At 70.1% G+C, this 115,343-nt stretch carries 96 protein-coding genes and 1 pseudogene (2 of these 97 running past the window's edge); 70 read left to right on the top strand and 27 right to left on the bottom strand.

What is annotated here, in order from left to right; genetic code table 11:
* On the bottom strand, positions 1-735 hold the 5' portion of the coding sequence (locus ACFUCU_RS13015; RefSeq protein WP_377973011.1) for a LysM peptidoglycan-binding domain-containing protein. Its footprint begins 675 nt before the window's first position; only the first 735 of its 1,410 coding nucleotides appear in the window; its start codon is at positions 733-735; the stop codon falls past the left edge of the window.
* Between the two features lie 260 nt (positions 736-995).
* Here ACFUCU_RS13015 and ACFUCU_RS13010 point away from each other — a divergent pair, with 260 nt between their 5' ends.
* Positions 996-1,349 (top strand): Rv2175c family DNA-binding protein, encoded by a 354-nt coding sequence (locus ACFUCU_RS13010; RefSeq protein WP_377973010.1) that lies wholly within the window; start codon positions 996-998, stop codon positions 1,347-1,349.
* A 155-nt stretch (positions 1,350-1,504) separates the two neighbouring features.
* Here ACFUCU_RS13010 and ACFUCU_RS13005 read toward each other — a convergent pair whose 3' ends face one another.
* Complete coding sequence (locus ACFUCU_RS13005; RefSeq protein ID WP_377973009.1) at positions 1,505-2,599, bottom strand: polyprenyl synthetase family protein; 1,095 nt, start codon at positions 2,597-2,599, stop codon at positions 1,505-1,507.
* Positions 2,596-3,120, bottom strand: coding sequence for a hypothetical protein (locus ACFUCU_RS13000; protein WP_377973008.1), 525 nt, complete (start codon positions 3,118-3,120; stop codon positions 2,596-2,598). Before ACFUCU_RS13000 ends, ACFUCU_RS13005 begins: the two co-directional genes overlap by 4 nt.
* A 134-nt stretch (positions 3,121-3,254) precedes the next feature.
* Between ACFUCU_RS13000 and dinB the strand changes: the two genes are divergently transcribed.
* The 23 genes and pseudogenes from dinB to dnaE all read left to right on the top strand — a co-directional run bounded on the left by dinB (position 3,255) and on the right by dnaE (position 30,850).
* Positions 3,255-4,457 carry a DNA polymerase IV gene (gene dinB / locus ACFUCU_RS12995; protein WP_290258260.1) on the top strand — a complete coding sequence of 401 codons (1,203 nt, stop codon included), beginning with the start codon at positions 3,255-3,257 and terminating at the stop codon, positions 4,455-4,457.
* A gap of 274 nt (positions 4,458-4,731) precedes the next feature.
* Positions 4,732-5,106 (top strand): DUF3040 domain-containing protein, encoded by a 375-nt coding sequence (locus ACFUCU_RS12990; RefSeq protein WP_290258195.1) that lies wholly within the window; start codon positions 4,732-4,734, stop codon positions 5,104-5,106.
* 332 nt (positions 5,107-5,438) lie between these two features.
* Positions 5,439-5,867, top strand: a complete 429-nt coding sequence (gene mraZ, locus ACFUCU_RS12985) for a division/cell wall cluster transcriptional repressor MraZ (protein WP_290258194.1) — start codon at positions 5,439-5,441, stop codon at positions 5,865-5,867.
* 170 nt (positions 5,868-6,037) lie between these two features.
* Entirely contained in the window at positions 6,038-7,039 is a 1,002-nt protein-coding gene (rsmH, locus tag ACFUCU_RS12980; RefSeq protein WP_377973007.1) for a 16S rRNA (cytosine(1402)-N(4))-methyltransferase RsmH, read from the top strand.
* Positions 7,036-7,749 carry a hypothetical protein gene (locus ACFUCU_RS12975; protein ID WP_377973006.1) on the top strand — a complete coding sequence of 238 codons (714 nt, stop codon included), beginning with the start codon at positions 7,036-7,038 and terminating at the stop codon, positions 7,747-7,749. The genes rsmH and ACFUCU_RS12975 overlap by 4 nt, the downstream gene beginning before the upstream one ends.
* A 55-nt stretch (positions 7,750-7,804) precedes the next feature.
* Positions 7,805-9,607, top strand: coding sequence for a peptidoglycan D,D-transpeptidase FtsI family protein (locus ACFUCU_RS12970; protein WP_377973005.1), 1,803 nt, complete (start codon positions 7,805-7,807; stop codon positions 9,605-9,607).
* Between the two features lie 104 nt (positions 9,608-9,711).
* Positions 9,712-11,451 (top strand): UDP-N-acetylmuramoyl-L-alanyl-D-glutamate--2,6-diaminopimelate ligase, encoded by a 1,740-nt coding sequence (locus tag ACFUCU_RS12965; RefSeq protein ID WP_377973004.1) that lies wholly within the window; start codon positions 9,712-9,714, stop codon positions 11,449-11,451.
* A gap of 6 nt (positions 11,452-11,457) precedes the next feature.
* The gene (murF, locus tag ACFUCU_RS12960; RefSeq protein WP_377973003.1) at positions 11,458-12,954 is read left to right on the top strand and encodes a UDP-N-acetylmuramoyl-tripeptide--D-alanyl-D-alanine ligase; all 1,497 of its coding nucleotides are present in this window, start codon (positions 11,458-11,460) and stop codon (positions 12,952-12,954) included.
* Positions 12,951-14,060 carry a phospho-N-acetylmuramoyl-pentapeptide-transferase gene (mraY, locus tag ACFUCU_RS12955; RefSeq protein ID WP_364137849.1) on the top strand — a complete coding sequence of 370 codons (1,110 nt, stop codon included), beginning with the start codon at positions 12,951-12,953 and terminating at the stop codon, positions 14,058-14,060. Before murF ends, mraY begins: the two co-directional genes overlap by 4 nt.
* Positions 14,042-15,643, top strand: coding sequence for a UDP-N-acetylmuramoyl-L-alanine--D-glutamate ligase (gene murD / locus ACFUCU_RS12950; RefSeq protein WP_377973002.1), 1,602 nt, complete (start codon positions 14,042-14,044; stop codon positions 15,641-15,643). The genes mraY and murD overlap by 19 nt, the downstream gene beginning before the upstream one ends.
* Positions 15,644-15,645: 2 nt before the next feature.
* Positions 15,646-16,890 (top strand): annotated as a pseudogene (gene ftsW / locus ACFUCU_RS12945) (putative lipid II flippase FtsW); the annotation flags it as partial.
* Positions 16,891-17,192: 302 nt separating this feature from the next.
* Positions 17,193-18,359 (top strand): undecaprenyldiphospho-muramoylpentapeptide beta-N-acetylglucosaminyltransferase, encoded by a 1,167-nt coding sequence (gene murG, locus ACFUCU_RS12940; protein ID WP_377973001.1) that lies wholly within the window; start codon positions 17,193-17,195, stop codon positions 18,357-18,359.
* Between the two features lie 26 nt (positions 18,360-18,385).
* Positions 18,386-19,798, top strand: a complete 1,413-nt coding sequence (gene murC / locus ACFUCU_RS12935; protein WP_377973000.1) for a UDP-N-acetylmuramate--L-alanine ligase — start codon at positions 18,386-18,388, stop codon at positions 19,796-19,798.
* Positions 19,791-20,708 carry a cell division protein FtsQ/DivIB gene (locus ACFUCU_RS12930; protein ID WP_377972999.1) on the top strand — a complete coding sequence of 306 codons (918 nt, stop codon included), beginning with the start codon at positions 19,791-19,793 and terminating at the stop codon, positions 20,706-20,708. Before murC ends, ACFUCU_RS12930 begins: the two co-directional genes overlap by 8 nt.
* A gap of 202 nt (positions 20,709-20,910) precedes the next feature.
* On the top strand, positions 20,911-22,125 hold the full coding sequence (gene ftsZ, locus ACFUCU_RS12925) for a cell division protein FtsZ (RefSeq protein WP_364137839.1): 1,215 nt from the start codon (positions 20,911-20,913) through the stop codon (positions 22,123-22,125).
* A 136-nt stretch (positions 22,126-22,261) separates the two neighbouring features.
* Positions 22,262-22,981, top strand: a complete 720-nt coding sequence (locus ACFUCU_RS12920) for a polyphenol oxidase family protein (protein WP_377972998.1) — start codon at positions 22,262-22,264, stop codon at positions 22,979-22,981.
* Positions 22,978-23,724, top strand: coding sequence for a YggS family pyridoxal phosphate-dependent enzyme (locus tag ACFUCU_RS12915; protein WP_377972997.1), 747 nt, complete (start codon positions 22,978-22,980; stop codon positions 23,722-23,724). The genes ACFUCU_RS12920 and ACFUCU_RS12915 overlap by 4 nt, the downstream gene beginning before the upstream one ends.
* A gap of 57 nt (positions 23,725-23,781) precedes the next feature.
* Positions 23,782-24,312, top strand: a complete 531-nt coding sequence (locus ACFUCU_RS12910) for a cell division protein SepF (protein ID WP_290258180.1) — start codon at positions 23,782-23,784, stop codon at positions 24,310-24,312.
* 136 nt (positions 24,313-24,448) lie between these two features.
* The gene (locus ACFUCU_RS12905; RefSeq protein WP_377972996.1) at positions 24,449-24,757 is read left to right on the top strand and encodes a YggT family protein; all 309 of its coding nucleotides are present in this window, start codon (positions 24,449-24,451) and stop codon (positions 24,755-24,757) included.
* 144 nt (positions 24,758-24,901) lie between these two features.
* Positions 24,902-25,594 carry a DivIVA domain-containing protein gene (locus ACFUCU_RS12900; RefSeq protein WP_377972995.1) on the top strand — a complete coding sequence of 231 codons (693 nt, stop codon included), beginning with the start codon at positions 24,902-24,904 and terminating at the stop codon, positions 25,592-25,594.
* 108 nt (positions 25,595-25,702) lie between these two features.
* The gene (lspA, locus tag ACFUCU_RS12895) at positions 25,703-26,317 is read left to right on the top strand and encodes a signal peptidase II (RefSeq protein ID WP_377972994.1); all 615 of its coding nucleotides are present in this window, start codon (positions 25,703-25,705) and stop codon (positions 26,315-26,317) included.
* Entirely contained in the window at positions 26,310-27,257 is a 948-nt protein-coding gene (locus ACFUCU_RS12890; RefSeq protein ID WP_290258175.1) for an RluA family pseudouridine synthase, read from the top strand. Before lspA ends, ACFUCU_RS12890 begins: the two co-directional genes overlap by 8 nt.
* Before the next feature lie 35 nt (positions 27,258-27,292).
* The gene (gene dnaE / locus ACFUCU_RS12885; protein WP_290258173.1) at positions 27,293-30,850 is read left to right on the top strand and encodes a DNA polymerase III subunit alpha; all 3,558 of its coding nucleotides are present in this window, start codon (positions 27,293-27,295) and stop codon (positions 30,848-30,850) included.
* A gap of 4 nt (positions 30,851-30,854) precedes the next feature.
* Here the strand turns inward: dnaE and ACFUCU_RS12880 are convergent, their stop codons facing one another.
* A complete protein-coding gene (locus ACFUCU_RS12880; RefSeq protein ID WP_290258259.1) occupies positions 30,855-31,313 on the bottom strand; it encodes a flavin reductase family protein in 459 nt (152 codons plus the stop codon).
* Between the two features lie 201 nt (positions 31,314-31,514).
* On the opposite strand from ACFUCU_RS12880, the gene ACFUCU_RS12875 reads away from it, so the two are divergent.
* The 3 genes from ACFUCU_RS12875 (at position 31,515) to nrdR (ending at position 34,150) form a co-directional block, all read left to right on the top strand.
* Complete coding sequence (locus tag ACFUCU_RS12875; protein ID WP_377972993.1) at positions 31,515-32,123, top strand: hypothetical protein; 609 nt, start codon at positions 31,515-31,517, stop codon at positions 32,121-32,123.
* A gap of 9 nt (positions 32,124-32,132) precedes the next feature.
* Positions 32,133-33,542, top strand: a complete 1,410-nt coding sequence (gene hisD / locus ACFUCU_RS12870) for a histidinol dehydrogenase (protein ID WP_377972992.1) — start codon at positions 32,133-32,135, stop codon at positions 33,540-33,542.
* A gap of 101 nt (positions 33,543-33,643) precedes the next feature.
* Entirely contained in the window at positions 33,644-34,150 is a 507-nt protein-coding gene (gene nrdR / locus ACFUCU_RS12865; protein ID WP_377972991.1) for a transcriptional regulator NrdR, read from the top strand.
* A gap of 156 nt (positions 34,151-34,306) precedes the next feature.
* On the opposite strand, the gene ppgK is transcribed toward nrdR, so the two are convergent.
* Positions 34,307-35,110, bottom strand: coding sequence for a polyphosphate--glucose phosphotransferase (ppgK, locus tag ACFUCU_RS12860; RefSeq protein ID WP_377972990.1), 804 nt, complete (start codon positions 35,108-35,110; stop codon positions 34,307-34,309).
* Positions 35,111-35,193: 83 nt separating this feature from the next.
* Positions 35,194-36,072 (bottom strand): type I methionyl aminopeptidase, encoded by an 879-nt coding sequence (gene map / locus ACFUCU_RS12855; protein ID WP_290258168.1) that lies wholly within the window; start codon positions 36,070-36,072, stop codon positions 35,194-35,196.
* 71 nt (positions 36,073-36,143) lie between these two features.
* On the opposite strand from map, the gene ACFUCU_RS12850 reads away from it, so the two are divergent.
* Complete coding sequence (locus ACFUCU_RS12850) at positions 36,144-36,308, top strand: SPOR domain-containing protein (protein ID WP_290258167.1); 165 nt, start codon at positions 36,144-36,146, stop codon at positions 36,306-36,308.
* A 122-nt stretch (positions 36,309-36,430) separates the two neighbouring features.
* On the top strand, positions 36,431-36,991 hold the full coding sequence (locus ACFUCU_RS12845; RefSeq protein WP_290258166.1) for a YceI family protein: 561 nt from the start codon (positions 36,431-36,433) through the stop codon (positions 36,989-36,991).
* A 28-nt stretch (positions 36,992-37,019) separates the two neighbouring features.
* Here the strand turns inward: ACFUCU_RS12845 and panB are convergent, their stop codons facing one another.
* Positions 37,020-37,913: a 3-methyl-2-oxobutanoate hydroxymethyltransferase gene (panB, locus tag ACFUCU_RS12840; protein WP_377972989.1), complete on the bottom strand. Its 894-nt coding sequence runs from the start codon at positions 37,911-37,913 to the stop codon at positions 37,020-37,022.
* A 263-nt stretch (positions 37,914-38,176) separates the two neighbouring features.
* On the opposite strand from panB, the gene glnA (ACFUCU_RS12835) reads away from it, so the two are divergent.
* The 6 genes from glnA (ACFUCU_RS12835) (at position 38,177) to ACFUCU_RS12810 (ending at position 46,019) form a co-directional block, all read left to right on the top strand.
* A complete protein-coding gene (gene glnA / locus ACFUCU_RS12835; RefSeq protein WP_138769615.1) occupies positions 38,177-39,517 on the top strand; it encodes a type I glutamate--ammonia ligase in 1,341 nt (446 codons plus the stop codon).
* A gap of 9 nt (positions 39,518-39,526) precedes the next feature.
* Positions 39,527-42,535, top strand: coding sequence for a bifunctional [glutamine synthetase] adenylyltransferase/[glutamine synthetase]-adenylyl-L-tyrosine phosphorylase (locus ACFUCU_RS12830; RefSeq protein WP_377972988.1), 3,009 nt, complete (start codon positions 39,527-39,529; stop codon positions 42,533-42,535).
* Between the two features lie 121 nt (positions 42,536-42,656).
* On the top strand, positions 42,657-44,186 hold the full coding sequence (locus ACFUCU_RS12825) for an amino acid ABC transporter substrate-binding protein/permease (RefSeq protein ID WP_377972987.1): 1,530 nt from the start codon (positions 42,657-42,659) through the stop codon (positions 44,184-44,186).
* Positions 44,183-44,932, top strand: coding sequence for an amino acid ABC transporter ATP-binding protein (locus ACFUCU_RS12820; protein WP_377972986.1), 750 nt, complete (start codon positions 44,183-44,185; stop codon positions 44,930-44,932). The genes ACFUCU_RS12825 and ACFUCU_RS12820 overlap by 4 nt, the downstream gene beginning before the upstream one ends.
* A gap of 4 nt (positions 44,933-44,936) precedes the next feature.
* Positions 44,937-45,467 (top strand): GNAT family N-acetyltransferase, encoded by a 531-nt coding sequence (locus ACFUCU_RS12815; RefSeq protein WP_377972985.1) that lies wholly within the window; start codon positions 44,937-44,939, stop codon positions 45,465-45,467.
* 24 nt (positions 45,468-45,491) lie between these two features.
* A complete protein-coding gene (locus ACFUCU_RS12810; RefSeq protein ID WP_377972984.1) occupies positions 45,492-46,019 on the top strand; it encodes a DinB family protein in 528 nt (175 codons plus the stop codon).
* Positions 46,020-46,124: 105 nt separating this feature from the next.
* Here the strand turns inward: ACFUCU_RS12810 and glnA (ACFUCU_RS12805) are convergent, their stop codons facing one another.
* Entirely contained in the window at positions 46,125-47,549 is a 1,425-nt protein-coding gene (gene glnA / locus ACFUCU_RS12805) for a type I glutamate--ammonia ligase (protein ID WP_290258158.1), read from the bottom strand.
* 298 nt (positions 47,550-47,847) lie between these two features.
* Here glnA (ACFUCU_RS12805) and ACFUCU_RS12800 point away from each other — a divergent pair, with 298 nt between their 5' ends.
* Positions 47,848-48,285, top strand: coding sequence for an RDD family protein (locus ACFUCU_RS12800; RefSeq protein ID WP_377972983.1), 438 nt, complete (start codon positions 47,848-47,850; stop codon positions 48,283-48,285).
* Between the two features lie 247 nt (positions 48,286-48,532).
* Here the strand turns inward: ACFUCU_RS12800 and ACFUCU_RS12795 are convergent, their stop codons facing one another.
* The 3 genes from ACFUCU_RS12795 to lipB form a co-directional block, all read right to left on the bottom strand.
* Positions 48,533-49,294: a DUF4191 domain-containing protein gene (locus ACFUCU_RS12795; protein WP_290258156.1), complete on the bottom strand. Its 762-nt coding sequence runs from the start codon at positions 49,292-49,294 to the stop codon at positions 48,533-48,535.
* Positions 49,295-49,383: 89 nt separating this feature from the next.
* Complete coding sequence (gene lipA, locus ACFUCU_RS12790) at positions 49,384-50,391, bottom strand: lipoyl synthase (protein ID WP_377972982.1); 1,008 nt, start codon at positions 50,389-50,391, stop codon at positions 49,384-49,386.
* Positions 50,388-51,056, bottom strand: a complete 669-nt coding sequence (gene lipB, locus ACFUCU_RS12785; protein WP_364137801.1) for a lipoyl(octanoyl) transferase LipB — start codon at positions 51,054-51,056, stop codon at positions 50,388-50,390. The genes lipA and lipB overlap by 4 nt, the downstream gene beginning before the upstream one ends.
* A 107-nt stretch (positions 51,057-51,163) precedes the next feature.
* Here lipB and ACFUCU_RS12780 point away from each other — a divergent pair, with 107 nt between their 5' ends.
* A complete protein-coding gene (locus tag ACFUCU_RS12780; RefSeq protein ID WP_377972981.1) occupies positions 51,164-53,014 on the top strand; it encodes a serine/threonine-protein kinase in 1,851 nt (616 codons plus the stop codon).
* 57 nt (positions 53,015-53,071) lie between these two features.
* Here ACFUCU_RS12780 and ACFUCU_RS12775 read toward each other — a convergent pair whose 3' ends face one another.
* Entirely contained in the window at positions 53,072-53,965 is an 894-nt protein-coding gene (locus ACFUCU_RS12775; RefSeq protein WP_377972980.1) for a TIGR01777 family oxidoreductase, read from the bottom strand.
* Between the two features lie 74 nt (positions 53,966-54,039).
* Here ACFUCU_RS12775 and ACFUCU_RS12770 point away from each other — a divergent pair, with 74 nt between their 5' ends.
* A complete protein-coding gene (locus ACFUCU_RS12770) occupies positions 54,040-57,645 on the top strand; it encodes a S41 family peptidase (protein WP_377972979.1) in 3,606 nt (1,201 codons plus the stop codon).
* Positions 57,646-57,781: 136 nt separating this feature from the next.
* Here the strand turns inward: ACFUCU_RS12770 and ACFUCU_RS12765 are convergent, their stop codons facing one another.
* From ACFUCU_RS12765 to ACFUCU_RS12745, 5 genes are all read right to left on the bottom strand, one after another.
* Positions 57,782-58,210, bottom strand: a complete 429-nt coding sequence (locus ACFUCU_RS12765; protein ID WP_290258150.1) for an OsmC family protein — start codon at positions 58,208-58,210, stop codon at positions 57,782-57,784.
* Between the two features lie 122 nt (positions 58,211-58,332).
* Positions 58,333-58,683 (bottom strand): hypothetical protein, encoded by a 351-nt coding sequence (locus tag ACFUCU_RS12760; protein ID WP_364137791.1) that lies wholly within the window; start codon positions 58,681-58,683, stop codon positions 58,333-58,335.
* Between the two features lie 141 nt (positions 58,684-58,824).
* Positions 58,825-60,585 carry a 2-oxoglutarate dehydrogenase, E2 component, dihydrolipoamide succinyltransferase gene (sucB, locus tag ACFUCU_RS12755; RefSeq protein WP_377972978.1) on the bottom strand — a complete coding sequence of 587 codons (1,761 nt, stop codon included), beginning with the start codon at positions 60,583-60,585 and terminating at the stop codon, positions 58,825-58,827.
* A 126-nt stretch (positions 60,586-60,711) separates the two neighbouring features.
* Positions 60,712-62,097 carry a dihydrolipoyl dehydrogenase gene (lpdA, locus tag ACFUCU_RS12750; RefSeq protein WP_377972977.1) on the bottom strand — a complete coding sequence of 462 codons (1,386 nt, stop codon included), beginning with the start codon at positions 62,095-62,097 and terminating at the stop codon, positions 60,712-60,714.
* Positions 62,098-62,362: 265 nt separating this feature from the next.
* Complete coding sequence (locus tag ACFUCU_RS12745) at positions 62,363-63,889, bottom strand: leucyl aminopeptidase (RefSeq protein ID WP_377972976.1); 1,527 nt, start codon at positions 63,887-63,889, stop codon at positions 62,363-62,365.
* Positions 63,890-64,231: 342 nt separating this feature from the next.
* On the opposite strand from ACFUCU_RS12745, the gene ACFUCU_RS12740 reads away from it, so the two are divergent.
* The 4 genes from ACFUCU_RS12740 to ACFUCU_RS12725 all read left to right on the top strand — a co-directional run bounded on the left by ACFUCU_RS12740 (position 64,232) and on the right by ACFUCU_RS12725 (position 69,573).
* Entirely contained in the window at positions 64,232-65,170 is a 939-nt protein-coding gene (locus tag ACFUCU_RS12740; protein WP_377972975.1) for a proteasome assembly chaperone family protein, read from the top strand.
* Positions 65,171-65,205: 35 nt separating this feature from the next.
* Positions 65,206-66,549 (top strand): nitrate/nitrite transporter, encoded by a 1,344-nt coding sequence (locus ACFUCU_RS12735; protein ID WP_377972974.1) that lies wholly within the window; start codon positions 65,206-65,208, stop codon positions 66,547-66,549.
* A gap of 85 nt (positions 66,550-66,634) precedes the next feature.
* A complete protein-coding gene (locus tag ACFUCU_RS12730) occupies positions 66,635-67,996 on the top strand; it encodes a DUF4192 family protein (protein ID WP_377972973.1) in 1,362 nt (453 codons plus the stop codon).
* A 245-nt stretch (positions 67,997-68,241) separates the two neighbouring features.
* The gene (locus tag ACFUCU_RS12725; RefSeq protein ID WP_290258141.1) at positions 68,242-69,573 is read left to right on the top strand and encodes an RNA polymerase sigma factor; all 1,332 of its coding nucleotides are present in this window, start codon (positions 68,242-68,244) and stop codon (positions 69,571-69,573) included.
* 266 nt (positions 69,574-69,839) lie between these two features.
* On the opposite strand, the gene ACFUCU_RS12720 is transcribed toward ACFUCU_RS12725, so the two are convergent.
* The gene (locus ACFUCU_RS12720; protein WP_377972972.1) at positions 69,840-70,061 is read right to left on the bottom strand and encodes a hypothetical protein; all 222 of its coding nucleotides are present in this window, start codon (positions 70,059-70,061) and stop codon (positions 69,840-69,842) included.
* Positions 70,062-70,278: 217 nt separating this feature from the next.
* Here ACFUCU_RS12720 and ACFUCU_RS12715 point away from each other — a divergent pair, with 217 nt between their 5' ends.
* Positions 70,279-72,387, top strand: coding sequence for a type IIA DNA topoisomerase subunit B (locus tag ACFUCU_RS12715; RefSeq protein ID WP_377972971.1), 2,109 nt, complete (start codon positions 70,279-70,281; stop codon positions 72,385-72,387).
* A gap of 33 nt (positions 72,388-72,420) precedes the next feature.
* Here the strand turns inward: ACFUCU_RS12715 and ACFUCU_RS12710 are convergent, their stop codons facing one another.
* Together ACFUCU_RS12710 and ACFUCU_RS12705 are read right to left on the bottom strand one after the other, a co-directional pair.
* Complete coding sequence (locus ACFUCU_RS12710) at positions 72,421-73,419, bottom strand: M56 family metallopeptidase (protein WP_377972970.1); 999 nt, start codon at positions 73,417-73,419, stop codon at positions 72,421-72,423.
* Positions 73,420-73,424: 5 nt separating this feature from the next.
* Positions 73,425-73,811 (bottom strand): BlaI/MecI/CopY family transcriptional regulator, encoded by a 387-nt coding sequence (locus ACFUCU_RS12705; protein WP_364137776.1) that lies wholly within the window; start codon positions 73,809-73,811, stop codon positions 73,425-73,427.
* 287 nt (positions 73,812-74,098) lie between these two features.
* Between ACFUCU_RS12705 and ACFUCU_RS12700 the strand changes: the two genes are divergently transcribed.
* Genes ACFUCU_RS12700 through cydD form a run of 3 tightly spaced genes read left to right on the top strand, consistent with a single transcriptional unit; the run spans position 74,099 to position 80,384 of the window.
* Positions 74,099-75,697: a cytochrome ubiquinol oxidase subunit I gene (locus tag ACFUCU_RS12700; RefSeq protein WP_377972969.1), complete on the top strand. Its 1,599-nt coding sequence runs from the start codon at positions 74,099-74,101 to the stop codon at positions 75,695-75,697.
* A 49-nt stretch (positions 75,698-75,746) separates the two neighbouring features.
* On the top strand, positions 75,747-76,796 hold the full coding sequence (gene cydB, locus ACFUCU_RS12695; RefSeq protein WP_377972968.1) for a cytochrome d ubiquinol oxidase subunit II: 1,050 nt from the start codon (positions 75,747-75,749) through the stop codon (positions 76,794-76,796).
* 6 nt (positions 76,797-76,802) lie between these two features.
* A complete protein-coding gene (cydD, locus tag ACFUCU_RS12690; protein WP_377972967.1) occupies positions 76,803-80,384 on the top strand; it encodes a thiol reductant ABC exporter subunit CydD in 3,582 nt (1,193 codons plus the stop codon).
* 50 nt (positions 80,385-80,434) lie between these two features.
* Here the strand turns inward: cydD and ACFUCU_RS12685 are convergent, their stop codons facing one another.
* Entirely contained in the window at positions 80,435-81,535 is a 1,101-nt protein-coding gene (locus ACFUCU_RS12685) for a sodium:calcium antiporter (protein WP_377972966.1), read from the bottom strand.
* A gap of 163 nt (positions 81,536-81,698) precedes the next feature.
* On the opposite strand from ACFUCU_RS12685, the gene ACFUCU_RS12680 reads away from it, so the two are divergent.
* From ACFUCU_RS12680 to ACFUCU_RS12665, 4 genes are read left to right on the top strand one after another with little or no spacing between them, the layout of a single operon-like run.
* Positions 81,699-82,712, top strand: a complete 1,014-nt coding sequence (locus ACFUCU_RS12680; RefSeq protein WP_377973039.1) for a GNAT family N-acetyltransferase — start codon at positions 81,699-81,701, stop codon at positions 82,710-82,712.
* Positions 82,713-82,768: 56 nt separating this feature from the next.
* Positions 82,769-83,152 carry a VOC family protein gene (locus ACFUCU_RS12675; protein ID WP_364137764.1) on the top strand — a complete coding sequence of 128 codons (384 nt, stop codon included), beginning with the start codon at positions 82,769-82,771 and terminating at the stop codon, positions 83,150-83,152.
* 60 nt (positions 83,153-83,212) lie between these two features.
* Positions 83,213-84,205 (top strand): ABC transporter ATP-binding protein, encoded by a 993-nt coding sequence (locus ACFUCU_RS12670; RefSeq protein WP_377972965.1) that lies wholly within the window; start codon positions 83,213-83,215, stop codon positions 84,203-84,205.
* Positions 84,195-84,995: an ABC transporter permease subunit gene (locus ACFUCU_RS12665; protein ID WP_377972964.1), complete on the top strand. Its 801-nt coding sequence runs from the start codon at positions 84,195-84,197 to the stop codon at positions 84,993-84,995. Before ACFUCU_RS12670 ends, ACFUCU_RS12665 begins: the two co-directional genes overlap by 11 nt.
* A gap of 21 nt (positions 84,996-85,016) precedes the next feature.
* On the opposite strand, the gene ACFUCU_RS12660 is transcribed toward ACFUCU_RS12665, so the two are convergent.
* On the bottom strand, positions 85,017-85,535 hold the full coding sequence (locus ACFUCU_RS12660; RefSeq protein WP_377972963.1) for a DinB family protein: 519 nt from the start codon (positions 85,533-85,535) through the stop codon (positions 85,017-85,019).
* Positions 85,536-85,601: 66 nt separating this feature from the next.
* Positions 85,602-88,133, bottom strand: a complete 2,532-nt coding sequence (locus tag ACFUCU_RS12655) for a DNA topoisomerase (ATP-hydrolyzing) subunit A (RefSeq protein ID WP_377972962.1) — start codon at positions 88,131-88,133, stop codon at positions 85,602-85,604.
* Between the two features lie 67 nt (positions 88,134-88,200).
* On the opposite strand from ACFUCU_RS12655, the gene ACFUCU_RS12650 reads away from it, so the two are divergent.
* From ACFUCU_RS12650 to ACFUCU_RS12640, 3 genes are all read left to right on the top strand, one after another.
* On the top strand, positions 88,201-90,891 hold the full coding sequence (locus ACFUCU_RS12650; protein WP_377972961.1) for a GNAT family N-acetyltransferase: 2,691 nt from the start codon (positions 88,201-88,203) through the stop codon (positions 90,889-90,891).
* A gap of 79 nt (positions 90,892-90,970) precedes the next feature.
* Positions 90,971-91,714: a DUF5998 family protein gene (locus tag ACFUCU_RS12645; RefSeq protein WP_377972960.1), complete on the top strand. Its 744-nt coding sequence runs from the start codon at positions 90,971-90,973 to the stop codon at positions 91,712-91,714.
* Between the two features lies 1 nt (position 91,715).
* Positions 91,716-92,981 carry an alkaline phosphatase family protein gene (locus ACFUCU_RS12640; protein WP_377972959.1) on the top strand — a complete coding sequence of 422 codons (1,266 nt, stop codon included), beginning with the start codon at positions 91,716-91,718 and terminating at the stop codon, positions 92,979-92,981.
* 40 nt (positions 92,982-93,021) lie between these two features.
* Here the strand turns inward: ACFUCU_RS12640 and sepH are convergent, their stop codons facing one another.
* Positions 93,022-94,563 carry a septation protein SepH gene (sepH, locus tag ACFUCU_RS12635; RefSeq protein ID WP_377972958.1) on the bottom strand — a complete coding sequence of 514 codons (1,542 nt, stop codon included), beginning with the start codon at positions 94,561-94,563 and terminating at the stop codon, positions 93,022-93,024.
* A gap of 344 nt (positions 94,564-94,907) precedes the next feature.
* Between sepH and ACFUCU_RS12630 the strand changes: the two genes are divergently transcribed.
* Entirely contained in the window at positions 94,908-95,207 is a 300-nt protein-coding gene (locus ACFUCU_RS12630) for a DUF4193 domain-containing protein (protein WP_290258119.1), read from the top strand.
* Positions 95,208-95,277: 70 nt separating this feature from the next.
* On the opposite strand, the gene ACFUCU_RS12625 is transcribed toward ACFUCU_RS12630, so the two are convergent.
* Entirely contained in the window at positions 95,278-95,763 is a 486-nt protein-coding gene (locus ACFUCU_RS12625; RefSeq protein ID WP_364137746.1) for a DUF3093 domain-containing protein, read from the bottom strand.
* Between the two features lie 142 nt (positions 95,764-95,905).
* Between ACFUCU_RS12625 and dut the strand changes: the two genes are divergently transcribed.
* From dut to ACFUCU_RS12605, 4 genes are all read left to right on the top strand, one after another.
* Positions 95,906-96,400, top strand: coding sequence for a dUTP diphosphatase (gene dut, locus ACFUCU_RS12620; protein WP_377972957.1), 495 nt, complete (start codon positions 95,906-95,908; stop codon positions 96,398-96,400).
* Between the two features lie 94 nt (positions 96,401-96,494).
* A complete protein-coding gene (locus ACFUCU_RS12615) occupies positions 96,495-97,199 on the top strand; it encodes a DUF3710 domain-containing protein (RefSeq protein WP_290258116.1) in 705 nt (234 codons plus the stop codon).
* Positions 97,192-97,581: a hypothetical protein gene (locus ACFUCU_RS12610; RefSeq protein ID WP_290258114.1), complete on the top strand. Its 390-nt coding sequence runs from the start codon at positions 97,192-97,194 to the stop codon at positions 97,579-97,581. Before ACFUCU_RS12615 ends, ACFUCU_RS12610 begins: the two co-directional genes overlap by 8 nt.
* A gap of 2 nt (positions 97,582-97,583) precedes the next feature.
* Positions 97,584-98,363, top strand: coding sequence for a DUF3159 domain-containing protein (locus ACFUCU_RS12605; RefSeq protein WP_377972956.1), 780 nt, complete (start codon positions 97,584-97,586; stop codon positions 98,361-98,363).
* Positions 98,364-98,454: 91 nt separating this feature from the next.
* Here the strand turns inward: ACFUCU_RS12605 and ACFUCU_RS12600 are convergent, their stop codons facing one another.
* Both ACFUCU_RS12600 and ACFUCU_RS12595 read right to left on the bottom strand, forming a co-directional pair.
* On the bottom strand, positions 98,455-99,234 hold the full coding sequence (locus tag ACFUCU_RS12600) for a potassium channel family protein (RefSeq protein WP_377972955.1): 780 nt from the start codon (positions 99,232-99,234) through the stop codon (positions 98,455-98,457).
* Complete coding sequence (locus ACFUCU_RS12595) at positions 99,235-99,906, bottom strand: potassium channel family protein (protein WP_377972954.1); 672 nt, start codon at positions 99,904-99,906, stop codon at positions 99,235-99,237.
* A gap of 117 nt (positions 99,907-100,023) precedes the next feature.
* Here ACFUCU_RS12595 and ACFUCU_RS12590 point away from each other — a divergent pair, with 117 nt between their 5' ends.
* The 12 genes from ACFUCU_RS12590 to ACFUCU_RS12535 all read left to right on the top strand — a co-directional run.
* Positions 100,024-102,000 (top strand): APC family permease, encoded by a 1,977-nt coding sequence (locus tag ACFUCU_RS12590; protein WP_290258110.1) that lies wholly within the window; start codon positions 100,024-100,026, stop codon positions 101,998-102,000.
* Positions 101,997-103,376 carry a class I SAM-dependent RNA methyltransferase gene (locus tag ACFUCU_RS12585; protein ID WP_377972953.1) on the top strand — a complete coding sequence of 460 codons (1,380 nt, stop codon included), beginning with the start codon at positions 101,997-101,999 and terminating at the stop codon, positions 103,374-103,376. The genes ACFUCU_RS12590 and ACFUCU_RS12585 overlap by 4 nt, the downstream gene beginning before the upstream one ends.
* 125 nt (positions 103,377-103,501) lie before the next feature.
* Positions 103,502-106,315: an aconitate hydratase gene (locus tag ACFUCU_RS12580; protein WP_290258108.1), complete on the top strand. Its 2,814-nt coding sequence runs from the start codon at positions 103,502-103,504 to the stop codon at positions 106,313-106,315.
* Between the two features lie 199 nt (positions 106,316-106,514).
* Positions 106,515-108,488: a 1-deoxy-D-xylulose-5-phosphate synthase gene (gene dxs, locus ACFUCU_RS12575; protein WP_377972952.1), complete on the top strand. Its 1,974-nt coding sequence runs from the start codon at positions 106,515-106,517 to the stop codon at positions 108,486-108,488.
* Positions 108,489-108,512: 24 nt separating this feature from the next.
* The gene (locus ACFUCU_RS12570) at positions 108,513-109,070 is read left to right on the top strand and encodes a hypothetical protein (RefSeq protein ID WP_377972951.1); all 558 of its coding nucleotides are present in this window, start codon (positions 108,513-108,515) and stop codon (positions 109,068-109,070) included.
* A gap of 68 nt (positions 109,071-109,138) precedes the next feature.
* Positions 109,139-109,357, top strand: coding sequence for a hypothetical protein (locus ACFUCU_RS12565; protein ID WP_377972950.1), 219 nt, complete (start codon positions 109,139-109,141; stop codon positions 109,355-109,357).
* Between the two features lie 20 nt (positions 109,358-109,377).
* Positions 109,378-110,355 carry an aldo/keto reductase gene (locus ACFUCU_RS12560; protein WP_377972949.1) on the top strand — a complete coding sequence of 326 codons (978 nt, stop codon included), beginning with the start codon at positions 109,378-109,380 and terminating at the stop codon, positions 110,353-110,355.
* Positions 110,356-110,399: 44 nt separating this feature from the next.
* Complete coding sequence (locus ACFUCU_RS12555) at positions 110,400-111,434, top strand: nucleoside hydrolase (protein ID WP_377972948.1); 1,035 nt, start codon at positions 110,400-110,402, stop codon at positions 111,432-111,434.
* Between the two features lie 61 nt (positions 111,435-111,495).
* A complete protein-coding gene (locus ACFUCU_RS12550; RefSeq protein WP_377972947.1) occupies positions 111,496-112,329 on the top strand; it encodes an ECF transporter S component in 834 nt (277 codons plus the stop codon).
* Between the two features lies 1 nt (position 112,330).
* Positions 112,331-113,095 (top strand): energy-coupling factor transporter transmembrane component T, encoded by a 765-nt coding sequence (locus tag ACFUCU_RS12545; protein ID WP_377972946.1) that lies wholly within the window; start codon positions 112,331-112,333, stop codon positions 113,093-113,095.
* Positions 113,092-114,651: an ABC transporter ATP-binding protein gene (locus tag ACFUCU_RS12540; protein ID WP_377972945.1), complete on the top strand. Its 1,560-nt coding sequence runs from the start codon at positions 113,092-113,094 to the stop codon at positions 114,649-114,651. Before ACFUCU_RS12545 ends, ACFUCU_RS12540 begins: the two co-directional genes overlap by 4 nt.
* 62 nt (positions 114,652-114,713) lie before the next feature.
* A protein-coding gene (locus tag ACFUCU_RS12535; protein WP_377972944.1) for an HlyD family efflux transporter periplasmic adaptor subunit crosses the window boundary here: on the top strand, positions 114,714-115,343 show its 5' portion. Its footprint extends 939 nt past the window's final position; the window shows 630 of its 1,569 coding nt (coding positions 1-630); the start codon lies at positions 114,714-114,716; its stop codon lies off the right edge, out of view.

The raw sequence follows: 115,343 nt of genomic DNA, 5'->3' as shown, positions 1-115,343 counted from the left end.
GGTGTAGGAGCCGGAGGCGGGGGCCGGTGCCGGCGCGGGTGCGGACGGCGCGGGGGCTGCCACCGGGGCGGGGGCCGCCGGTGCCGGGGCGGCGGGGGCGGAACCGCCACCCACCTTGATCTGCTGGCCCGGGTAGATAATCGAGCGCATGTTCAGCCCGTTCCAGTTCAGGACATCGGAGAGCTGGACGCCGCTGCGGGCGGCGATCGCGCTGAGGGTGTCGCCGGACTTCACGGTGTAGGACTGGCCGCCGGCGGGAGCGGGGGCCGGGGCCGACGGCGCGGCGGGGGCCTGGGGGGAGGCGACCGCGTTGCCGCTGAGCTTGATCTTCTGGCCCGGGTAGATGATCGAGTTCGGCTGCATGTTGTTCAGCTTCAGGACCTGGTAGGTGTCCAGGCCAAACTTGCCGGCGATCGCGCTGACGGTATCGCCGCGGGAAATCGTGTACTCGGCCGGGGCGGGCGCCTGGGCCGGCTGGAATGCCGCCGGGATGGTGGTGGAGACGGCGGCGGCCGGGATAATCGCGGACGGCAGGGCCTGGGCGGTGAGCCCGGCGGCCTGGGCCTTCATGGCGGCGGCCAAGGTGGCCGGGATGGCGCGCGGCCGGGATTCCGCGGCGGCCGGTTGGGCGATCGCCAGCGAAGACAGGACGACGGCGGGCAGGGCCGCCGTCGTGGCCGCGATCAGCGGGAGGCCGGGCCTAGGGGTTGGCTTCGGCGCACGGGACGTCGTCATGGGAAAGATCCTCTTCTCAGCGGCGAACGCTGCAGGTCAGGCCGGTGTTACTGGTGTTGCCAGTGTGACTCTAGATACCCCAGTTACAAATGTGATCTATGTGAATCTCTCATGAATTGGGAAATAGCACAAGAACTGTTTGACATTCCGTAAAACCGTTTTGTGGGTGTGTCGTGGACGGGTGCTGCGGAGCGGGGTGAATTACCGTCCGGGACGCGGCTGACTAGGCGCAATACGTCCCGACATGGCACTCTTGACGCGTGAGTAATGTAGAAAGCCTTGTAGGCGAATGGCTGCCCCTGCCCGATGTTGCCGAGCTGCTGAATGTCTCCATCACCAAGGTTCATGCGCTGCTGGACGAGCGTGCGCTGGCGGCGATCCGGGTGGGAGACCGCCGCATCCGCTCCGTGCCCGCGGCGTTTATACAGGACGGCCACGCGGTGGAAAGCCTCAAGGGCACCATTGTGGTCCTTTCCGACGCCGGTTATTCGGATGAGGAATTGATTACCTGGCTGTTCACTGCGGACGAATCCCTGCGGGGCCGTCCGATCGACGCCCTCCGCGAGGGCCGCAAGACCGAGATCCGCCGCCGCGCCCAGACGATGGCCTGGTAGCGCACCGCAGAGGCGGTTTCCTGGATCAACTTTCAGCGTCAACGGCGAAGGCCGTGCCCGGGGCAGTCACTCTGCCAGGGGCACGGCCTTCGCTTTTTTGTTGACGCTGCTGTTGTCCTCGGTGCTGTCGTCGCTGTTATTGCCGCTAACGCGCGTCAGGCCGCGCGGCTGACGGCGGCCTCGGCGAGCCGGCGCAGGGCCGTCTTCGGCAGCTCGTCCAGTTCGAGCGACTCCAGCGCGTCGAAGGCGGCCTGGCCGAATTCCTCGATCAGCGTCTCGGTGGCCTGCAGGGCTCCGCACTCGACGATGATCCGGCGGATCTCCTCGACGTCGTCGTCCCCCAGGCCCGGACTGCCCAGCCGGGCGTCGATGAACCCGGACTCCTCCGGGGTGGCCATCTCCAGGGCAAAAGCCACCAGGACAGTGCGTTTGCCCTCGCGGAGGTCATCGCCCGCGGGCTTGCCGGTGGTCACCGGGTCCCCGAACACGCCCAGGACGTCGTCGCGCAGCTGGAAGGCCTCGCCGAGCGGCAGGGCGAAGGCCGAGTAACCGCGCAGCAGGGCATCGGTGGCGCCGGCCAGCGCACCGCCCAGTGCCAGCGGATGCTCGGTGGAGTACTTGGCGGACTTGAACCGGATGATGGACTGCGCCCGGCTGACGGCACCGGCCCGGTCGCGGCGCGGCCCGGCGACCTCCTCGAGGATGTCCAGGTACTGGCCCGCCATGACCTCGGCGCGCATCAGGTTGAAGATGAGCCGGGCCCGGCTGCCGGCGGCGGCGCGGTTGCCGATCTCGGTGAAGGATTCCTCGCTGAAGGACAGGCACAGGTCGCCGGTAAGGATGGCGGCGGCGTGGCCGAAGCGTTCGGGATCGAGGGCCCAGCCCTGCTCGCCGTGCAGTTCACTGAAGCGGCGGTGCACGCTGGGGCCGCCGCGCCGGGTGTCGGAGCGGTCAATGATGTCGTCGTGGATCAGCGCCGCGGCCTGGAACAGCTCCAGCGCCGAGCCCGCGGTGATCACCTCGGCGGCGGCGGCGTCTCCGCCGGCGCCCCGCCAGCCCCAGTAGCACATCAGCGCCCGGAGCCGCTTGCCACCGGTGACCAGGTTGGAGATGGACCCCATCAGGGGGTCGATGTCCGGCGAGATGGTTGACATGATCGCGGCCCGCCCGGTCAGGAACTCGGTGAGCTTCCCGGCCACGGCGGCAACGTAGGCGGCCTGTTCGTCCCGGAGTTGTTCGGCCAGGCTCACTTGACGGACCCGGGGGCGACGTTGGCGCCGATGGTGAAGGTGGACACCCCGGAGGCCTCGACGACGGCGAGGTTAACGGTCTCGTTGTCGACCCGGACGAAGTCCTTGGACGCCACGGCGCCGACCTTCTCGCCCGGGACGGCCTTGAACCCCTGGCCCTCCAGCTGCTGGGTGTAATAGGCCACGACGTCGGAGGACGGCGCAGATACCTTGCCCACCAGGGCGACGGTGGCGGGGGAGCCGGTCTTGTCGAAGCTGCTGGATTCCACCTTGGCGTTCGGCATCAGCGGCAGGAGCTGCTGCGGGAAGCCGGCCACCAGGGCACCCACGGTGGCGGAGGTGCCCGGCGTGGCGGACGGGCTCGGGGAGGCGGTGACGGAGGCCGTCGCGGTGGGTGCCGGAGCGGCCGCCGAGGATGCGGCCGGCGCTCCCGCCCCGGAGGTGCAGGCCGTCAGGGCCAGCAGGGCCCCTGCCGCGGCGACTGCGGCCACGGCCCGTGTACGCTCTCCAATTACCTTCACGAAGACATTCCTCCTGGTGTTGATGCCGGATCCAGCCTCCAGTTTAGTCAGGCCCTGCGGCTAGGATTGATCCGGTGGGGCAGGAGAGCGGCAGCAGTGCCGGAACGGGCAGCGGATCATCCGGCGGAACGGCGTTGAGCGCCGATGCGCTGCGTGAGCTGCGCGGCAGCAGCATCCTGCACGTGGACATGGATGCCTTCTTCGTCTCGGTGGAGCTCCGGACCCGGCCCGAACTCAAGGGCAAGCCGGTGATCGTCGGTTACCCCGGGGAACGGTCCGTCGTCCTCTCCGCCTCCTACGAAGCACGCAAGTTCGGCGTCAAGTCGGCCATGCCGATGGCCCTCGCCGCACGGATGTGCCCGGCCGCGGTCATCATCGAACCCCGCCACAAGCTCTACTACGAAGTGTCCGGGCAGATCATGGCCATCTTCGGCTCGATCACCGACCTGGTGGAACCGCTCAGCGTCGACGAGGCGTTCCTCGACGTCGGCGGCGCCATCCGCCGGCTGGGCCCGCCACGGGAGATCGGCGCCTTGATCCGACGCCGGGTCTCGGCCGAGCTAGGCATCACCGCCTCGGTGGGCATCGCCGCCAGCAAGTTCGTGGCAAAGATCGCCTCCACCCGCTGCAAGCCGGACGGGCTGCTGCTGATCGCCCCGGAGGAGACCGTGCCCTATCTCCACACCCTGCCGGTCAACGCGCTCTGGGGCGTGGGCGCCAAGACGGTCGAGGTCCTGGCCCGGATGGGGATCCGCACCGTGGCCGATGTTGCCGCCACCCCGCTGCCCTCGCTGCGGAAAATCCTCGGCGCCACCGGCGAACACGTCCACCGGCTCTCGTGGGGCATCGACCCGCGGCCGGTCACCCCGGTGCGGCTGGAGAAGAGCATCGGCGCCGAGGAGACGTTCGCCGTGGACACCACCGACGCGGCACTGCTGCACCGCGAGCTGCTGCGCCTCTCCCACCGGACCGCGGGACGGCTCCGGAGCGCCGGCATGCACGCGCGGACCATCGCGCTCAAGCTGCGCTACGCCGATTTCTCCACCATTACCCGTAGCCGGACCGTCAGCACCCCGCTGGACAGCGCCCAGCTTCTCTACGGCGTGGCGGTGCAGTTGCTCGACTCGGTCGGGGACCGCCCCATGGCCGTCCGCCTGATCGGCATCCGGGCCGAACAGCTGGAGGAGGCCGCGCAGGCGCCGCTGCAGTTGAGCCTGGACCGGCGGGACGACAACTGGCGCGCCGCAGAGCAGGCCCTGGATAAGGTGACCCGGAAATTCGGCGCCAGCTCGGTCCTTCCGGCCCGCCTGCTGGACCCGTCCCCGGGTACGGACTGACCACGCGGCGGAGACCCGGGCGGGGCGTTGCCGGAGGACTTTCGGCGTCTTTCAGAACGGGCCCCGACAAACTATCCTTATTTATACGTAGATTTCGAACGGCTGGATGGAACGTTCGGACTGCCGGCTGTGTCAGGGGAAGCGACCGTGAACGGCCTCGAGGGTGCCAGTCGTCCGATGGCGGACGACGGGAACCGACGGGGAGTTCCGGACGTTGGGCAGGTAGGACAGGGCCGCGTCAGATCCGGACGTTGGCGGATTAAAGGAGGTCGTGATGCCGCTCTCGGAGCACGAACAGAAGTTGCTTGAGCAACTTGAGAAGCAGCTGCACGAGGACGATCCCAAGTTTGCCAGTTCCATGGGATCGGACCCGGTCCGCTCCTGGTCCACCCGGCACCTGGTGATCGGAATCCTCGGCACCCTCGCCGGCGTCCTCCTGCTGTTGCTCGGCGTCTCGCTGCAGAACATCATCGTCGGGGTCCTCGGCTTCGTGGTGATGGGCGGCGGCGTCTACTACGCCACCATGCGCAACGGCGGCGTCAAGGCCAAGACCGGAGGAGCACCCCGCAAACCCGGCAAGCCCCGCAGCTCCTTCATGAGCAACCTCGAGGAACGCTGGGAAGAACGGCACCGCGGCGGGGACGCCTGACCACAGACCCTGCTCCACCCCGCTCCACCGGCAGCGCCTCCACTTCACACCACCGGCACCCGGTTTCCGCGACAAAGGCCCGCTTCGGCGGGCCTTTCGCCTTTTAACCCACCTTTTGGTCCCCACCCGGCCCCTTCTGCCCTCCACCGCGCCCCACTTTGGCTCCTTCCCTTTGTTGGCGCGGGACGCCGCCAGAAAAAATGTGTCGAAATTGTGGCCGAAAGGCCGGAATGTCGTTGACGGGGGAGTGAAGTGGAGTAATGTGGAGCGCGTAAGAGGGTAGTGGCAGCACAGGGGACGTTGGACTTCCAAGAACAGACGGGTGGTGGGCCGTGTTTCTCGGCACTCATTCACCACGCCTGGACGAGAAGGGCCGCATCATCCTGCCGGCAAAGTTCCGCGAGGAACTGGCCGGGGGGCTGGTTCTCACAAGGGGCCAGGAACGTTGCATCTACGTCTTCAGTGAGGCGGAATTCGGCCGGGTTCACGAGCAGATGCGGGAGGCTCCACTGTCCTCCAAGCAGGCCCGTGACTACATCCGCGTTTTCCTCTCTGGAGCCTCAGACGAGGTACCTGACAAGCAGGGGCGCGTGACGATTCCGCCGGCGCTCCGGGAGTACGCAGGACTCGGCAGGGAGCTGGCCGTCATCGGCGCCGGAACCCGCGCGGAGATCTGGGACGCCCAGGCCTGGAACGAGTACCTGGCTGAGAAGGAAACCGCCTTCTCGGAAACCGACGACGCCATCCCGGGGATTCTCTAGCCCCCGGCGCCGCAGCCCCACCACCGCTTCTTGATCGAGATCTCCAGCCGCCCATCCCGCACCCACCTGGCTCACTTCCCCGGAGCCAGGCGGACCGCAGGATAGGCGCGGATGGGGATCTGGACCAAGAAGCACCCTCCAGTACCGCCAACCCAGGAAAGGACGCAGGCATGAGTGACGACTCAAACCAGGCGAAGCCTACGTCCGAACGCCATGTACCGGTCCTCAAGGACCGGTGCATCAATTTGTTGGCCCCGGGATTCGACGCGGCCCGGCGCCGGGGCGAGACGCCCGTCGTCGTGGACGCGACGCTCGGGATGGGCGGCCACTCGGAAGCGATGCTGCAGCGGTTCCCGGACCTGCACCTGATCGGCATCGACCGGGACGAGGAAGCCCTTGCCCTGGCGGGGGAGCGGCTGGCCCCGTTCGCCGACCGCACCGACCTGGTCCACGCGGTCTACGACGAAATCGCCGAGGTGATCGAGGACCTCGGCTTCAGTGAGGTCCACGGCATCCTGATGGACCTGGGCGTCTCCTCCCTGCAGCTGGACGAACGGGACCGGGGCTTCGCCTACTCCTTCGACGCGCCGCTGGACATGCGGATGGACACCAGCCGCGGGATCACCGCGGCCGACGTCGTCAATACCTACAGCGAAGAGGACCTGGTCCGGATCATCCGCAAGTGGGGCGAGGAGAAGTTCGCAGGCCGGATCGCCAACCGGATCGTCGCCGCCCGCGCCGAGCGTCCCTTCACCACCACCGCCCAGCTGGTCGACACCATCCGCGCCGTCGTCCCCGCCGGCGCCGCCAAGTCCGGCGGACACCCGGCCAAGCGGACCTTCCAGGCCCTGCGCATCGAGGTCAACGAGGAACTCGACGTGCTGGAACGCGCCATCCCCGCCGCCGTGGCCTCGATCGCCCTCGGCGGCCGGGTCGTCGTGATGTCCTACCACTCGCTGGAAGACAAGATCGTCAAGTCCGTCTTCCAGGCCGGCTCGAAGTCCTCCGCGCCCCTGGGCTTCCCGGTGGAGCTCGAGGAGCACAAGCCGGAACTGAAAACCCTGACGAAGGGCACCGAGGTGCCTACCGCCGCCGAAATCGCCGAAAACCCACGCGCAGCCTCCGCCAGGCTCCGCGCTGTGGAACGCATCAAAGCCAGGAGAGACGCATGAGCGCTGCCGCCGCCACCACGTACCCCGTGTCCACCGCTGCGACCGCGCGAGCACTGCCGGAGCTCCAGCCGGGGCAGCCGGCCCGGAAGAACCGCACCCCGCTCTCGGTGGTCCGGTCCGTTCCGCGCCGCCGCCGGGCACCGTTCGTCGTCATGTGCTTCGGCCTGCTGGCCCTGGCCCTGATGGCCGTGCTGGTGCTGAACATCTCCGTCTCCTCCGCCCAGTACCAGCTGGTGGAACTGCGGGCGAAGCAGAACACGCTGACCAAGCAGAACCAGGACCTCACCCAGCAGGTGCAGAACTACGACGCCCCGCAGAACCTGGCCGCCAAGGCCACGGAGCTGGGCATGGTGGCCTCCACCGCCAAGGGCCAGATCGACCTGTCCACGCTCTCGGTCACCGGAAAGGCCAAGCCCGCGGCGAAGTCGGACGCGCCCTCGGCCGTGATCGCCGCCCCGGCCATCGCCGGCCAGGTCGCCGTCGTCCCAGCGCCGTCCGCCCAGGATCCGCTCGCCAACCGCAAGCCGGCCGACAGCACCTCCGCCGCGGCTTCCGCCACCGACGCCGCCGCGAAGACCGCGGCCGACGCCGCCGCGGCAGCCAAGCAGGCGGCGGAACAGGCGGCAGCCAAGGCCGCCGCGGCCGCGCCCGCCGTCGAACTGCACGGCGGCTCCATCCCGGCGCCGGCACAGAAGACCCCCGGCAAGTAGCCCCGGCCGGTAACGGACAGGACCACCCCGCACCGCCGACCAGCAAGGAAGTACCGTGGCGCAGAACACCGGCAAGGCACACTCATCCCGGACCTCAAGCGCCACCCGGCGGCTGCGGATCGGGCTCTGCCTGATGCTCGCTCTGCTGCTGGTGGTGGGCGCCAAGCTCTTCCTGGTCCAGGGCCTGGACATGGGCGGCATGGCCGAGGCGGCACTGAAGAACCGGCTCACGCCCACGGTGCTCCCGGCCGAGCGCGGCAAAATCCTGGACGGCTCCGGCAACGTCCTGGCCAGCAGCGTCATCCGCTACAACGTGGTGGTGGACCAGACCGTCAACACCACCACCCCCACCTTCCCCCGGCTCGAGACGGTGGACGGCAAGGACACGATCGTCAAGATCCCGCGGGACCAGGGCATCGAGGAACTCGCCAACGTCCTCGGCATGAAAAAGGACGACGTCAAGAACGCCCTGACCGGCACCCAGCGCTACTACATCGTCGCCAAGGACATCCGGCCCGACGTCGAGGACCGGATCTCCAAGCTGCAGATCCCGGGCCTGGCCTCGGAAGGCACCAGCAAGCGCGTCTACCCCAACGGCTCGGTGGCCGGCGGGATCGTCGGCTTCCTCAAGGACGGCACCACCGGCCAGGCCGGCCTCGAACAGACCCAGGACGACGTGCTGAAGGGCACCCCGGGCAAGCGCGTCTTCGAGATCGGCGCCGACGGCCTGCGCATCCCGGTGGGTGTGGACCAGCTGACCCCCGCCGTCAACGGCAAGGACGTCAAGCTCACCCTGAACTCGGACCTGCAGTACTTCGCCCAGCAGGCCATCCAGAGCCAGAAGGATAAGCTCAGCGCCGAGTGGGGGATCATCGTCATCTCCGACGTGAAGAACGGCAACATCATCGCCATGGCGGACACCAACGCCCCGGACCCCAACGACCCGGGCAAGGTCGACGCCAAGGACCGCGGCGTCCGCGCCGTCACCGCCGCCTACGAGCCCGGCTCGGTGGAGAAGATGATCACCGCCGCGTCCGCGATCGAGGAGGGCACCTCCCACCCGCTGGACACCTACACCATCCCGCCGACCTACACCGTGGACGGGCAGACCTTCTCCGACGCGTTCGAGCACGGCACCGAGCAACGGACCCTCGCCGGGATCGTGGGCTACTCGATGAACACCGGCACCGTGATGGTCGGCCAGAAGCTGAGCAAGGAAAAGCGGCACGACTGGCTGCAGAAGTTCGGCATCGGCGAGGCTCCGGACATCGGGCTCCCCGCCGAGACCCCCGGCATCCTCACCCCCGCGGACCAGTGGGACGGCCGGCAGCAGTACACCGTTCTCTTCGGCCAGGGCGTGGCGCAGTCCACCCTGCAGACCGTGCGGGCCTACCAGAGCATCGCCAACGACGGCGTCATGCTCCAGCCGCGCCTGATCGACAGCTACATCGACCCGGACGGCCACGAGGAAAAGGTCCCCGCCAAGGACAGCCGGCAGGTGGTCAGCAAGGACACCGCGAAGCAGGTCCGGGACATCCTGGAGAGCGCCGTGACCGAGGGCGAGATTAAGGACGCGGCGATCGACGGCTACCGGGTGGGCGCCAAGACCGGCACCTCCGAGTCCCCGTGCGACGACGGCAAGCCCGGCTTCTGCGGCTACACCGCCTCCATGGTGGGGATGGCGCCGATGGACGATCCGCGGTTTATTGTTGAAGTGGTCCTGCAGCGGCCCAAGGGCAGCATCTACGGCATCACCAACGGGCCCGTTTTCCGGTCCGTGATGGGCCAGACGCTGCGGACCTACAACGTCCAGCCCTCCACCGGCGCGCCGGTCAGGCTGCCGCAGTACGCCAAGTAGCACACGAGACCACCAGCCAGCAGCACGTTTTTTCGCAGCCGGGCCTGGGTGCGGGGCAATCCTCCGCGCGCAGCGCGCTGCCCGCACCACCGACGGAGAACCCCTTGTCAGAACCCACCGCCCAGGATCAGGCCGCCGAGAACGAGGGCGGGGCCGCTGCCGCGGCGTTCCGCCCGGCCGCCGTCGCCCCCGTGTCCTTGGAAACCCTTGGCGGCTGGATCGGCGTCGTGGTCCCGGGCGCCTCTGCCGCCGTCGACGTCACCGGCATCTCGCTGAACTCCCGCACGGTGCTGCCGGGGGACCTCTACGTCGCGCTGCCCGGTGCGACCCGGCACGGGGCCGACTTCGTCGCCCAGGCCGTGGAGGCCGGCGCCGCCGCGGTGCTGACCGACGACGCCGGAGCGCGGCTGCTGGCGCTCTCGAACGATATCGCCGTCCCCGTGCTGGTCACCGCCGAGCCGCGGACCCTGGTGGGCAGGCTCTCCGCGCTGATCTACCGCAGCCGCCCCGAGCGGGGCACCGGGCACGGAACAGACAGCCACGGCACCGACAGCCACGGCACCGGAGAAGGCACCGCAAACCCGGCACCGGCGCTGTACGGCGTCACCGGAACCAACGGCAAGACCACCACCACGTACTTCACCAACGCCCTGCTGCGCGCCCTGGGGCGGCGCCCCGGTCTGATCGGCACCATCGAGATCCTGGCCGGCGGCGAGCCGATCCCCAGCCTGCTGACCACCCCGGAGTCCACGGACGTGCACGCCCTGCTGGCGCTCATGCGCGAACGCGGCCTCGACGCGGCCTCCATGGAGGTCTCCTCGCACGCCATCGCCTTCCACCGCGTCGACGGGGTGGACTTCGACGTCGCCGGCTTCACCAACCTGACCCAGGACCACCTGGACCTGCACGGGACCATGGAGGAGTACTTCCAGACCAAGGCCCGGCTGTTCACCCCCGAACTGGCCCGCGCCGCCGTGGTCACGGTCGACGACGAGTGGGGCCGCAGGCTCGCCGGCCTCGCCGCCGGGACCGGCCTGCCGGTCACCACGCTGGCCACCGCCGGCACGGAACCCGACACCTCAGGGAATGACGCCGGCCCCGACGCCGACTGGACCGTCACCGGGACCACCCCGCGCGGGCTCGGCACCGACTTCGTGCTCCGGCACCGGAACGGCTCGGTCCTCACCGTCCACACCGGTCTGCCGGGCGGCTTCAACGTCGCCAATGCGGCCCTGGCCACCGTCATGGTCCTGGCCGGCGGCGCCACCGTCGAGGAGGTGCAGGCCGCCCTCGACGCCGCCGACCCGTTTACCGTCGCCGTGCCCGGCCGCATGCAGCTGGTCGCCACCGAGCCTGCCGCCGTCGTCGACTTCGCCCACAACCCCGACGCACTCGAACGCGCCCTCGCCGCCGTCCGCTCCCCGGAGCCCGGCTCCAAGGTGATCATCGTCTTCGGCGCCACCGGCCAGCGCGACCAAGGCAAGCGCCCCGCGATGGGTGCGATCGCCGCCCGGCTGGCCGACGTCGTGATCGTCAGCGACGACGACCCGCACGACGAGGACGCCGCCGGCATCCGGGCCGACGTCCTGGCCGGCGCCCACGCCGCCGTCCGCGACGAGGCCCTCGCCAGCACCGTGCTGGAGGTCTTCCCGCGGGACGAGGCCATCCGCAAGGCGGCGGAGCTGGCCGCGCCGCACGACACCATCCTGGTGGCCGGCCGTGGGCACGAAGTCTGGCAGGAGGTCAAGGGCGTCAACCTGGCCCTCGATGACCGCGTGGAACTGCGCACTGCCTTGACAGCCCGGGGATTCACCGTTCTCGACGACCAGCGGATAGAGTCCTAAACCGAGATGATTGCATTTACCGCGGCGGAAATCGCCGACATAACCAACGGCCGGCTGGCCGCCGATCCGGAGCTCACGCCCGGGTCCGTGGTCACCGACTCCCGCGAAGCGACGCCGGGATCCCTCTACGTGGCCAAGCCCGGTGAGGCCGCCGACGGTCACGACTTCGTGGCCGCCGCCTTCGACCGCGGCGCGGTCCTGGCGCTGGCCGAGCGCGAGGTCTCCGACGCCGCCGGCCAGCCCTTCCCGGCCGTGATCGTCAAGGACGCGGTCCTTGCCATGGGCGCCCTCGCCGCCGAGGCCGTACGCCGGATCCGGCAGCACCGCGCCGCCGCCGGCGAGAACTTCACCGTGGTGGGCATCACCGGCTCCGCCGGCAAAACCACCACCAAGGATCTGCTGGCCGGCATCTTCTCCGGCTCCGGCGAGACTGTCGCGCCCCAGGGCTCCTACAACGGCGAGGTCGGCGTCCCGCTGACCGTCTTCAAGGCCGGCTTCGGCACCCGCTACCTCGTCATAGAAATGGGTGCCACCGGCGTCGGCCACATCACCTACCTCGCCGAAATGGTCCGCCCGGAGATCGGCGTCGTGCTCTGCGTCGGCACCGCCCACGCCGGCGAATTCGGCGGCGTCGAGAACATCGCCCGCGCCAAGGGCGAAATGGTCGAGGGCCTCTCGGCCGACGGCACCGCCGTGCTCAACCTCGACGACCCGCGCGTTGCGGCCATGGCCGCCAGGACCCAGGCCACCGTGCTGGGCTTCTCCGCCGAATCCGGGCAGACCGGCGCGGGCGTCCTCGCCACCAACGTCGAGCTCAACGCCGGCGGCAGCCCCGAATTCGACCTCGTGCTGCCCGACGGCGGCACGCACCACGTCTCCGCCCGCCTGATCGGCGCCCACCACCTGACCAACCTGCTGGCCGCCGCGTCCGCCGCGTTCGCCGCCGGCATCCCCGGCGCGCAGATCGCCGCGTCCCTCAGCAGCCAGACCGCCGCAAGCCGCTGGCGGATGGAACGCACCGAACGGGCCGACGGCGTCACCGTCATCAACGACGCCTACAACGCCAACCCCGAGTCGATGCGGGCCGCGCTCCGCACCCTGGCCGACCTCGGCCGCGGCCGGCGCACCTGGGCCGTACTCGGCGCCATGCTGGAACTGGGCGAGGACTCCATCCGCGAGCACACCGCCGTCGGCACCCAGGTGGTCCGGCTCAACATCTCCCGGCTCCTCGTGATCGGCCGGGAAGCCCGTGCCCTCTACGTCTCCGCCGTCAACGAGGGTTCCTGGGGCGACGAGTGCATCTTCGCCGAGGACGTCGAGGAGGCCTTCGGGATCCTCCAGGCCGAGCTCGAACCCGGCGACCTGGTCCTCTTCAAATCCTCCAACAGCATTGGCCTGCGCCACCTGGGGGACCGGATAGCATTAGCTGCACCGGCGCCGGACGCCGCCCCGGGCACCGGCCCGGACGCCACCCCTGCCACCGACGGGAGCACCCTGCCGTGATCGCACTGCTGATGGGCTCCGGACTGGCACTGCTGCTGTCCTTCCTCGGTACCCCGCTCTTCATCCGCTTCCTGGTCCGCAAGGGCTACGGGCAGTTCATCCGCGACGACGGACCCACCTCGCACCACACCAAGCGTGGCACCCCCACCATGGGCGGCGCCGTCGTGGTGGTGGGCGTCCTGATCGCCTACTTCGCCACGCACCTGGTGATGTGGTGGATGAACCCGGCCTCGCCGGGACCCACCGCCTCGGCCATGCTCCTGCTCTTCCTCATGGTGGGCATGGGCCTGGTGGGCTTCCTGGATGACTTCATCAAGATCTCCGCCCAGCGCAGCCTGGGCCTGAACGCCAAGGCCAAGCTCATCCTCCAGGCCGCGGTCGGCATCATCTTCGCCGTCCTCGCCCTGACCTTCCCGGACGAGAACGGCGTCACCCCGGCGTCGTACCAGATCTCCCTGGTCCGCGACATTCCCTGGCTCAACCTGGCCTTCGGCGGCACCGTGGTGGGCGCGATCCTTTTCGTCCTCTGGTCCAACCTGATCGTCACCGCCGCGACCAATGGCGTGAACCTCACCGACGGCCTGGACGGCCTCGCCGCCGGCGCCTCCGTGATGGTCTTCGGCGCCTACACGCTGATCGGGATCTGGCAGAGCAACCAGTCCTGCGGCTCGCCCCGGCAGGCCGGCGGCGGCTGCTACACCGTCCGCGACCCGCTGGACCTGGCCCTGCTGGCGGCCATCCTCAGCGCGGCCCTGGTGGGCTTCCTCTGGTGGAACACCTCCCCGGCCAAGATCTTCATGGGCGACACAGGCTCGCTCGCAATCGGCGGCGCCGTGGCCGGCTTCGCCATCCTGTCCCGCACCGAACTGCTGCTGGCCTTCATCGGCGGCCTGTTCGTCCTGATCACCCTCTCGGTCATCATCCAGGTGGGCTACTTCAAGATCACCAAGGGCAAGCGGTTCTTCAAGATGGCGCCGCTGCAGCACCACTTCGAACTCAAGGGCTGGGCCGAGGTCACGGTCGTGGTCCGGTTCTGGATTCTCTGCGGGCTGTTCGTTGCCGCCGGCCTCGGCATCTTCTACGCGGAATGGGTGGTACTGCTGTGATCGGCACGATTCCCGAACCCCTCGCCAGCTCGCCCCGGCTGGAGGGACTCACCAGCTGGGACGCCGACTGGGCCGGCCTGCGCGTGGTGGTGACCGGCATCGGTATCTCCGGCTTCGCCGCCGCGGACACCCTGATCGAGCTGGGTGCCCGCGTGGTGGTGGTGGATGCCGCCGAGACCCCCAAGGCCCTGGCCCAGGCGGACACGCTGAAGATCGTCGGCGCGGCCGGCGTGCTGCTCGGCGAGGACGCCGTTGGCTCCGTACCTACCGTGGACGGCCAGAAGCCGGACCTGATCGTCACGTCCCCGGGCTGGCGCCCGGACCAGGCCCTGCTCGCGGCCGCCGCGCGGGCGCACATCCCCATCTGGGGCGACGTCGAACTCGCCTGGCGGGTCCGCGTCCGTGAGGGCCGCAAGACCGCCGACTGGATCACCATCACCGGCACCAACGGCAAGACCACCACGGTGGGCCTGACCGAGTCGATGCTCCAGGCCGCCGGCCTGAAGGCGATCGCCGTCGGCAACGTGGGCACCCCCATCCTGGACGCGCTGCGCGACCCGGTGGACTACGACGTCTTCGCCGTGGAACTCTCCAGCTTCCAGCTGCACTGGAGCCACTCCATCTCCCCGGTGGCCAGCGTGTGCCTCAACGTCGCCGAGGACCACGTGGACTGGCACGGCTCCTACGACTCCTACCTCGCGGACAAGGCCAAGGTCTACGAACGGACCCAGAAGGCCTGCGTGTACAACGCCGAGCAGATCGAGACCGAGCGGATGGTCGAGGACGCCGACGTCGTCGAGGGCTGCCGCGCCGTCGCCTTCACCACCCTGACCCCGGCGATCAGCATGGTGGGCGTCGTCGAGGGCCTCCTCGTCGACCGCGCCTTCATCGCCGAACGCAAGGACAGCGCCGCCGAGCTCGCCTCCATGAGCGATCTCGGACCGGTGGCCCCGCGGCACATGGTGGCCAACGCCCTCGCCGCGGCCGCCCTGGTCCGCGCCTACGGGGTGGCACCCGCCGCCGTGCGGCAGGGCCTGCAGAACTACCTCCCGGGGGACCACCGCATCCAGCAGGTCGCGAAGCAGGGCGGGGTGCTTTGGATCAACGACTCCAAGGCCACCAACCCGCACGCCGCTGCCGCTTCGTTGGCCGCGTTCGAGCACGTCATCTGGATCGCCGGCGGCCTGTCCAAGGGTGTGAATTACGACTCACTGGTGCGCGACAACGCCGCCAGGCTAAAGGCCGTGGTGCTGATCGGGGCCGACTCCTCGGACCTGCTGGCCTCGCTCGAGCGACACGCGCCGGATGTCCCGGTGATCGGCCACGCCAAGGGTGAGACTGAAAAGGAGCAGACTGCCGGACCGGCCGACGCCGACGCAGCCCCCTCGCCGATTTTTGGCGAGACTGTGATGGCCCAGGCCGTAGCGTCCGCCGCACAGCTGGCCGCCCCGGGGGACACTGTGCTCCTGGCCCCGGCAGCTGCGTCCATGGATCAGTTCTCTTCCTATGCTCACCGTGGCGACGCCTTCATCGAAGCTGTCCGCGAGCTCGTGGAAGGGCAGGCTCAGACCACCGAGGAGTAGCAATGGTCAGCACGCCCACCCGTCCCGCCGCGGCACCCTCCGGCGGCACGGCCGCCGCCGGCCGCCTCCGCGGCTGGTACCGGATGTTCTGGTCCGCCCTCGAGGGCAACGGCCGGTCCCGGAACGGCTCCACCTACTACCTGATCCTCGGATCGACGCTGGCGCTCACGGCGATCGGCATCATGATGGTGCTCTCGGCCTCCAGCGTCGAGTCCATCGCCGCGGGGGAGTCACCCTATTCGGCGGCGCTGAAGCAGGGACTCTTCGCGGCGATCGGCGTCTTCGTCATGTTCGTCCTCTCGCGAGTGAACGTCGTCTGGCTCAAGCGCTTCGCCTGGCCGGCCATCTTCCTGGCCATCCTCCTGCTGGGCTTGGTGCTCCTGATCGGCCGCAGCACGCTGGGTAACCAGAACTGGATCGACGTCGGCCCCTTCACCTTCCAGCCCTCCGAGGCCGCAAAGCTGGCTCTGGCGCTCTGGATGGCCACGGTGCTGAACCGCAAGGCCGCGTTCCTCAGCCAGTGGCGGCACGTGGTTGTCCCCGTGGTATTCCCCGGCGCAGCCGCCATCCTCGGCCTGATCCTGGCCGGCAACGACCTCGGTACCGCCATGATCATCATGATCATCATGGCGGCCGGGCTGTTCTTCGCCGGGGTCCGGCTCTACCTGTTCGGGATCGCCGGCGTGGCGCTGGCGATCGGCACCGCCGTCCTGGCCGTGACCAGCCCCAACCGCATGTGCCGCATCCTCTCCTGGACCGGACAGACCTGCTCCGACGGCTCGGACCTGAACTACCAGTCCACCAACGGCCTCTACGGACTGGCCTCCGGCGGCTGGTTCGGCGTGGGCCTGGGCCAGAGCCGGCAGAAATACAGCTGGATCCCCGAGGCCCACAACGACTTCATCTTCGCGATCATCGGCGAGGAACTCGGCCTCATCGGCACGATCGTAGTCCTCATCCTCTTCGCCGTCCTCGGCACCGCGATCTACCGCGTGGTGGTGGCCCAGCAGGACCTGTTCCACCGCGTCCTGGCCGGCGCCATCATGGTCTGGCTGCTGGGACAGGCAACGGTCAACATGGCCGTCGTTACCGGCCTGCTGCCCGTGATTGGCCTGCCGCTGCCGTTCATCTCCTATGGCGGCTCGGCGCTCCTCATGTCCCTCAGCGCCGTCGGCGTCGTCCTGTCCCTCGCACGGGCGCAGATGGCGCCGGACATGCAGCCCAAGGGTCTGCTCCGCTTCGGCCCCGCCGGGTTCACCCGGATCCTGCGCCGCAGGGTCGTGGCCCGGCGCGAGGGAGAGACGACGACGGCGACGGCGCCCGCCAGGTCCTCCACGGCGAAGCCTGCCGCCTCCAAAGCCTCTGCCACCAAAGCCTCAGCAGCCACTCGCACGGCGCAGAGCACTAAGCAAGCCAGCACGAAGCAGGCCAGCACGAAGCAGGCCGGCACGAAGCCCGCCAGCCCGGCCCCGACGGCACCGGCCCTCCGGGCCGCCGGCACCCGGACCCCCAGCCCCAAGAACCCCGCACGGAAGCGTACCCAGACCTGATGAAGACCCCACCGCCCCTCTCCGTCGTCCTTGCCGGCGGCGGCACTGCCGGCCACATCAGCCCGCTGCTGGCGATCGCCAACGCCGTCAAGGAGGCAAGGCCGGACGCCGCCCTGCTGGCCGTCGGCACCCCCGGCGGCATGGAAACCCGGCTTGTGCCCGCCGCCGGGCTGGACCTCGCCACCGTGGACCGCGTGCCCTTCCCGCGCAAGCCGTCCAAGGCGCTCCTGCAGCTGCCGGGCAAGCTTGCCGGCGCCGTCCGGCAGGCCGGCGTCATCCTGGACGACGCCCGGGCCGATGTACTGGTGGGCGTCGGCGGCTACGTCTGCACTCCGCTCTACCTTGCGGCGTGGCGGCGAAAGATCCCCATCGTGGTCCACGAGGCCAACACCCGCCCGGGCCTGGCCAACCGGGTGGGCGCCCGCCTGAGCCGGCACGTCGCCGTCGCCTTCGCGGCCACCAGGCTGCGCGGCGCCCGCCACGTCGGCATGCCCATGCGCCGCGAGATCTCCGGGCTGGACCGGGCCGGCGCGCGCGCCGCTGCCCGCTCAGCGCTGGGCCTGGAGCAGGACAAGCCCACCCTGATCGTCACCGGGGGTTCCTCCGGCGCCCAGAGCATCAACCGGGCCATCGCCGCCGCTGCGGACGCCCTCGGCGCCGCCGGCATCCAGACGCTGCACATCACCGGCCGGGACAAAGCCGTCCACGACGCCCGGGGCCGCCTCCTCGAGGCACCGGGTTACCGCCAGGTCGAGTACATCGACGGCATGGAACTCGCCTACGCGGCCGCCGACCTGCTGCTGGCCCGCGCGGGTGCCGCGACCGTCTGCGAGGTGGCCGCCGTCGGGCTCCCCGCGGTGTTCGTGCCGCTGCCCATCGGCAACGGCGAGCAGGCCCTGAATGCCGCCGGGCTGGTCGACGCCGGGGCGGCGCTGCTGGTCGACGACGCCGCCTTCGACGCCGCGTGGATCACCGGCACCATCCTCCCGCTCCTGGGCGACCCGGCGCGGCTGGACCGGATGGCGCACGCCGCGGAGCAGTTCGGCATCCGCGACGCGGACCGGCGGATGGCCGCCCTGGTCCTCGAGGCCGCCGGCGCGGACGCCGGCACCGGCACGGGCGCCACAGACCCGACCACAGACCCCACGACGCAGGACAAGCAGTGACCGGCACGGCAGGAAGCGGTAAAGCAATGGCACAGGAAACCGGTACCGGCCAGGCGGCCGAACGCACCCAGGAGTCACTGGGGCGGGTCCACTTCATCGGCATCGGCGGCGTCGGCATGTCCGCCGTCGCGCGCATCATGGTGGCCCGCGGCGTGCCCGTCAGCGGCTCCGACGCCAAGGACCTGCCGGTGATGGCCGACCTCGCCGCCGCCGGCGCCCGGATCGCCGTCGGCTACGACGCGGCAAACCTTGGCGACGCCCAGACCGTGGTGGCCGGGTCAGCGATCCGCGCCGACAACCCTGAACTGGCCGCCGCCAGGGCCGCCGGGCTCCCGGTGCTGCACCGCTCCGAGGCGCTGGCCGCCGCCATGGCCCGGGACACCGCCGTCGCGGTCGCCGGCACCCACGGCAAGTCCACCACCACCTCCATGATCACCGTGCTGCTGCAGGGCGCCGGCCTGGACCCCTCCTTCGCCATCGGCGCGAACGTCCCGGCGCTCGGCGTGAACGCCGCCTCCGGGTCGTCGCCGGTGTTTATTGCCGAGGCGGACGAATCCGATGCCTCGTTCCTGAACTACCGCCCGCAGATCGAGGTGGTCACCAACGTCGAACCGGACCACCTGGACCACTACGGCACCGCCGAGGCCGTCTACGAATCCTTTGACCGCTTCACCGCGCTGCTTCCGGCCGACGGCCTGCTGGTCGCCTGCGCCGACGACGACGGCGCCCGGGACCTCGCCCGGCGCACCCGCGAACGCGGCACCACCCGCGTGCTCCTCTACGGCACCTCCCCGGAGTCCGACGTGATCCTGCACGACGGCGGCCGTGGCGCCCTCACGTTGGAAACGGCCACCGGACGCTACGACGTCGAATTGCAGGTCCCCGGCCGGCACAACGCGCTGAACGCCGCCGCCGCCTTCGCCGTGGCACTGGAGCTGGGTGTCGCGCCGGAGGCCGCCGCCGCCGCGCTGGGCGGCTTCACCGGCGCCGCCCGCCGCTTCGAGTACAAGGGCGAGGGCTGCGGCGTCCGCGTCTACGACGACTACGCCCACCACCCCACGGAGGTCCGCGCCGCCCTGGCCGCGGCCCGCTCGGTGGCCGGCGACCACCGGGTCCACGTGCTCTTCCAGCCGCACCTGTTCTCCCGGACCCGCGAATTCGCCCGGGAGTTCGCCGAGGCCCTCAACGCCGCGGACACCGCCTGGGTCCTGGACATCTACCCGGCCCGCGAAGACCCCATCCCCGGCGTCACCAGCCAGCTGATCGCCGACCACCTGGGCCCCAACGGGCACCTGGTGGGCCCCGGCGCGGACGCCGTCCAGGCCGTGCTGGCCGCCGCAGGCCCCGGCGACATCGTCCTCACCGCCGGCGCCGGCGACGTCACCGCGTACGGGCCGCTGCTGGTGGAGGCGCTCACCGCCGGGATCCCCGGTGCCTAGCTCCCGCCGGCCCGGCTACCCGCCCGCCCCGGGGAGCTCAAACCAGCGCAGTTCGACTCAGGGCAGCCCAAACCAGGGCAGTTCGGGCCGGGACGGCGCCCCGGCGTCCCGCACCGGCGTCATCTCGGCGACGAAGTCGGACCAGGGACCGGGCACGTCCGCGAGCCCGGCGCCGGCGCCGGCGCCCGGCAAGGTCCTGGCCTTCCCCGAACCGAAGGCCCGGCGGCGGCGCCGGATCGTCCTCGGCACCATCGCCGTCGTCGCGGTCCTGATCGCGGGGGTCATCGCCGCCGCCGTCTATTCGCCGTGGCTCGCAGTCCGCACGGTGACCGTGCAGGGCACCAGGATGCTCAGCCAGGACCAGATTCAGGCCGCGCTGGCACCTCTGCAGGGCAAGCCCCTGCCCCAGGTCAGCGACCGGGACGTCACCGCTCTGCTGCAGCCCCTGGTCCAAGTCAAGTCCGTGACCAGCCAGGCCCGGCCGCCGTCAACCCTGCAGGTGACCATCGTCGAGCGTGTCCCGGTGGCCCTGGTCAAGCAGGGCGAGGCCTTCCAGCTGGTGGACCCGGACGGGGTTCCGCTCGGAACCGCGCCGGATGCCGCGGCGGTGAAGCTTCCCGTCATCGACGGCGGGGGAGGGGCGCTGCCGCAGGACCTGTTCCACGCCATCACCGGCGTACTCGGCGCGCTGCCGCCGGACATCCTCGCCCGGCTCTCCGACGCCTCCGCCAAGTCCGTGGACGCCGTGGAACTGAAGCTCGTGGACGGGCAGACAATCGTCTGGGGGAACGCGGGGGAGAAGGACCTCAAGGCCCGGGTCCTGGCCGCCCTGCTGAAGGCGCCGGCGGACCCCAAGAACCCGGTCAAGGTCTACGACGTCAGCGTCCCGCGCCACCCCGTCACCCGCTGACGGCCGGCCGGGGAGATTGGCCATTTAGCCGGTATTAGCGCGACACGCTGAGCCGGTCATTGAATGTCCCCGGCCTAGCCAATAGCGTTCCAACTACGAGTTAGTTGACATAACTATAACCCTCAAGTCGAAGGTTAAGGTTAGCCTTTCAAGCTGGACTCCATCAGATTTCGCAATAGAACACGAACAAGGGACACGTAACGTGGCAGCTCCGCAGAATTACTTGGCCGTCATCAAGGTCGTCGGCATCGGCGGCGGTGGCGTGAACGCAGTCAACCGCATGATTGAGGTGGGACTTCGCGGCGTCGAATTCATCGCAATCAACACCGACGCGCAGGCGCTGCTGATGTCCGATGCCGACGTCAAGCTCGACGTCGGACGCGAGCTGACCCGTGGTCTCGGAGCCGGCGCGAACCCCGAGGTGGGCCGCCAGGCCGCCGAGGACCACGCCGATGAAATCGAAGAGGTGCTCCGCGGCGCGGACATGGTCTTCGTGACCGCCGGCGAAGGCGGCGGCACCGGCACCGGCGGCGCGCCCGTCGTGGCCCGCATCGCCCGGTCCCTCGGTGCCCTGACCATCGGCGTCGTCACCCGCCCGTTCACCTTCGAGGGCCGGCGCCGCGCCGGTTCCGCCGAGGCCGGCATCGACGCCCTGCGCGACGAGGTCGATACCCTCATCGTCATCCCGAACGACCGGCTGCTCTCGATCAGCGACCGCAACGTCTCGGTGCTGGACGCGTTCCGCTCCGCCGACCAGGTGCTGCTCTCCGGTGTCCAGGGCATCACCGACCTGATCACCACCCCCGGCCTGATCAACCTCGACTTCGCCGACGTCAAGTCCGTCATGCAGGGCGCCGGTTCGGCCCTGATGGGCATCGGCTCGGCCCGCGGCGAGGACCGGGCGGTCAAGGCCGCCGAGCTCGCCATCGCCTCCCCGCTGCTGGAAGCCTCGATCGACGGCGCCCACGGCGTCCTGCTCTCCATCCAGGGCGGCTCCGACCTGGGCCTGTTCGAAATCAACGAGGCGGCCCGCCTGGTGCAGGAGGTCGCGCACCCGGAAGCCAACATCATCTTCGGCGCCGTGATCGACGACGCCCTCGGCGACGAGGCCCGCGTCACCGTCATCGCCGCCGGCTTCGACGACGTCAAGGCCACCTCGCCGTCGATGGACCAGTCCCAGCCGGCCCCCGTACGCCAGGCCGCACCGGCTCCCGCCCCGGCCCAGGCTCCGGCCTCCGCCCCGGCGCAGCCGATGCACGCCGGCGTCGGTGCCTCGGGCCTGAGCAGCTGGGGCCAGCAGCGTCCCGCCGCCGTACCCGCCGATTCGGGCTTCGACGTGGACCTGCCCTCGGTCGTGGAGCCGGACCTGTCCGGCCGCCACTCCGATGACCTGGACGTCCCCGACTTCCTGAAGTAGGCCACCGGCACCACCCGCAGTACCCAGCATGGCACCGCCCCGGCGGTGCCATGCTGCGTTGCGGGCGGGTACCGTGGTGGAAGCGGAGGACATCCGCCCACAAAAGACAGCAACAACCGGAACAGTGGTGAGATACGTGTTTTCCTGGCGGGCAGAGGTGAGCCCCGGCGTGTGGGTTGCCTTCACGAACGCGGCGGCCGGCAACCTGGCCCTGCACGTCGGCGACGACCCCGCCGAGGTGCGCAGGCGACGGCAGGACCTCGCGGCGGAGGCCGGCGTGGGCCCGGACGGGTTCTCCTTCATGAACCAGGTGCACGGCAACGACGTCGCCGAGATCCCCGCGGACGCCGGCCGGGGTGTCGCCCCCACCGCCGACGCCCTGGTCTCCGCCGGCGCGCCGCTGGCCGTGATGGTGGCGGACTGCGTGCCGGTCGTCCTCGTGGGGGAGCGGGCCGCGGAGGACGGCGCCGGAGCCCCGGCCCCCGTCTTCGGCGTCGCCCACGCCGGCCGTCCGGGCACCGCCGCCGGGGTTGTCCCCGCCGCCGTGGACCGGATGCGCGCCCTCGGTGCCGGGGCTACCCGGGCCTGGATCGGCCCCTCCGTCTGCGGCCGCTGCTACGAGGTGCCCGCGGAGCTTCGCGAGGAGGTGGCCGCCGCCGTCCCCGCCACCTGGACCACCACCGCGCAGGGAACCCCCGGGCTCGACCTCCCCGCCGGGGTGCGGAGCCAGCTCGAGGCCGCCGGCGTCGAGGTCGTGTACAGCGGCGGCTGCACGCTCGAAGACCCTGAGCTCTTTTCCTACCGCCGGGACGCCTCCACCGGGCGCTTCGCCGGCCTGGTCTGGGCGGCGGCATGAGCGGCGCACCGGCCCCGGATCCCGGGGCGGATCCCCGCACCGCGCAGCTCTCCGAACGGCTCACCGCGGTGCGCAGGCGCATCGCATCGGCCGCGGAGGCCGCCGGCCGCGGGGCGGACCTGCCGCAGCTGATCGTGGTCACCAAGTTCCACCCCGCCGCCGACGTGGCACGCCTGGCCTCCCTGGGCGTCACCGACGTCGGCGAAAACCGCGACCAGGAGGCCGAGGAGAAGGCGGCCGAACTTTCCGCCCTGGCCCTCCGCTGGCACTTCGTCGGCCAGCTCCAGACCAACAAGGCCAAGTCCGTGGTCCGCTACGCCGCCGCCGTGCACTCCGTGGACCGGCCGCAGCTGGCAACCGCCCTCGCCAAGGCCATCGCCGTAGAACAGGACAGCACCGGCCGGGACGACCTCGGCTGCTTCATCCAGGTCAGCCTGGCCGAAGACGCCGACGGCAACCGCGGCGGCGCGCTGCCCGCGACCGTGCCGGAGCTCGCCGCCCAACTCGCCGACGCGCCCGGCCTCCGGCTGGCCGGCGTCATGGCCGTCGCACCGCTCGGCGCACCGCCCGAACCCGCGTTCGAAAAACTCGCCGGTATCGCCGCGGCGCTGCGCGCAGACTTTCCGCAGGCCAGCGGCATTTCCGCGGGAATGAGCCAGGACCTGGAGGCCGCGATCCGGCACGGGGCGACACACCTGCGAATTGGCTCCGATATTCTCGGTCCGCGTCCGGCCGTGCGGTAGGTTCAACGTATTGGAAGGTAATGGCGGGGCAGTACTGACACGATTAGGAGTGGACCCATGGCTGGCGCTCTGCGCAAGACAATGATCTATCTTGGGCTCGCCGACGGCGATGAACACTACGAGTCTGACCATCACACCCCGCACAAGGATGAGGACGAACCTATGGAGCACGACCGCGAGGAGCGCCGCGCCCCGGCCCCCGTCCGCGAAGCCCCCCGGGAAGAGCCCTATGCCGCCGAAGAGGAATACCGCGCACCCGTGACACCCATCAAGCGAGCGGCCGCCAGCCGCGAAGAGACCTCCGGCCTCCGGCAGATCACCACGATCCACCCGCGGTCCTACAACGACGCGAAGCTGATCGGTGAGAGCTTCCGCGACGGCATCCCGGTGATCATGAACGTCACGGACATGGGGGAGGCGGACGCCAAGCGGCTGGTCGACTTCTCCGCCGGACTGGTCTTCGGCCTCCGGGGCAGCATCGAACGGGTCACCAACAAGGTGTTCCTGCTCTCGCCCTCCTACGTCGAGGTGATCGGCGACGACAAGAAGGCCAGCGAGACCACGGCCTCCTTCTTCAACCAAAGCTAGTCCCTGATTCCGGCGGGGCGGCCAGGCAGGATCACCTGCCCGGCCGCCCCGCCGGAATTTTCGTGTTGAAATAGAAGCGCACCCCCGGCCAGGACACTGCGGTATCCGGAACGAACATGGAGAACTGAACTAACTCATGGGAATTGTTTTCGGGCTGATCTATGTCGCGCTGCTGCTCTTCTTTGTCGCGCTGATCGTGCGCCTGGTTTTCGACTGGGTCCAGATGTTCGCGCGCAGCTGGCGTCCCCGCGGCGCGGCGCTGATTACCGCCCACGCGGTGTACGCCGTGACGGACAAGCCGCTCAAGCTGCTGCGCCGGATTCTCCCGCCGCTCCGGCTCGGCGGAATCTCGCTGGACCTTGCATTCCTGGTCCTCTTCCTGGCGGTCTCGATTGCCATGGGAGTAGCCAGGTCACTGACCTACGCGACGGCCGTCGCCATCTGACGCGGCCCGCGGACAGCACCATCATCAGATAAAAACTCCGGTCCAACACTGCGGTGTTGAATTAGAGGAACCAGACCATATTTAGGTACCGTAGTTTTGACGGCCGGAAGGCCTCCTGACTAACTAGACCAACGAGGTGACCAGATGGCTTTGACGCCAGAAGACGTTGTCAACAAGCGCTTTCAGCCGACCAAGTTCCGCGAAGGATACGACCAGGACGAGGTTGACGACTTCCTGGACGAAATCGTCGTCGAACTCCGACGCCTGAACCAGGAAAACGACGAGCTCCGCAAGAAGCTCGCCGAGGCCGGTTCCGGCACGGCTGCGGCCCCCGCCGCGGCCGCACCCGTCGTGGAAAAGGTCCCCGCACCCGTCAAGGCCGAGCAGGATGACCGCGCCAAGGCCGAGGCCAAGGCCAAGGCCGAAGCCGACGCAAAGGCCGCCGAAGTCGCGAAGAAGAAGGAAGCCGAAAAGGCTCCCGCCCCCGCCGCTGCGGCCCCCGTCGCCGCCTCCGCCTCCGCGGAATCCGCCGCCGGCCTGCTGGCCATGGCGCAGCAGATGCACGACAAGCACATCGCCGACGGCGAGCAGCAGCGCGACAAGATCATCGCCGAGGCACAGATCGAAGCCAGCAGCCTGGTCAACGACGCGCAGGAGAAGTCCCGCAAGATCCTGGGCGCCCTCGAGCAGCAGCGCTCCGTCCTGGAACGCAAGGTCGAGCAGCTCCGCGGCTTCGAGCGCGACTACCGCTCCCGCCTGAAGGCCTACATCGAGGGCCAGCTGCGTGACCTGGACGCCCGCGGTTCCGTCGCGGCCCCCGAGGTCGAAGCGAACTAGTCGAAGCGGACCACCAGCTTCAGCACGTATTCTGAAAGCCGGTGGCTGAGGACTCCTCGGCCACCGGCTTTTTGCATGTGGCATGACCGGAATCGGAACGAAAGCACTATGACGAACGCACCAACCCCCGCCGTCCCCCGGGACGCACCCGCGCGCAGGCCGCGCCGCGGGCTCCTGCTCTCTCTGTTCGCGGGCTTCGCCGTGTTCGCCTACGTCTTCGACCAGCTCACCAAGCTGTGGGTCACCTCCACCATGATCGAGGGGGAGCGGACCCCGGTCCTGCCCCCGCTGCTGCACTGGTATTACATCCGGAACTCCGGCGCCGCGTTCTCCATCGGCGAGAACGTCACCTGGGTCTTCACCATCATCATGGCCGCCGTCTCCGTGGCCATCCTGCTTCAGCTGCGCAAGCTCGGCTCCGCCTGGTGGGCGCTGGCCCTGGGCCTGCTGCTCGGCGGCGCCCTGGGCAACCTGACCGACAGGCTCTTCCGCGACCCGTCCTTCGGCATGGGCCACGTGGTGGACTTCATCCAGCTCCCCAACTTCGCCATCTTCAACATCGCCGACTCCGCGGTCGTGTCCTCCGTGGTGATCATCTGCCTCCTGACCCTGCGCGGCATCCCGCTGGACGGCGTCCGGCGGCGCGAGGAAGCCCACGACGGCGACGAGCCCGACGCCGCAAAGCACGACGCAGACAAGCACGACGGCGACGGCCATGTCTGAGCCGGCAGCCGGCGCGGCCCGGCACTACACCGTCCCCCAGGAGCTCGCCGGCGCCCGCATCGACGCGGGGCTGGCCCGCCTCATGGACATCTCCCGGTCCCAGGCCGCGGCGCTGATCGCCGAGGGACACGTCAGCACCGGCGGCAAGCCGGTCGGAAAGTCGCTGAAGCTCAGCGCCGGCGCCGGACTCGACGTCGTCGTCCCGGACCGCAGGGACCCCCTGGAAGTGGTGGAGGAAGTCGTGGAAGGCCTCACAATCCTGCTCGACGACGATGATTTCGTCGTGATCGACAAGCCCGTCGGCGTCGCCGCGCACCCCTCGCCCGGCTGGGTGGGGCCCACGGTCGTCGGCGGCCTCGCCGGCGCCGGGTACCGGATCTCCACCTCCGGCGCCACCGAACGCGCCGGGATCGTGCACCGGCTCGACGTCGGCACCTCCGGGGTCATGGTGGTCGCCAAGACCGAGGACGCGTACACCAAGCTCAAGCGGGCCTTCAAGGACCGCACCGTGGACAAGGTCTACCACGCCGTCGTCCAGGGCCTCCCGGACCCGCTCGCAGGCACCATCGACGCACCCATCGGCCGCCACCCGGGCCACGACTGGCGCTTCGCCGTCGTCGAGGACGGCCGCGACTCGGTCACCCACTACGAGGTCCTCGAGGCGTTCGGCAAGGCGTCCCTGGTGGAAGTGCACCTGGAAACCGGGCGCACCCACCAGATCCGCGTGCACTTCTCAGCGCTCCGCCACCCCTGCGCCGGAGACCTGACCTACGGCGCCGACCCGCGGCTGGCCGCCACCCTGGGCCTGACCCGGCAGTGGCTGCACGCCCGGCAGCTCTCCTTCGACCACCCCCGGACGGGGGAGCGGGTCACCGTCACCAGCGACTACCCGCAGGACCTGCAGTACGCGCTCGAGGTCCTCGCCTCCGGCAACGCCTGACGCCCACCGTCCGTGCCCGGCACTAGAATGAACCGGTGACTTCCAGCAACAATTCGTTCGTCCATCTCCACAACCACACCGAATACTCCATGCTGGACGGCGCCGCCCGGCTCGGGGAACTGTTCGATGAGACCGGACGGCTGGGCATGCCGGCGCTGGCCACCACGGACCACGGCTACCTGTTCGGCGCCTTCGACTTCTGGAAGCGCGCCACCGACGCCGGCATCAAGCCGATCATCGGCGTCGAGGCCTACGTCACGCCCGGCACCGCCCGCACGGACAAGACCAGGGTGCGCTGGGGCGAGGAAAACCAGCGCAAGGACGACATCTCCGGCGGCGGCGCGTACACGCACATGACGCTGCTGAGCTATAACAACACCGGGATGCGGAACCTCTTCCGCGCCTCCTCGATCGCGTCCCTGGACTCCGTCTTCGGCAAGTGGCCGCGGCTGGACCGGGAGCTGCTGAACACCTACTCAGAGGGGCTCATCGCCACCACCGGCTGCCCCTCCGGCGAGGTGCAGACCCGGCTCCGGCTGGGCCAGTACCGGGAGGCGCTGGAAGCCGCCGCCGAGTTCCGCGACATCTTCGGCGCGGAGAACTACTTCTGCGAACTGATGGACCACGGCCTGGACATCGAACGCCGCGTCACCGGCGACCTGCTGCGCCTGGCCAAGGAACTGAACCTCCCGCTGGTGGCCACGAACGACCTGCACTACACCCACGAGCACGACGCCAAGGCCCACGAGGCGCTGCTGGCCATCCAGTCCGGCTCCACCCTGCTCGAACCCACCTACGACAACGGCGGCTCGCGGTTCGCTTTCTCTGGCAGCGGCTACTACCTGAAGTCCCCGCAGGAGATGCGCGAGCTCTTCCGGGACCACCCGGACGCCTGCGACAACACCCTGCTGATCGCCGAGCGCTGCGATGTCTCCTTCAACACCGGCGCCAACTACATGCCCCGCTTCCCCTGCCCCGAGGGCGAGGACGAGACCTCATGGCTGGTCAAGGAGGTGGACAAGGGCCTGCACTACCGGTACCCGCAGGGCATCCCTGACAAGGTCCGCGCCCAGGCCGACTACGAACTCGACGTCATCACCTCGATGGGCTTCCCCGGCTACTTCCTGGTGGTCGCGGACTTCATCAACTGGGCCAAGAACAACGGCATCCGCGTCGGTCCCGGCCGTGGCTCCGGCGCCGGCTCCATGGTGGCCTACGCCATGCGCATCACCGACCTGGACCCGCTGCACCACGGCCTGATCTTCGAACGGTTCCTCAACCCGGACCGCGTCTCCATGCCCGACTTCGACGTCGACTTCGATGACCGCCGCCGGTCCGAGGTGATCGACTACGTGACGAAGAAGTACGGCGACGAGCGCGTGGCCATGATCGTTACCTACGGCACCATCAAGACCAAGCAGGCGCTCAAGGACTCCTCCCGCGTGCTGGGCTACCCGTTCAGCATGGGCGAGACCCTCACCAAGGCGCTGCCCCCGGCGGTCATGGCCAAGGACATCCCGCTGGCGGATATCCAGAACCCCGAGGCCAAGCGCTACGGCGAGGCCGGGGACTTCCGGCAGCTGATCGCCACCGATCCGGAGGCCGCCAAGGTCTTCGAGACCGCCCTCGGCATCGAGGGCCTGAAGCGCCAGTGGGGCGTGCACGCCGCCGGCGTCATCATGTCCTCCGATCCCATCATCGACGTCATCCCGATCATGCGTCGCTTCCAGGACGGCCAGGTCATCACCCAGTTCGACTACCCGACGTCCGAGGGCCTGGGCCTGATCAAGATGGACTTCCTGGGCCTGCGGAACCTGACGATCATTTCCGACGCCCTGGAAAACATCAAAATGAACCGCGGCGTCGACCTTGACCTGGAATCCCTGGCCCTGGACGACGCCGCCTCCTACGAGCTGCTGGCCCGCGGTGACACCCTGGGCGTCTTCCAGCTCGACGGCGGGCCCATGCGGTCGCTGCTGAAGCTGATGAAGCCGGACAACTTCGAAGACATCTCCGCCGTCCTGGCCCTCTACCGGCCGGGCCCGATGGGCGCCAACGCGCACAACGACTACGCGCTGCGCAAAAACGGCATCCAGCCGGTCATCCCCATCCACCCGGAGCTGGAGGAACCGCTCGCCGAGATCCTCGGCGGCACGTACGGCCTGATCGTGTACCAGGAGCAGGTCATGGCCGTGGCGCAGAAGCTCGCCGGCTACAGCCTTGGCCAGGCCGACATCCTCCGCCGCGCCATGGGCAAGAAGAAGAAGTCGGAACTGGACAAGCAGTTCGCCGGCTTCTCCCAGGGCATGCAGGACAACGGCTACTCCATGGACGCCGTGAAGACCCTCTGGGACATCCTGCTCCCGTTCTCCGACTACGCCTTCAACAAGGCCCACTCGGCCGCCTACGGCGTGATCTCCTACTGGACCGCCTACCTGAAGGCCCACTACGCCCAGGAGTACATGGCGGCCCTGCTGACCAGCGTCGGCGACGACAAGGACAAGTCGGCCATCTACCTGAACGAGTGCCGCCGGATGGGCATCACGGTGCTGCCGCCGGACGTCAACGAGTCCGCGTTGAACTTCACCCCGGTGGGCAACGACATCCGCTTCGGCATGGGCGCCATCCGCAACGTCGGCGCCAACGCCGTCGACGCCATGGTGGCCGCCCGCGAACGCGAGGGCGCCTTCACCTCCTTCAAGGACTTCCTGATGAAGGTCCCGGCCGTGGTCTGCAACAAGCGCACCATCGAATCCCTCATCAAGGCCGGCGCCTTCGACTCGCTGGGCCACCACCGGCGCGCCCTCGCCATGGTCCACGAAGAGGCGATCGACTCCGTCATCACGCTCAAGCGCAACGAGGCCATCGGCCAGTTCGACCTGTTCGCCGGGATCGAGGACACCGAATCGGAGTCCTCGCTCAGCATCGACATCCCGGACCTGCCCGAATGGGAGAAGAAGGACAAGCTCTCCTTCGAACGGGACATGCTGGGCCTCTACGTCTCGGACCACCCGCTGCAGGGCCTGGAGGGCGTCCTGACCCAGCACGCGGACCAGTCCATCACCTCGATCATCGCCGAGGACGGCCCGCACGACGGCGCCATCATCACCATCGCGGGCATGATCACCTCGCTGAGCCGGCGGATCGCCAAGGCCAGCGGCAACGCCTACGCCCGCGCCGAGATCGAGGACCTCGGCGGCTCGGTGGAGGTGATGTTCTTCGGCCAGGTCTACGGCCCCATCGCCTCCGTCCTGGCCGAGGACCTGATCGTCGTCGTCAAGGGCCGCCTGCAGCGCCGGGACGACGGGGCCATCGCGGTGAACTGCATGGAACTCTCCGTGCCGGACCTCAGCGAGGGCTTGGACGGGCCGCTGGTCATCACCATGCCCACGCACAAAGCCACCGAGGCCGTCGTGAACGAACTCGGCGAGGTCCTGAAGACCCACCGGGGCAAGTCCGAGGTGCGGCTGCACCTGCACGGCGACTCACGCGTGGAGGTGATGGGCCTGCCGGTGCACCTGCGGGTCAACCCGAGCCCCTCGCTCTACGGCGACCTCAAGGTCCTCCTCGGGCCGACGTGCCTGGACGGGTAGGGGCTCAGATCTCGTAGTCCAGCGGCACCGGCTGGGAGTAGGCGCCGCCGTGGTAGAGCAGCGGCACGGAGGCGCCGCCGACCGCGCCGTCGACCACTTCGACGACCACGACGGCGTTGTTCTCGAAGGACAGGCGCATCTGGATCTTTCCGATCAGCCAGCCGGAGACGTCCTTAAGGACCGGGACCCCGTGCGGTCCCTCCTCCCAGTGGTCGCCCTCGAAGCGGTCCCGGCCGCGGGCGAAGCGGTCGGCCAGGGTCTGATTCTCCAGGCCCAGCATGTGAACGCCGATGTAGCTGGAGTTGGCGACGGCGGGCCATGAACTGGACGTCCGGGCCATGTTGAAGGTGAACCGGGGCGGCTTGGCCGACAGCGACGCCACCGAGGTGGCCGTGAACCCGTAGGGAGCCCCGTTGTAGCTCGCGGTGATGATGGCGACGCCCGCGGCGTGCCGGCGGAACATTTCCTTGAACGTTCCCTCGAAGGGCTCTTCGGCTGACGACACGGTGGTCCATCTCCCTGCTGTGGTGCGGCTGTTGCTGGTGCCAGCGTATTCCCGCAACGCCCGACGGCGGTATTCGGCCGGTCGCGGGGCGCCGCGCGGCGTCATCCTGGCCCGGCCGGCGTGCCGGAGGGCGCGGAATCCTGGGTTAAGGTTTGTTGCATGACACAACCCGCGGTGCACCCGCCCGTCGACCCCCACGGCTCCGGCGCCGCGCCCACCGGCGGCACGCCTGGGGATACCGCCGGCACCGGCGGGACAGGATGGGGCAACGGCGCCGACACCGGCGTGCCCGCGTCCAGGCGCCGGAGGGTGCCGTGGCGCGGACTGCTGGTCATCGCCCTGGCCGGGATCCCGGTCGGACTGCTCTGGTGGGCCCTGGCACCCACCGGCCTGAACCTGATCAGCCGCGACCCGGCGCTGGCCAGCGGCAGCAACCCCTCCACCTGGCTGCCCCGGGACCTGGTCCTGGCCGGGCTCTACCTGGCGGCCGGCTGCGTCGGCGGGATCCTGGCCGCCGGCAGTAAGCCGGCCAGCCTCCCGCCGCTGACCGTCATCGGCGCCGTCGCCGCGGGCGCCGTCGGGGCGCTCCTGGCGTGGGGGACCGGCGTCCTGGCCGGCGCGGTCTTCACCCCGGCCGGGGACACCTCCGCCAGTGCCAGCATCGCCTTCTCGCTGCGGGCCTACGCCGTGCTGCTGGTCTGGCCCGCGGCCACCGCGCTGTCCATCTTCGTCGCCTCCCTGTTCGGCCACCCTGACCAGGAGCCGTAAAATAGGCGGGTGACTTCCTCTGCCGACCGCCCCGCGTCCCTGGTACCCGCCTCCACCGGCCTTGATTTCCGGACCGTGGACGTCCGCGGCCGGCAGCTGAGCCTCGCCGGCCTCCGCGCCGCCGTCCCGCGGGCCCAGCACGGCACCGTGGCCGACGCCGAGGGCAAGGTCCAGGAGATCATCGCCGACGTCCGCGCCCGCGGCCTCGCCGCGCTGAGCGACCTCGCCCGGCGGTTCGACGGCGTCGAGCAGTCCCACCCCAGGGTGCCGGCAGAGGCCCTGCAGTCCGCGCTGGACGGCCTGGACCCGGAGGTGCGCGCCGCGCTGGAGGAATCCATCCGCCGCGCCCGGCTCTTCGCCGATGCCCAGCGCCCGGCCAACACCGACGTCGCACTGGGCGACGGCGCGGTGGTCAGCCAGAACTGGGTGCCGGTCTCCCGCGTGGGCCTCTACGTTCCCGGCGGCCTGGCGGTCTACCCCTCGTCGGTGATCATGAACGTGGTCCCGGCGCTGGCCGCGGGCGTGCCCTCGATCGCGCTGGCTTCGCCGCCGCAGAAGGACTTCGGCGGCCTGCCGCACCCCACCATCCTCGCCGCCGCCGCGCTGCTGGGCATCGATGAGGTCTACGGGATCGGCGGGGCGCAGGCCATCGCCGCCTTCGCCTACGGCGTTCCCGCGGACGGCTCCCCGGCGGACGCATCCGACACCGCCCTGCCCGGCATCGACCCGGTGGACGTCGTCACCGGCCCGGGGAACATCTTCGTCGCCACCGCCAAGCGCCTGGTCAAGGGCGCTGTCGGCATCGACTCGGAGGCCGGCACCACCGAGATCGCGATCCTGGCCGACGCCACCGCCCGCCCCGGGCTCGTGGCGGCGGACCTGATCAGCCAGGCCGAGCACGACCCCAAGGCCGCCTCGGTCCTCATCACCGACTCCGAGGATCTCGCCGCGGCCGTGCGCCGGGAGCTCGACACCCAGGCCGCCGCCACCAAGCACAGCGCCCGCGTCCGGGAAGCCCTCTCCGGCCCGCAGTCCGGCGTCGTCCTGGTCGAGGACCTGGAGCAGGGAATCGCCGCCTGCGACGCCTACGCCGCCGAGCACCTGGAAATCATGACCTCGGATGCCGCCGCCGTCGCCGCCCGGATCCGCAACGCCGGCGCCATCTTCGTGGGCGACTACAGCCCGGTCAGCCTGGGCGACTACTGCGCCGGGTCCAACCACGTGCTGCCCACCAGCGGCACCGCGGCCTTCTCCTCGGGCTTGAACGTCACCACCTTCCTGCGCGCCATCCAGGTCATCAACTACGACCGGGCCGCGCTGGAGGTCGTCAGCCGGCACATCGTCAGCCTGTCGGTGGCCGAGGACCTGCCGGCGCATGGCGAGGCCGTGACCGCCCGGTTCGCCAACCACAACATGTAGTAATTACAGGCTTGTTATTCGCCCAGATCTAGTCGTAGACTGAATCCGGAAGCCCCGCCAGCGGTGCTTCCTTCCGGAGTTGCGGCAGGAAAGGAAGAGACGTGTATTGCCCGTTCTGCCGTAATCCTGACTCCCGCGTGGTGGACAGCCGCATCGCCGACGACGGCTCGGCCATCCGCCGCCGCCGCCAGTGCCCCGAGTGCGGCCGCCGCTTCACCACCGTGGAAACCACCAGCCTCACCGTGATCAAGCGGTCCGGCGTGGGCGAGCCGTTCAGCCGGAGCAAGGTCATCAATGGTGTCCGCAAGGCCTGCCAAGGCCGGCCGGTGACCGAGGACGACCTCGCCATGCTGGCACAGGAGGTCGAGGAGACCATCCGCGCCGCCGGCGCCGCCGAGATCGAGGCCCACGAGGTGGGCCTGGCCATCCTGAACCCGCTGCAGCGCCTCGACGAGGTCGCCTACCTGCGGTTCGCCAGCGTCTACCAGGCGTTCGAATCCCTCGAGGACTTCGAGTCCGCGATCGCCCTGCTCCGCCACGAGGCCGTGGCCAAGGGGTTGGAGGGCCAAGGCCTCGACGGAAAGCCGGCCCAGAAGAGCCCGCTCTAGGCACCCACAGACTCCGGTGGTGGCAACGGAGGGGAAGCCGCAGCCACCACCGGCTCCACAGTGAGATCCGAAAAAGAAGAACCGGCCCGCAGTTGGACAACTGCGGGCCGGTTCTTTGTTTCTGTGCGGGTCTTACTGCCTGCCCAGGTGAGCGGGCTACTTGGCCAGCTTGTGCGTCAGCGCCACCTCAATGGCCGCGCCCACGATGCCGGCGTCGTTCTTCAGCTCGGCGGGAACGATCGGGGTCCGCAGCGACATGTGGGGCAGGTACTCGTCCGCGCGCTTGGAGATGCCGCCGCCGACGATGAACAGCTCGGGGGAGAAGAGGAACTCCACGTGCGAGAAGTAGCGCTGCAGCAGCACGCTGTACTCGGTCCAGCTCAGGCCGTCGCGTTCGCGGGCGACGGCGGAGGCCTTGCTCTCGGCGTCGAAACCGTCGATCTCCAGGTGGCCGAGCTCGGCGTTGGGGACCAGCTTGCCGTTGAAGATGAACGCGGAGCCGATGCCGGTGCCCAGGGTGATCACCAGGACGGTGCCGTCGACGCCCTTGCCGGCACCGTAGCGGGCCTCGGCGAGGCCGGCGGCGTCGGCGTCGTTGATGACCTCCACCGGGCGGCCCAGCTTGGCGGTGAGCAGCGCGTCGATGTCCAGGTTCAGCCACGCGTGGTCGACGTTGGCGGCGGAGTGGACCACGCCGTGCTGGATGATGCCCGGGAAGGTCACGCCGACGGGGCTGTCGGCGTCCGGGGCGTCGGGGCGCTTGGACAGCTCGGCCACCACCTGGGCGACGACGTCGGCCACGGCCTCCGGCGTCGAGGGCTGCGGGGTGGGGACCCGGAGCCGGTCGCCCACCAGCTTGCCCTTCTTCAAGTCGACGATGCCGCCCTTGATACCGGTGCCGCCGATATCAATGCCGATCAGCGGGGCGTTCTTCTTCGACTTGTCGTCCTTCTTGGCCAATGTGTGTCCGTTCGTGGCTGGGGGCAGGGGCTGGGGACGCGCGCTGCGCGGCTCGTGCTGAAAGGTGGTGCGGGGACTGCGGGTCAGGGGAGGGTGAGGACCTCGGCGCCGGAGTCGGTCACCAGCAGCGTGTGTTCGAACTGCGCGGTGCGTTTCCGGTCGCGGGTCACCACGGTCCAGTCGTCGGCCCACATGTCCCACTCGATGGTGCCGAGGGTGAGCATGGGTTCGATGGTAAAGACCATACCCGGCTCGATCACGGTGTTGTAGGCGGGCGCGGCGTCATAGTGCGGGATGATCAGGCCGGTGTGGAATGCCTCGCCCACGCCGTGGCCGGTGAAGTCGCGTACTACGCCGTAACCGAAGCGCTTGGCGTAGGAGGCGATGGTCCGGCCGATCACGTTGATCTCCCGTCCCGGGGCCACCGCGCGGATTGCCCGGCGCAGCGACTCCTCGGTGCGTTCCACCAGCAGCCGGGACTCCTCGTCGACGTCGCCCACCAGGAAGGTGTGGTTGGTGTCGCCGTGGACGCCGCCGATGAACGCGGTGATGTCGATGTTCAGGATGTCGCCGTCCTGGACCACGGTGCTGTCCGGGATGCCGTGGCAGATGACCTCGTTCAGCGAGGAACACAGCGACTTCGGGAAGCCCCGGTAGCCCAGCGTGGAGGGGTAGGCCTTGTGGTCAAGGAGGAACTCGTGGCCCACCCGGTCCAGTTCGTCCGTGGTGACGCCAGGTTCGATGTGCTTGCCCACCTCGACGATCGCCTGGGCGGCGATTTTCGAGGCAACGCGGATCTTCTCGATGGTCTCCGCGGACTTCACCTCGGACCCGGTGAATTTCGCCGGCGCGGGCTTCCCCACGTACTCCGGACGCGGAATCGACGCCGGCACGGCACGCTGCGGGCTGATCGTGCCCGGGACAAGGGTGCCAATGGGTGCAGTCGAGGTGAGGGAAGGCATAGATTGATTCTATAAGCAGTGGCCTAAGCCGAAAAAAATGCAGCCGCCCGGCACGTGCAGAAGGAGATCCGATGGCCGAGTATTGGTACAACGTCAACACCCACGAGATCGAGGAGGACGCGATGTCGGACTGGAGCCAGCTCATCGGCCCGTACAAGACCCGCGAGGAAGCCGAACACGCCCTCGAGAAGGTCAAGGCACGCAACGAGGCGTGGGACAAGGGCGACGACGACTAAACAGCCACCCCGGGCGCGCTCCGGCGCCCGTCGGCGGCTCCGGCCAGGGCCGGGACACCGTTCGCATTACCATCCATCCATATCCGGGTGCCGGTACGACCGGTACCGCTAGGAGGTTCATCATGGCCGAACTCTCTCCGGAATACGCGGGACAGTGGCGCTTCGACCCAACCCACACGCGGATCGGGTTCTCCACCCGGCACGCGATGGTCACCAAGGTCCGCGGGGCCTTCAACGACTTCGACGGCGTGATCACCGTCGATCCCGTGAACCCGGAACGCTCCTCGGTGGAACTGACCGTCAAGGTGGCGAGCATCGACACCCGCAACGCGGACCGGGACCAGCACCTGCGCACCAACGACTTCTTCGACGCCCCCACCTACCCGGAAATCACCTTCAAGAGCAGCCGGGTGGACCAGGTGGACGAGGGCCACTTCATCGTCATCGGCGACGTGACCATCCGCGGGGTGACCAAGGAGATCTCCATCCCGCTGGACTTCATCGGCGTCGAGCGGGACCCCATGGGTAACCTCCGGGCCGGCTTCGAGGGATCGCGGCGGATCGACCGGCAGGACTTCGGGCTGAAGTGGAACACCGCCCTGGACTCCGGCGGCGTCCTGGTCTCGGACAAGATCACCCTCGAGTTCGAGGTCTCCGCCATCAAGGTCGAGGACGCCTCCTAAGGCCCAGTCAGCCTAGGGCGCAGCCCGCCTAAAAGGAATGCTCGGGGCCCGGGAACTGCCCGGAACGGACGTCGTCGCCATAGGCGCGGGCGGCGTCCGTCAGGGTGGTCCGGAGGTCCGCGTACTGCTTGACAAATTTGGCCATCTTCCCGCCGCGCAGCCCCGCCATGTCCTGCCAGACCAGCACCTGGCCGGTGGTGGCGTTGCCGGCCCCGATGCCGATGGTGGGGACATCGAGGGCGGCGTCGACGGCGGCCGCCGTCGTGGCCGGGACCATCTCCATCAGCACGCAGAACGCCCCGGCGTCGGCCAGGGCCACCGCATCCTCGATCAGGCGCGAGGCGTCGTCGCCCCGGCCCTGCACCCTGTAGCCGCCCAGGGCGTGCTCGCTCTGCGGCGTGAAGCCGATGTGGGCCATGACCGGGATGCCGGCCTGGACCATGGCGCGCACGGTGTCCGCGTAGAACGCCCCGCCTTCCATCTTGACCGCGTGCGCCAGACCCTCCTTGAGGAAGCGCACGCCGGTCGCGACGGCCTGCTCGGCCGAGACCTCGTAACTGCCGAACGGCAGGTCCGCCACCACCAGGGCGCGGCGGGCGGAGCGGGTCACGGCCCGGCACAGCGGCAACAGCTCATCGACGGTCACCGGCAGGCTGGTCTCGTTGCCGAAGACGTTGTTGGAGGCCGAATCCCCGACCAGCAGCACCTCGATGCCGGCGTCGTCGAAGATCTCCGCGCTGTACTGGTCATAGGCGGTAAGCATGGCGAAGCGTTCGCCCTTCTCCTTCGCCTGGCGCAGGTGGTGGGTGCGGATCCGCCCGGCGGGCTTCGCGGCGGCCGGCGCCGCCTGCGCGGGGCCGGCGCCGTAGGGGGCGGGAAGTTCTGCGGACATGCCGGAATCGGGGCTGGTGCTGGGGGCCATGGAATGAGCGTAGTGCGATACCGGGGGTCCTAGCTACCGGAGGGGCCGGCGTGACCTGCTCCGGAGCGCCGTCCGGGACGCCGTCCGGGACGCTCCCGGGTGGCCGGACCAGGGTGTTGTGTTAACGCTGGGTTACGCGCCCGGGCCGGGCCAGCAATCGGCGGTAATGATTAGTAGAGTGAACCGTGAGCAGCTGCGGGCGCCGCCGCCGGCCATGGGCCGGCGCGCGCCGAGGCACGGACGAAGACCCGGAAAGAGGCACTATGGACCGCCAGCAAGAGTTTGTCCTGCGGACGATCGAGGAGCGCGACGTGCGGTTCGTGCGTTTGTGGTTCACCGACGTCGTCGGCTCGCTCAAGTCCGTGGCGCTGGCGCCTGCCGAAGTCGAGGGCGCCTTCGAGGAAGGCCTGGGCTTCGACGGCTCCTCGATCGAGGGCCTGGCCCGCGTGTTCGAATCCGACATGCTGGCCCAGCCGGACCCCTCCACCTTCCAGATCCTGCCCTGGCGCGGTGAGACCGAGGCGACCTCGCGGATGTTCTGCGACATCCTCACCCCCGACGGCGAGCCGTCCGCCGCGGACCCGCGGAATGTCCTCAAGCGCAACCTGGCCAAGGCCGCGGACATGGGCTTCACCTGCTACACCCACCCGGAGATCGAGTTCTACCTGCTGAAGTCTCAGCAGCCCGGCCCGGACGGCGCCCCGGTTCCCGTGGACGAGGGCGGTTACTTCGACCACGTCCCCGGCGGCGTGGCCCAGGACTTCCGCCGCACCGCGGTGACCATGCTCGAATCCGTGGGCATCTCGGTGGAGTTCAGCCACCACGAGGCCGGCCCCGGCCAGAACGAGATCGACCTGCGCTACGCCGACGCGCTGCAGACCGCGGACAACATCATGACCTTCCGCACCGTGATCAAGGAGGTCGCGCTGCAGCAGGGCACGTACGCCACCTTCATGCCCAAGCCGTTCACCGCGCACCCGGGCTCCGGCATGCACACCCACTTCTCGCTCTTCGAGGGCGACACCAACGCGTTCTACGAGGCCGGGGCCGAGTTCCAGCTCTCCGAGACCGCGCGCCAGTTCATCGCCGGCATCCTCAAGCACGCCCCCGAGTTCACCGCCGTCACCAACCAGTTCGTGAACTCCTACAAGCGGCTCTGGGGCGGGGGAGAGGCGCCCAGCTACCTCAGCTGGGGCCACAACAACCGCTCCGCCCTGGTCCGGGTGCCGCTGTACAAGCCGGGCAAGGGCCAGTCCGCGCGGATCGAATACCGTGGCATCGACTCCGCCGCGAACCCGTACCTGGCCTACGCCGTGCTGCTGGGCGCCGGGCTGAAGGGCATCGAGGAGGGCTACCAGCTGCCGGCCGCGGCCGAGGACGACATCTGGTCGCTGAGCTCGGCCGAGCGCCGCGCCATGGGCCATGACCCGCTGCCGGCCAGCCTGCACGACGCGATCCGGACCATGGAGGATTCGGAGCTGATGCCGCAGATCCTCGGCGAGCAGGTCTTCGAACACTTCCTGCGCAACAAGCGCGCCGAGTGGCAGGACTACCGGCTCCAGGTCACGCCCTACGAGCTGCAGCGCAACCTGGCGATCCTCTAGGGGAGTCCGGTGAGCCTGGCTCGGCGCCTGATCGCCGCGGGGTTCGACGACCTCGACCGCGGCGAACGCTTCCTGGCCGCCCCCGAACTCGAGGGGCTGGACCGGGAGGCGCTGTTCGCCGGGCTCCGGCTCGCCGCCAACCCGGACACCGCCCTGCTGTCCCTGGTCCGGCTGATCGAGAAGAACCCGGACCTGCGCCGGCTCGCCGCGGATCCGGAGCGCAGCGAGCCGCTTTACCGGGTGCTCGGCGCGTCCGAGGCGCTGGGGGAGTTCCTGCTCCGCCACCCGGGGCACCTGGCCGCGTTCGACGCGCCCGTCAGCCCCGAACCGGTCCCGGCGGACCCCGCCGCGCTGCGCACCCGGCTGCTGCAGTCCGTCCGCGCCGACCCGAAGGCCGCGCGACCCGTCGCCGGGCTGACCGGCCAGGACGGCTACGCCGCGCTCCGGACCGCGTACCGCCGCGGCGTCGTGGACCTGGCCATCAAGGACCTCTGCGCGGCTGACCCGCTGGATTACCTGCCCGCCGTCGGCGCCGAACTGGCGGACCTCGCCGCCGCCGCCATCGAGGCGGCCCTCGCCGTCTCCCGGGCCGAGGCGGCGGAGCAGTTCGGGGCGGATGACGTCGCCGCCGTCGGGCTCGCCGTGATCGGCATGGGCAAGTGCGGCGCCCGCGAACTGAACTACATCTCCGACGTGGACGTTATCTACGTGATCGACGGCGGCCCGCTGGAGGACGCCCGCGCCGCCACGATCGGCACCGCCCTCGCCTCCGGCCTCTCCCGCGCCATCATGTCCACCGGCAAGGAACCCGGCCTCTGGGAGGTCGACGCGAACCTGCGGCCCGAGGGGAAGTCCGGGCCGCTGGTGCGCACCCTGCCCTCGCACGAGAGCTACTACGCGCGCTGGGCCGAGAGCTGGGAGTTCCAGGCGCTGCTGAAGGCCCGGGCCATCGCCGGCGACGCAGACCTCGGCGCCCGCTACGAGGCCGCCGTCGCGCCGCTGATCTGGTCCTCCGCCGGCCGTGAGGGCTTCGTCGAATCCGTGCGGTCCATGCGCCGGCGCGTCACCGAGCACATCCCGTCCGACGAGGAGCAGCGGCAGCTCAAGCTGGGCCGCGGCGGCCTGCGCGACGTGGAATTCACCGTCCAGCTGCTGCAGCTGGTGCACGGGAAGTCCGACGAGTCGCTGCGCTGCCGGGACACCACCGCCGCGATCGCCGCGCTGTCGGCCGGTGGCTACATCGGCCGCACCGACGCCGCGGAATTCGACCGCGACTACCGCTACCTGCGGCTTCTGGAGCACCGGATCCAGCTCTTCCAGCTGCGCCGCACCCACCTCATGCCGGTCAAGGAGGCCTCGCTGCGGTCCCTGGCCAAGGCGGTCCTGGGCTCCCTCTCCGACGACCGTCCGCACCCGGACGCGCTCCTGGACGACTGGCGCAAGACCAAACGCTCGGTCCGGGAACTGCACGACCGGATCTTCTACCGGCCGCTGCTGAACACGGCCGCCGCCCTCAGCACCGAGGAGGCCCGGCTGACCCCGGAGGCCGCGCAGGGCCGGCTCGCGGCGCTGGGCTATCTGGACCCGCCCGGCGCCATGCGGCACATCGAGGCGCTGACCGCGGGGGTGAGCCGCCGCGCCGCGCTGCAGCGCCAGCTGCTGCCGATCCTGCTGGGCTGGCTCGCCGAGGGCGTGGACCCCGACGGCGGCCTGCTGGCCTTCCGCCGCGTCAGCGAGGCCCTGGGCACCACGCACTGGTACCTCGGGCTGCTGCGGGATTCGACGGCGGCCGCCGAGCGGCTCTGCCATGTGCTCTCCAACTCCCGGCTGATCGCGGACCTGCTGGAGGTCTCGCCCGAATCGGTGGCCTGGCTCGGCTCTGACAAGGACCTGGTGCCGCTCAGCTACGAGGCGCAGTGGCTTGAAATCACCTCGAAGATGTCCCGCCACTCGGACCCGGAGAGCGCCATGCGGCTGATCAGGCTGATCCGCCGCCGGGAGATCCTCCGAATCGCCATCGCGGACAGCGCCGGGCTGTTGGACCAGGACCAGGTGGGTGCCGCCCTGGCGGACACGGATCGGGCCGCGGTCCTCGGCGCCCTGCGCGTGGCCGAGACCGTCGTCGCCGCGGGCGAACCGCTGAAGACCCGGGTGCTGGTGGTGGCCATGGGGCGGCAGGGCGGCCGGGAGATCGGTTACGGCTCGGACGCGGACGTCATGTACGTCCACCGCGGCCTGCCCGGCGTCTCCGAGGAGGAGGCGCAGCAGCAGGCGGCCCGGATCGTGGGCAAGCTCTCCAGCCTGCTGACCCAGCCGCTGAAGCCCGCCGTGCTGGCCGAGCGGGTCCTCATGGTCGACGCCGACCTGCGCCCCGAGGGCAAGAACGGGCCCATGGTCCGGTCGCTGGAGTCCTACGCGGAGTATTACCGGCGCTGGTCCCTGGTCTGGGAGGCGCAGGCCCTGCTCCGGGCCCGCCCGATGGCCGGCGACGACGACCTCGCCGCGGACTTCATCGCCCTGATCGACCCGATCCGCTACCCCGAGTCCCTCGCCGAGCAGGACGTCCGGGAGGTCCGCCGGATCAAGGCCCGGGTGGAGTCCGAACGGCTGCCCCGAGGCGCGGATCCCGCCCGGCACCTGAAGCTGGGCCGCGGCGGCCTCAGCGACGTCGAGTGGCTCGCCCAGCTGCTGCAGCTGCGGCACGCAGGGAGGCACCCGGAACTGCGGACCACCTCCACCGTGCAGGCCCTCGAGGCGGCCGCGGAACTCGAATTGCTGGAGGCCGGGGAAGTAGTGCTGCTGCTGCGTGCCTGGCGGCTGGCCAGCAGGATCCGCTCCGCCAACGTCATCTGGACCGGCCGCGCCTCGGACCTCCTGCCCTCCTCCCGCCGCGACCTTGAGGCCGTGGCGCGCTGGTGCGGCTACGGCCAAGGCAACGCGGCCGCACTTGAGGAGGACTACCTCCGGCTGAGCCGCCGCGCCCGTGCCGTCTTCGAGCGCGTTTTTTACGGCCAGTAGCCGCCCGTGACCCCTGTGCGGCGCCCTCCCGTGCCGCCGGAGGCCAAATGCGGGTAGCCTCGAGGGGTACTTTGCCGGTCCCACGGGCCGTCACCCGCACTTACCTAGGGGTTGTTCTACCTTGCCCAGACTCCAGCAGGCCGGGTCCTCCCGGCCGCGGACGGCCACCCTCCTCGGGGCGTTGCTCGCGTTCGCCGCACTGATCCTCGGGGCCCCCGGCGCGGCCGCGGCGCACGCCCAGGGCGCCTCCGCGGCCGCCCCCGCGGCTACTGTCGCCGCACAGCCGGGAACCGCGCCGTCGAGCGTTGCCGGGAAGACCTACGTCATCGGGACGGACACCACGTTCGCCCCGTTCGAGTTCCGCGACGCCGGCGGCGACCTCACCGGCATCGACATGGACATCATCCGGACGATCGCCAAGAACCAGGGCTTCTCGGTCGAGATCAAGTCCCTCGGCTTCAACGCCGCGCTGCAGGCGCTCTCCTCCAACCAGGTGGACGGCGTGATCGCCGGCATGTCCATCACGGAGCCGCGCAAGCAGATCTACGACTTCTCGGACCCCTACTTCGAATCCGGCGTCCAGATGGCGGTGGCCAAGAACAACACCGATATCAAGGGCTACGAGGACCTCAGGGGCAAGACCGTCACCGCCAAGACCGGCAGCGAGGGCGAGACCTTCGCCAAGTCGATCGCCGGCAAGTACGGCTTCACGGTCAAGTCCCTGGACCAGTCCGCCACCATGTACGAACTCGTCAAGTCCGGCAACGCCGTCGCCGTCTTCGACGACTACCCGGTGCTGGCCTACGGCATCAGCCAGAACAACGGGCTGAAGTCCGTCACCGAGAAGGAAAAGGGCGGCTCCTACGGCTTCGCCGTCAACAAGGGCCGCAACCCGGAACTGCTCAAGGCCTTCAACACCGGCCTCGCCGACCTGAAGTCCAGCGGCGAGTACCAGAAGATCCTCGACAAGTACCTCAAAGACCCCACCCAGGCCACCTCCTCCAGCTTCTGGGACCTGCTCGCGAACAGCTTCCCGGCGCTGATGAAGGGCCTCGGCAACACCGTCCTGGTCACGGCGATCTCCTTCGTCCTGGCCATGCTGATCGGCCTGTTCATGGGCTTCTTCAAGATCTCCACCTCGGTCATCCTGCGCGGCATCGCCACCACGTTCGTCAACATCTTCCGCGGCACCCCGCTGCTGGTCTGGGCGTTCTTCTTCTACTTCGGCATCCCGCAGCTCACCGGACAGCCCATCGACATCTGGGTCGCCGCCGTCCTGACCCTGAGCCTGAACTCGGCGGCGTACATCACCGAGATCGTCCGCGGCTCCATCCAGTCCGTGGAGCCCGGCCAGTTGGAAGCCAGCCGGAGCCTGGGCCTGGGCTACGCAAAGTCCATGCAGAAGGTGGTGGTCCCGCAGGCCTTCAAGATCATGACCCCGTCGCTGATCAACCAGCTGATCATCATGCTCAAGGACAGCTCCCTGCTGCTGGCTATCGGCTTCGCCGAACTGCTCTACCAGGGCCAGCAGATCTACGCCGGCAACTTCCGGATCACCGAAACCCTGCTGATCGTGGCGGTGCTCTACTTCGTCGTCATCATGCTCCTGACCAGGCTGGCCAACTTCGCGGATAAGAGGTTCAACAAATGACCACGGCAGCTACCCCCGCCAGCAAGATCTCGGTCCGGGAACTGAAGAAGTCCTTCGGCAGCAATGAGGTCCTCAAAGGCATCAACGCCGAGGTGGCCGAGGGCGAGGTGGTCTGCGTGATCGGCCCCTCCGGCTCCGGCAAGTCCACGTTCCTGCGCTGCCTGAACAAGCTCGAGGACATCACCGCCGGCCACGTCACCGTGGACGGCTTCGACGTCACCGACCCGAAGGTGGACATCAACGAGGTCCGCCGGCACATCGGCATGGTCTTCCAGCACTTCAACCTGTTCCCGCACATGTCCGTGATCGAGAACATCATGCTGGCACCCGTTGAATCTAAGAAGCAGACCAAGGACGAGGCCCGCGCCAACGGCCTGAAGCTGCTGGAGCGGGTCGGGCTCGCCGAGAAGGCCGACGCCCGTCCGGCGTCGCTGTCCGGCGGCCAGAAGCAGCGTGTGGCGATCGCCCGGGCCCTGGCGATGAATCCGGACATCATGCTCTTCGACGAGGCCACCTCCGCGCTGGACCCGGAAATGGTCGGCGAGGTGCTGCAGGTCATCAAGGACCTCGCCGCGGAGGGCATGACCATGGTCCTGGTCACCCACGAGATGGGCTTCGCCCGCGAGGTGGCGGACCGGGTGCTGTTCATGGCCGACGGCGTCATCTGCGAGCAGGGTGGGCCCGAGGCCCTCTTCGGCAGCCCGCAGCAGCAGCGCACCCGGGACTTCCTCTCCAAGGTGCTCTAGGACCGTGGCACGACTCCCGGCTGCCCCGCATGTGTGGCTGATTCCTTTGAAGGACCTCGACGACGACGCCCGCGCCGTCAAGCTCGGGGAGCTGGCCGGCGTCGAACTCGGCGCCGGCCAGGACCGGTTCGTCGGCGAGCCGCTGCGGATGGCCCTGATGGGCCTGGCCGAGGAGTCGCGGCACCCGTACGTGCTGGACGTCGACGGCGCCGCGGTGGGCGCCGCGACCCTGCAGTCCGGCGCCGCCCGCTCCGCCGGCTGGGCCGACGACGATTCGGCCTGGCTGCTGCGCGGTTTCGCCATCGACCGGCGCGCCCAGGGCCGCGGCTACGGCACCGCCGCGGCCCTGGGGGCGGTCCGGGAGGCCGCCCGGCTCACCGCCGCGCTCGGCGGGACCCAGCGCGGCGTCGTCCTCTCGGTCAACGAGGCGAATCCTGCCGGGCAGGCGGCGTACCGCAGGGCCGGTTTCGAGGACTGGGGGCAGTATCTCGGGGGGAACGCCGGGCCGCAGCGGATCATGTACCGCGCATTCTGACGGCTTCGCCTTAGACTGGCGGCCATGACTGCCAACCCCGTCACCGATCCCCGTCCCGAACCGGGCCCCACCGCCGATGAGCGCACCACCCTCACCGGCTTCCTCACCTGGCACCGCCAGACACTGGAGCTCAAGTGTGCCGGCCTGGCCCCGGCCGACCTGGCCCGGGCCGCGGTGCCGCCCTCCACCCTCTCGCTTCTGGGCCTGGTGCGGCACCTGGCCAATGTCGAGCATCATTGGTTCCGGGGGATGCTGGCCGGCGGGAGTGCCCCGGCCCCGTTCGAGTCGGACGAGGACCCGGACTACGACTTCAACGGCGTGGAACCCACCGCCGAGGCCGTTGGCGAGGCCTGGGCGGCCTGGCGCGCTGCCGTGGACTTCGCTGACGCCTTCGTCGCCGCCGCGCCGGACCTGGAGGTCACCGGCAAGCACCACCGCCGGGGCGACGTCTCGCTCCGCTGGGTGCTGGTGCACATGATCGAGGAGTACGCCCGCCACAACGGCCACGCGGATCTGCTGCGCGAACAACTCGACGGCGCCACCGGCGAATAACTGCGCATTCACGAGGACGCCTTAACGAGGAAGCCTTAAAAAAGGAACGGCCCCCGCCACAAGGCGGGGGCCGTTCCTGTTCCTACCTGCGTCTTATGTCAGGGACTAGACGCCGTAGTAGAGCTCGAATTCGTACGGGTTCGGGCGCAGCGAGAGCGGACGGATCTCGTTCTCGTACTTGTACTCGATCCAGGTGTCGATCAGGTCCTGGGTGAACACGCCGCCGGCCTGCAGGAACTCGTTGTCTTCGGCCAGTGCCTCCAGGGCCTCCTCGAGGGTGCCCGGTGCTTTGGGGATGTCCTTGGCCTCCTCGGCGGGGAGCTCGTAGAGGTCCTTGTCGATCGGAGCCGGCGGTTCGATCCGGTTGCGGATGCCGTCGATGCCGGCCATCAGCTGTGCGGCGAACGCCAGGTACGGGTTGGAGGAGGGGTCCGGAGCGCGGAACTCGATGCGCTTGGCCTTCGGGTTGGAACCCGTGATCGGGATACGGATACCGGCGGAGCGGTTGCCCTGCGAGTAGACCATGTTGACCGGGGCCTCAAAGCCCTTGACCAGGCGGCGGTAGGAGTTCACCGTCGGGTTGGTGAAGGCAAGGACGGCGGAGGCGTGCTTGAGCAGTCCGCCGATGTACCAGCGGGCGGTGTCGGACAGGCCGGCGTAGCCCTTCTCGTCGTAGAACAGCGGCTCGCCGCCGTTCCACAGCGACTGGTGGCAGTGCATGCCCGAGCCGTTGTCACCGAAGACCGGCTTCGGCATGAAGGTGACGGACTTGCCCCAGGCGTCGGCGGTGTTCTTGATGACGTACTTGAACTTCTGCAGGTCATCGGCTGCGTGGGTCAGGGTGGTGAACTTGTAGTTGATCTCGGCCTGGCCGGCGGAGCCAACCTCGTGGTGGCTGCGCTCGACCTCGAGGCCGGCCTCGTCCAGGGCGACGCACATGGCGTCGCGCAGGTCGGCCTGCTTGTCGGTGGGGGAGACCGGGAAGTAACCGCCCTTGACGGGGGTCTTGTAGCCCAGGTTGCCGCCCTCTTCCTCGCGGCCGGTGTTCCAGTGGGCTTCCTCGGAGTCGATCTTGTAGAAGCTGCCCTGCGGGGAGGACTGGTACTGGACGTTGTCGAAGACGAAGAACTCGGCCTCGGGGGCGAAGAACGCGGTGTCGGCGATGCCGGTGGAGGCCAGGTAGGCCTCGGCCTTCTCGGCTACGCCGCGCGGGTCGCGGTGGTACGGGTCACCGGTGCGGGGGTTGACGATGGAGAAGTTCAGAGCGAGGGTCTTCTCGATGCGGAAGGTGTCCACGAACGCCGTCGTGACGTCCGGGATGAGCTGCATGTCCGACTCGGCGATGCCCTGGAAGCCGCGGATCGACGAACCGTCGAAGAGCTGGCCGTTGACGAAGAAGTCCGCGTCGACGCTCTTTGCCGGGACGTTGAAGTGCTGCTGCACGCCGGGGAGGTCGGTGAAGCGGATATCGACGAATTTGATGTCTTCGTCCTTGATGAACTTGAGGACTTCGTCCGCAGTCTTGAACATCTATGCTCCTTACGCATATGAAAGGTCGGGCCCCAGGGGCCGTACGGGCCAGCGCAGTCCGACGCCGGGGACAGCGCACTGCCGTCCCCGCTCAGGATCCCGCTAACAACTGTTACCACCCTAGGGATTGGGAGTTTCCCCGCGGTGTCAGCTTTGTTTCGCGCAGGTTACAAACCGCGCTGACCCTCTAAAGCTAGCCGGTGTCCACACTGTGGCCTATCCATGTCCGCGATTTGAGCCGTTTAAGTCCACACTGTGAATGCTCCGACGGCCTGCCGGTGGCCGGTAAACTTGGCAGGTGGTAGATCGTAAAGACCTTGGCTCCTGGCTCAGCGGACCGGATACCTCCGGCATCTCCAAGTACCCGGGGGAGCGGCTGGGCCTGCCCGAATCCGGCCCCGGTTCGATGGCCCGGGCCGGCCGCCGAATCGTCGCCATCTGCATCGACTGGGGCATCGCCTTGCTGATCAGCAACTTCGCCTTCGCCGGCAATTCCTGGGCCACCCTCGCCGTGTTCGCGGTGGAGCAGGCCCTGCTGGTGGGAACCCTGGGCTACAGCATCGGCCACCGGGTGGTGAACATCCACGTCGTCCGGCTCGGCAGCGGGCCGGCCGGACCGCTTGCCGGTGCGGTCCGTGCGCTCCTGCTCTGCCTGGTGATCCCCGCCGTCATCTTCGACCCGGACCACCGCGGCCTGCACGACAAGGCCGTCAACACCATCCTGATCCGCCGCTAGCCCGGCCGGGCGGCGGTACACCGCTGGACCGCCGTCGTCGTCCTCGCTGTCGTGCCGCATGGCTCCCACTCGTCCGTTCCGCCCGGGCTCGTCGTTTCCAATCCGCGATCCCGCACCCTACCGGCGGGCCGAACCCCCGAACCGCCATCAGCGCCAGCCCCCACCGGCCGCGAACCAGCACTTAAACGCAGGACGCCCCGGTTCCTGGCCAATGGCCTGGACCGGGGCGTCCGGTGGGCTGCGGTGCTTAGCGGCCGCGTGCTGCCTTGCGGTCCGGGCGCGCCTTGTATGGGTCGATGCCCTTGGGGATCGGCAGGCGGTTGCCGAGCGAGGAGATGCGCTTGGAGACGGTGCTGACCTCGGTTTTGGTGAGCTCGTTCTTCATCTTGCCCATCTTGCGGGCGACCTGGCTGATGGGGGTCTGGCCCTCGCCGCGGCCGCTTTCGATCACGTGGATGGTCACGTTCGGCAGGATGCGGGCCAGGCGCTTGCGTTCGCCGTCGATCAGCGGCTTGACGCGGTGGCTGGGGCCCTCGCTGACCAGCACGACGCCGGGCCGGCCGATGGCGCGGAAGACGGCGTCCTGGGTGCGGGGGTTGACGGCCACGGGCTGGTCTTCGGTGATCCAGCCGCGGCGGAGCGTTCCCAGCGCCGCGCCGGAGGCGCCGGGCTGGTTCTCGATCTGGGCGAAGGCGGCGCGCTCGGCGCGGCGGGACAACACCAGGGTGGCGGCGAGGACACCGAGCACGATGCCGATGATCAGGCCCGTGATCCAGTTCTCCAGCAGGAAACCGACCAGCAGGGCAACCGCGACGGTGCCGAGGAACGCCAGCAGGATCAGCCACGTCACCATCGGGTCGTGGCGCCGGGTCATCTGGAAGACGTCCTTGATCTGCTTCAGCCGGCTCGGCTTCTTGACCTTGGCTTCCTTGGTCTTACGGGAAAAAAGGCCACGCTTCGGCGCTTCGGCTGAAGAGGTGGACGTGCTGGAGTCGGAGGAATTCGCCATAATGCCTTAATTCTACGTGATGCACGGCTCAGGGCCGGACGCCGGATCTCTCCGGCGCCGGCCCTGGCTGGCAGTGCGGTGCGGGTGGTTCAGGAGTGTGCCGCGAGCAGCGAGCTGGCTTCCTGGCGGGTGCTTCCGGAGCTCTCGATGTGCGCGAGTTCGGCCGGGATTTCCCAGCCCTTCTTGCGCATCGCGGTGGCCCAGAGGCGGCCGGCGCGGTAGGAGGAGCGGACCAGCGGGCCGGACATGACGCCGAGGAAGCCGATCTCGTCCGCTTCCTGCTGCAGTTCCACGAACTCCTGCGGCTTGACCCAGCGGTCCACCGGGAGGTGGCGCTCGGACGGGCGCAGGTACTGGGTAATGGTGATCAGGTCGCAGCCGGCCTCGTGCAGGTCGCGGAGCGCCTCTGAGATTTCCTCGCGGGTTTCGCCCATGCCCAGGATCAAATTGGACTTGGTGACCATGCCCAGGTTGCGGCCCTGGGTGATGACGTCGAGGGAGCGCTCGTAGCGGAAGGCCGGGCGAATCCGCTTGAAGATCCGGGGGACGGTCTCGACGTTGTGGGCGAAGACCTCGGGCTTGGAGTCACAGATCGCCGCGATGTGCTCGGGCTTGCCGGAGAAGTCCGGGATCAGGAGCTCGACGCCGGTGCCGGGGTTCAGCTCGTGGATCTTGCGGACCGTCTCGGCATAGAGCCAGACACCCTCGTCGGCGAGGTCGTCGCGGGCCACGCCGGTGACGGTGGCGTAGCGCAGCTGCATTGACTGGACCGAGCGGGCCACCTTGGTGGGCTCGAACATGTCCACGGGGGAGGGCTTGCCGGTGTCGATCTGGCAGAAGTCACAGCGCCGGGTGCACTCGGAGCCGCCGATCAGGAAGGTGGCTTCCTTGTCTTCCCAGCACTCGAAGATGTTGGGGCAGCCGGCCTCTTCACAGACGGTGTGGAGGCCTTCCTTCTTCACGAGGTTCTTGAGCTGGACGAACTCCGGGCCCATCTGGACCTTGGCCTTGATCCATTCCGGCTTGCGTTCCACCGGGGTGGCCGCGTTGCGCTGCTCAATACGCAGCAGCTTGCGTCCTTCTGGTGCCAGGGTCACAGCAGGGCTCCTTCATGGGTAGCGACGAGGGCTTCTTCATTCTTGCGCAGTTCTTCGATGATCCGCGACACGAGGTCTGCCGGGGCGACGTCCCGGCCGGTTTCCTGCGCGATCGTCGTGACGCCGGCGTCGGTGATGCCGCAGGCGATGATCTGGCCGTACGGGGCCAGGTCGTTGTTGCAGTTGATCGCAAAGCCGTGCATGGTGACGCCCTCGTGGACGCGGATGCCGATCGCCGCGATCTTGCGGGCGGGTCCCTTCTCGTCCGCGTCGATCCAGACGCCCGCGCGTCCCTCGATTCGGACGGCATCGATGCCGTAGTCGGCCAGAACGGCGATCATCACGGACTCCAGGCGCTCGACGTAATCGCGGATGCCGGCGGGGTTCTTCAGCTTGATGATCGGGTAGCCCACCAGCTGGCCCGGGCCGTGCCAGGTGAGCTTGCCGCCGCGGTCCACGGGCACCACCGGGGTGCCGTCGAAGGGACGTTCGTGGTCTTCGGTGCGCTTGCCTGCGGTGTACACGGCAGCGTGTTCAAGCAGCAGGACGGTGCTGGGCGCCGTGCCGGCGAGGACCTTCGCGTGGAGTTCGCGCTGGATCTCCCAGCCGCGGGTGTAGTCGATGAAGTCCGGGGCAAGACCCAGCTGTTGGAACTCAAGAGTCATGGAATCCAGCTTAGACCTCGCCCCGTGCCCCAACCGATTCTGTGGTCAAACTCTCACGCCTGTGGATAACTTCTGCGGCGTCGCGGAAAAGCGCGTATTCATGGGCTATGGACGAATCTGCGCGCACTATTCACGGGGAGCCCGGGCGCCCCGACGTCGAGGGTTACCGGGTGGGCCGGATGCTGGGCCGCGGCAGCTCCGCCGTCGTCTGGCTCGCCACGGAGCAGGCCTCCTGCGCGAGCGTAGCGCTCAAGTGTTTCGACCGTGGCCCGTCCGGGGTCGGCGGTGTGACGGAGCCTGGTCCCGAGACGGAGGAGGCCGTCCGCCGGGAGGTGCGCATCCTCTCGGTGGTGGAGCACGCCCACCTGGTGGGGGTGCGGGACGTGGTGCGCTTCCGGGCGGGCGACGACGGCGGGACCGGGCTGGCGCTGGTGCTCGACTACGCGCCGGGCGGCTCGCTCGCGGAGCTGATCGCGGCGCGGGGCAGCCTGGGGGCGGGGGAGACCGTCACCATCCTCACCCCGGTGGCGCAGGCGTTGAGCTACCTGCACGGCAGGGGCTTCACCCACGGGGACGTCTCACCCGGGAACGTGCTCTTCACGGCGCACGGGAAGCCGCTGCTCTCGGACCTGGGCGTCGGGCGGATGATCGCCGACGCCGCCGATGCGCACCCGGCCGGGACCGGCGGCTTCCAGGACCCCACCCCTGTGGATCCCTTCCGTGCCGGGCTGCAGCCGGAGGCCGATGTCTACTCCGTCGCGGCGCTCGGCTGGTATTGCCTCACCGGTACCCCGCCACCGCCGGAGCCGCAGCGTGCCCCGCTGCCGTTGCTGGTGCCGGGCGTTCCGGCCGCCCTGACCGCTGCCCTGGAGTCGGGCCTGCGGCTCGACCGCCGGCTTCGCCCCTCCGCGTCCGACTTCGCGGCGGCCGTGTACCGCTCGGCGACGGCGGCCCCGGTGGACCTGACCGTCTCGGCCCACCCCACGGTTCTCCCGGAGCTCCTGACGCGTCGTTCCGGCCCGGCCACGCCCCGGGAACGGCGGGCGGCCCGGCGTTCCGCCGTGGTCCTGGCGCTGCTGCGCGGGACCGCCGCCGCGCGGGTGCGGCTCGGACGACGTGGTCGTGGGGATGGGGCACAGCACAGACCAGGAGGCCGTGATGAACCTGCGCGGCTCGGGACAGGAACCCGTATTGACCCGCCGCGGGTCGGTACCGGTGTCCCCGGGGAGCTGACGCGGCGGGCGGAGGTGCGGTTGCGGCGGAGCCCCGCTGTCCCCGCGGGTAAGTCACGGCGGCAGATGGGGCGGACCCGGCACCGGGCCGTGGCCCGGCGGGCCTCACTTCGCCGGGCCATCCTCATGGCACTCGTGGCGATGGCCGCCGCGGCGGTACTGGTGTTCCTGCCGGCGCTGGGCGACCCGGATTCAACCCTGCGGCAGGCGGTACAGGCGACGGCTCCCGCGGCTGCCACCGCAGACGCAGCACCCGACGGGAACCGGGATGGCATCCCGGCCGATCTGGTCCCCCAGCTCTCCGCCGCCCGGCCCGAGGAGGCGGTGCAGGGCCTGGCCCGGCTGCGCGGCCTGGCACTGCGGACCGGAAACCAAGCCCTGCTGGCGCGGGTCACGGAGCCAGGGTCACCCGCCGCGGCGGCCGACGCCGGGGTTGCCGCCCGGCTCGCCGCGGACGGTCACGTCCTCGACGGGTTCGAGCAGCGGCTGCTGGAGGTGCGGTCCCGGCCCCTTGGCAGCACGTGGACGGGCGGGGCAGGTGCCCTCCCGGACGACGGCGCCCGGGTCCAGCTGGCGGTCACGGTCGCGACTCCGGCCTATCGGGAGCTGGACCGGGACGGTGCGCTCGTGGCGGAGGCGGCAGCAGCCGGAGACCAGCGGCTGATTCTGGTGATGACCGCCGTCGACGGGAGGTGGCGGATCCGCGAAATCCTGCCGGCCGTCTAAGCACGCCCGCGCGGAGTCGATGTCCGGAGAGAACCGCGGCGCTATCCCGCGGCCGAGCTACTGTCCCGCGGCCACCCAGGCGGCCGCCTCGCGCACGGTGGGATGCTGCCATTCGAATCCGGCGGCTGCCAGCTCGGCCGGCTCCATCCGCTGGCTCGCCAGCAACAGTTCGTTCGCCAGCCGGCCCAGCGCCAGCCGCAACACCGGCGCCGGTGCCGGCAGCAGGGCGGGACGGTGCAGGGCATCGGCCAGCGACCGGATCAACCCGGACACGTCGGAGGCCTCGGGGGCGCAGAGGTTGACCGGGCCCTCCAACGGGGCGGTCAGCAGGAACTCGAAGGCCCCGGCAACGTCGGGCAGCGTGACCCACGGCCAGTACTGCCGGCCGTTGCCCAGCGGGCCGCCCAGGCCGGCGCGCAGCAACGGGAGGAGCTTGCCCAGGGCGCCGCCCTTGCGGCTGAGCACCACGCCGGTGCGCGGCGTGACCACCCGCACCCCGGCCGGCGCCTGGTGGGCGGCGGCCTCCCACTCGGTGCAGATGTCGGCGAGGACGCCGTGGCCGGCGGGGGAGTCCTCGCGCAGGACGGCCGATCCGGCGTCGCCGTAGAAACCGGAGGCTGACTGGCTGAGGAAGACCGGCGGCGGTGTGGCGGAGCGCCGCATCGCGGCCACCAGTGTGGTGGTGGGCTCCAGCCGGGAGGACTTCAGCTCGGCGACCCGGCGGCTGGTCCACGGACGGTCGCCGATGCCGGCTCCGGAGAGATTGACGACGGCGTCCACGCCGCGGAGTGCGGAGTCCTCCAGCCGGCCGCTGGAGGGGTCCCACTCGATTTCCGCGGCCGTCGCGGCGGACCGCCGGACCAGGCTGACGACGTCGTGGCCGCTGGTGCGCAGCCGGGTGGTGAGGGCAGTTCCGATCAGCCCGGAGGCGCCGGCGACAAGGATTCTCATGGTTCATCTCACCATGCCCGGCGCGGCAGGGAAACCTCCCCGGGGTGCGGCGCGCCGTTGACTATGATCGAACGATGACCTCTTCGAGTTACCTCCGTTTCCCGCACCTGCACGGCGATCTGGTCACCTTCGTGGCCGAGGACGACGTCTGGGTGGCCCCGCTCGAGGGCGGCCGCGCTTGGCGTGTTTCCTCGCTGCAGTTGCCGGCCCGCAACCCGCGGTTCAGCCCCGACGGCCGGCGCCTGGTGTGGACCGTGGTGCAGGGAACGGCGCCCGAGGTGGTGACGGCCGACGTCGACGGCGGCGGCTACCGCCAGCTGAGCTACTTCGGCCATAGCTCCACCCGGGTCAAGGGCTTCACGCCCGAGGGCAACGTCGTCGTCACCAGCGCCTTCCGCCAGGGCGACAGCCGCCTTACCCACGCCTACAGCCTGCCCCTGGAGGGCGGCTCCGCCGAGGAACTCCCGTACGGTCCGGTCGAGTCCCTGGCCTACGGCACCGTCGTTGGCGACGAGCGTCCCCTCGTGCTCGCCAGCGTCCTCTCCCGCGAACCCGCCTGGTGGAAGCGCTACCGGGGCGGCACAGCCGGCAAGCTCTGGATCGACGCCGACGGCAACGGCGAATTTGAACGCCTGGTCCCGGACCTCGACGGCAACCTCACCGACCCGCTCTGGGTCGGCGGCCGCATCGCGTTCCTCTCCGACCACGAGGGCTACGGCAACCTCTACTCGGTGCTCCCGGACGGTTCGGACCTGCGCCGCCACACCGACCACGAGGACTTCTACGTCCGGCACGCCGCCACCGACGGCGAGCGGGTCATCTTCGAGTCCGCCGGCGAGCTCTGGCTCCTCAGCAGCCTCGACGCGGACGCCGTCAAACTGAACATCACCCTCGGCTCCGCCGCGCAGGGCCGCCGCTCCACGCCGCTGAAGGTCGCCCGCCACCTCGGCGAGGTCATCCCGGACCGCACCGGCGACTCCAGCGCCGTCGGGTCCCACGGCACGCTGCACTGGCTGCGGCATAAGGACGGCCCCTCACGCATCCTTGAGGCCACCCCGGGGGTCCGGGCGCGGCTGCCCCGCCCCTTCGGCGAGGGAAAGATCGCCTACATCGCGGACCACGACGGGGTCGAGGCGCTTTACCTGCGCCCGATCGCCGCGCCGCTGTCAGGAAGCAGCGCGGGAAGCAGCGCCGGCAGCCGCGGAGCCACGGCACCGGCCGCCGCCCCCGCCACCCCGAACCACTCCGACGAGGACGCCTCCCCGGCGCTGCCCCGCCCCGTCTCGGCCGCCGCGCTCACCCGTGTCGGGTCCGAGGTTGCGGCGGGCCAGGTCCACGCGGCAGCCCCACAGGCCGACGACGCCAACGCCGCCACCGCGGACGCGGCCGGCGGCACCGCCGGGGCCGAAACCGCCGCCGAGGCCCGGACGGGTTCGTCCGCCGGCACCACCCGCATCGATTTCCCCCGCCCCAGCCGCCCCAGCGCCCTGGAAGCAAGCCCGGACGGCAACTGGCTGGCCGTCGGAACCTCCTTCGGCGACATCTACCTCGCGGATACCCGCACCGGCGAGCTGACCCTGCTCACCAGCATCGGCGAGGGCACCATCGAGGGCTTCACCTGGTCCCCGGACTCCGCCTGGCTGGGCTGGGCCGAACCGGTCACCTCCTTCGGCGCCCGCACCCGGCTGCGCCTCGCGCCGGTGCCGGGCTCCGCCGAAAAGAACGGTGCAGGAAAAGACAGCGCCCAGGCGATCATCGACGTCACCGACGGCCGCTTCCGGGACGACTCCCCGGTCTTCACCCCGGACGGCAAGTTCCTGGCCTTCCTCTCCAACCGCAGCTTCGACCCGGTCTACGACGGGCACTCCTTCGACCTGTCCTTCCCCAGCCCGATCAAGCCGTACCTGGTGGCCCTCGCCGCGGAGACGCCGTCCCCGTTCGGCCCCAGCGTCGCCCTGGCCGAGGCCGTGGCCGCCGGCGGCGCCACGGACGCCTCGGGCACGACAGGCCGCCCGGATGCCAAGGACTCCGACGCCGACAGTGCGGACACCGTCCCCGCGGTCACCGTCGACCCGGAGGGCCTGGCGCACCGCGTCATCAGCGTCCCTGTGCCGCAGGGCAACTACTCCCACCTCAGCGCCGCCGCCGGAGCCCTGCTCTGGCTGGACCACGAACTGGCCGGCGTGACCGGCGACGGCCGCGCCAGCCTCGAGGACAAGAACGCGGCCCCCAGCCTGGTCCGCTTCGACCTGGCCAAGCGCCGCTGTACCACCATCGTCGAGGCCCTCGACAGCTACCGGCTCACAGGCGACGGCGAGAAGGTGGTCCTGATCCAGGACAAGCAGGTCCGCGTCAGCCCGGCCCGCACCAAGGCCGACGAGGAGTCCGGCCAGCTGGTCAAGGTGGACCTGAACCGGATCCGGGTGCGCCTGGACCCGGTCAGCGTCTGGGGCCAGGCCTTCGACGAGTCCTGGCGGCTGCAGCGCGACTTCTTCTGGACCGAGGACATGGCCGGCCAGGACTGGAACTCCGTCCACGCCCGGTACCGCCCGATCGTGGACCGCCTCGGCTCCCACGACGACCTCGTGGACCTGCTCTGGGAGATGAACGGCGAACTCGGCACCTCCCACGCCTACGTCCGGCCCGCGCTCGTCACCGAGAACGGCAGCAACGGACAGGGCCGGCTCGGCGCCGACTTCACCGCCACCGCCGACGGATGGGAGATCACCCGGATCCTCGCAGGGGAGTCCTCCGATCCGCTGGCCACCTCGCCGCTGACCCGGCCCGGCGTCGACGCGCGCCAGGGTGACGTCCTGCTGGCCATCGACGGGATCGAACTCAGCCCGGAACTCTCGCCCTCGATGCAGCTGGCCGGCGCCGCCGGACGCGCCGTCGAACTGACGCTGCGCAACGGCCCCCGCCACGGCGAACGCGCCGGGGAGCAGCGCCGCGTCGCCGTCGTCCCCGTGAAGGATGAGGAGCGGCTGCGCTACCAGGAATGGGTCGCCGGCAACCGGCGCACGGTCCGCGAGGCATCGCAGGGGACCTTCGGCTACCTGCACATCCCGGACATGATGGCCAACGGCTGGGCGCAGCTGCACCGTGACCTGGACACCGAGACCGCCCTGGACGGCCTGATCGTGGACGTCCGGCGCAACCGTGGCGGCCACACCTCCCAGCTCGTGGCGGAGCTGATCGGCCGCAAGGTCACCGGCTGGAGCATGCCCCGCGGGGAACGCCCCCGGACCTACCCGCACCACGCACCGCGCGGGCCGGTGATCATCCTCGCCGACGAGTTCGCCGGGTCCGACGGCGACATCATCACCCAGGTCTCCAAGCTCCGCGGCATCGGCCCGGTCATCGGCACCCGGACCTGGGGCGGCGTCGTCGGGATCGACAACCGGTTCTCGCTGGCGGACGGCACCGGCGTCACCCAGCCGCGGTACGCCAACTGGTTCGCCGGGGGAGTCGGCTGGGGCGTTGAGAACTACGGCGTCGACCCGGACATCGAGGTGACGTTCCCGCCGCACGCGTACGCCGCCGGCAGCGACCCGCAGCTCGAATACGGCATCGGTGCGCTCAAGGAAATGATCCAGGAGCTGCCCACGGACCGGCCGCCGCTGCGCGAGGGCTACCGCAACGTCCGCCCGGCCCCGCTGCCGCCCCGCCGGCAGGGCTAGCGCCGCAGGGCTGGCGCCGGCCGGGACTTTCCCGCCGCGGCCGGCAGCCTGCAGCGGCCGGCAGCCCGCGCGCACGGCAAAGGCCCCCGCCCACCGGGAAACCGGAGGGCGGGGGCCTTTATGTCGGCGCTTCAGGCTACGCGGCCAGGGTGGCGTCGAGGGTGATGGTGATCCCGGTCAGCGCGGCGGAGACGGGGCAGCCGGTCTTGGCTTCCTCGGCGATGCGCTGGAAGTCCTCCTGGGAGAGACCCGGGACCTTGGCGTTCAGGGTGAGGTGGCTGCCGGTGATGCCGGTGCCCGGCTCGAACGTGACATCGGCCTTGGTGTTGACCTCGTCCGGGGTGTGGCCGGCCTGCGCGAGGGCGTGGCTGAAGGCCATCGAGAAGCAGGCGGAATGCGCGGCGGCGATCAGTTCCTCGGGGCTGGTCTTGCCTTCGGCGGACTCGGCGCGGGCCTTCCAGGTGACATCGAAGGTGCCGAGCCCGGAGCTGTCCAGGCTGGTGTTCCCTGCCCCGGTCATCAGGTCGCCGTTCCATACAGTGTGTGCGGTGCGTGTCGTTGCCATATCCACTCCTCAGCGTCGTTGATCCAGGAGTCCGGCGTCCGGACCCTGCCGCTCTCCATCCTAGGGTTAACGATGGCGGCGGCGCACCCGGGTGGGTGCGCCGCCGCCGTCGAAGCGCGGGACTACTGCCAGATGGTGGCGATGGCGATGTTCAGCAGCGCCAGGCCGCCGACAGCGTGGGCGAGGCCCTTGCCGACGGGCTCGTCCTTCTTGTACCGGCGGCGGCCGATGAAGGCCAGTACCGCGACGACGAGCGCCACGACGAACTTGATGCCCAGCTTGGCGTAGTTGACGTCCATGTCCAGGGCCGGGATCAGGCCCATCATGGCGATGCCCGTGATCAGCTGCAGCACGGCGCCGTCGAACTGGCGCGGGTGGACGGTGGGCTTCTTCATCTGGCCGATCCAGATGCCGACGATCATGGTGGCGCCGATGATGTGGAGGAAGACCAGGATGTCGAACAAAATTTTCATGGCTTCAGTCTAACCAGAGAATTCTACGGTCCGTAGTAAGACGGCGACGGCGGCGCGGTCCGCCGGTGGTTTCCCACCGTGGCCCGCACCGCCGTCGACGTCTGGTGCTGTGTGGCCCCCGGAACCGGGGACCGCCTGCCGCTAGAGGCCCAGGTCGGCCTCGAAGGCGCCTTCCTCGAGGCGTGCCTTCAGCGTCTGCAGGAAGCGTCCCGCATCCGCGCCGTCCACCAGGCGGTGGTCGTAGGTCAGCGAGAGGTACATCATCGAGCGGATCGCGATCGAGTCGTCGCCGTTCTCGTCCGAGACCACCACGGCGCGCTTGACGATCGCACCGGTGCCCAGGATGGCGACCTGAGGCTGGTTGATGATCGGGGTGTCGAAGAGGGCGCCCACGGAACCGATGTTGGTGATGCTGAAGGTTCCACCGGAGAGCTCATCCGGGCCGATCTTGCCGTTGCGGGTGCGGTCGGCGACGTCGGCGATCTTGCCGGAGAGGCCGGCGAGGTTCAGGTTGCCGGCGTCGGAGATGACCGGAACCAGCAGGCCCTTGTCGGTGTCCACCGCGATCGCCAGGTGCTCGGCATTGTGATAGGTGATCTCCTGCTTGTCCTCGTCGTAGGACGCGTTCAGCTTCGGGTGCTGCTTCAGGGCCTCGGCGACGGCCTTGGCGATGAAGGGCAGGAAGGTCAGCTTGGAGCCGTTCTGCGCCTGGAACGAGTTCTTAGCGCGGGCACGCAGCTTGGCGACCTTGGTCATGTCGACCTCGTGCACCTGGGTCAGCTGGGTGGAGACGTCCAGGGATTCGCGCATGCGGCGGGCGATGACCTGGCGGATGCGCGGGGCCTTCTGGACGGTGCCGCGCAGCGAGGAAGCCTCGGCGGTGGGCGCCGCGGACGGGGTCTTCGCGGCAGCCGGGGCGGCGGCGGCCGGAGCGGCCTTCGCCTCGGCGGCGGCCAGGACGTCCTGTTTGCGGATGCGGCCGCCGACGCCGGTGCCGGTCAGCGAGGAGATCTCGACGCCGTGCTGGTTGGCCAGCTTGCGGACCAGGGGAGTGACGTAGCCGGATTCGCTCGAGGAGGCGGCGGGCGCCTCCTGCTTGGCGGGGGCGGCGGGAGCCGGGGCTGCGGCCGGGGCGGGAGCCTTCGGGGCTTCCTGCTTCGGAGCTTCCTGCTTCGGTGCCTCGGGAGCCGGGGCAGCGGCCGGAGCCGGGGCGGCTTCCTGCTTGGGAGCCTCCTGTTTCGGGGCCTCGGGGGCCGGAGCGGGGGCCGGGGCGGCGGCGCCGGAGCCGATGACGGCCAGGACGGAGCCGACCTCGGCGGTCTCGTCCTCGGCGACGCGGATTTCCTGCAGTGTGCCGGCAACGGGGGAGGGGATCTCGGTGTCGACCTTGTCGGTGGAGACCTCGAGCAGCGGCTCGTCGACCTCGACCGAGTCGCCGACGCTCTTGAGCCAGCGGGTGACGGTGCCTTCCGTGACGCTCTCGCCCAGGGCCGGGAGGGTGACCTCGTGGCCTTCGCCGGCGGGGGCGGCGGCCGGGGCCTCGGCAGCGGCCGGGGTCTCGTCTTCAGGGGCCGGAGCCTCGGTACCGGACGGGGTCTCGGCGGGGGCTTCCTCGGCCGGGGCGGCTTCCGCGGGAGCGGCCGGGGCGGCGTCAGCGGAGCCGGAGCCGTCGCCGATGCGCACCAGCGGGGCGCCGACCTCGGCGGTCTCGTCTTCGGCCACGAGGATTTCCTCGATCACGCCGGCGATCGGAGAGGGGATCTCGGTGTCTACTTTGTCGGTGGAGACTTCGAGCAGGGGCTCGTCCACCTCTACCCGGTCACCTACCTGCTTGAGCCAGCGGGTGACGGTTCCTTCGGTGACGCTCTCACCGAGGGCGGGCAAGTTAACGGATTCAGACATGTCGTCCCCGTTCTCCTTATTGATCTTTAGTGCGGATGATTGCTGCCTGGTTCGAGCTTAGTGCACCCGGTTTTTCGGGCCGGGTGCACTAAGCGCGGTGGTCTTGCGGTGCTGCGGTGGGGGCTGTTAGCCGTGCAGCGGCTTGCCGGCGAGGGCCAGGTGAGCCTCGCCCAGGGCCTCGTTCTGGGTCGGGTGGGCGTGCACCAGCTGGGCCACGTCCTCCGGGTAGGCTTCCCAGTTCACGATCAGCTGGGCCTCGCCGATCTGCTCGCCCATGCGGGAGCCGATCATGTGGACGCCGACGACGGGGCCGTCCTTCTGGCGGACCAGCTTGACCAGGCCGGAGGTGCCCAGGATGGAGCTTTTGCCGTTGCCGGCCAGGTTGTATTCCTGGGTCTCGATCTGGTCATCGCCGAACTTGGCCTTGGCAGCCTTCTCGGTGTAACCGACGGTCGCGATCTCCGGCTCGGAGTAGGTGACCTTGGGGATGTTTACGTCTTCGACGACGACCGGCTTGAGGCCGGCGATTTCCTCGGCGACGAAGATGCCCTGCTGGTAACCGCGGTGGGCCAGCTGGACGCCGGGGACGATGTCGCCGACGGCGTAGATGTTGCCGACGCCGGTGTGCAGGCGCTCGTTGGTGATCACGAAGCCGCGGTCGATGGTCAGGCCGGCCTCTTCGTAGCCGAGGTTGGCGGTGACCGGGCCGCGGCCGACGGCCACGAGCATGAGGTCGGCTTCGAAGGTCTTGCCGTCCACCAGGGTGACCTTGACGCCGTCGTTGTTCTGCTCGACGCCCTGGAAGAAGGTGCCGGTGGAGAACCTGATGCCGCGCTTCTTGAAGGCGCGCTCGAAGTTCTTGACGATCGTGGCGTCCTCGTTCGGGACGAGGGAGGGCAGGCCCTCGATGATGGTGACGTCCACGCCGAAGGACTTCCAGACCGAGGCGAACTCGACGCCGATGACGCCGCCGCCGAGGATGATGGCGCTCTTCGGGATGAAGTCCATGGTCAGCGCCTCGTCCGAGGTGATGACCTTGCCGCCGATCTCGAGGCCCGGCAGGGTGCGGGAGTAGGAGCCGGTGGCCAGGACGATGTTCTTGCCCTTGTACGCGGTGCCGTTGACCACGACGGTGTCGGTGCCCTGGAGCTTGCCTTCACCCTCGATGACCGTGATGGCCTTCTTGGACTTGATCAGACCCTGGAGGCCCTTGTACTTGCCGGCGATGATGCCGTCCTTGTACGAGTTGACCGTGGAGATGTCGATGCTGTCCAGGCTCACGTTGACGCCGTACTTGGCGGAGTCACGGGCGTGGTCGGCCAGTTCGGCGGAGTGCAGCAGGGCCTTGGTGGGGATGCAGCCGTTGTGCAGGCAGGTGCCGCCGAGCTTGCCCTTTTCGATGAGGCCGACGGTGAGGCCGAGCTGGACGGCGCGGAGGGCGGTGGCGTAGCCGCCGCTGCCGCCGCCGAGTACCAGGATGTCGAATTCTTGCGCAGTTGCCTGATCGGCCACTAAAACGCTCCCTCGCGTGAACGATGACGCGAGAGTACGCATCATCTGGTCTTGGAATCTGTCTGCCGTGATTATGCCAGCAGACGGCTTCCCTTTCGTGTGGAATTGCTTCCATGAAGCTGAATGCTTTGAAACTACGGTTCACCTTAGCGAACCACTAATCCATGCTCCACCTTGCCGTGGCGTTTGTGGAGCGCTTGTGTCCAGTCTCACGCGGGCCTGTGGCCGGGGTATCAGCCCCGGCCACAGGCCCGCGGAAGAGGGCTTACTTGGCGGCGAGGACGTCCTCGACGTAGGCCACCAGGGTGCGGACGGTGCAGCCGGTGCCCTGCTTGTGGTTGTAGCCGTAGGGGCTGCCGTTGTTGAAGGACGGGCCGGCGATGTCGATGTGGGCCCAGGGGATCTGCTCCCCGTCCTTGCCCTTGCCGACGAATTCCTTCAGGAACACGGCGGCGGTCATCATGCCGCCGTGGCGTTCGCCGATGTTGGCGATGTCCGCCACCTGGGAGTCCAGGCTGGGGCGCAGTTCCTCCGGCAGCGGCATCGGCCAGACCAGCTCGCCGGCGCGGTCCGCGGCGGCTTTCAGGGCGCCCGTGACGGACTCGGAGCCCATGACGCCGGCGGTGCGGTTGCCCAGGGCGATCAGCTGCGCGCCGGTGAGGGTAGCGACGTCGATGATGACGTCCGGGTGCTCCTCGCTGGCCGCGACGATGCCGTCAGCCATGACCAGGCGGCCCTCGGCGTCGGTGTTCAGCACCTCGACGGTCTTGCCGCCGAAGATGGTGAGCACGTCGGCGGGGCGCTGGGCCGCACCGGAGGGCATGTTCTCGGCGATGCAGAGCCAGGCGGTGGCCTTGACCGGCAGGCCCATCTCGGCCAGGGCCAGGACGGTGTTAAGGACGACGGCGGCGCCCGCCATGTCCGACTTCATCTCACCCATGCCCAGGTGCGGCTTGAGCGAGATGCCGCCGGTGTCGAACGTGATGCCCTTGCCCACCAGGGCAACCTTGGCGGTGGCCTTGGCCGGCGCGTACTCGACCTTGACCAGGCGCGGCTGGCGGGTGGAGCCCTTGCCGACACCCAGGATGCCGCCGAAGCCGTCCTTTTCGAGGCGCTTCTCGTCCCAGACGGTCACCTTGACCGGCAGGCCCTTGGCCAGGTCCTTGGCGGCCTCGGCGAAGGTCTCCGGGTAGAGGTGGCTCGGCGGCTGGTTGACCAGGGTGCGGGTGGCGTTGACGGCCTTGCCGATCAGCGCGGCGCGGTCCAGGGCCGGCTGCAGGAGGCCCTTGGTGGCGGCCAGGTCGGTGAGGATGCGCACGTTGCGGACCGGCTCCTTGAGCCCGTCCTTGGAGGAGCGGTGTTCGGTGTAGGCGTAGGCACCCATGGCCGCACCCTCGGCGATCGCGGCGACGGCGGCGGCGTCCGGGGCGGGCAGGGCCAGGGTCACGGTGCCCAGGCCGGCCAGCTGCCGGATGGCCGAGCCGGCGGCGCGGCGCAGGGCCTCCTCGCCCAGGGCGGTGCCGGGCGTGACCTTGCCGACGCCGGCGAGGACCAGGACCGGGGCTCCGGCCTCGGGCAGGCCGGGCAGGCGGTGTGCCTGGTCGGCGGCACCGGTGACGCCGAGGGCGGCCAGTGAGTCGGCGAGGGCCTCGGCGGCCTTGGCGGTCAACGGGTTCTCCAGCAGGACGGGGCCGTCGGTGCCCTGTCCGACGCCCACGACGAGGGCATCGGAGGGGGACTTCTTCACGTCTCCGGCGACGGCGCTCAGTTTGACTTCGGTATTCTTGACCACCAGGACAGTCCTCAATTCTCTGTGCTTCGTAAGCAGGGACTGCATGTTTGGCGCCCTGCCATGGGACCCGGGCCACCGGGAACGACGTACGTCCCGCCGGCATCACCCGGGCCGGCCCTCAGGCCAGCTTCGATCGTAGTCTCTTGCAGCGGCCGGAACCGCATTTTCTGAGACGTGGCCCACAGTGGGCGCAGGAATTAGCCCGGCGGCCGGGGCGTTGGACCTGACAAAGGACAAATGCCGCGGCGACGCGGGCCCTCCGCCCAAGGTACCGCAGCCCCGCCGGGCGCCCGCTGGGCCCGGCAGACGGCCCCGCTTGGGCCGCATGGAGGAAAGGAATACGTGATGGAACGGATAACAGGTTCCCTGCTTGATCCGGCAACGCTGTACGTCCGTGACGACGCGCTGTTCCACAGCCCCGAACTGAGGGGCCTCGATCTGCTGATGGGCTTCACCGGGTTTGCCGACGCCGGCCACGTGGTCCGGCAGATCACCACGGAACTGGTCGACAACCTGGCCGCCGAGCTGGTGGCGGAGTTCGACGCCGACCAGCTGATGGACTACCGGTCCCGCCGACCGCAGATTAGCTTCGTCGAGGACCACCTGCAGGACTACCAGGCTCCGCGGCTGTCCCTGTACCGGCTGCGCGACGGGCTGGGCAAACCCTTCCTCCTCCTCGCCGGGTTCGAGCCCGACCTGCAGTGGGAACGGTTCGCACGCGCCGTCGTCGGCATCGTGGAGGAACTCGACGTCAACCTCACAGCCTGGATCCACTCCATCCCCATGCCGGTGCCGCACACCCGCCCGGTCGGCGTCACGGTCCACGGCAACCGCCCGGACCTGATCGAGGGCATCTCCGTCTGGAAGCCCACCGTTGAGGTTCCCGCGGCCATCGGCCACATCCTGGAGCTGCGCCTCGAAGCCGCCCACCGGGACGTGGCCGGCTACGTCATCCACGTCCCGCACTACCTGGCCGAGGCCGAATACCCGAACGCCGCCGTCGCCGGCCTGGAATACCTCGGCGCCGCGACCGCGCTGATGCTCCCCACCGACCGGCTCCGCGAGGCGGGCCGGGAGGTCGGCCGCCAGATCGCCGAACAGATCGAGGCCTCCGAAGACGTCCAGCAGGTGGTGTCCCGGCTCGAGACCCGCTACGACGAGAAGGCCGAGGGTACGGTCCGCCGCTCGCTGCTTGCCGACGAGAACGACCAGCTGCCCAACGCGGACGACCTCGGCGCCGCCGTAGAGGCCTACCTGGCCCGTAAAGAACCCGGCGAATAAATAATCTTTATCCGTCGCGGGGGCATAATGGGGGAGTGACGTATCCCCGTGCCTGGCTCATCTGGATCATCGGGGTTTTCGCCTATCTGGTTGCCGTGAGCCAGCGCACCTCCTTCGGGGTCGTCGGCCTCGAAGCCACCGCCCGCTTCCACGCCAGCGCGGCCGAGATCTCCTTCTTCACCGTCCTGCAGCTGCTGGTCTATGCGGCGTTGCAGATCCCTGTGGGCATCCTGGTGGACCGTTTCGGGTCCCGGGCCATGCTCGCCGGCGGCGCCCTGCTGATGGGCCTGGGCCAGCTCCAGCTCGCCTTCGCCGACAGCATCCCCGGCGGCGTGCTGGGCCGCGTCCTGGTGGGTGCGGGGGATGCGATGACGTTTGTCTCCGTGATCCGGCTCATCCCGCTTTGGTTCGCCGCCTCCCGGGTTCCGCTGCTGACCCAGCTCACCGGCATGTCAGGCCAGCTCGGCCAGCTCTTTTCCGTGGTGCCCTTCGCCCTCATCCTGCATTCCGCCGGCTGGACGCCCGCCTTCCTGACCCTCGCCGGCATGTCCGGGCTCGCCCTGGTCCTGACCGTCGTGCTGCTCCAGGACCTGCCGCCCGGGCACCCCGCACCGGCCCCGGCCCAGGGGCTGCGCGCCACGGGGGTATCGCTCGGCGACGCCTGGCGGCAGCCGGGAACCCGGCTGGGCCTCTGGAGCCACTTCACCGTGCAGTTCAGCGGCACCGTCTTCGCGATGACGTGGGGCTACCCCTTCCTGATTTCCGCGCAGGGGCTGAACGCCGGGACGGTGTCCGCGCTGATGGCCCTCTATGTCGCCGCCGCGATCGTGGCCGGTCCGTTGATGGGGAGCTTCGTCGCGCGGCACCCGCTGCGCCGTTCCACCATGGTGCTGCTGATCTCCGGGGCCACCGCCGCCGCGTGGGCGGCGGTCCTGCTGCAGCCCGGGCGGTCGCCGCTGTGGCTGCTGGCCGTCCTGGTGGTGGTGCTGGCCGTCGGCGGCCCGGGCTCCATGATCGGCTTCGACTTCGCCCGTACCTTTAACCCGGCCCACCGGATCGGGACGGCCACCGGCATCGTGAACGTGGGTGGTTTCATCGCCGCGCTGCTGGCCATCTTCCTGATCGGGCTGGCCCTCGACTTCCAGCACGGGGCGGGGCTCTCGCCCGGCGGCCTCTACAGCCTGGACGCCTTCCGCGTGGCGCTCTGCGTGCATTTCATCCTGCTGGGCGGCGGCGCGACGGCGATCCTCATCATCCGCCGCAAGGTCCGCCGGCAGATGGCCGCACAGGGCGTGGTGGTCCCGCCGCTGCGGGACGCGATCGCCCGGCAGCGGCGCGTCGTGGCCGAACGACGGCGCGACGGCGGCACCGTCCGCTAGCTCCGCGGGCGCTGCTCCAGCTGCTTATCCACATAGCGTTGCCGACCTGCTGACCGCGTGCGGTGCCCGGGGCGAAGCTGACGGCATGACAGCTCCCGATCACCTGACAATTTCCGGTCCCGCCGACGTCCTCGGTTTCATCCCGCACTCACTGGGCTACTGGCCGGCCAGCAGCGTGGTGGCGATGACCATGCAGGGAAAGCGCCTCGGCGCCACCCTCAGGGTCGACCTCCCCGGCCCCGGCCGATTCGACAGGGCACACCTGCGCGCCTTCGCCGGGTCTGTCGCCGGCTACCTTGTGGCGGACCGGGACGCCGACGGCTCTCTCCTGGCCCTCTTCACCGCGCCGCCCGCGGAGGGCGAGGCCGCCGAACCGCGCCCCGTCAGGCACCCGGCGCCGCCGCAGCAGTCCCTGGACCGGCTGCTGCGGGAACTGGAGACCGCGCTGGCCTCCGCCGGGCTGCCAGTCCGGGACGCCTGGATCGTGGGGGAGCGGTACTGGCGGAACGCCCACTGCACGGACCCGGGCTGCTGCGCACCACCGGGCCGGCCCGTCGAGGAGATCCGCGACAGCGTCCTCAGCGCCGAGATGGTGTTCCGTGGCAGCCGGGTGGGTGCGGCGCCGGGCTCCGCCGGTCCTGCCGGATCGCCCGGATTGTCCGGGCCGGCGGGAATGGGCGGTTCGGCGGATCACAGCCGGCCGGGCCGGGACCCGGCCAGAGTGCTCGCGGTTGAGCAGGGCTTCCTCGACGGGTTCGGCACGCGCTGGCGGGACCGGCGGCAGTTCGATGCGGTCCTCGACGTCTGGGAATGCGTCCTCGACGGGCCACCGGCAACACCTGATCGGGATCTCGCGCCAAGCAGTGTTGCGGCCCGGACTGCGGACGGGATGCCGGATGATCTGGCCGGCTACCTTCGGGCCACCCTGTGCGTGGCGTCCTGGCGGGATGCGGTGCTGGTCCTGGCCGCGGCCGGACGGCGGCCGGCCGTCGCCGGAGCGGAGGACTTCGGCCTGCTGGACGACGGGCCGGGCGCCGACCCCCTGCTGCCGGACGGAATGACCCGGCCCGCAAATGCCCCGGCGGGAAGCCCCGGACCGGCCGCGCGGACCCTTCCGCCCCCGCCGGGGTATGGGGAGGTCCTCCTCGGCCTGGAGCCCGTCACTCCGGACTGGCGGCGGCTGTCGCGACTGGACGCTGTGCTGGATGTTCTCTCCACCTGCGGCGCCGGGGAGTCCCGGGCCGCAGCCCTCACCAGCCGCGGCTGGATCGAATGGTGCCGGGGCCGCGGCTCCTACGCCGCGGCACTTTACGGCGCGGCCGCCGCCGAGTACCCGGGGTACCGGCTCGCGGAGCTGCTGGGAGAGCTGGCCCGGCGCGGAACCCTCTGCGGCTGGGCGGCCAGGAAGGAGTCGGCCTGGCAGAAATTCGACCCGGACGCCGCCTAGCCCGGACGCCGGACGGGCCCCTGATTCGGAAAAGCATGAGACAATGAAGGTCGAGACCCGGTTGGGTCCGTGTATCTGGTGTGTGTAGCGAACCTTGGAAACAGGGAACATTACGGTCGCTCCGGCAGTTCTACCTAGTGGCTCTGCTGGTCCCGATTTCACCTGATGGAAAACACGGACTTGACAGGGTCATAGTGGTGTTGCCCGTATGGCGATTCCACAGACCACCGCTAGAAAGGTTTTCTGTGACCCCGTCTTCCCAGAAGAAGGACCCCGCCGACCAGGCCGTCTTGTCCCCCGAGGAGAAGAAGGCGGCGGCGAATGCCAAGCGCGCCGCCACCCGTGCAGCGAACAAGGCTGCCAAGGATGCGGCCGCCGCCGCGGGCGACGACTCCGCCGCCGACGCCAAGCCTGCGCCCAAGAAGCGCGGCCCTAAGCCCGGCGCGAAGGCCGCCGCCGAGGCCGCCAACAAGTCCCAGGACGAGGATATTGACGAAGTTGAGGTCGACGAGGACCTCGACGACGTCACGCCCGACGCCACCGAACTGACCGAGGAGGGCGAGGAGGCGGCCGGCAAGACCGCCGCAGCCCCTACCGGATCCGGCTTCGTCTACTCCGACGCGGACGACGACGACGCCCCGGTCCAGCAGGTCATGTCCGCCGGCGCCACCGCCGACCCCGTCAAGGACTACCTCAAGCAGATCGGTAAGGTCGCCCTGCTGAACGCCGAGCAGGAAGTCGACCTCGCGCTCCGCATCGAGGCCGGCCTGTTCGCCGAGGAGAAGCTCGCCGCGGACGACGGATCCATGGATCCGAAGCTCAAGCGCGAACTCGAATACATCATCCACGACGGCAAGCGCGCCAAGAACCACCTGCTGGAGGCCAACCTCCGTCTCGTGGTCTCCCTGGCCAAGCGCTACACCGGCCGCGGCATGCTGTTCCTGGACCTGATCCAGGAAGGCAACCTGGGCCTGATCCGCGCTGTCGAGAAGTTCGACTACACCAAGGGCTTCAAGTTCTCCACCTACGCCACCTGGTGGATCCGCCAGGCCATCACCCGCGCCATGGCGGACCAGGCCCGCACCATCCGAATCCCGGTGCACATGGTCGAGGTCATCAACAAGCTCGCCCGCGTCCAGCGCCAGATGCTCCAGGACCTGGGCCGCGAACCCACGCCGGAAGAGCTGGCCCTCGAGCTGGACATGACGCCGGAAAAGGTCGTCGAGGTCCAGAAGTACGGCCGCGAACCCATCTCGCTGCACACCCCGCTGGGTGAGGACGGCGACTCCGAGTTCGGCGACCTGATCGAGGACTCCGAGGCCGTCGTCCCCGCCGATGCGGTGAGCTTCACCCTGCTGCAGGAACAGCTGCACTCGGTGCTCGACACCCTCTCGGAGCGCGAGGCCGGCGTCGTCGCCATGCGCTTCGGCCTGACCGACGGCCAGCCGAAGACTTTAGACGAAATCGGCAAGGTCTACGGCGTGACCCGCGAACGCATCCGCCAGATCGAATCCAAGACCATGTCCAAGCTGCGCCACCCGTCGCGGTCGCAGGTCCTCCGGGACTACCTGGACTAAGTCCCGGCATCACCGCCGGCACTGCCGGCACGCCACAGCGGGGCCGCGTCCCTCCCGGGCCCACCAGGGGCCGGGCAGGACGCGGCCCCGCTCTCGTTGGTGCCGGGCGCACCGTGGCAGCGGTCGTCCCGCCGCGCCGGCATGTGAACGCCGGCATGTCGAACGCCGGCACGTGAACGCCGGCACAAACTACGGCACCTTAAACGACCGCACCTTAAACGACGAAGGGCCCCTCCGCAGTGGAGGGGCCCTTCGCAGTGGAGGTCTTAATCGACCGGAACCGGTTCTTTTTCGTTGAGGCGGCCCGACTCGTCGTGCCAGTCGGAGCTGAGCGGGCGAAGGTTCGGTTCAACGGCGCGTGCGTGGTGGGCGCAGAAGAGAAGCTCACCGCCGGAGGCTCCGAGGACAACGCGGACATATGCCTGAGCTCCGCAACGGTCACACCGGTCAGCGGTAGTGAGTGTGCGGTCCGCAACTGCTGTGGTCATGTTCGGCCTCCTTAGTAGATCGATACGTCTATATAACCAGCATTCGCTCCCAATCCATGGCACGGATGGGCCACTTTCGCTGTGCGCGTATCACGTCCCCGTAACGGCGTGCGCCGGGCCACATTCCGGCGGGGAGTGGCAACCAAAAGAGCGGCCCGCGGCCGACTACGCTAGGAAGAGCGTATTTTTCGCGTTTCACCGAAGGAGTTCCCCACCCGTGGCACCAAGTTCTGATTACACCGCCCGGCACCTTTCCGTGCTGGAGGGCCTGGAGGCCGTCCGCAAACGCCCCGGCATGTACATCGGATCCACGGACTCGCGGGGCCTGATGCACTGCCTTTGGGAGATCATCGACAACTCCGTCGACGAGGCCCTGGCCGGCTTCGGCCACGACATCAAGATCATCCTGCACGCGGACAACTCGGTGGAGATCCACGACGACGGCCGCGGCATCCCGATCGACGTCGAACCCAAGACCGGCCTCACCGGCGTCGAGGTCGTCTTCACCAAGCTGCACGCCGGCGGCAAGTTCGGCGGCGGCTCCTACACCGCCTCCGGCGGCCTGCACGGCGTCGGCGCCTCCGTGGTCAACGCCCTCTCTTCCCGCCTGGACGTCGAGGTGGACCGCGGCGGCAAGACCTACAAGATGTCCTTCCGCCGCGGCGAACCGGGCCGCTTCAAGGACCCCGGCACCCGCCCCGACCCGGCCGCCGTCTTCGAGCCCTTCGTCGACGGCTCCGTGCTCGACGTCGTCGGCAAGGCCAAGCGCGGCGTCACCGGCACCCGCATCCGCTACTGGGCGGACCGGCAGATCTTCACCCCGGACGCCAAGTTCTCCTACGAGGACCTCGCCGCCCGCGCCCGGCAGACCTCCTTCCTGGTGCCCGGCCTCAAACTCACCGTGCGCGACGAGCGGAAGGTTCCGGGCACGCCCGGGGAGGCCGGCCCGCACGAGGAGGTCTTCCACCACGACGGCGGCATCTCCGAATTCGTCGAATTCCTCGCCGCCGACCCGGCCGTCACCGACGTCTGGCGGCTGCACGGCGCCGGCAAGTTCAAGGAGACCGTCCCCGTTCTGGACGAGCGCGGCCACAGCCAGCTCGCCGAGGTCGAACGCGACTGCGAAGTTGATGTGGCCCTGCGCTGGGGCATCGGCTACGACAGCACGGTCCGCAGCTTCGTCAACATCATCTCCACCCCGAAGGGCGGCACCCACCAGTCCGGCTTCGAGCAGGCCCTGGTGAAGACCTTCCGTAAGGCCGTCGAGGCCAACGCCCGGAAGCTCAAGGCCGGCAACGACAAGCTGGAGAAGGACGACATCTTCGCCGGGCTCACCGCCGTGCTCACCGTCCGCCTGGCCGAACCGCAGTTCGAGGGCCAGACCAAGGAAATCCTCGGCACCTCCGCGGTCCGGGCGATCGTCGCGAAGGTGGTGGAGCGGGAAATCAACGCCAAGCTCACCTCCGCCAACCGCAACGACAAAGCCCAGTCGGCGCTGCTGCTGGAAAAGGTCGTCAGCGAGATGAAGTCCCGCATCTCGGCCCGCGTCCACAAGGAAACCCAGCGGCGCAAGAACGCCCTGGAAACCTCCTCGATGCCGACCAAGCTCGCGGACTGCCGCACGGACGACGTCGAACGCTCCGAACTGTTCATTGTCGAGGGCGACTCCGCGCTCGGCACCGCCAAACTGGCCCGCTCCTCGGACTTCCAGGCGCTGCTGCCGATCCGCGGCAAGATCCTCAACGTCCAGAAGGCGTCGGTGGGGGACATGCTCTCCAACGCCGAATGCGCCGCGCTGATCCAGGTGGTGGGCGCCGGCTCCGGCCGCAGCTTCGATATCTCGGCCGCGCGGTACGGCAAGGTCATTCTGATGACCGACGCCGACGTCGACGGCGCCCACATCCGCACGCTGCTGCTGACGCTGTTCTTCCGCTACATGCGGCCCATGATCGACGAGGGCCGCGTCTTCGCCGCCGTCCCGCCGCTGCACCGGGTGGAGGTCATCAATGCCGGCCAGAAGGCCAACGAGATGATCTACACCTACTCGGAGGCCGAGCTGCACCAGCTGCTGGGCCGGCTCGCAAAGGAGGGCAAGCGCTACAAGGAACCCATCCAGCGCTACAAGGGCCTGGGCGAGATGGACGCCGAGCAGCTCGCGGAGACGACCATGGATCCGCGGCACCGCACGCTGCGGAAGGTCCGGGTGGAGAACGCCCGCCAGGCCGAGGAGATCTTCGACCTGCTGATGGGCTCCGACGTCGCCCCGCGCAAGGACTTCATCATCGCCGGCGCCGCCAGCCTGGACCGGGAACGCATCGACGCCTAAGGCGCAAGGGTCGAAGGCGCCGCCCGCATCAGCTCAGCCGAGCAGGCCTGGCACAATCAGCAGCGCCGTCGGCGCCGCGAGCAGCAGGATGCAGGCGGCCAGCACGGCGTAGCGCAGCGCCTGCGGCAGCGGTGGCTGGGGCGAGAGCAGCCGGCTGACCCGGGTCGCCGTCGTCACCATGGCACCCGCCCCGCCGGTGGCCCCGGGCTGGGCGCTGTCCGCCTCGGAACTGCCGAAGGCCATCCGCGCCGCCGGTGCCGCGCCGGGTCCGGTGCCCGTGGCCGAGCCGCTGGCCACGATGGCGATCGCCTTGATCAGCGTGGCCTTGCTCTCGGTCTTGAGCGCGACGTCGTCGGCCAGCATCTCGATCAGTGAGTTGACCGCCTCCTGGGCCAGCCGCGTGGTCGGCAGCCAGGGCAGGGCCTGACGCCAGGCCGCGAACGCCCAGAGGAGCAGGTGGTGCCGCTGGCTGAGGTGGGCGTTCTCGTGACTGAGGACCGCCCGCAGCTCGCCGGGTTCCAGCGCCGCCATCAGGCCGTCGGAGAGGACAGTCACGGAGCGGGCGCCGCCGGGCAGGCAGTAGGCCACCGGGGAGTCGTGGCTGATCACCATGGTCCGGGCGGCCTCAGCCGACGGGGAGGCCAGCAGGGCCAGGAGCTCACGGTGCCGCCGCCGCTGCCGCTGGATCTTGTAGTACGTCAGCAGCAACGTGAAAACCAGGTGCGCGCTCAGCAGCGCGGCCGCGGACAGTGCGAAGATGTGCCAGAAGCCCAATTCGGTGGTGGGTTCGTTACGGAAGACCATGCCGGCGAGGCCGCGCAGGCCGGCAATCAGGTTGTCCCCGATGGGTTCCAGCCCGTAGACCAGCATCGCGCCAATCATCGACAGGCCACCGGCGAGGGCGATCGCCTGCCAGAGCAGCATCGCCGTCGACGGGGAGCGGGCCGGCCACTGGGCGCGCGACAGGAGGATAGGCACCGGCCAGGCCAGCGCTATCGCCAGGACCGCCAGAAAATATGAGGTCCAGAACACCGCTGTTAGCTGTGGTCCAGCAGTTTGCGCAGGGTCTCGGCCTCGGTGGGGGAGACGGAGCCGATGAAGCGGGCCAGAACGGCCTCACGGTCCGGGGCGGAGCCGAGGACCTCGTGCATCAGTTCGGCGGTGTGGTCCGCGCGGCTGGACACGGCCTGGTAGCGGTGCGGACGGGTGCCGCGTTCACGCTCCACCAGGCCCTTGCGCTCCAGCCGGGAGAGGACGGTCAGGACCGTGGTGACGGCCAGGTCCTTGCCCTCGTGGCCCTCGGTACCGCCGGGGGTGCGGGTGCTTGTGGCCAGCAGGTCGCGCAGGGTGTTGGCCGTCGCGGCCTCCTGTCCCGCCCAGAGCAGGTCCATGACTGCCCGTTCCAGTTCCCCAAGACTTGCCATTGCCTGTGTCCTTCTAAGATGCCTCCCCGCCGGCGGCTGCCGCGGGAGGTCGTTAATTACTACAGCTTTCAATTTACCGTTTTTTCGCTTGACTTTCTACATGCAGTAGAACAGGGCCCCTGGCGTGTCACCGGGGCCCCGGGCGGACCCCGGTGGCGATCCGTTGCGGCCCGGGGTGAGCCGTGCCACGCTGGGTGCGTACGGTCCGGCCAATGTTCTACACTCTGTAGAAGTAGCAATTCTACGAACTGTAGAAAACTCTCGGGAACCTAGCCAAAGGGACTGCCATGGACGCCTTGGAAATTGCACGCTGGCAATTCGGGATCACCACCGTCTATCACTTCATGATGGTGCCGCTGACGATCGGACTGGGCCTGGTGGTGGCGGTGATCCAGACCCTCTGGTACCGCACCGGCAAGCCCGAATACCTCCGCATGACCAAGTTCTGGGGCAAGCTGTTCCTGATCAACTTCATCATGGGCGTCGCCACCGGCATCGTGCAGGAATTCCAGTTCGGCATGGCCTGGAGCGAGTACAGCCGCTTTGTCGGGGACGTCTTCGGCGCCCCGCTGGCCCTCGAGGCGCTGCTGGCGTTCTTCGTCGAATCCACCTTCCTGGGCCTCTGGATCTTCGGCTGGAAGCAGCTCAAGCGCGGCGTCCACCTGGCCTGCCTCTGGATCGCCGTCATCGGCTCCGCGCTCTCGGCCTACTTCATCATCGTGGCCAACAGCTGGATGCAGCACCCGGTGGGCGTCGAGATGATCAACGGCCGCCCCGTCATGACCGACGCGTGGGCCGTGTTCACCAACAACACCGCCCTCGTGGCCGTGCCCCACACGCTCTTCGGTGCCCTCGCCGTCGCCGGCGCGTTCCTGCTCGGCATCGCCTGGTACCACCTGTGGCGTCGCCGGTATGACGGGATCGACACTATCGGGACCGACGGCAGGGTCATCCCCGGCGAGTCCTCCGTCCCGGGCCGCGACCGTGCCGACCACGCCGTCTGGATCCGCTCGCTGCGGATCGGCGCCGTCGTCGCCATGATCTCCTTCGCCGGTACAGCCGTCACCGGCGACCTGCAGGGCAAGCTGATGTTCGTCCAGCAGCCCATGAAGATGGCCGCCGCGGAGGCCGCCTGCCACGACGGGACCGGCTTCTCCATCCTCAGCGTCGGCAACGTCGGCTCCAAGAACTGCGACGACGTCGTCGCCGTCATCGAGGTGCCGGGCCTGCTCTCCTTCCTGGCCAAGGGCGACTTCAGCACCGAGGTCAAGGGCGTCAACAGCCTGCTGGAACAGTACAAGGCCGACTACGGCACCCACCTGCCGGACAGCCCCATATACGGCGACCGCGCCGGCAAGGAAATCCAGTACGTCCCCGTCATGGAGGTCACCTATTGGGGCTTCCGGATGATGATCGGCTTCGGCGGCCTCGCCGCTGCCGCTGCCGCCGCCGCGCTCTGGGCCACCCGCAAGGGCACCGTCCCGGCCTCCCGCGGCCTGATGCGCCTGGCCGTCTTCGGTATCCTCGCCCCCTTCGGCGCCAACGCCGCCGGCTGGATCTTCACCGAGATGGGGCGCCAGCCCTTCGTCGTCGCCCCCAACCCGGACGCCAGCGGCATCGACCAGGTCTTCATGTTCACCGCCGCCGCCGTCTCCCCGGGGGTGTCCGCCGGGGAACTGATCACATCGCTGGTGGTCCTGACCGCCGTCTACGCCCTCCTGCTGGTGGTGGAGGTGAAGCTGCTGGTCAAGTACGTCCGCGGCGGCGTGGTCTCCGCCATGCCGGAACTCGCGCACGTCCCGGCGGACGAGAACGAGGACAAGACGCCCCCGGGCGGCACCCCCGGAACGCCGGGAGCCGACGACGTCCTGGCCTTCGCCTACTGAACGCCCCGCCCACCACGTACTGACCCGACACTGACAGAGGACACCCAGCATGGAACTGCTCCCCACGATCTGGTTCATCGCCATTGCGGTGCTGTGGACCGGCTACCTCTTCCTCGAAGGCTTCGACCTGGGCGTCGGCATGCTGATGAAGCTCTTCGCCCGGAACAACACCGAGCGCCGCGTGCTGCTGAACACCATCGGACCTGTGTGGGACGGCAACGAGGTCTGGCTGCTGACCGCGGGCGGGGCCACCTTCGCGGCCTTCCCGCTTTGGTACGCCTCGCTCTTCTCCGCCCTTTACCTGCCGCTGCTGCTGGTGCTGGTGGCGCTGATCTTCCGGGCCGTGGCCTTCGAGTACCGCGGCAAGGTGGACACCCCGCAGTGGCGCGCCCGCTGGGACTGGGCGATCGCCCTCGGCTCCCTGGTGGCTGCCTTCGGCGTCGGCGCCGCCCTGGGCCTGACCACCACCGGCCTGCCGGTGAACGCCAACGGTGACCGCGTGGGCGGCCCCTTCGCCTGGTTCAACGCCAACGCCGTGCTCGGCGGGCTCGCCGTCGTCGGCTTCTCCCTGGTCCACGCGCTGGCGTTCCTGGCGTTGAAGACCGACGGCGAGGTCCGGCACCGGGCGCGGCAGTGGTTCGTCCGGCTGCTGCCGGTGCTCCTCCTGCCCATCGCCGGCTGGGCGGTCGTCATGCAGTTCCAGGGCGGCAAGGCCTGGACCATCGCCGCCGTGGTGGCCGCCGTCGTCGCGGCCGCCGCAGCCTGGAACTTCGCCCGCGGCGGCGCCGAGGGCAAGGCATTCCTCTCCCTGGGCGTGTTCCTGGTCCTCGGCACTGCCTCGGTGTTCGGTGCCGCGTTCCCGGTGGTGCTGCCCTCCACCCTGGATCCGGCCTTCAACCTGACCATCTCCAACGCCTCCTCCTCGGATTACACGCTGGGCCTGATGACGATCGTCGCCTGCATCGGCCTGCCGCTGGTGCTCGCCTACCAGGCCTGGACCTACTGGGTGTTCCGGCGCCGGGTCAGCAGCGCCCACATCCCGGAGGCGCACAGCTTCCTGCCCGCCATCGCCTCCCGGGCCCTGGCGCCCAAGGACTAGGCGCCGATGAGACCGCAGTTCCCCTCCGGCCCTGCCACCCGCTCCGCGCTCTACCTGCTGGGGCTCCTCGCCGCCCTGAAGGCCCTGTCCCTTGTGCTGATGGGCCAGGCGGTCGCAGGCATGCTGACGGGACTGGCCGGCCACCAGGAGGCGTGGGCCGAACAGCTGGGCTGGGGCCTGGCCGGCGTGGTGCTGAGGGCACTCGCCACGTGGGGACAGGCCGTCGCCGCGCGCCGTGCCGCGCTGGGGGTCAAGGAGGAGCTGCGCTCGCAGCTTCTGGAACGGGCCCTGCAGACGGGCACCCGCGCCGCCGGGCCGTCCGACGGCGGACTGGCGGTGCTCGCCACGCGCGGACTGGACGCGCTGGATAACTACTACACGCAGTTCCTGCCGGCGCTGGTCAACTGCGCGGCCATCCCGCTGCTGCTGGGCGCCCGGATCCTCTTCGCCGACTGGGTCAGCGCCGTGGTGATCGTCCTGACCGTGCCCCTGGTGCCGCTGTTCATGATCCTGATCGGCCGGTATACGGAGGAGCGGGTCCGGGAGGCACAGTCCACGCTGGCCCGGCTCTCCGGCCACATGCTGGAACTGGCCAAGGGCCTGCCCGTGCTGGTGGGCCTGGGCCGGGCCAGTGCCCAGCGCAAGGCCCTGGAGGACATCTCCGAGGAATACCGGACCCGGACCATGGGTACCCTGCGCACCGCGTTCCTCTCCGCCTTGGCGCTGGAACTCATCGCCACCCTGTCCGTGGCCGTCGTAGCGGTGTTCATCGGCGTCCGCCTGGTCCACGGGGAGATGGGCCTCGAGGCCGGCCTGCTGGCCCTGATCCTCGCTCCCGACTGCTACCTTCCGCTGCGCGAACTCGGCACCGCGCACCACGCCAGCGACGAGGGCCGTGCCGCGCTCGCCGACACCACCGAGGTGCTGGATGCCCCCCGGCCGGAGCCGCTGTTGCCGGCGGCCGATACTCCGGAGCGCGCTGCGGTTGTGCCGCCTGTTGTCACCGTCAGCGGGCTGCGGGTGCGCTACCCGGGCCGGGACGGCGACGCTGTCGGGCCGCTGGACTTCACCGCGCCCGCGGGACGCATCACGGCCCTCGATGGTCCCAGCGGCGCCGGCAAGAGCACCATCCTGGGCGTGCTGGCGGGCACCATCGGCGCCGATGCCGGGACGATCCTGGAAGGCCGCGTGTCCGGGTATGCGGCCGCCGACGTGGCGTGGGTGCCGCAGCACCCGGTCATGGTGGCCACTACGGTCCTGGACGAGGTGCTGCTGTACCTGAGCGGCGAGGACACGGCCCCGGACGACGCGTCCCGCGAGGCCGAGGCTAAGGCCGGGGCGCGGCGCTGCCTTGCCGCCTGTGCGGCGGAACACCTGGCCGCGAAGCACCCCGCTGAGCTGAGTCCCGGCGAGTTGCGCCGGGTGGCCGTTGCCCGCGGCCTCGCACGGATCGACGCCGGCGCCACCGTCCTGCTGCTGGATGAACCCACAGCGCACCTGGATCGGACTTCCGCCGACGCCGTCAGCGCCGCCCTCACCGGGTTGCGCGGCCGGGCTACCGTGCTGCTGGTGGCCCACGACCGGCAGACCCGCGAACTGGCGGATACCGTGGTGCGGATCGGCGCTCCCGCTTCCGACGGCGGTACGGCCGGCGGCGGTGCCGAAGCGGCATCGGCGGGCCCCGCACTGGCTGTCCCTTCAACCGTAGCCGTATCCAGCGTGGCCGTAGCCAGCACACCTCCTGCGAACCGCCTCGCAGCGCGCGCCGACCTGGCCGCCACGGGCCGCCCGGAATTCTCCGATGGCCTGAATTCCGACCGCGCGGGTCAAACGAACGCCCCCTCGGCCTCCGAAGGGACCCCCGGCGCCGTCGCACGGCTGGGGAGGTTGCTGGCACCGGTGGCCGGACGCTTCACCGCCGCCGGCGTCGTGGGCGTGCTGGCCGCGCTGTTCGCCGTCGCCCTCGCCGGCCTCTCCGGCTGGCTCATCATCCGCGCCAGCGAGCAGCCTCCCATCCTCTACCTGTTGACCGCCATCGTGGGGGTGCGCTTCTTCGGCGTGGGCCGGGCCGCGCTGCGCTACGCCGAACGGCTGCTGCTCCACGACGCCGTCTTCACCGCCCTGACCCGGCTCCGGGGCGAGCTGTGGGAGTCGCTCAGCCGCCGGGCCCTGTCACTGCGCCGCCTGCTGCAGGGTGGCAACGTCCTGGGTGCCGTCGTCGACGACGTCGACACCGTCCGGGATCTGCTGCCGAGAGTGGTGCTGCCGCCGCTGACCGCCGTCGCCGTCGCAGCCGCAGCCCTCACCGGGGTGGGGCTCCTGCTGCCGGAGGTACTCCCGGCGGTGGCCGCCGCCGCCGTTGCCAGCCTGGTGGCCGCACCGGCGCTGGCCCTTTACGCCGACCGCAGGTCCGCCAGCGCCGAGCAGCGCCTGCGCTCGGACGTGCTGCGCCGGGTGGCCGCCGCCCTGGACGCGCGCGCCGAACTCCAGGCCAACGGCGTCGGCGGTCCCGTGCTGGACGCCATCCGGCGCGATGACCGGGCAGCCACGGATGCGGTCCGGCGCTCCGCCGTTGCCGAGGGGCTGGGACACGCCCTGACGGTCCTGGCCGGCGGATCCGCCGCGCTGGGCTGCGCCGTGCTCGCCGCCCCGCAGGCCCTCGCCGGGTCCGCGCAGCCGGCCGTGGTGGCGGTGGTGGTGCTGCTCCAACTGGCGCTGATCGAACCCTATGCGGCGATGACGACGGCGGTCCGGCAGTACCCCGCGCTTCGCACCGTGCTGCGGCGGATCGGGGAGTCGGGCGTCCTGGAAGCGGCCCGGGGCACGTCCGGCGCCGGCGGTTCCGACGTCGGCCTGATGGCGCTGGCGCCGCGGCAGGACGACCGTCCCGGCCTGGCCGCCGTGGACCTGGCCGCGGCCTGGCCGGGCGGTCCGGCGGTGTTCGAAGGCCTGTCCGCGACGGCGGAACCCGGCCGCTGGCTCGCCGTCACGGGCGGATCCGGCTCCGGGAAGTCCACGCTGTTGGCCGTCCTGCTGGGGTTCCTCCCGGCCGCCGGCGGCGAACTGAGGCTGACCGGCCGCGCCGCCTGGTGCCCGCAGGAGGCCCACCTGTTCGACTCGACCATCCGCGGCAACCTCATGTTGGGATTGCCCGGGGGAACCCGCCCCGGCGACGGCGCGGCCGAGGGTGCACCTGACGGAGCGTCGGACAGCGCGGACGTTGAGCGCCGGCTGATGAGCGCGGTGGCCGCCGTGGGCCTGACGCCGCTGCTGGCCCGCATGGAGCATGGACTGGACACTCCCGTGGGCCCCGGCGGGGCCTTCCTCAGCGGCGGCGAACGCCAGCGCCTGGCCGTGGCCCGCACCCTGCTGACCGGGGCGGACATCATCCTGCTCGACGAGCCCACCGCCCACCTGGACGCGGAGGCCGGCCGCGCCCTGCTGGCCGAACTGCGGCGCGGGCTGGCGGAGCGGACGGTCGTCCTGGTCACCCACAACCCGGACGACGTCGACCCCGCCGACGCAAGGCTGGACCTGGACGACAACGCCGCTGTGCGGGAACCGGCCGGAGTGAGCGGCCGGGCCTGACGCCCGTCTCCGGCGGGGCCTGACGCCCGTCACCGGGCCGGGCCAGGTGCTCAGCCCGAGGAGGCGACCGCGAAGAGCCCTGCCACGCCGGCCAAGTACAGCACCAGGACCACCAGCGAGTCCACACCCATGCCCAGCACCCGGCGCGCCGGGCGGAACAGCAGCCCCAGCATGTAGACCAGCGTCAGCAGGATGGCCAGCGCCGTCAGATAGATATCCGAGGCGTGGGCCTGGGGGAGGACCGGCGTACCCGAGATCAGGACGGCCACTAGGAACAGCACCGGCAGGAAGGCGTTGCCGCCGAAGATGTCGCTGACCGCCAGTTGGAAGTCACCCTGCCGGACCGAGGCCAGGCCGGTGGAGATTTCCGGCAGGGAGGTGGCCAGGGCCAGGAACGTCGCGCCGAAGAGGACGCCGGACAGTCCGATCTGGCCGGCGATCGCGTCCCCGCTGCGCTCCAGCAGCACGCCGGATCCCAGCGTGGCAGCCGCCGCGACCAGGAAGATCCCCAGCGCCTTGCCGGTGCCGGTCTTATTCCGGGACGACCCGGCGTCGGACCGTCCCGACGTCTGCGACGAATTCTGCGCCGAGGCCTTCGCGTGGCCCTTGGGCGCGGACTGCCCATCGGGGGCCTGACCCTGGGCGTGCCAGGGCAGCGACTTCTGCGACCGCTGCACCAGGAGCAGGCCCAGCAGCCAGATCACGGCGATCAGCACCGCGGCCGGGGTGAGCCGGAACAGGACCAGCCCCGGAGGCATCTGGCTCCCGGCGATGACCACGCCCAGCACACCCACCACCGTGATGGCCTCGATGACCAGGGTCAGCGACGCCGCGCGGTAACTCAGCGGCTTGCCGCCCTTGGTTCCGACGACGTCGAGGACGACCAGGACCACCGTCTGGATGGCGATGCCACCGAGGATGTTGCCGACCGCCACGCCCACATTCCCGGCCAGGGCGGCGCTGACGGTAATGGCGATCTCCGGCAGGTTCGTGGCCAGCGCCAACAGGATCAACCCGCCCAGGGCCGAGCCCAGCCGAAAGCGGGCATCGAGCACATCCGTCTGTTTGGACAACTGGATGCCGGCCACCCAAATCACGGCGGCGGCCCCGGCGAAGATCAAGGCCAAGGCCCACAGCGGCAACGACTCCATCACGTGCTCCCATCCCGGCCGGAGGAACACCCGGCCACAGCTCCCACGGCCTGGCGCCGCGTAGATCGTCAGGCTACTTACTCTATGACCAGTACCCTGGGAGGGAGCCGGGAGCCGCCCACTGCTGGAGCGGACCCGAGGGGTCGGATAGCCTGACCCCATGATGAGCCATGACGACATTGACGCCGTTGACGCCCGCCAGGCTCTGGATGGCCGGCTGTCCTGGCGCCCCGCGGGGCCCGGCGACTTGGACGCCTGGGCGGCGCTGATCGCCCGGACCGCCGCCGTCGAACACCCCGTCTGGTACGAACGCCGCGAGGACCTGGCGCAGATCCTGTCCTCCCGGCAGAACCCGGCCGCCGCGAACACCATCCTTGGTTTCGACGGGCAGGGAACCGCGCGCGCCTACGGCCGGCTGACGAAGAACACCGACGGCGGGAAGGCCGTCGGGTTCGGCTGCGTGGATCCCGATTGGCAGGGCAGCGGGGTGGGCGGCGGCGTCCTGGCCTGGCTGGAGGAGCGGACCCGGCGGCGCTTTGCCGACGACGCCGAAGCAAACGTGGAACCGGCAACCCCCAGGCTCCGCCTCCACTCCGAGGAAGCACATGCCCGAGAGGCCCGGCTCTTCGAACGGCACGGCTATCGGGTGGTCCGCTACTACAACGAGATGCACCGCCCCCTGACGGACCCACTGCCCGCTTACCGCCTCGGCGGCGGGCTCGAGCTGGCCGACTTCGGTCCCGCGCTGCACGAGGAGGTGCGGCAGGCCCACAACGACGCCTTCCGCGACCACTGGGGCAGCGAACCGCGCGACGAGGAGGCCTGGGGCTTTGTCGTGAACGACCCGTTGGCCCGGCCGGACCTGAGCTGCGTGGTCCTGGACGCCGACAACGGCCGGGTCGCCGGCTACCAGCTGGCCAGCCACGACCCGGACATCGCCGTCGAACGCGGCTTCACCGAGGGGTACACGGACCTGCTCGGGGTCCGCCGGGACTACCGCGGCCGGGGCATCGCCCGGGCGCTGCTGGCCGAGGCGATGCGCCGCTTCGCCGCGGCGGGCATGGACAAGGCCTCTCTCGACGTCGACTCCGAAAACCCCACCGGCGCCCTGGCGCTCTACACCGCCCTGGGCTACCGGGCCGTCAACCGCAGCATGGCCTGGGACAAGGAGCTCTGAGCCCCGCGGAGGCGTAAAATCCTAAGTGGGGGAAGGGCCTGGAAAGGGATATGACCATGCTCAAAGACCAGCCGGTCGGCGCCGTGTTGCCGGCCGCGGATATCGCCCGCGCCCGCGCTTTCTACCGCGACAAACTCGGACTCGAACCTGACAACCAGGATGCCCAGGACAACCTGCAGTACACCTGCGGCTCCGGGAGCAGATTCATGCTGTACCTCACGCCGAACGCCGGGACTGCGAAGAACACGCAGATGGGCTGGATGGTGCCGGACCTGCCGGCCGCCGTCGAGGAACTGCGCGGAAAGGGCGTGGTCTTCGAGGACTACGACTTCCCGGGCCTGAAAACCGAGAACGGCATCGCGACCCTGCCGGACGGCAACTCCGCGGCCTGGTTCCTGGACAGCGAGGGGAACATCCTGAACCTCAACTCCGGCATGTGAGCCCTGCCGGCGGGTCCTAGGACTCTGGCCGGGACGGGGAACGCCGGAGACACTCGTCGCATGTGCGCGGAAGCCCTGGTCCGGCTGGACGGCCTCACGAAGAGATTCGGCCGGAACACGGCGCTGGAGGGCGTCAGCTTCGGCATCGAACCCGGCGAGGTCTTCGGCTACCTGGGACCCAACGGCGCCGGCAAGACCACCACCATCCGGTTGCTGATGGGGCTGCTGCGCCCCACGGCCGGGACCGCGCGCGTGTTGGGCCTGGACGCCTGGCGCCAGCCGGTGGAGGCACACCGGAGGGTGGGTTACGTCCCCGGCGAACCGGCGCTCTATGACCGGCTCACCGGCCACCAGCACGTTGCTTACTGCGCCCGGCTGCGTCACCGGGACGACGCCGGGCGGGCCGCTAAGCTGGCGGCCCGCCTGGGGCTGGATCTCGGTAAACCGGCCCGCACGCTTTCCCGCGGCAACCGGCAGAAACTGGCGGTGGTGCTCGCCGTCATGTCCCGGCCGCGGCTGCTGATCCTGGACGAACCCACCAGCGGCATCGACCCGCTCGTCCAGCAGGTCTTCCACGAGATCCTGCGCGAACACACGGCCGAGGGCGGCTCCGCCCTATTCTCCTCACATGTCCTCGGCGAGGTGGAACGGGTCGCGGACCGGATCGGCGTCGTCCGGGCCGGGCGCCTGGTGGCCGTCGAACGCCTGCAGGATCTCGCGGCCCGCTCCCTGCACCGGGTGCGGGCCCGCTTCGGCGACGACGTCTCCGCCGCCGACTTCGCCGGGCTGCCCGGCGTGCGGGACATCGTGGTGGAGGAGCGGGCACTGAGCTGCAACGCACCGCAGGCGGCCCTGGACGCGCTGCTTAAGCGCATCAGCGCCCGCCGGGTGGAGGATTTCGAGTGCGCCGAGGCGCCCCTGGAGGAGACCTTCCTGACCTACTACGGCAACGGCGGAAACGGGACCGGCACCGGCACCAGGGCAGCGGCCGGCGCAGGCACAGGGGAACCCGTCGGGGCCGGCGACGACGGGGAGGACTCCCGTGCGTCCTAACGTGCTGCTGAAGACCCTCCGCGACCAGGCGCGGGGCCTCGCCGCCTGGTCCGTGTCGCTGGCCCTGATTGTGGCGATGTACGCCGCCGTCTGGCCCTCGATCCGGGGCCAGCCGTCCATGAGCGACTTCATCGACCAAATGCCCGAGGCCTTCCGCTCCATGTTCGCCACCACCGGCGCGGACATGTCCACGCCCACCGGCTACATCCAGATCGAGCTGCTGTCCTTCATGGGGCCGATCGCCGTCCTGATTTACGCCGTCGGGACCGGCGCCGGCGCGATCGGCGGCGAGGAGGACCGGCACACCATGGACCTGCTGCTGTCCAACCCGGTGGGCCGCTGGCGCGTGGTGCTGGAGAAGTTCCTCGCGATGGCGGCGGGCACCTTCCTGCTGGCGGTCGTGACCGGAGCCGCGCTGGTGCTCGAGGGCCGGCTGGTTGAGCTGGACCTGCCCGCGGACAAGGTGGCGGCCACCATGCTGCACCTGGCCCTGCTCGGCGTCGTCTTCGGCACCCTCGCGCTGGCGCTCTCGGCCGCCACCGGCCGGACCGGGCTGAGCCGCGGCATCCCCGCCGCCCTGGCGGTCCTGGCCTACATCGTGAACGCGCTGGCCCCGCTGGTGGACGTCTTCGACCGGCTGCAGAAACTCTCGCCGTTCTACCAGTACATCGACCACGACCCGCTCCGCACAGGCATCGCCTGGGACTCGGTGCTGGTCTCGGTGGCGACCATTGCGGTCCTGGCCGGGGCCGCCGTCGTCGGTTTCCGCCGCCGGGACATCCCGGCCTGAACGCCGGGCGGTCAGGCCGCGCTAGCCGGCCACGTCGTGGAGATGATGGACGACGTCGTGCAGGAAGTACTGCGAAAAGGTCAGCACGGTGAACTCCGAGCCGTTGCTGCGGGTGCCCTTCCGGCCCCAGTCGCTCTCCGGGACGCGGGCGAAGGACGCCGCGATCTCTTGGCCGCGGGCCGTCAGCTCGTCGCTCACCGTGGCCGGGTGGGCTCCGGCGTAATCCATCTCGATCGCGGTCCGGTCCTGGTCCCAGTCCTCGAAGCGGGCGTCGTCCTGGCTGAGCATGAGGTGGAGGCGCTGGTTGAAGAGCGCAAAGACGTCGCGGACGTGGCAGGCGTACTCCAGCGGCGACCAGGTGTCATTATCCGGCCGCACGGCCACGTCCGGTCGCCGGAGGACGGCCTGCCAGCGGGGCAACATGGCCGTAATGTGGTCCGGCGCCGTGGCCGGGGTCCAGGCGGAGGCGTGGAAACCGCACTCGGGGCAAGGGGTGCCGAGCACCCAGGTCCAGTCTTTTGCGTCCGGGACGATAGGCATGCCAGCAGTCTAGGGGACTCGGCCCGTCCTCCAGGTGGCTCAGAGCCACTCCCGCGACCGGGAGGGTCAGCCCTCCGCGGGCGCCGGGGCGGCGCCGGAAGGAGCCTCGGCCCCGGCCATGCTCGGCCCGATGGCGTCGACGGCCTGGGAGAGCGGGATGCCCGAACCGTCCCGGCGGCCGTGCTCCACCGGGAGGGAGCGCGCCACGCCGGCCAGCGAGGAGGCCTTGGCCGGGCCGTGCCCGGCCCAGGCCAGGAGGAGCGTGTCCTCGCCCTTCAGGAACCGGTGCGCCCGGACCCCGCCGGTGCCGCGGCCCTTGGAAGGGTATTCGGAGAGTGCTGTCACCTTCGCGGCGCCCGGGGCGGTACCCGGCAGGGCCCCCTCGGTTCCGGCGATGGTGACGACGACGGCGGCCTCGTCATCGGCGCGGGCGGTGCCGAAGTGCAGCACCCGGTCCCCGGCGGCCAGCTTGATCCCGGCCATGCCGCCGGCGGTCCGGCCCTGCGGACGGACCGCGGAGGCGCCGAAGCGGAGCAACTGGGCCTGCCGGGTGATGAAGACCAGGTCGACGTCGTCGCCGTCGGCCGCCTCAACGCCCACCACGGTGTCCTTGTCCTTGAGCGCGATGACCTCCCAGTCCTCGCGGTTCAGGGGGTAGTCCGGCTGGACGCGCTTGACCACGCCCTGCGCGGTGCCGATGGCCAGGACCCGGTCCAGCGGCGCGAAGGCCACCAGCGTCTCGCCCTTGAGCAGGGTGATGAAGTCCTTGGCGGGGACGCCGCCGGCCATGTTCGGGGTGCCGTTGGTGGGCGGCAGCACTGGCATGTCCACCACCTGCAGCCGCAGCATCCGGCCCTGCGAGGTAATGGCGGCGATCTCACCGCGGGCCGAGGTCTTCACCACGGAGCGGAAGACATCGTGCTTGGCCCGCGGTCCGGCCTCCGCCAGGCTGTCCTGGTTGGCGGTCCGGGCGATCTGGCCGGAGGCGGTGAGGATGGCCCAGCACGGGTCGTCCGCGATCTCCAGGGCCAGCGGCGCGGCCTTGCCCTTGACCGGGGCGGCGGCCGCGGCGGCCAGGGTGGGGGAGACGGCCTCGGATTCGAGCAGCACCGTCCGGCGCGGCGTGCCGTACTTCTCCGCGATCCCGCCGAGCTCGTCGGAGACCAGGCCGCGCAGCAGCTCGGGGGAGTCCAGGATGGCCTGCAGCTCGGCGATCTCGCGCCGCAGCTCGTCCTGTTCCTTCTCCAGTTCGATCCGGGAGTACTTGGTCAGCTGCCGCAGCCGCAGCTCCAGGATGTAGTTGGCCTGGATCTCGGAGAGGTCGTAGATGGACATCAGCCGGGTCCGGGCCGCGGCCGCCTCGTCCGAGGAGCGGATGATCTGGATGACCTCGTCGATGTCGACGATCGCGATCAGCAGGCCCTCCACCAGGTGCAGCCGGTCCTGCTTCTTCGCCAGCCGGAACGCGGTGCGCCGCCGGACCACGGTGATGCGGTGGGTGACGTAGACGCTGAGCAGTTCAAGCAGGCCCAGGGTCTGCGGCTGGCCGTCCACCAGGGTGACGTTGTTGATGCCGAAGGAGTCCTCCATCGGCGTGTAGCGGTACAGCTGCTGCAGCACGGCGTTGGGGTTGAAGCCGTTCTTCAGCTCGATCACCAGGCGCAGCCCGTGCTTGCGGTCGGTGAGGTCCACGATGTCGCTGATGCCCGAGAGTTTCTTGCCGTTGACGGCGTCCTTAATCTTCTCGATCACCTTTTCCGGGCCCACCATGTACGGCAGTTCGGTGACCACCAGGCCCGTGCGGCGGGCCGAGAGCTGCTCGACGTCGACCTTCGCCCGGGTCTTGAATGAGCCGCGGCCGGTGGCGTAGGCGTCCCGGATGCCGTCCAGGCCCACGATCCGGCCGCCCGTGGGCAGGTCCGGGCCGGGGACGAACTTCATCACGTCCTCCAGCGTGGCGTCCGGGTGGGCGATCAGGTGCCGCGCCGCCGCGATGACCTCGCCGAGGTTGTGCGGGGCCATGTTGGTGGCCATGCCGACGGCGATGCCGGTGGCGCCGTTGACCAGCAGGTTCGGGAACGCCGCCGGCAGCACGTCCGGCTGGGTGAGCTGGTTGTCGTAGTTCGGGACGAAGTCGACGACGTCCTCGTCCAGGTGGTCGGTCAGGGTCAGCGCCGCCGCCGCGAGCCGGGCCTCCGTGTACCGGGGCGCGGCCGGACCATCGTCGAGAGAACCGAAGTTGCCGTGCCCGTCGATCAGGGGCAGCCGCAGCGAGAAGTCCTGCGCCATGCGGACCATCGCGTCGTAGATGGCGGTGTCGCCGTGCGGGTGCAGCTTGCCCATCACCTCGCCCACCACGCGGGCGCTCTTGACGTGGCCGCGGTCCGGGCGCAGGCCCATCTCGCTCATCATGTAGAGGATGCGCCGCTGCACCGGCTTCAGGCCGTCGCGGGCGTCCGGAAGCGCCCGGGAGTAGATCACCGAGTAGGCGTACTCCAGGAAGGACCCTTCCATCTCGGAGGTGACATCGATGTCGACGATGTTCTCGTGATAATCCTGGGCTTCCCCTGCCGGGGGCGTGGTTTGGCGGCGTGCCATGGGGCTGGTGGGTCCTTCTGCGTGGTGCTCAACGGGTGCTGCGTAAGTTTATGGCTAGGCTAAGCCTATGGTGGATCAGCCCGTGGACGGCGTATATCCGGAACATTGGGAAGCCGATGTCGTGCTGCGCGACGGCGGCACGGCCCACCTGCGGCCCATCCACGCCGCCGACTCCGACGCCGTGCAGGCCTTCCACGTCGGCCAGTCGCAGAAGTCCATTTACATGCGCTTCTTCGCGTTCAAGTCCAAGCTCTCCAGCAAGGAACTCAAGCGCTTCACCGAGGTCGATTACAAGGACCGGGTGGCGCTGGTGATCACCATCGGCGGCGACATCATCGGCATCGGCCGCTACGACCGGCTCGATGACCCGGCCGAGGCGGAGGTGGCCTTCAACATCGCCGACGCCCACCAGGGCCGCGGCATCGGCTCCATCCTGCTCGAACACCTCGCCGCCGCCGCCCGGGAAAACGGCATCCGCAAGTTTAGTGCCGAGGTGCTGCCGGAGAACCGCAAGATGCTGATGGTCTTCTCCGACGCCGGCTACGACGTCAAGCGGCACTTCGACGACGGCGTCGTCAGCCTCGAATTCAACATCGACCCCACGGACAAGTCCCGCGCCGTGATGGAATCCCGCGAGCACCGCGCCGAGGCCCGCAGCATCCAGGAGCTGCTGGCCCCCGACTCCATCGCCGTGATCGGCGCCAGCCGCCGCTGGGGGACCGTGGGCTACCAGCTGCTTGAACACATCATCGAGGGCGGCTTCACCGGTCCGGTCTATGCGATCAACCCCGAGGCGCTGGAACTGGCCGGCATGCTCTCCTTCGCCCGGCTCTCCGAGGTGCCGGGCCCGGTGAAGCTCGCCATCATCGCCGTGCCCTACGACGAGGTCCCCAAGGTGGTGCAGGAGTGCGGCGAGGCCGGGGTCAAGGGCATCGTGGTGGCCACCGCCGGCTACGCCGACGACGGCGAACGCGGCCTGGCGCGGCAGCGGGAACTGGTCCGCCAGGCCCGGGCCAACGGCATGCGGGTGATCGGCCCGGCGTCGCTCGGGATCGTCAACACCAACCCCGCCGTCTCCCTCAACGCCTCGATGGCCCCCTCGCTGGCCCGCCGCGGCGGCCTGGGACTGTTCAGCCAATCCGCGGCGATCGGCGTCTCGCTCTACGCCGCGTCCAGCCGCCGCCGGGTGGGGATCTCCACCTTCCTCTCCGCCGGCAACCGCGCCGACGTCTCCGGCAACGACCTGATGCAGTACTGGGAGGACGACGCGGACACCACCGCCGTCGGCCTCTACCTCGAATCGATCGGCAACCCGCGTAAGTTCTCCCGCCTGGCCCGGCGGCTGGCGCGCACCAAACCCGTGATTGTTGCCAAGTCCGACGCGATGGGCCTGAACCTGCCGCCGGGCCACTCGGTCCGCACTACCCAGGCGCCGCCTGAAGCGCTCGATGCCATGATGCGCCAGGCCGGCGTGATCCGGGTGGGGACCATCGAGGAACTCATGGACGTCGCGCAGATCGTCTCCAGCCAGCCGCTGCCGCAAGGCCCCGGTGTGGCCGTCTTCAGCAACTCCCGGGCCCTCGGCAAGGTGGTCTCGGACAGCGCCGAGGCCGCCGGGCTCGGCGTCGAGCGGATCGTCGCCGACGTCGACCTGGACACCGGCATGTCCCGCGCCCTCCCCGCCCTGCGCCGCAGCCTGCAGGAGACGCTGACGCTGGAGAACGTGCACGCCGTCGTCGTGGCCCTGCTGCCCGCCCGGGGCCTGACCGTGGAGAAGATCGGCGCGGTGCTGGCCGAATGCTCGGCCGCCGCCGGGAAACCCGTGGTGGCCGCGTTCACCGGCATCCTGGACCCGTCTATCTACGTCGAGGGCATGGTGGGCGACGCCGGCGAGGCCCCGCCCGTGCCCTGCTACTCGAACCCGGGCGCCGCCGTCGCCGCCCTGGCCGCCGTCGTCCGCTACGCCCAGTGGAAGGTCCGGGACCAGGGCCTCTTCGTCGAACCCGAGGGCTGCGACCCCGACGCCGCGCACCACGACCTCGAAGAACTGTTGCGCCCCGTCGGCGGCGAGCAGCTGGTCCGGCTGGACCCGGCCGCCGCGGACCGGCTGCTGGGCCACTACGGCATCCACGTGCTTCCCTCGGCGGGTTTCGAGACCGACGACGACGCCGTCGCCGCGGCGGAGCGGCTCGGCTGGCCGGTGGCGATCAAGACCACCGACCCGGCGCTTCGGCACCGCCTGGACCTGGGCGGGGTGCGGCTGGACATTCAGGACGCCGACTCGTTGCGGGCCAACATCGCCCAGATGCGACGGTCCCTGCAACGTTACGGCTCGCCCTCCCTGGAGGTTCAGACCATGGCTCCGGTGGGCCAGGCGTGCACCTTCCGGGCCATCGAGGACCCGCTGCTGGGACCGGTGGTCTCCTTCGGCCTCGCCGGGGACGCTGTGAACCTGCTGGACGACTGGGCGCACCGCGTTCCGCCGCTCTCCGGCTCGGACGTGCACGACTTCATCCGCTCGCCCCGGGCCTCGCGGAAGCTCTTCGGTTACCAGGGGCTGCCCGCCGTCGACGTCGCCGCGCTGGAGGACCTCGCCGCGCGGCTGACCCGGCTCAAGGACAACCACCCGGAGATCGCCCTCGTGGAGTTCAACCCGGTCCTCGCCGGCACCGAGGGGGCGGTGATCCTCGCCGCCGACGTGCGGATCGCCAACGCCGCCCAGCGCACCGACACGGCCCGGCGCGCCATGCGGGCCTGAGGCTCAGGTGCCTGCGGTCTTGTCCACATCGGGGCGCCGCGGTTAGCAAGTGACTAGCCGATCTGTGAAAATGGAACCCATGACCTCCCAGCCCCCAGCATCCCAGCCACAGGCTTCCGTCTCCGCCCGCCACGGTGCGCCGCACGCCGGCCTGCACGACCACAGCGCGCAGGGACAGAGCCTCACGGATGCGCTGGAGCAGGCCGGCTTCTACCCGCGGCTGGTCGCCGACGTGGTGGCCGACGCCCTCGACGGCCGGGACTGCGTCTCCCACCTGGTGCACCTCGAAACCCACTTCGACCGGGCCGAGGTCCGCCGCCACATCACCGTGCTGGTGCTCACCGAGGACATGCTGGTGATCACCCACGTGGACGACCAGCAGCTGGACGAGGCCGGCGAGCAGATGGTCGCCCAGGTCTCCACCGAGTCCGTCCCGGTGGCCCAGATCCGCTCCGTGGTGCTCAGCTACATTTACGCCCAGCCGCAGGACTACAAGCCCTCGGACCCGGTCCGCGAACTCACGCTCTCCATCGCCTGGTCCGGCGGCCAGCGGCTGGACATGGGCCCGGCCAGCTGCGGGGACCCCCAGTGCGAGGCGGACCACGGCTACAGCGGCACGATCGCCCAGGAGGACATCGTCCTGCGGATCAGCGCCGAGGCGGACGGCCTCCAGGCGGTCCAGGACGCCAAGCTCTTCGCCCGCGCCCTGCGGGCCGTAAACACCGGATCCGGTGCCCCGGCCGGCCACGGCGTCTCCACCCTGCCGCCGCGCTCCCGCGCCGGCGTCTTCGCCAACCGCCTGAGCCGCGGCCATCAGCGCTGAGATGGGCGCCGACAGCACGGCCGGTTCCACGTCGGGGCCGGGTGGCCCTGCCCTGACCACCGGCCCAGCCCTGCCCTCCGGCCCGGCCCTGCCCTCGCCGCCGGCCTACGGCAGGAAGTCCATCGCCGAGGTCTTCGGCAGTGCGGCGGCCAGCATCGGCGTGCCCGGCTTCGAGAACCGGCTGTCGTTGCCCCCGGCGCGGCGGGTGTGCGTGGTCCTGGCCGACGGCCTGGGCCGGCAGCTGCTGAAGCAGCGCGCCGCCCACACGCCGTTCCTGCGCTCGGTGCTCCAGTCCGGGCAGGGTGAGGTCCCCGCCGGCATCGATGCAGCCTTCCCGTCCACCACCGCGGCGTCGCTGGCCAGCTTCGGCACCGGCCGGTCCGCCGGGCAGCACGGCATGGTGGGCTACGACGTCGTTGACCCGGACCAGGACCGCGTGGTCAACATGCTCAGCAACTGGGACGACGGCGTCGATCCGCGACGCTGGCAGCCGCTGCCCACCGTCTTCGAACGCGCCGCGGAGCACGCCGACGTCAGCACCGTCGCCCTGCCCCGCTTCAGCGACTCCGCCATGACCCAGGCGGCCCTGCGCGGAGGGCGGTTCATCGCCGGAACCACCGCGCACGCCCGCACCGCCGCCGCGGCCGAGGCGATGGCCGGGGCGGAGAGCGCGCTGATGTACTTCTACGTGCACGAGCTGGACAAGGCCGGCCACCGCTACGGTGCCGCGTCGTCCCAGTGGGAACACCAGCTGGAGGAGCTCGACGCGACCGTCAGCCGGCTGAACTCGACACTCCCGCCGGGGACCACCGTGCTGGTCACGGGCGACCACGGCATGGTGGATGTGCCCGAGTCCCGGCGCCTGGACTACTCCGCCGCCCCCGCCCTGATCGAGGGCGTCCGGCACACCGCAGGCGAACCCCGGATGGTCCACCTCTACCTGGAAGAGGACGCGGGGGAGGCCGGCCGCAGCCGGCTGCTGGCGGCCTGGCGGGCGCGGTTCGGCGAACGGATCTGGGCCTTCACCCGCGAGGAGGCTATTGCGGCGGGGCTGTTTGGCGACGTGCGCGACGCCGTTGGCCCCAGGATCGGCGACGTGATGATTGCCGCCCGCGACGCCCTGGCGCTCTACGACACCCGCCGGGTCCCCGCACGGGCGCTCGAGGTGGTGGGCCAACACGGATCGCTGACCAAGGCCGAACGGGAAGTCCCGCTGCTATGCTTCAGCGCCGCCGGCAAGACCGGCAGCAAGGCCCGCCGCCGCTAACAGGCCGAAGCGGGGCGGCGACAGTTCGATCACTCGGAGGCTACTCGCTGCGGGTGCCGAAAACGATGTCGTCCCAGCTGGGGACGCTGGAGCGCTTGGGTTTGGCAGGCTGGCGTTCGGGCGTCTCAGCGGCACGCTCGGCCCGCGCCTCAGACCGCGACAGTTCCGGGTTCCGGTTGCCGGCGGGGAAGATGCCGTCCGGGGTCCGGGGCTGCTCGGGGGACTCCGGCCGTGCCGCGCGCCGCGAGGTGCCGCCGCCCAGCAGTTCGTCCAGTCCGGGGCTCGACGTCGGCCCCTGGCCATTGCCGCGCACCGGGCGCAGCTGGGAGGCCGCGATGGTGATTTCCCGGGTCTCCGTGCTGACCCCGTCGTGCAGCCGCAACGCGTCGCCGGCGTCGGCGGCGTCGTGCCGCGGCGCCAGCGTCAGCCGGGAGAGCATCGAGGGCCGGGCATCGCGGCGGCGGGTGAAGGCATCAGGCCCGGGGATGGAATGCGGTTCGGCCTTGGCCGCCGCCGGAGTGGAAGGCTTCTCCGGCTCCGCGGTCGTGTCGGCGTCGCCGGTGGCGTCCGCGCCGCCGCCATTGGACGCGTGAAGGTCGGCGTCATCGGCGGTACCGGCGTCGGACCCGGTGTCGGTGTCACTGTCACTGTCGGAGGCATCGCCAGGGGCGGGAACCTCGGAGGGCCGGGGGTGGGCCGCCGGGACGCCCTGGCTCAGCATGAGTGCCAGCGCGTCATCAGCGTCCTCGTCCACCCCGATCCGGTGCCCGCGGCGGGAGCGGAGCATGTCCAGCAGCCCGTCGTTGTCCCGGTCCTGGCGGGTGTCCCCGGGCAGTGACCTGTCGGCGGGCACGATGCTGAGCTGGGCCGTCGCCGTGCGCGCGGCGGCCTCGGCATCGGTCTCGAAGTCGAAGGGCCGGTCGGAAACGGCCGAGAGCCGGCGGGACGGGACCGGCCCGTCCATTGGCTCGAGTTCGCTGAGCTGCTGCGCCCAGCGGTTGGCGTTCTGCAGGGACTTCAGCGCCGGGCTGAACGTCCACGTGGCGGGCGGTTCCTCACCGATGGCGGTGTGGCCGCCGGCCGGCAGCGAAAACGCCGCCACCACGTTCCACAGGCCGTCGGGGCGCCGCCAGGAATCCCACTCCACGGTCTCCGGAGCGACGCCGTAGGCGCGCAGCCGGTGGCTGACCATTTCCTCCAGGGTGGCGGGCTGGTCGCCGAAGTGGGAGCGGTAACCCTCGTGGCCCGCGGTGGGGGACGCAACCTCGATCCGGCGCGCCTGCTGGGCGACGTATTCGCGCTCGGCCAGCACCGGACCTTCATAGCGCTCAACCTTGGCCAGCGGCAGGCCGGAGAGCTCGGCGACCTCCGCGGCCGTCGCGCCGCTGCGGATCCGGGCCTGGATGTCCCGCGGGGACATGGCAATGGGCTCCGGCGCCGGGCCCGGGGCAGTCTTCGAGGGCCGGTTCACGGCAGCCCGAAGCGTTTCATCGATCGGCAGCTGGAACATCTCGCCGCCGGCGCCACTGAACAGGAGATGCTCTCCATCGTCGTGGACGCCTACAAGCCGTAGATCCTGCATACAAATCCTCCACCCTGGCATTGCTAACACTCGAAACTCTGCCACTGCCGGGGACCAAAAGCGGTGAAGAGGGAGGGCGCGCCGCGAATTTCCGGCATTTTCCGCCCTTCGAAGGCGCCGCCGGCGGGCATTGGGTGAACGCCCGGGCCATCACGTCCCGACGGCGTCCGCCGGACTCTGGCGCGCTGAACCCGGGTAGGCAAGAATGACCCGACGCCGGGCACAAAAAACATCCGCCCGGCGTTGACGCCGGTGAACCGGATCCGGACCGGACGGGGAGAGCACCAGCCCGGCGGACGGCGACGGCGACAACCCCAACAAGTGCGGAGTGTGAGCGAAAAGTAATGGCGACAGACTACGACGCGCCGCGGAAGAGCGAAGAGGACCTCAACGAGGACTCGATCGAGGAACTGAAGTCCCGGCGGACCGAGAAGCCCTCCGCGGTGGTGGACGAGGACGAGACCGATCTGGCCGAGGGGTACGAGCTCCCCGGCGCTGACCTTTCCGGCGAGGAGCTGCTGGTCCGGGTGATGCCCGCCCAGGCCGACGAATTCACCTGCGCGTCCTGTTTCCTGGTCCGGCACCGCTCCCAGATCGCCCGGGAAAAGGACGGCCTGAAGTACTGCGTGGAGTGCGAGGGCTGAGGCGGGCCCGCGAAGCGCCCCGGCGGCGGATTAGCGGTTAAGACGTCAGCGGTTCAGCGGCCCAGGGGCCTTAGCGCTTGAGCGCGGCGACGAACTCGGCGGGACGGCGGGTCGAGGCCAGCCAGTACGGCGTCCGGTCCATCGGGTCGGTGATCTCGATCCGCACCACCGGATCGATCCAGCCGCGGATGCACATGAAGGCCAGCCCGTTGAGCCGGGGGCCGCGTTCCGCCGTCGCCTCCCCGCCCTCGAAGGCCTCCACGGCACCGACGAAGCGGCGCTCGATCGTCGCCCGGCCCACCCGCAGGGTCCCCGCGGTGACCTGAAGGGACGGGGTGGAGACAATCAGCAGCACGGCCAGGATCACGAAGAGCACCACCGCCGCGGTGATGCCCGCGGTCATGCTGATCGGGGCGAACACCAGGATGCCGGCCGCCGACAGTCCTGCCGCCACCAGCCAGATCCAGAAGCTCGGCCACAGCTTTTCGCTGAACAGGACGGTGGATTCGTCGGGGGTCTGGTTGGAGGCAGGCACAGCGGCGCTGGATTCGGGCATGAGGCCAGCTTTCCACTTTTCCCGGGCTATTTCACCTTGGCGGGACGTCACGGGAGGGCCCCGATGCCCGGGCGCCCAAGGCATCCTCCCGCCCGGCGCCGTGGTAGGCCGAACCTTTCCGCGGGCGTTACAGTGGGGGACTGTGACTGAAGAAACAACCCCCGCGCACGCCGTCCCTGGTCCCACCCTGGCGGTCCAGTTGAAGATGCTCGACGACGGGCTGGAACCGCCGTCGTACGCGCACCCCGGCGACGCAGGCGCGGACCTGCGCGCCCGCGAGGACGTCGTCCTGGAACCCGGCGAGCGGAAACTGGTGCCCACCGGCGTCGCCATAGCCCTTCCTGTCGGCTACGTGGCGCTGATCCACCCGCGCTCGGGCCTCGCCACCAAGCACGGACTGACCGTGGTGAACGCCCCCGGCACCGTCGACGCCGGCTACCGCGGAGAAATTGCGGTAACCCTGTTGAACACGGACCGCTCCGAGTCCATCGAGCTCCGGCGCGGCGATAGAATTGCCCAAATGGTCATCCAGCGTGTGGAGCACGCGGAGTTCGTTCCGGTCCAGGAGCTCAGCGATTCGGTCCGCGGCACCGGCGGTTTCGGTTCCACCGGCGGGTTCGGCGCGACGCAGGCCTGACCGGCCCCAGCTACACCGGGCCCGGCCCGTCAGGCCGGCACACCCGGGCCGCCCCGGACGAGCAGCGCCGGAACACAACGAAGGAGACAACCCCATGGTTTTTGGGCGTGGCAGGAAAGCCAAGCAGGAACAGCCGAGCGAGGCCGTCGAGGCCCCGGAGACCGGCGCCGACGCCGCCGCGGACACGGCCGTCCGCGGGTCCGGCCCGTACGACGTCTCGGAGATTGAGAACCAGGACGGCTACGTGGACCTCGGCGCCCTGCTGATCGCACCGCGGGAGAACCTGCAGCTGCGGCTCGAGGTCGAGGAGGCCACCCAGCGCGTCGTCGCCGTGACCATGGACCTCGAGGGCTCCAGCCTGCAGCTGCAGGCCTTCGCGGCTCCCCGGTCCGAAGGACTGTGGGACGAGATCCGCGAGCAGATCGGCCAGTCCGTCGGAAGCCAGGGCGGCCAGGTGGAGGAGATCGAGGGCCACTTCGGCATCGAACTCGTCGCGAAGCTCCCCGCCGGCGACGGCAGCGAGGGCTACCGGGTGGCCCGCTTCATCGGCGTCGACGGCCCCCGCTGGTTCCTGCGCGGTGTGCTCGGCGGCGAAGCGGCCCTGGACCGGGAAGCCTCCCGTGACCTGGAGGACCTCTTCCGCAGGATCGTGGTGGTGCGCGGAGACAACCCGATGCCGCCGCGCGACCTGCTGCAGCTGCGCCTGCCCAAGGACACCAGCGCCACGGTCCCCGGCACGGCCGGACGCCCCACCCTGGACCAGCCCGAACGCGGACCGGAGACCACCCAGATTGGGTGACGCCCCCGGAGGCCTGTCCTCCGACGCCGTCCCGGTCCGCGGCCTGCCCGAGCGCGGCCGCGTCCTCTGCCGCGGCTTCATCGAATCCGTCACCTACGCCCCCGCGGGCGAGGTCGCGGCATTCACCGCGATCATCACGGACCACGACGCCCCCGCGGCGAGGCCCCGCCGAGTCCCGGCGGACGCCGCACCGCCCACCGCCCGCCGCCGCCGTCAGGTGGCCGCGGACCGGCTCCGCGTGGTGTGGCTGGGGCGCCGCCGCATCCCGGGTGTCCACGCCGGACTGGAGCTGAAGCTGGAGGGGATGGTCACCGTCCGCGACGGCCTGCCCACCATGTTCAACCCGCGCTACGAAATCCTGTCCCGCCTGGAGGAACACTGACCATGCCCGAGAGCTCCCCGTTCCAGGACCCCCGCCCCCGCGAATCCCAGCCCGGCTCCACCCGGCCCGGCGAGGCGCAGCCCGCGGGCACCCAACCGACCGTGGCCCAGCTGGCCGAGGACTACGCCGCGAAGGCGGGCCTGCACCGCACCAGCAACGGCAACATCGACGTGCTGAAAAGCGCCGGCGGCGTCCAGGGCCTGGCGGAGAGCATCCTGCCCGGCCTGGTCTTCCTGATCGCCTTCACCGTGTCCCGTGAGCTGACCCCGGCGCTGGTGGGCGCCCTCGCCGTCGCCGCCGCCTTCACCGTCGCCCGGCTGGTCCAGCGCAAGCCGCTGACCCAGGCGCTGGCCGGCATCGCCGGCGTCGGCCTCTCCGCCTGGCTTGCCAACACCACCGGCAAGGCCGAGGACTTCTACGTCCTGGGCTTCTTCACCAACCTGGGCTACATCGTGGCGATGAGCATCTCGATCGCCGTCCGCTGGCCGATCGCCGGGCTGCTGTTCGGCTTCATCCGCAACGAGGGACTGCACTGGCGCAAGGACCCGGCCCGCGTGAAGGCGTACCGGATCGGGACCTGGGTGATCATCACCGTCCTGGCCCTGCGCCTGCTGGTCCAGGTGCCGCTGTACTACATGGGGGAGCAGGGCCTCGCCGCCCTCGCCACCACCCGGCTGCTGATGGGCGCCCCGCTGTACATCCTGGGCCTCTGGGTGGCCTGGCTCCTGACCCGGCCCGCCGCGCCGGCAGCCGACGCCGGGCATCCCGTCGAACCCATCTAGCTCGCAGCTGAGGCCGTTATGAACGCTCATAACGGCCTCAGCTGTCAGTCAGGTGGGTCGGCCCGTCGGCGGCACGCGGGCGGTCGGGGCCTTAGCCGTCGAAGCCGTCGTCCTCGATGGCGTGACTGTGCGAGGGCTGGCCGGAGCGGCCGTCGTAGTCATCGCCGGACCCGGCGGTATCCGCCACAGTGTCGCCGTCGCCGTTGCCGGATTCCGGGGCCGAGAGCAGGGCCCGCAGCTCGTCCTCGGCGGCTATGGTGGTGACGAAGAACAGCTCGTCGCCGCCGTCGATCACGTCGTCCCGGCTGGGGGTGATGGGGGCCTGGTCGCGGAGGATCGCCACGAGGGTCGCGTCCTCGGGCCATTCGATGGCGCCCACCGTTAGGCCGATCACGTGCGAATCGTGCGGCACGGTGAATTCCACCAGCGAGGATACACCCGTCTGCAGCGTCAGCAGCCGGACCAGGTCGCCGATCTCCACGGCCTCCTCTACCAGCGCCGTCATGAGCTGCGGGGTGTTGACCGCGACGTCGACGCCCCAGGAGTCATCGAACATCCAGTCGTTCTTCGGGTTATTCACCCGGCCCACCGTGCGGCCCACGCCGAATTCGGTCTTGGCCAGCAGCGAGACCACCAGGTTGACCTTGTCGTCGCCGGTGGCGGAGACGACGACGTCGGCGTCCTCCAGCCGGGCGTCCTTGAGGGTGCTCAGCTCGCAGGCGTCGCCCACCAGCCAGTGTGCGCCGCGCAGGCCGCTGCGGCCGATCACCTCCGGCTTGAGGTCGATCAGCAGGATTTCGTGTTTGTGCGAGAGCAGTTCGCGGGCAATCGAGGAACCGACGCTGCCGGCACCGACGATGACGACCTTCACTTAGGACTCCTTGGCGGGGGTTTTGGCGAGGATGTGGGCCACCTCGGAGGTGCGGTCCACGCTGAGCATGGCGTGGACGGTGTCGCCGTCCTGCAGCGACATGCCGGGCGTCGGGAGCATCCCCTCGCCGAAGCGGGTGAGGTAGGCGATGCGGATGTCCGCGGCCTTCTCGATGGCGGTCAGCGGGTGGCCGACCCAGCCGGCGTCGAGGTCCACCTCGGCCAGCACCAGCCGGCCGGAGGGATCGCGGAAGTCACCGGCGAGGTGCTGCTCGGGCAGGATCCGGCGCAGCACCTGGTCCGCGCTCCAGCGCACGGCCGCGACCGTGGGGATGCCCAGGCGCTGGTAGATCTCGGCCCGGCCCGGGTCGTAGATGCGGGCCACCACGTGCGGGACGTGGAAGGTCTCCCGGGCCACGCGGGTGGCCAGGATGTTGGAGTTGTCACCGCTGGAGACGGCGGCGAAGGCGTAGGCCTCCTCGACGCCGGCGCGCTTGAGCGTTTCGCGGTCAAAGCCGACGCCGGTGACCTTGCGGCCGGTGAAGCCGGTGCGGAGCCTCCGGAAGGCGCGGTCGTCCTGGTCGATGATGGCGACCGAGTGGCCGGCGTCCTCAAGAGTGTGCGCCAGGGTGGCACCCACCCGGCCGCAACCCATGATCACGAAGTGCGCCACATGTGCCTCCTAAAGGGTCTGTCTCACGTTGCTGCGTAAACTCTACCGGCCACCGGGGCCCGGCAGCCGCGCCCCGGCCGCCATGACATCGGGTGCGAATCAGACTAACTTTGTCTGGTGCTGACAATTTTCAATGCCGTGAAGCGGGTGCTGGTGGGGCGTCCCTTCCGCAACGACCGTCTGGCCCACACCCTGTTGCCGAAGCGGATCGCGCTTCCGATCTTCGCCTCGGACGCGCTGTCCTCGGTGGCCTACGCCCCGGACGAAATCCTGCTCACCCTGGCCCTGGCCGGCGTTAGCGCGGTGGCGTTCTCGCCGTGGGTGGGCCTGGCGGTGATGGTGGTACTGCTGACGGTGGTCGCCTCCTACCGGCAGAACGTCCACGCCTACCCCTCCGGCGGCGGCGACTACGAGATCGCCAACGAGAACCTCGGCAAATACGCCGGCCTGACCGTCGCCTCGGCCCTGCTGGTGGACTACGTCCTGACCGTGGCGGTCTCCATGTCCTCGGCCGCGGCGTACCTGACCACGGCCGTGCCCTCGCTGCACGGCCAGCAGGCCGCGATCGCCACCATCGGCGTCGTGATCCTTGCCCTGGTGAACCTGCGCGGCATCCGAGAGGCCGGCAGCGTCTTCGCCGTCCCCACCTACATCTTCATGGTCTCCATCCTCGGCATGACCGCCGTCGGCGTCTTCCAGGCCGTCACCGGCCAGCTGGGCCAGGCGCCGTCGGCCGAGTTCGAGATCGTCCCGGCGGCCGGCTTCGACGAGGGCCTGGTGGGCCTGACCGGCGCGTTCCTGCTGCTGCGGGCCTTCTCCTCCGGCGCCGCCGCCCTCACCGGCGTCGAGGCGATCAGCAACGGCGTGCCCAACTTCAAGAAGCCCAAGAGCAAGAACGCCGCCACCACGCTGCTGCTCCTCGGCGTCATCGCGGCGTCCATGCTGGCCGGCATCATCTACCTGGCCAACGCCACCAAGGTGCACATCGTGCAGGACCCTGCCAAGGAGTTCCTGCTCAACGGCCAGCCCGTGGACGAGGGCTACATCCAGAACCCGGCCATCAGCCAGATCGCGCAGACGGTCTTCGGCGCCGGCTCCATCCCGTTCTACATCGTGGTGGCCGCCACCGGTGTCATCCTCGTCTTCGCCTCCAACACGGCGTTCAACGGCTTCCCGGTGCTCGGCTCCATCCTGGCCCAGGACGGCTACCTGCCCCGCCAGCTCCGCACCCGCGGCGACCGGCTGGCCTTCAGCAACGGCGTGCTGGCCCTCGCCGCCGGTGCGCTGGTGCTGATCATCTCCTTCAACGCCGACGTCACCAAGCTGATCCAGCTCTACATCGTGGGTGTCTTCATCTCCTTCACGCTCAGCCAGCTCGGCATGATCCGGCACTGGGGCCGGGAGCTGAAGCTCGCCAAGGACCCGGCCGCGAAGCTGCGGATGCTCAAGTCGCGCACCATCAACACCATCGGCTTCGGCATGACCGGCCTGGTGCTGGTGATCGTGCTGATCACCAAGTTTGAACAGGGCGCCTGGATCGCCCTGCTGGCCATGTTCATCCTGTTCCTGATCATGTGGAGCATCCGGGCGCACTACGACAACGTGGCCAAGGAACTCGCCGTGGACGAGGACTCCTCGCCGCGGGCCCTGCCCACCCGCGTCCACGCCGTGCTGCTGGTCTCCCACGTCCGCAAGCCCGTGCTCCGCGCCCTGGCCTACGCCCGCGCGTCCCGGCCGTCCCGGCTGGACGCCATCACCGTGGACATCAGCCCGGAGGAGACCGAACAGACCCTCGCGGACTGGGAGAAGCTGGACATCCCGGTGCCCATCACGGTCCTGGCCAGCCCGTTCCGGGAAACGGTCACGCCCATCATGGAATACATCAAGAACATGCGCCGGGACTCACCCCGGGACCTGATCGTGGTGTACATCCCCGAGTACGTGGTGGGCAAGTGGTGGGAGCAGCTGGTGCACAACCAGACCGCCCTGCGGATCAAGACCCGGCTGCACTTCGAACCCGGAGTGATGGTCGCCAGCGTGCCGTGGCAGCTGAAATCGTCCGAAGAAGCCAAGAGACTGCAGGATATTCAATGAGCACCGACCCCCGGACCCCCGCCGCCACCGAACTGGTCGTCGACGTCGGCCGGGTGGCCCACGGCGGCCACGCCGTGGCCCGGCACGAGGGCCGGGTCATCTTCGTCCGGCACGGCATCCCGGGGGAGAAGGTCCGCATCAGGCTCACCGACGACGCCGAGGGTGCCAAGTTCTGGCGCGGTGACGTCATCGAGGTGCTCGAGGCCTCCGAGGACCGGGTGGAGCACTTCTGGCACGCCGCCGACGCGCGCCGCGCCTGGGCCCACGGCCACCCGCCGGTGGGTGGCGCCGAACTGGGCCACATCTCCCTGGCCCGGCAGCGCCGGCTGAAGGCCGAGGTCCTGGCCGAGCAGCTGCACCGCCTCGCGGGCATCGACGCCCACGCCCTGGCCGGCCTCCCGGGCGCCGGCCACGTCGAAGCGGTGGGGGAGGACGCGTCCTCGGCGGCGCCGGGGCTCGGCTGGCGCACCCGCACCGGCTTCGCGATGACCCCGTCCGGCCAGCTGGGCATGCATGCCTACCGCTCCGAGGCCGTTCTGGCGGTCCGCGAGATGCCGCTGGCCGTGGACGGCATCAATGACCTGCGCCTCTGGGACCAGGACCTGCAGGGCATCGAACGGATCGAGGTCGCGGCCCCGGCCAATGGCTCCCGGCCGCTGGTGCTGCTGGTTCCCGCCCCCGGCACCCGCCCGCAGCGGGTCGCCGCCATCGCGGCCCGCCTGCCGGAGAGGGTCTCCGTCGCCCGGCTGGACCCCGCCACCGGTGAGGTCACCCAGCTGCGCGGCCGTACCTGGGTGCAGGAAACCGCCGCCGGCCATGACTTCCGCGTCACCGGCGACGGTTTCTGGCAGATCCACCGCCACGCCCCGGAGACCCTGGTGGGCGCGGTCAAGGAGGCCCTGCACGACGGCGGCTACCTCGCCCCCGGCTCGGCGGTGGCCGACCTGTACGCCGGCGCCGGGCTCTTCACCGCCGCGCTGGCCGACGCCGTCGGGGTCACCGGCTCCGTGCTGTCCGTGGAAGGCTCGCCCGGCACCAGCCGGGACGCCCGCAAGAACCTGCACCACGCCCCGCAGGTGGAAATTGTCCAGGGCAAGGTCGAACGGGTGCTGCGGCAGAAGCCGCGCAGCTTCGACGCACTGATCCTGGACCCGCCCCGGGCCGGCGCCGGCAAGGCCGTGGTCAGCCAGCTCGTGGACTCCGCGCCGCGCGCCATCGCCTACGTCTCCTGCGACCCGGCGTCGTTCGCCCGCGACGTCGGCTACTTCCAGCAGCGGGGCTGGGCACTGAAGTCCCTGCGCGGGTTCGACCTCTACCCGCATACGCACCACCTGGAGACGGTGGCGTTGCTGACTCCTGGGGGCCCGGGCCACTAGGATGGGCGGAGTAGTCCGACGTCGCGCGGGCTCAGCACCCCACAAAGCGCTTGGTTAGGCTTGCCTAACTAGCTTAGGGGTCTGCGGCGCGACAAAGATGAAACAGTTGCGAGAGGAGTCCTGCGATGAGCATTGTGGACAGCTTCGGTGCAAAAGGCAAACTTAATGTAGCCGGTACCGAATACGAGATTTTCCGGTTGAACTCCGTCGAAGGCGCAGACAGCCTTCCGTTCAGCCTCAAGGTGTTGCTTGAGAACCTGTTGAGGACCGAGGACGGCGCCAACATCACGGCCGACCACGTCCGCGCCCTGGCCGGCTGGGATCCCAACGCCGAGCCCGACACTGAAATCCAGTTCACGCCGGCGCGCGTGATCATGCAGGACTTCACCGGCGTGCCCTGCGTTGTCGACCTCGCCACCATGCGTGAGGCCGTCAAGGACCTCGGCGGCGACCCCACCCGGGTCAACCCGCTGGCACCGGCCGAACTGGTCATCGACCACTCCGTGCAGATCGACGCCTTCGGCAACTCCGGCGCACTGGAGCGCAACATGGAGATCGAGTACCAGCGCAACGGCGAGCGGTACCAGTTCCTCCGGTGGGGCCAGACCGCGTTCGACGACTTCAAGGTCGTCCCGCCGGGAACCGGCATCGTGCACCAGGTCAACATCGAATACCTGGCCCGCACCGTCATGACCCGCGAGGTTGACGGCACCCTGCGCGCCTACCCGGACACCTGCGTCGGCACCGACTCCCACACCACCATGGTCAACGGCCTGGGCGTGCTCGGCTGGGGCGTCGGCGGCATCGAGGCCGAGGCGGCCATGCTGGGCCAGCCCGTCTCCATGCTGATCCCGCGCGTCGTCGGCTTCAAGCTGACCGGTTCCATCCCGGCCGGCGCCACCGCCACCGACGTGGTGCTCACCATCACCGAGATGCTGCGCCAGCACGGCGTGGTCGGCAAGTTCGTCGAGTTCTACGGCGAGGGTGTCGCGGCCGTGCCGCTGGCCAACCGCGCCACGATCGGCAACATGAGCCCCGAGTTCGGTTCCACCGCCGCGATGTTCCCGATCGACGACGTGACCCTCGACTACCTGCGCCTCACTGGCCGGGCGGACGAGAACGTCGCCCTGGTCGAGGCCTACGCCAAGGAGCAGGGCCTCTGGCACGACCCGTCCCGTGAGATCAAGTTCTCCGAGTACCTCGAGCTGGACCTGTCGACGGTTGTCCCGTCGATCTCCGGCCCGAAGCGCCCGCAGGACCGCATCATCCTCTCCGAGTCCAAGGCCCAGTTCCGTGAGGACCTGCGCAACTACGTCAAGGTTGACCTGGCCGACGGCAGCCTCGACGAAGCGATCGATGAGAGCTTCCCGGCCTCCGACGCCCCGTCATTCACCGCCAACGCCAGCCACCTCACCGAGGAGGCCCCGCACTCGCACGGACCCAAGGCCAACGGCCGCCCGTCCAAGACCGTGGCGGTCAAGACCGCCGACGGCCGCGAGTTCGAACTGGACCACGGCGCGGTGTCGATCGCCTCGATCACCTCCTGCACCAACACGTCCAACCCGTCCGTGATGCTGGCCGCCGCACTGCTGGCCCGCAACGCCGTCGAAAAGGGCCTCACCGCCAAGCCGTGGGTCAAGACCTCCGTCGCTCCGGGCTCGAAGGTCGTCACCGACTACTACAACAAGTCCGGCCTCACCCCGTACCTGGAGAAGCTCGGCTTCTACATCGTCGGCTACGGCTGCGCGACCTGCATCGGCAACTCCGGCCCGCTGGACGCCGAGATCTCCGAGGCCATCCAGGCCAACGACCTCTCGGTCACCGCCGTGCTCTCCGGTAACCGCAACTTCGAGGGCCGGATCAACCCGGACGTAAAGATGAACTACCTGGCCTCCCCGCCGCTGGTCATCGCCTACGCCCTGGCCGGCACCATGGACTTCGACTTCGAGAGCGACCCGCTGGGCCAGGACGAAGCCGGCAACGACGTCTTCCTCAAGGACATCTGGCCGAACCCGTCCGAGGTCCAGGAGACCATCGACTCCTCGATCGACAAGGGCATGTTCGCCCGCGGCTACGAAGGCGTCTTCGAAGGCGACGAGCGCTGGAAGGCCCTCGACACCCCCGCCGGCGACACCTTCGCCTGGGACCAGGACTCCACCTACGTCCGGAAGCCCCCGTACTTCGAGGGCATGAAGGCCCAGCCGGAGCCGGTCCAGGACATCAGCGGAGCCCGCGTGCTGCTCAAGCTCGGCGACTCGGTCACCACCGACCACATCTCCCCGGCCGGTTCCTTCAAGTCGGACACCCCGGCCGGTAAGTACCTGCTGGAGCACGGCGTGGAGCGCAAGGACTTCAACTCCTACGGTTCCCGCCGTGGCAACCACGAGGTCATGATCCGCGGCACCTTCGCCAACATCCGGATCAAGAACCAGCTGCTCGACGGCGTCGAGGGTGGCTTCACCCGCGACTTCACGCAGGCCGACGGCCCGCAGGCCGCCGTCTACGACGCCGCGCAGAACTACCAGGCCGCGGGTACCCCGCTGGTGGTCCTGGCCGGCAAGGAGTACGGCTCCGGTTCGTCCCGTGACTGGGCCGCCAAGGGCACCGCTCTGCTCGGCGTCAAGGCCGTCATCGCCGAAAGCTACGAGCGCATCCACCGCTCCAACCTCATCGGCATGGGCGTCCTGCCGCTGCAGTACCCGGCCGGCCAGAACGCCGCCAGCCTGGGCCTGACCGGCACCGAGTCCTTCTCCGTCGAGGGCGTCACCGCCCTCAACGAGGGCACCACGCCGAAGACCCTCAAGGTCACCGCCACGGCAGAAGACGGCACCACCACGAGCTTCGACGCGGTCCTGCGCATCGATACCCCGGGTGAAGCCGACTACTACCGCAACGGCGGCATCCTGCAGTACGTGCTGCGCCAGATTTCGGCCAGCTAGCACCACCGGCCGAGCCTTCCCGGCGAGGCCACCCGAAGCCCCGGACCGTCACAGACGGGCCGGGGCTTCGGCGTTCCCGGGACGTCGGCATTGCCCGGCCCGGCGGGGGAGCGGCGCCCGCGGATCCGGGGCGCGCAACCTGCGGACACGCCGAGGCGTTAGAGTTGTAAGGCATGTCTACTACCCGCAAGGAGGGCCGTTGGGAATCTTGGAGAGCATCCGGAGTCCGCAGGACCTGAACACGTTGTCCCAGGCGCAGCTGGACCAGCTGGCCGCCGAGGTCAGGGAATTTCTGATCGGCAATGTGTCCCAGACGGGCGGACACCTCGGGCCGAACCTCGGCGTCGTCGAACTGACCATCGCCGTGCACCGCATCTTCGACTCGCCGCGCGACAGCATCGTCTTCGACACCGGACACCAGTCCTACGTGCACAAGCTCCTCACCGGACGGCAGGACTTCAGCACCCTCCGCCAGCAGGGCGGCCTCTCCGGCTACCCGGACCGGGGCGAGTCCGAGCACGACATCGTCGAAAGCTCCCACGCCTCCTCTTCGCTGTCTTGGGCGGACGGCATCTCCCGCGCCCGCCGGCTCACCGGCGACGGCGACCGGTACGTGATCGCCGTCGTCGGCGACGGCGCCCTCACCGGCGGCATGGCCTGGGAGGCCCTGAACAACATCGCCGCGGACAAGAAGCGCCGCGTCGTGATCGTCGTCAACGACAACGGCCGCTCCTACGCCCCGACCGTCGGCGGCCTCGCCGACTACCTCGCCTCGCTGCGCCCCACCATCGACTCGCTCCGCGCCGCCCCCGCCTACGAGGGCGCCCTGGACTGGTGGAAGAAGCGGCTGCAGAGCGGCGGCCCGGTGGGCCAGTTCACCTACAAGAGCCTCCATGCCATGAAGAAGGGCATCAAGGACTGGTGGGCCCCGCAGGGCATGTTCGAGGACCTCGGCATGAAGTACATCGGCCCCGTGGACGGCCACAACCTCCAGGCCATGGAAAACGCCCTCTCCACGGCCAAGAACTACGCCGGTCCCGTGATCGTGCACGCCATGACCGAGAAGGGCCACGGCTACGCCCCGGCCCGCGCCCACGAGGCGGACCAGTTCCACGCGGTCGGCATCATCGACCCGGAAACGGGCGAACCCACCGAGGCCGGCGGCGCCAAGTCCTGGACCTCCGTCTTCGCCGACGAGATCGCCGATATCGCGGACGAACGCAAGGACATCGTGGGTATCACCGGCGCCATGCTGATTCCCGTGGGCCTGCACAAGTTCGCAGCGCGGCACCCGGAGCGCGTGTTCGACGTCGGCATCGCCGAACAGCACGCCCTCACCTCCGCCGCGGGCATGGCCTTCGGCGGCCTGCACCCCGTGGTGGCCGTCTACGCCACCTTCCTCAACCGCGCCTTCGACCAGCTGCTGATGGACGTGGCCCTGCACAAGGCGGGCGTCACCGTGGTCCTGGACCGCGCCGGCGTCACCGGGCCCGACGGCGCCAGCCACCACGGCATGTGGGACATGGCGATGGTTCAGATCGTCCCCGGCTTGCACCTGGCCGCCCCGCGGGACGCCACCCGGCTGAAGGAAGAACTCCGGGAGGCCGTCGCCATCGAGGACGCCCCCACCGTACTGCGCTACTCCAAGGGCAGCGTCGGCGCCGAGGTCGAGGCGCTCGAACGCCTGGCCGACGGCGTGGACGTGCTCGCCCGCCGGCCCGCCGGCTCCACCGACAACGACGTGCTGATCGTCAGCGTCGGCGCCATGTCCGAGCTGGCCCTCGACGTCGCCGGCCGGCTCGGGGCGCAGGGCATCAGCTCCACCGTCATCGACCCGCGCTGGGTGCTGCCCGTGCCCGCCTCGGTGATCGCCCTGGCCTCCCATCACCGCCTGGTCATCTGCATCGAGGACGGCGTCCGGGCCGGCGGCGTCGGCTCCCGGATCCGCCAGGAGATGCGCGCCGCCGGCGTCGATACCGCCCTGAACGAGGTGGGCCTGCCGGTCGAATTCCTGGACCACGGCACCCGCAGCCAGGTGCTGGAACGCGTCGGCCTGACCGCCCAGCAGATCACGCACGACGTCGTCGCGCAGGTCCTCGGCACGAAGGTGCCGTTCGCGCGCCCGCTGCCCGGCCAGGAACACCCCAGCACCGGCAGCCTGCCGATCCTCTGACCGAACCACCAAAGGACACACAGCATGAGCGGCATCATCCGCGTCTACAAGCGCGACGAGGAAGGGGTCTTGCACTTCCGGGAGGCCTGGATCGACGAGGAATACTCCGAGTTCGTGATGAACCACGGCGTGGTAGGACACCAGAGCAAGACCGAGGAGACCGAGGTCGCCGACCCGGACGCCGGCGAATTCCTCATGGAGGCCTTCGCCGCCCAATGCGCCGAGGACGGCTACGCCGAGATCCCCGAGGAGGAACAGTCCTGGGTGGTGGCCCAGTACGCCCTCAAGACCAAGGAGGGCACCAGCCGGGACCGCTACCTCGAGGAGAAGGCCAAGGACGCGCTGATCAGCCACCTGGCCTGGCGCGGCCTGGGCGTGGTGGACCGGTCCGAGTTCTCGGACGCCAAGCTGAACATCTTCTGCCTGACCCCGGACGTGGCCAAAACGGTCAACGCGATCAAGGTCTGCATCCGCGGCGAGGCCCTGGACTTCACCAAACTCAGCATCGGGGCGGCGCCTTATGGCTCCACGGACTATAAACTGAAACACTCCGCCAAGCCGTCCTCCAGCTTCTCGCTGTAGCCGGCGGCACCTGCACGGAGCCGGACCCGGCTCACCTGGAATTGGGGGCAGCGCTGGAAGGACACGCAATGACGCGCAAATCCCCACGACCCGGCAGCACCCCTCTCCCCGCGGGACTGGCCGCTCCGGCCCGCCGCTACCTGGCGCACGCCGGGGTGGAGACGCTGGAACACCTGGTCCCGCTGGGCCGCCGCCAGCTCGCCGGCATGCCGGGCATCTGCCCGCGCACCCTGGCCCAGCTGCAGGACGCCATGGACGAGCACGGATTGGAACTCCCCCCCGGGTAGGCCGTTATAGGCTGAATTCCATGACTGATTACCGACGCGTAGGAAATTCCGGACTGACCGTCTCCGCCGTGGGCCTCGGCTGCAACAACCTGGGCCGGGCCGGCACCGCCACCGAGACGCAGGAGGGAACAGACGCCGTCGTCCACGCCGCGCTCGACGCCGGCATCACCTTCTTCGACGTCGCCGACGTCTACGGCCGCGAACCGGGCCTCAGCGAAACCATGCTGGGCAAGGCCCTCGCCGGCCGCCGCGACGACGCCGTCATCGGCACCAAGTTCGGCCTCGACATGAACGGCGCCAACGGCAACGACTTCGGTGCCCGCGGCTCCCGCCGGTACATCATCCGCGCCGTGGAGGCCTCCCTGCGCCGGCTCGGCACCGACTGGATCGACCTCTACCAGTTCCACACCCCGGACCCGCAGACCCCCATCGAGGAGACCCTCGAAGCGCTCAACGAGCTCGTGGCCAGCGGCAAGGTCCGCTACATCGGCCATTCCAACCGCGCCGGCTGGCAGATCGCCGAGGCCGAATACGTGGCCCGCGCCCGCGGCGGCGCCCGCTTCATTTCCAGCCAGAACCACTACAACCTGCTGGACCGCCGGGCCGAACAGGAAGTCACCCCCGCCGCGGAGGCCTACGGCCTGGGCGTCCTGCCCTACTTCCCGCTGGCCAACGGCCTGCTGACCGGCAAGTACACCAAGGGCCAGGCCCCCGAGGGCTCGCGCCTGAGCCACACCCGCACCAACCTGGTCAACGACGCCGACTGGGACCAGCTGGGCCGGTTCTCCGCCTTCGCCGCGGAACGGGACCTCACCGAGATCCAGGTCGCATTCTCCTGGCTCGCCGCCCAGCCCTCGGTCAGCAGCGTGATCGCCGGCGCCACCCGCCCCGAACAGGTCCGGCAGAACGCCGCGGCCGTCGCCTGGGTCCCTGACGCCGCCGAACGGGCCGAGCTGGACGAGATCTTCCCGCGCACGCCGAAGGTTGCCCTGTTCTGAGCGAGCCCGTCCCCGGCGCCCGGGCCGCCGGTCCCCGCATCCTGATGGACGTCGACACCGGGATCGACGACGCCCTCGCCATCGTCTACCTGCTCTCCCGCCCCGAGGTGGAGGTGCACGCCATCACCTGCACCGCCGGGAACGTGGGCGCCCGGCAGGTGGCTCTGAACACCCTTTCGCTGCTGGAACTCTGTGGCCGCGGCGGGATCGAGGTGGCCACCGGCGCCGAGGTCCCGCTGCAGGTCCCGCTGGTCACCACCGAGGAAACCCACGGGCCGCAGGGCATCGGCTACGCCGAACTCCCCGCCCCGGCCCAGCCCATCTCGGAACGGCACGCCGTCGACCTCTGGATCGAGGAGGCCCGCGCGCATCCCGGCGAGCTCACCGGCCTGATCACCGGACCGCTGACCAACTTCGCCCTGGCCCTGCGCCGGGAACCCGATCTGCCGCGGCTGCTGAAGTCCCTCGTGATCATGGGCGGCAGCTTCTACTACCAGGGCAATACGACGCCGACGGCGGAGTGGAACACCCACGTGGACCCGCACGCGGCCAAGGAGGTCTACGCGGCCTATCGTGGCCTGCCCGAGGACAAGCTGCCCGTTGTCTGCGCGCTGGAGACCACGGAACGGATCGAGATGCGGCCCGAACACCTGCGGCGGCTGGGGGAGGCCGCCGGGCTGCCGGAGCCGGAGCTGGTGCTGCCGGAGCAGCCCGAGGGCCTGCGCAGCACCGCCGCGAATCCGCTGGTGGCCTGCCTCTCGGACGCGCTCCGGTTCTACATGGAGTTCCACCGGCTCTACGACCAGGGGTACGTGGCGCACGTGCACGACGCGTTTGCCGCCTGCGCCGCCGCCGGGCGGACCCCGTTCAGCACCCGGCTGGCGACGGTCGACGTCGAGGCGGACTCGCCGCTGCTGATGGGCACCACGGTGGCGGACTTCCGCGGCCTCTGGGGGCTGCCGCCGAACGCCCGGATTGTCTCCGGCAACGACCCCGATGCCTGCTTCGCCGAACTGGTCGGCTCGGTCGGGGCGCTGGCCCGCACCCTGGGCCCCACTCCTGGCCCGGCCAAAGGCTAAGATGGTAGCTGCGCCGAGGTGACATCAGGCGGACTTTTCCGACCCCAGCCGAAGGATCCTCATGTCACAGCAGCCCCTGACTCTCCCCGCGACCGGACCCCGCGACGGTGAACCCCGCGGCCGCCGTAGCCTGCTGCTGGAGATCGCCGGCGCCTTGTCCATCGCCGCCACCTACGTCTACTTGGTCCTGACCCAGCCCGTGGAACTGGCCGACGGCCCCACCAGCGCCTCCGCCCTCGTGGCCCTGGGCGGCTTCCTGCTCGGCGCCGTGCTGCTGCTCGTGGCCGTCCTGCCGACCCTGCCCACCTCCACCCTGGTGCTGATGCCGGTGGCGATCGTGCTCAACGTCGTCCTCGGCCAGCTGATCGGCACCATCGGGTTACCGTTCTACATCGACGCGGTGGGTACCGTCCTGGTCGCGGTCCTCGCCGGACCGGCCGCGGGCGCCGCCACCGGCGTCCTGGGCAGCATCATCTGGTCCTTCTTTAACCCCACCGTCCTGCCGTTCGCCGCCGGCGCCGCGCTGATCGGCTTCCTCGCCGGCATGGCCGCCCGCGCCGGGCTGTTCCGCCGCTTCTACCTTGCGCCCGTGGCCGGGTTCGTCACCGGCATCCTCGCCGGCGTCGTCTCCGCGCCCATCGCGGCCTTCGTCTACGGCGGCACCGCCGGCCTGGGCACCGGCGCCCTGGTCAGCGCCTTCCGGGTCATGGGGGACACCCTGCTGGCCGCCATCACCAAGCAGGCCCTGATCTCGGACCCGATGGACAAGGCGATCGTCTTCACCATCGCCGCCCTCCTGGCCTACGCCCTGCCGCGCCGCACCACCTTCCAGTTCCCCTTCGTCCGCCGCTTCCGGGTCCTGGCCGGCAAGGCCCCGGCCGCGCCCGACGCCTAGGGTGCGGCTGCACCCGCTCACCGCGCTTACGGCGGCGGCCTGCACCGCCGTCGTGACGACGGCGGCCGGCAGTTGGCCGCTGTCCCTGGCGGTCGCCGCCGGTGCGGCGCTGCTGGCCGCGGGGGCCGGCGTGGCCGGACGGGTGCTCGGATCGGCGGCGGTGATCCTCGCCCCGCTTCTGCTCTCCCTGCTGGTGCTGCACGGGCTCTTCTTTCCGGAGGGGCGCACGGTCCTGGCCCAGTGGGGTCCGGCCCGGGTCACCACCGAGGGGCTGGGCTTCGCCCTCGAGCTGGCCACCCGCACCACCGCCTCGGTGCTGGTGCTGCTGCTGTTCTCCTTCACCGTCAGCGTGCCCGACCTGCTGGCCGCCCTCGCCGCCCGGCGGATCCCGCCACAGTTCAGCTTCGTGCTCGCCTCCGCCCTGACCCTGGCGCCCGGGATGGCCGCCCGGTTGGAACGCATCCGGCAGGCCCAGGAAGCCCGCGGCCTGGTGGTCTCCGGCGGCTTCCTCTCCCGGCTCGTTGCCGCCCGGCTGCAGGCTGTCCCGCTGGTCCTGGCCCTCGTGGACGACGCCGGCGTCCGTGCCCAGGCCCTGGACGCGCGCGGCTTCGGCAACCCGGGCCCGCGGACCAGCTACCGGGAACTCGAGGACCCGGTCGGGCAGCGGGTGTTCCGCGCCTGCGCCCTGCTGATCGCGGCCGCGGCCGTTGCGGTCCGGCTTGCCGGCGGCTGGTTGGCTATTGGGTTGCTGGGGGCTGGAGCATGAGCCTCCTTGCCGCCGAGATCCGTGGCTTCAGCTACCACGGCGACGACGTTCCGGCGCTGCGCGACGTCGACCTCACCCTGCGGCCGGGCACCCTCACCGCCGTCCTCGGCGGCTCCGGCAGCGGCAAGACCACCCTCGGCAAGATCCTGGCCGGCTGGCTCCGCGCCGGCTCCGCGGGCACCCTCCGCGGCGGCCTGGCGCTCGGCGGGGAACGCCTCGAGTTCTCCGGCGACGACGGCGACCCCCGGATCGACCCCGCCGCCTGGTCCGGCCGGGTGGGCTACGTGCCGCAGGACGCCGCGACCATGCTCTCCACCGTCCGCCACACCGTGGCGGACGAACTTGCCTTCGGCCTGGAGAACCGCGGTGTGCCCCGCCCCGAGATGCTCCGGCGGGTGGCCCTCACGGCCGAACGGACCGGACTCGGCGGCCTGCTGGAACGGAACCCGGAACGGCTTTCGGGCGGGGAACTGCGACGCCTGGCCGTCGCCTGCGCCGTGATCGGCGAGCCCGAGGTGCTGATCCTGGACGAACCGCTCGCCTCGCTGGACCGGGCCGGGGCCCAGGGCATCGCGCGCCTGGTGGGCGACCTCCGGGCGGCCGGGACCGCCGTCGTCGTGCTCGGACAGGCCGCCGACGGGCTCGCCCGCAGCGCCGCCCACTGGCTGGTCCTGGCGGATGGAACGGCCGTGGCGGCCGGGGAGCCCTGCGACATCCCGGAGCAGGTGCTCCGGGACGCCGGGGTCCTAGCGGGCGACGCGGCCGGGGGAGTCCGGCACCCGGCGCCGGTCGACCCTGCCGCCGCCCCCGTCCTGGAGTTGCGGGACGTCGGCTTCGGCTACGCGCGCGGCGGCACCGGCCCGGCGCGTTCGAGGCGCCTGCTGTCCCGGCCCCGGCTTTGGCGTGAGCGGGCGGACGACGCCGACATCTCTCCGCTGCTGCGGGGGCTGGACCTCGCGGTCCGGCCCGGCGAGATCGTTGCCGTGACCGGCCCCAACGGCGCCGGGAAGTCCACACTATTGCGGCTGGCCAACGGGCTCCTGCGGCCGCGACAGGGTGAGGTCAGGGTCCTCGGCGATCCCATCGTCGGAGTCTCCGCCGGCCTGGTGGCGGACTCGGTGGGCCTGCTCTTCCAGCAGCCCCGGGACCAGTTATTCGAGCGGACCGTGCTGCGCGAGGTCGGTTTCGGCCTGCGCCGGCTGACCGGCCCTGACGGAGACCCCACGGCGCGCGCCATGGATGCCCTCACCGCCGTCGGCCTGGCCGGTTCCGCCGCCTCGCACCCCGCCGAGCTGCCCTCGTCCCGGCAGCGGCTCCTGGCCCTGGCCACCGTGCTGGCCCGCCGCCCGGCCCTGCTGGCGCTCGATGAACCCACCGTCGGCCTCGACCGGCACGGCCTGGCCCGGCTGCACGCCGCCGTCGCGGACGCGGCCGGACGCGGCGCGGGGGTCCTGCTGGTCACCCACGACGCCGCCTATGCACGGGCGGCCGCGCACCGGGTCCTGGACCTCGACGGCGGGAGGCTCCGGGAGACGTGGCGGCGGCCCGCGCCCTGATCGCTGGCGATCTCCAACCCTTTTCCCGGTATTCCCCCAGCCACGGCCGATACCGTCCAGCCATGACCTCAAAAACCCTTGTCATCAACTCTGCCCTGGGCGCCCTGATTCTGGCGCTCGGAGCGGGCACCTACCTCTCCGTCACGGCCGCAGGGTCCACCACCCCGGCCGCCTCGGTGCGGACGGTTGCGGTGACCAAGGCCGGCATCTCCTCGGTGGCCACCGCCTCAGGCAACGTCACCTCCGCCACCACCACCGTGGTCAACGCCCAGAACTGCACCGGCGCCATCATCTCCGTCAGCGCCGCCGCCGGCCAGCAGGTCGCCGCGGGCCAGCAGTTGTTGACCATTGATCCCACCAACGCCCAGAACGCGCTCAAGACCGCCGAGGCCCAGCTCGCCTCCGTCACCGCGCAGGCCAACCAGCAGGAGGTCAGCGCCGCCGGGCAGGTGTCCTCGGCGAACCAGAGCCTCGTCAACGCCCAGCAGTCCGCCAACCTGGACGCCGCCCAGCAGGCCGCGGCCGTTGCGGCGGCGCAGAAGGCCGTGGACGCGGACAACGCCGCCGTCACCGCGGCCCAGACACAGCCGGTGCCCAACCCCAAGCCGGCCAACTGGACGGACCCCGTCGTCGCGGCCCAGAACCAGCTCGCCAAGGACCAGCAGGCGCTCACCACCGCGCAGAACCAGTCC

Source organism: Arthrobacter sp. NPDC057259 (assembly GCF_042668995.1).
In the GTDB taxonomy this organism is placed as follows: Bacteria; Actinomycetota; Actinomycetes; order Actinomycetales; family Micrococcaceae; genus Arthrobacter.
The sequence above is the reverse complement of the archived record's forward strand: the minus strand, read 5'-3'. Positions and strand labels throughout refer to the sequence as shown.

Excerpts from the sequence above, each read along its gene's own strand:
- ACFUCU_RS12915 (WP_377972997.1), top strand. The coding sequence starts at position 22,978 with ATGAGCGGCGCACCGGCCCCGGATCCCGGGGCGGATCCCCGCACCGCG.
- ACFUCU_RS12845 (WP_290258166.1), top strand. The coding sequence starts at position 36,431 with ATGGCCGAACTCTCTCCGGAATACGCGGGACAGTGGCGCTTCGACCCA.
- ACFUCU_RS12770 (WP_377972979.1), top strand. The coding sequence starts at position 54,040 with ATGACCTCTTCGAGTTACCTCCGTTTCCCGCACCTGCACGGCGATCTG.
- ACFUCU_RS12700 (WP_377972969.1), top strand. The coding sequence starts at position 74,099 with ATGGACGCCTTGGAAATTGCACGCTGGCAATTCGGGATCACCACCGTC.
- ACFUCU_RS12705 (WP_364137776.1), bottom strand. The coding sequence starts at position 73,811 with ATGGCAAGTCTTGGGGAACTGGAACGGGCAGTCATGGACCTGCTCTGG.
- map (WP_290258168.1), bottom strand. The coding sequence starts at position 36,072 with ATGCCTTCCCTCACCTCGACTGCACCCATTGGCACCCTTGTCCCGGGC.
- ACFUCU_RS12540 (WP_377972945.1), top strand. The coding sequence starts at position 113,092 with ATGAGCCTCCTTGCCGCCGAGATCCGTGGCTTCAGCTACCACGGCGAC.
- ACFUCU_RS12765 (WP_290258150.1), bottom strand. The coding sequence starts at position 58,210 with ATGGCAACGACACGCACCGCACACACTGTATGGAACGGCGACCTGATG.
- ACFUCU_RS12615 (WP_290258116.1), top strand. The coding sequence starts at position 96,495 with ATGGTTTTTGGGCGTGGCAGGAAAGCCAAGCAGGAACAGCCGAGCGAG.
- ACFUCU_RS12585 (WP_377972953.1), top strand. The coding sequence starts at position 101,997 with ATGAGCACCGACCCCCGGACCCCCGCCGCCACCGAACTGGTCGTCGAC.
- ACFUCU_RS12605 (WP_377972956.1), top strand. The coding sequence starts at position 97,584 with ATGCCCGAGAGCTCCCCGTTCCAGGACCCCCGCCCCCGCGAATCCCAG.
- ACFUCU_RS12720 (WP_377972972.1), bottom strand. The coding sequence starts at position 70,061 with ATGACCACAGCAGTTGCGGACCGCACACTCACTACCGCTGACCGGTGT.
- ACFUCU_RS12645 (WP_377972960.1), top strand. The coding sequence starts at position 90,971 with ATGACCTCCCAGCCCCCAGCATCCCAGCCACAGGCTTCCGTCTCCGCC.
- lipB (WP_364137801.1), bottom strand. The coding sequence starts at position 51,056 with ATGACTCTTGAGTTCCAACAGCTGGGTCTTGCCCCGGACTTCATCGAC.
- glnA (WP_138769615.1), top strand. The coding sequence starts at position 38,177 with ATGGACCGCCAGCAAGAGTTTGTCCTGCGGACGATCGAGGAGCGCGAC.
- ACFUCU_RS12630 (WP_290258119.1), top strand. The coding sequence starts at position 94,908 with ATGGCGACAGACTACGACGCGCCGCGGAAGAGCGAAGAGGACCTCAAC.
- lspA (WP_377972994.1), top strand. The coding sequence starts at position 25,703 with ATGACGAACGCACCAACCCCCGCCGTCCCCCGGGACGCACCCGCGCGC.
- ACFUCU_RS12655 (WP_377972962.1), bottom strand. The coding sequence starts at position 88,133 with ATGGCACGCCGCCAAACCACGCCCCCGGCAGGGGAAGCCCAGGATTAT.
- ACFUCU_RS12890 (WP_290258175.1), top strand. The coding sequence starts at position 26,310 with ATGTCTGAGCCGGCAGCCGGCGCGGCCCGGCACTACACCGTCCCCCAG.
- ACFUCU_RS12550 (WP_377972947.1), top strand. The coding sequence starts at position 111,496 with ATGTCACAGCAGCCCCTGACTCTCCCCGCGACCGGACCCCGCGACGGT.
- ACFUCU_RS12565 (WP_377972950.1), top strand. The coding sequence starts at position 109,139 with ATGACGCGCAAATCCCCACGACCCGGCAGCACCCCTCTCCCCGCGGGA.
- ACFUCU_RS12905 (WP_377972996.1), top strand. The coding sequence starts at position 24,449 with ATGGGAATTGTTTTCGGGCTGATCTATGTCGCGCTGCTGCTCTTCTTT.
- ACFUCU_RS12675 (WP_364137764.1), top strand. The coding sequence starts at position 82,769 with ATGCTCAAAGACCAGCCGGTCGGCGCCGTGTTGCCGGCCGCGGATATC.
- ACFUCU_RS12685 (WP_377972966.1), bottom strand. The coding sequence starts at position 81,535 with ATGGAGTCGTTGCCGCTGTGGGCCTTGGCCTTGATCTTCGCCGGGGCC.
- ACFUCU_RS12975 (WP_377973006.1), top strand. The coding sequence starts at position 7,036 with ATGAGCGCTGCCGCCGCCACCACGTACCCCGTGTCCACCGCTGCGACC.
- ACFUCU_RS12880 (WP_290258259.1), bottom strand. The coding sequence starts at position 31,313 with ATGTTCCGCCGGCACGCCGCGGGCGTCGCCATCATCACCGCGAGCTAC.
- panB (WP_377972989.1), bottom strand. The coding sequence starts at position 37,913 with ATGGCCCCCAGCACCAGCCCCGATTCCGGCATGTCCGCAGAACTTCCC.
- ACFUCU_RS12670 (WP_377972965.1), top strand. The coding sequence starts at position 83,213 with ATGTGCGCGGAAGCCCTGGTCCGGCTGGACGGCCTCACGAAGAGATTC.
- ACFUCU_RS12875 (WP_377972993.1), top strand. The coding sequence starts at position 31,515 with ATGACACAACCCGCGGTGCACCCGCCCGTCGACCCCCACGGCTCCGGC.
- ACFUCU_RS12910 (WP_290258180.1), top strand. The coding sequence starts at position 23,782 with ATGGCTGGCGCTCTGCGCAAGACAATGATCTATCTTGGGCTCGCCGAC.
- sucB (WP_377972978.1), bottom strand. The coding sequence starts at position 60,585 with ATGTCTGAATCCGTTAACTTGCCCGCCCTCGGTGAGAGCGTCACCGAA.
- ACFUCU_RS12990 (WP_290258195.1), top strand. The coding sequence starts at position 4,732 with ATGCCGCTCTCGGAGCACGAACAGAAGTTGCTTGAGCAACTTGAGAAG.
- ACFUCU_RS12580 (WP_290258108.1), top strand. The coding sequence starts at position 103,502 with ATGAGCATTGTGGACAGCTTCGGTGCAAAAGGCAAACTTAATGTAGCC.
- murF (WP_377973003.1), top strand. The coding sequence starts at position 11,458 with ATGATTGCATTTACCGCGGCGGAAATCGCCGACATAACCAACGGCCGG.
- glnA (WP_290258158.1), bottom strand. The coding sequence starts at position 47,549 with ATGTTCAAGACTGCGGACGAAGTCCTCAAGTTCATCAAGGACGAAGAC.
- ACFUCU_RS12660 (WP_377972963.1), bottom strand. The coding sequence starts at position 85,535 with ATGCCTATCGTCCCGGACGCAAAAGACTGGACCTGGGTGCTCGGCACC.
- ACFUCU_RS12760 (WP_364137791.1), bottom strand. The coding sequence starts at position 58,683 with ATGAAAATTTTGTTCGACATCCTGGTCTTCCTCCACATCATCGGCGCC.
- ACFUCU_RS12570 (WP_377972951.1), top strand. The coding sequence starts at position 108,513 with ATGAGCGGCATCATCCGCGTCTACAAGCGCGACGAGGAAGGGGTCTTG.
- ACFUCU_RS12810 (WP_377972984.1), top strand. The coding sequence starts at position 45,492 with ATGACTGCCAACCCCGTCACCGATCCCCGTCCCGAACCGGGCCCCACC.
- murC (WP_377973000.1), top strand. The coding sequence starts at position 18,386 with ATGGCACAGGAAACCGGTACCGGCCAGGCGGCCGAACGCACCCAGGAG.
- ACFUCU_RS12780 (WP_377972981.1), top strand. The coding sequence starts at position 51,164 with ATGGACGAATCTGCGCGCACTATTCACGGGGAGCCCGGGCGCCCCGAC.
- ACFUCU_RS12560 (WP_377972949.1), top strand. The coding sequence starts at position 109,378 with ATGACTGATTACCGACGCGTAGGAAATTCCGGACTGACCGTCTCCGCC.
- murG (WP_377973001.1), top strand. The coding sequence starts at position 17,193 with ATGAAGACCCCACCGCCCCTCTCCGTCGTCCTTGCCGGCGGCGGCACT.
- cydB (WP_377972968.1), top strand. The coding sequence starts at position 75,747 with ATGGAACTGCTCCCCACGATCTGGTTCATCGCCATTGCGGTGCTGTGG.
- ACFUCU_RS12775 (WP_377972980.1), bottom strand. The coding sequence starts at position 53,965 with ATGAGAATCCTTGTCGCCGGCGCCTCCGGGCTGATCGGAACTGCCCTC.
- ACFUCU_RS12795 (WP_290258156.1), bottom strand. The coding sequence starts at position 49,294 with ATGGCGAATTCCTCCGACTCCAGCACGTCCACCTCTTCAGCCGAAGCG.
- rsmH (WP_377973007.1), top strand. The coding sequence starts at position 6,038 with ATGAGTGACGACTCAAACCAGGCGAAGCCTACGTCCGAACGCCATGTA.
- ACFUCU_RS12820 (WP_377972986.1), top strand. The coding sequence starts at position 44,183 with ATGACCACGGCAGCTACCCCCGCCAGCAAGATCTCGGTCCGGGAACTG.
- ACFUCU_RS12640 (WP_377972959.1), top strand. The coding sequence starts at position 91,716 with ATGGGCGCCGACAGCACGGCCGGTTCCACGTCGGGGCCGGGTGGCCCT.
- ACFUCU_RS12850 (WP_290258167.1), top strand. The coding sequence starts at position 36,144 with ATGGCCGAGTATTGGTACAACGTCAACACCCACGAGATCGAGGAGGAC.
- ACFUCU_RS12900 (WP_377972995.1), top strand. The coding sequence starts at position 24,902 with ATGGCTTTGACGCCAGAAGACGTTGTCAACAAGCGCTTTCAGCCGACC.
- ACFUCU_RS12625 (WP_364137746.1), bottom strand. The coding sequence starts at position 95,763 with ATGCCCGAATCCAGCGCCGCTGTGCCTGCCTCCAACCAGACCCCCGAC.
- murD (WP_377973002.1), top strand. The coding sequence starts at position 14,042 with ATGGGTGGTACTGCTGTGATCGGCACGATTCCCGAACCCCTCGCCAGC.
- ACFUCU_RS12555 (WP_377972948.1), top strand. The coding sequence starts at position 110,400 with ATGGACGTCGACACCGGGATCGACGACGCCCTCGCCATCGTCTACCTG.
- ACFUCU_RS12730 (WP_377972973.1), top strand. The coding sequence starts at position 66,635 with ATGACAGCTCCCGATCACCTGACAATTTCCGGTCCCGCCGACGTCCTC.
- ACFUCU_RS12680 (WP_377973039.1), top strand. The coding sequence starts at position 81,699 with ATGAGCCATGACGACATTGACGCCGTTGACGCCCGCCAGGCTCTGGAT.
- ACFUCU_RS12650 (WP_377972961.1), top strand. The coding sequence starts at position 88,201 with ATGGTGGATCAGCCCGTGGACGGCGTATATCCGGAACATTGGGAAGCC.
- cydD (WP_377972967.1), top strand. The coding sequence starts at position 76,803 with ATGAGACCGCAGTTCCCCTCCGGCCCTGCCACCCGCTCCGCGCTCTAC.
- sepH (WP_377972958.1), bottom strand. The coding sequence starts at position 94,563 with ATGCAGGATCTACGGCTTGTAGGCGTCCACGACGATGGAGAGCATCTC.